This is a genomic window from Glutamicibacter sp. FBE19 (genome assembly GCF_015524875.1).
Lineage (GTDB): Bacteria > Actinomycetota > Actinomycetes > Actinomycetales > Micrococcaceae > Glutamicibacter > Glutamicibacter halophytocola.
Genome location: NZ_JACKQN010000014.1, coordinates 1 through 82,587 on the forward strand (window position 1 = coordinate 1; position 82,587 = coordinate 82,587).

The 82,587-nt window shown below is 62.3% G+C and carries 77 protein-coding genes and 1 tRNA gene; 39 read left to right on the forward strand and 39 right to left on the reverse strand.

The window, feature by feature from the left end:
• Positions 1–166 precede the first annotated feature (166 nt).
• The 7 genes from H6F58_RS16765 (at position 167) to H6F58_RS16795 (ending at position 8,772) form a co-directional block, all read left to right on the forward strand.
• A complete protein-coding gene (locus H6F58_RS16765; RefSeq protein WP_146277288.1) occupies positions 167–2,140 on the forward strand; it encodes a M13-type metalloendopeptidase in 1,974 nt (657 codons plus the stop codon).
• 136 nt (positions 2,141–2,276) lie between these two features.
• Positions 2,277–3,791 (forward strand): lysine--tRNA ligase, encoded by a 1,515-nt coding sequence (gene lysS / locus H6F58_RS16770; protein ID WP_146277290.1) that lies wholly within the window; start codon positions 2,277–2,279, stop codon positions 3,789–3,791.
• 2 nt (positions 3,792–3,793) lie between these two features.
• Complete coding sequence (locus H6F58_RS16775; protein WP_186467995.1) at positions 3,794–3,961, forward strand: hypothetical protein; 168 nt, start codon at positions 3,794–3,796, stop codon at positions 3,959–3,961.
• A gap of 138 nt (positions 3,962–4,099) precedes the next feature.
• On the forward strand, positions 4,100–4,420 hold the full coding sequence (locus tag H6F58_RS16780) for an Lsr2 family protein (protein WP_022876972.1): 321 nt from the start codon (positions 4,100–4,102) through the stop codon (positions 4,418–4,420).
• Between the two features lie 267 nt (positions 4,421–4,687).
• On the forward strand, positions 4,688–7,201 hold the full coding sequence (locus H6F58_RS16785) for an ATP-dependent Clp protease ATP-binding subunit (protein ID WP_060700225.1): 2,514 nt from the start codon (positions 4,688–4,690) through the stop codon (positions 7,199–7,201).
• Positions 7,202–7,293: 92 nt separating this feature from the next.
• The gene (locus H6F58_RS16790; protein ID WP_195182205.1) at positions 7,294–7,758 is read left to right on the forward strand and encodes a hypothetical protein; all 465 of its coding nucleotides are present in this window, start codon (positions 7,294–7,296) and stop codon (positions 7,756–7,758) included.
• Positions 7,759–7,890: 132 nt separating this feature from the next.
• On the forward strand, positions 7,891–8,772 hold the full coding sequence (locus H6F58_RS16795; protein ID WP_146277294.1) for a hypothetical protein: 882 nt from the start codon (positions 7,891–7,893) through the stop codon (positions 8,770–8,772).
• A gap of 221 nt (positions 8,773–8,993) precedes the next feature.
• On the opposite strand, the gene H6F58_RS16800 is transcribed toward H6F58_RS16795, so the two are convergent.
• The 4 genes from H6F58_RS16800 to H6F58_RS16815 are packed head-to-tail and all read right to left on the reverse strand — an operon-like array spanning position 8,994 to position 11,534.
• Complete coding sequence (locus tag H6F58_RS16800; protein WP_146277296.1) at positions 8,994–9,440, reverse strand: DUF1801 domain-containing protein; 447 nt, start codon at positions 9,438–9,440, stop codon at positions 8,994–8,996.
• 9 nt (positions 9,441–9,449) lie between these two features.
• A complete protein-coding gene (locus tag H6F58_RS16805; RefSeq protein ID WP_146277298.1) occupies positions 9,450–9,857 on the reverse strand; it encodes a VOC family protein in 408 nt (135 codons plus the stop codon).
• A 48-nt stretch (positions 9,858–9,905) separates the two neighbouring features.
• Positions 9,906–10,304, reverse strand: coding sequence for an AraC family transcriptional regulator (locus H6F58_RS16810; RefSeq protein WP_146277300.1), 399 nt, complete (start codon positions 10,302–10,304; stop codon positions 9,906–9,908).
• A 3-nt stretch (positions 10,305–10,307) separates the two neighbouring features.
• A complete protein-coding gene (locus H6F58_RS16815; RefSeq protein ID WP_195182206.1) occupies positions 10,308–11,534 on the reverse strand; it encodes an MFS transporter in 1,227 nt (408 codons plus the stop codon).
• Positions 11,535–11,663: 129 nt separating this feature from the next.
• Between H6F58_RS16815 and H6F58_RS16820 the strand changes: the two genes are divergently transcribed.
• The gene (locus H6F58_RS16820) at positions 11,664–12,173 is read left to right on the forward strand and encodes an amino-acid N-acetyltransferase (protein WP_060700231.1); all 510 of its coding nucleotides are present in this window, start codon (positions 11,664–11,666) and stop codon (positions 12,171–12,173) included.
• A gap of 6 nt (positions 12,174–12,179) precedes the next feature.
• Here H6F58_RS16820 and H6F58_RS16825 read toward each other — a convergent pair whose 3' ends face one another.
• Together H6F58_RS16825 and H6F58_RS16830 are read right to left on the reverse strand one after the other, a co-directional pair.
• The gene (locus H6F58_RS16825) at positions 12,180–12,980 is read right to left on the reverse strand and encodes a DUF1206 domain-containing protein (RefSeq protein ID WP_171918977.1); all 801 of its coding nucleotides are present in this window, start codon (positions 12,978–12,980) and stop codon (positions 12,180–12,182) included.
• Between the two features lie 13 nt (positions 12,981–12,993).
• Positions 12,994–13,902 (reverse strand): A/G-specific adenine glycosylase, encoded by a 909-nt coding sequence (locus tag H6F58_RS16830; RefSeq protein ID WP_146278241.1) that lies wholly within the window; start codon positions 13,900–13,902, stop codon positions 12,994–12,996.
• A gap of 86 nt (positions 13,903–13,988) precedes the next feature.
• On the opposite strand from H6F58_RS16830, the gene H6F58_RS16835 reads away from it, so the two are divergent.
• Positions 13,989–14,594 (forward strand): hypothetical protein, encoded by a 606-nt coding sequence (locus tag H6F58_RS16835; RefSeq protein WP_146277305.1) that lies wholly within the window; start codon positions 13,989–13,991, stop codon positions 14,592–14,594.
• Positions 14,595–14,598: 4 nt separating this feature from the next.
• Here H6F58_RS16835 and disA read toward each other — a convergent pair whose 3' ends face one another.
• Genes disA through H6F58_RS16850 form a run of 3 tightly spaced genes read right to left on the reverse strand, consistent with a single transcriptional unit; the run spans position 14,599 to position 18,279 of the window.
• Positions 14,599–15,672 carry a DNA integrity scanning diadenylate cyclase DisA gene (gene disA / locus H6F58_RS16840; RefSeq protein ID WP_060700234.1) on the reverse strand — a complete coding sequence of 358 codons (1,074 nt, stop codon included), beginning with the start codon at positions 15,670–15,672 and terminating at the stop codon, positions 14,599–14,601.
• Between the two features lie 34 nt (positions 15,673–15,706).
• Positions 15,707–17,101, reverse strand: a complete 1,395-nt coding sequence (radA, locus tag H6F58_RS16845; RefSeq protein ID WP_060700235.1) for a DNA repair protein RadA — start codon at positions 17,099–17,101, stop codon at positions 15,707–15,709.
• A gap of 35 nt (positions 17,102–17,136) precedes the next feature.
• Positions 17,137–18,279, reverse strand: coding sequence for an FUSC family protein (locus tag H6F58_RS16850; RefSeq protein ID WP_060703240.1), 1,143 nt, complete (start codon positions 18,277–18,279; stop codon positions 17,137–17,139).
• A gap of 216 nt (positions 18,280–18,495) precedes the next feature.
• Between H6F58_RS16850 and pstS the strand changes: the two genes are divergently transcribed.
• From pstS to H6F58_RS16880, 6 genes are all read left to right on the forward strand, one after another.
• On the forward strand, positions 18,496–19,608 hold the full coding sequence (gene pstS, locus H6F58_RS16855; RefSeq protein WP_060700236.1) for a phosphate ABC transporter substrate-binding protein PstS: 1,113 nt from the start codon (positions 18,496–18,498) through the stop codon (positions 19,606–19,608).
• A gap of 121 nt (positions 19,609–19,729) precedes the next feature.
• On the forward strand, positions 19,730–20,665 hold the full coding sequence (gene pstC, locus H6F58_RS16860; RefSeq protein WP_060700237.1) for a phosphate ABC transporter permease subunit PstC: 936 nt from the start codon (positions 19,730–19,732) through the stop codon (positions 20,663–20,665).
• Positions 20,665–21,807, forward strand: coding sequence for a phosphate ABC transporter permease PstA (gene pstA / locus H6F58_RS16865; RefSeq protein ID WP_060700238.1), 1,143 nt, complete (start codon positions 20,665–20,667; stop codon positions 21,805–21,807). The genes pstC and pstA overlap by 1 nt, the downstream gene beginning before the upstream one ends.
• Positions 21,808–21,854: 47 nt before the next feature.
• Positions 21,855–22,634, forward strand: coding sequence for a phosphate ABC transporter ATP-binding protein PstB (gene pstB / locus H6F58_RS16870; RefSeq protein WP_028268887.1), 780 nt, complete (start codon positions 21,855–21,857; stop codon positions 22,632–22,634).
• Between the two features lie 210 nt (positions 22,635–22,844).
• Entirely contained in the window at positions 22,845–23,303 is a 459-nt protein-coding gene (locus tag H6F58_RS16875) for a hypothetical protein (protein ID WP_060700239.1), read from the forward strand.
• Positions 23,303–23,500 (forward strand): helix-turn-helix transcriptional regulator, encoded by a 198-nt coding sequence (locus tag H6F58_RS16880; protein ID WP_171918981.1) that lies wholly within the window; start codon positions 23,303–23,305, stop codon positions 23,498–23,500. Before H6F58_RS16875 ends, H6F58_RS16880 begins: the two co-directional genes overlap by 1 nt.
• Here the strand turns inward: H6F58_RS16880 and H6F58_RS16885 are convergent.
• From H6F58_RS16885 to H6F58_RS16900, 4 genes are all read right to left on the reverse strand, one after another.
• Positions 23,497–24,525, reverse strand: a complete 1,029-nt coding sequence (locus H6F58_RS16885) for an inorganic phosphate transporter (RefSeq protein WP_195182207.1) — start codon at positions 24,523–24,525, stop codon at positions 23,497–23,499. The genes H6F58_RS16880 and H6F58_RS16885 overlap by 4 nt on opposite strands.
• Positions 24,526–24,530: 5 nt before the next feature.
• Positions 24,531–25,160, reverse strand: a complete 630-nt coding sequence (locus H6F58_RS16890; protein WP_060700242.1) for a hypothetical protein — start codon at positions 25,158–25,160, stop codon at positions 24,531–24,533.
• Between the two features lie 221 nt (positions 25,161–25,381).
• A complete protein-coding gene (locus H6F58_RS16895) occupies positions 25,382–26,593 on the reverse strand; it encodes an MFS transporter (RefSeq protein WP_257745740.1) in 1,212 nt (403 codons plus the stop codon).
• A 62-nt stretch (positions 26,594–26,655) separates the two neighbouring features.
• Positions 26,656–27,321, reverse strand: coding sequence for a hypothetical protein (locus H6F58_RS16900; RefSeq protein WP_060700243.1), 666 nt, complete (start codon positions 27,319–27,321; stop codon positions 26,656–26,658).
• Between the two features lie 160 nt (positions 27,322–27,481).
• Here H6F58_RS16900 and H6F58_RS16905 point away from each other — a divergent pair.
• Positions 27,482–27,554 (forward strand) — tRNA-Lys (locus H6F58_RS16905).
• Positions 27,555–27,776: 222 nt separating this feature from the next.
• On the opposite strand, the gene H6F58_RS16910 is transcribed toward H6F58_RS16905, so the two are convergent.
• From H6F58_RS16910 to H6F58_RS16940, 7 genes are all read right to left on the reverse strand, one after another.
• Entirely contained in the window at positions 27,777–28,367 is a 591-nt protein-coding gene (locus tag H6F58_RS16910) for a dienelactone hydrolase family protein (RefSeq protein WP_060700244.1), read from the reverse strand.
• Positions 28,368–28,387: 20 nt separating this feature from the next.
• Complete coding sequence (locus tag H6F58_RS16915; protein ID WP_060700245.1) at positions 28,388–28,639, reverse strand: hypothetical protein; 252 nt, start codon at positions 28,637–28,639, stop codon at positions 28,388–28,390.
• Between the two features lie 75 nt (positions 28,640–28,714).
• On the reverse strand, positions 28,715–30,319 hold the full coding sequence (locus H6F58_RS16920) for an ABC-F family ATP-binding cassette domain-containing protein (RefSeq protein ID WP_195182208.1): 1,605 nt from the start codon (positions 30,317–30,319) through the stop codon (positions 28,715–28,717).
• 210 nt (positions 30,320–30,529) lie between these two features.
• Positions 30,530–31,348 (reverse strand): CPBP family intramembrane glutamic endopeptidase, encoded by an 819-nt coding sequence (locus H6F58_RS16925; RefSeq protein ID WP_348536411.1) that lies wholly within the window; start codon positions 31,346–31,348, stop codon positions 30,530–30,532.
• A 104-nt stretch (positions 31,349–31,452) separates the two neighbouring features.
• Positions 31,453–32,154, reverse strand: a complete 702-nt coding sequence (locus tag H6F58_RS16930; RefSeq protein WP_171918988.1) for a class I SAM-dependent methyltransferase — start codon at positions 32,152–32,154, stop codon at positions 31,453–31,455.
• 59 nt (positions 32,155–32,213) lie between these two features.
• Complete coding sequence (locus tag H6F58_RS16935; RefSeq protein ID WP_171918989.1) at positions 32,214–33,185, reverse strand: SRPBCC family protein; 972 nt, start codon at positions 33,183–33,185, stop codon at positions 32,214–32,216.
• 11 nt (positions 33,186–33,196) lie between these two features.
• Complete coding sequence (locus tag H6F58_RS16940) at positions 33,197–33,535, reverse strand: helix-turn-helix domain-containing protein (RefSeq protein ID WP_060703242.1); 339 nt, start codon at positions 33,533–33,535, stop codon at positions 33,197–33,199.
• A gap of 204 nt (positions 33,536–33,739) precedes the next feature.
• Between H6F58_RS16940 and H6F58_RS16945 the strand changes: the two genes are divergently transcribed.
• The 7 genes from H6F58_RS16945 to H6F58_RS16975 all read left to right on the forward strand — a co-directional run bounded on the left by H6F58_RS16945 (position 33,740) and on the right by H6F58_RS16975 (position 41,223).
• Positions 33,740–34,339, forward strand: a complete 600-nt coding sequence (locus tag H6F58_RS16945) for a TetR/AcrR family transcriptional regulator (RefSeq protein WP_075972378.1) — start codon at positions 33,740–33,742, stop codon at positions 34,337–34,339.
• The gene (locus H6F58_RS16950; RefSeq protein ID WP_060700250.1) at positions 34,339–36,117 is read left to right on the forward strand and encodes an alpha/beta fold hydrolase; all 1,779 of its coding nucleotides are present in this window, start codon (positions 34,339–34,341) and stop codon (positions 36,115–36,117) included. Before H6F58_RS16945 ends, H6F58_RS16950 begins: the two co-directional genes overlap by 1 nt.
• A 93-nt stretch (positions 36,118–36,210) precedes the next feature.
• Entirely contained in the window at positions 36,211–37,431 is a 1,221-nt protein-coding gene (locus H6F58_RS16955; RefSeq protein ID WP_060700251.1) for a GAF domain-containing protein, read from the forward strand.
• A gap of 113 nt (positions 37,432–37,544) precedes the next feature.
• Positions 37,545–39,068 (forward strand): aldehyde dehydrogenase, encoded by a 1,524-nt coding sequence (gene adh, locus H6F58_RS16960; RefSeq protein WP_060700252.1) that lies wholly within the window; start codon positions 37,545–37,547, stop codon positions 39,066–39,068.
• Between the two features lie 150 nt (positions 39,069–39,218).
• Positions 39,219–40,250, forward strand: a complete 1,032-nt coding sequence (gene adhP, locus H6F58_RS16965) for an alcohol dehydrogenase AdhP (protein WP_060700253.1) — start codon at positions 39,219–39,221, stop codon at positions 40,248–40,250.
• Between the two features lie 136 nt (positions 40,251–40,386).
• Entirely contained in the window at positions 40,387–40,800 is a 414-nt protein-coding gene (locus H6F58_RS16970; RefSeq protein ID WP_146277307.1) for a DUF779 domain-containing protein, read from the forward strand.
• Between the two features lie 9 nt (positions 40,801–40,809).
• Positions 40,810–41,223: a VOC family protein gene (locus tag H6F58_RS16975; protein WP_060700254.1), complete on the forward strand. Its 414-nt coding sequence runs from the start codon at positions 40,810–40,812 to the stop codon at positions 41,221–41,223.
• A 14-nt stretch (positions 41,224–41,237) separates the two neighbouring features.
• On the opposite strand, the gene H6F58_RS16980 is transcribed toward H6F58_RS16975, so the two are convergent.
• From H6F58_RS16980 to H6F58_RS17000, 5 genes are all read right to left on the reverse strand, one after another.
• The gene (locus H6F58_RS16980) at positions 41,238–41,399 is read right to left on the reverse strand and encodes a hypothetical protein (RefSeq protein ID WP_171919950.1); all 162 of its coding nucleotides are present in this window, start codon (positions 41,397–41,399) and stop codon (positions 41,238–41,240) included.
• Between the two features lie 19 nt (positions 41,400–41,418).
• A complete protein-coding gene (locus tag H6F58_RS16985; protein ID WP_060700255.1) occupies positions 41,419–41,697 on the reverse strand; it encodes a metal-sensitive transcriptional regulator in 279 nt (92 codons plus the stop codon).
• 226 nt (positions 41,698–41,923) lie between these two features.
• Positions 41,924–42,775, reverse strand: coding sequence for a sulfite exporter TauE/SafE family protein (locus tag H6F58_RS16990; protein ID WP_257745743.1), 852 nt, complete (start codon positions 42,773–42,775; stop codon positions 41,924–41,926).
• Between the two features lie 3 nt (positions 42,776–42,778).
• The gene (locus H6F58_RS16995) at positions 42,779–43,318 is read right to left on the reverse strand and encodes a rhodanese-like domain-containing protein (RefSeq protein WP_060700256.1); all 540 of its coding nucleotides are present in this window, start codon (positions 43,316–43,318) and stop codon (positions 42,779–42,781) included.
• A 33-nt stretch (positions 43,319–43,351) separates the two neighbouring features.
• Positions 43,352–44,737, reverse strand: a complete 1,386-nt coding sequence (locus tag H6F58_RS17000; RefSeq protein WP_195182210.1) for a rhodanese-like domain-containing protein — start codon at positions 44,735–44,737, stop codon at positions 43,352–43,354.
• Between the two features lie 304 nt (positions 44,738–45,041).
• Between H6F58_RS17000 and H6F58_RS17005 the strand changes: the two genes are divergently transcribed.
• Complete coding sequence (locus H6F58_RS17005) at positions 45,042–46,445, forward strand: NAD(P)/FAD-dependent oxidoreductase (RefSeq protein WP_146277311.1); 1,404 nt, start codon at positions 45,042–45,044, stop codon at positions 46,443–46,445.
• On the opposite strand, the gene H6F58_RS17010 is transcribed toward H6F58_RS17005, so the two are convergent.
• On the reverse strand, positions 46,410–47,081 hold the full coding sequence (locus H6F58_RS17010) for a GntR family transcriptional regulator (protein ID WP_146277313.1): 672 nt from the start codon (positions 47,079–47,081) through the stop codon (positions 46,410–46,412). The two genes, H6F58_RS17005 and H6F58_RS17010, sit on opposite strands and share 36 nt — an antisense overlap.
• A gap of 130 nt (positions 47,082–47,211) precedes the next feature.
• Here H6F58_RS17010 and H6F58_RS17015 point away from each other — a divergent pair, with 130 nt between their 5' ends.
• Positions 47,212–50,046, forward strand: a complete 2,835-nt coding sequence (locus H6F58_RS17015) for an FAD-binding and (Fe-S)-binding domain-containing protein (RefSeq protein WP_146277315.1) — start codon at positions 47,212–47,214, stop codon at positions 50,044–50,046.
• Between the two features lie 156 nt (positions 50,047–50,202).
• Positions 50,203–51,000: a carbon-nitrogen hydrolase family protein gene (locus H6F58_RS17020; RefSeq protein ID WP_195182211.1), complete on the forward strand. Its 798-nt coding sequence runs from the start codon at positions 50,203–50,205 to the stop codon at positions 50,998–51,000.
• A gap of 67 nt (positions 51,001–51,067) precedes the next feature.
• On the opposite strand, the gene H6F58_RS17025 is transcribed toward H6F58_RS17020, so the two are convergent.
• Positions 51,068–52,528 carry an HNH endonuclease signature motif containing protein gene (locus H6F58_RS17025; protein WP_171919082.1) on the reverse strand — a complete coding sequence of 487 codons (1,461 nt, stop codon included), beginning with the start codon at positions 52,526–52,528 and terminating at the stop codon, positions 51,068–51,070.
• Between the two features lie 78 nt (positions 52,529–52,606).
• Positions 52,607–54,199 (reverse strand): PucR family transcriptional regulator, encoded by a 1,593-nt coding sequence (locus H6F58_RS17030; RefSeq protein WP_146277321.1) that lies wholly within the window; start codon positions 54,197–54,199, stop codon positions 52,607–52,609.
• 114 nt (positions 54,200–54,313) lie between these two features.
• Here H6F58_RS17030 and H6F58_RS17035 point away from each other — a divergent pair, with 114 nt between their 5' ends.
• The 4 genes from H6F58_RS17035 to H6F58_RS17050 all read left to right on the forward strand — a co-directional run bounded on the left by H6F58_RS17035 (position 54,314) and on the right by H6F58_RS17050 (position 59,646).
• A complete protein-coding gene (locus H6F58_RS17035) occupies positions 54,314–55,798 on the forward strand; it encodes an amino acid permease (RefSeq protein ID WP_244652659.1) in 1,485 nt (494 codons plus the stop codon).
• 17 nt (positions 55,799–55,815) lie between these two features.
• Positions 55,816–57,486, forward strand: a complete 1,671-nt coding sequence (locus tag H6F58_RS17040; protein ID WP_244652660.1) for an NAD(P)/FAD-dependent oxidoreductase — start codon at positions 55,816–55,818, stop codon at positions 57,484–57,486.
• A 1,003-nt stretch (positions 57,487–58,489) separates the two neighbouring features.
• Positions 58,490–59,233, forward strand: coding sequence for a hypothetical protein (locus tag H6F58_RS17045; protein ID WP_146277325.1), 744 nt, complete (start codon positions 58,490–58,492; stop codon positions 59,231–59,233).
• 2 nt (positions 59,234–59,235) lie between these two features.
• Positions 59,236–59,646, forward strand: a complete 411-nt coding sequence (locus tag H6F58_RS17050; protein WP_146277327.1) for a hypothetical protein — start codon at positions 59,236–59,238, stop codon at positions 59,644–59,646.
• 81 nt (positions 59,647–59,727) lie between these two features.
• Here H6F58_RS17050 and H6F58_RS17055 read toward each other — a convergent pair whose 3' ends face one another.
• From H6F58_RS17055 to H6F58_RS17075, 5 genes are all read right to left on the reverse strand, one after another.
• Positions 59,728–61,233, reverse strand: coding sequence for a tripartite tricarboxylate transporter permease (locus H6F58_RS17055; protein ID WP_146277329.1), 1,506 nt, complete (start codon positions 61,231–61,233; stop codon positions 59,728–59,730).
• Positions 61,233–61,754 (reverse strand): tripartite tricarboxylate transporter TctB family protein, encoded by a 522-nt coding sequence (locus H6F58_RS17060; protein ID WP_206693781.1) that lies wholly within the window; start codon positions 61,752–61,754, stop codon positions 61,233–61,235. Before H6F58_RS17060 ends, H6F58_RS17055 begins: the two co-directional genes overlap by 1 nt.
• Positions 61,744–62,121, reverse strand: a complete 378-nt coding sequence (locus H6F58_RS17065; protein WP_146277333.1) for a universal stress protein — start codon at positions 62,119–62,121, stop codon at positions 61,744–61,746. The genes H6F58_RS17060 and H6F58_RS17065 overlap by 11 nt, the downstream gene beginning before the upstream one ends.
• A gap of 22 nt (positions 62,122–62,143) precedes the next feature.
• The gene (locus H6F58_RS17070; RefSeq protein ID WP_146277335.1) at positions 62,144–63,166 is read right to left on the reverse strand and encodes a tripartite tricarboxylate transporter substrate binding protein; all 1,023 of its coding nucleotides are present in this window, start codon (positions 63,164–63,166) and stop codon (positions 62,144–62,146) included.
• Between the two features lie 164 nt (positions 63,167–63,330).
• Positions 63,331–63,990, reverse strand: a complete 660-nt coding sequence (locus tag H6F58_RS17075) for a GntR family transcriptional regulator (protein WP_257745745.1) — start codon at positions 63,988–63,990, stop codon at positions 63,331–63,333.
• 167 nt (positions 63,991–64,157) lie between these two features.
• Here H6F58_RS17075 and acnA point away from each other — a divergent pair, with 167 nt between their 5' ends.
• On the forward strand, positions 64,158–66,806 hold the full coding sequence (gene acnA, locus H6F58_RS17080; protein ID WP_195182212.1) for an aconitate hydratase AcnA: 2,649 nt from the start codon (positions 64,158–64,160) through the stop codon (positions 66,804–66,806).
• Complete coding sequence (locus tag H6F58_RS17085) at positions 66,803–68,005, forward strand: NADP-dependent isocitrate dehydrogenase (RefSeq protein ID WP_261382900.1); 1,203 nt, start codon at positions 66,803–66,805, stop codon at positions 68,003–68,005. Before acnA ends, H6F58_RS17085 begins: the two co-directional genes overlap by 4 nt.
• An 18-nt stretch (positions 68,006–68,023) precedes the next feature.
• On the opposite strand, the gene H6F58_RS17090 is transcribed toward H6F58_RS17085, so the two are convergent.
• The 6 genes from H6F58_RS17090 to H6F58_RS17115 form a co-directional block, all read right to left on the reverse strand.
• Positions 68,024–69,004, reverse strand: coding sequence for a cyclase family protein (locus H6F58_RS17090; protein WP_195182213.1), 981 nt, complete (start codon positions 69,002–69,004; stop codon positions 68,024–68,026).
• Positions 69,001–69,249, reverse strand: a complete 249-nt coding sequence (locus H6F58_RS17095) for a hypothetical protein (protein ID WP_195182214.1) — start codon at positions 69,247–69,249, stop codon at positions 69,001–69,003. The genes H6F58_RS17090 and H6F58_RS17095 overlap by 4 nt, the downstream gene beginning before the upstream one ends.
• A 16-nt stretch (positions 69,250–69,265) precedes the next feature.
• Complete coding sequence (locus H6F58_RS17100) at positions 69,266–70,603, reverse strand: TRAP transporter large permease subunit (protein ID WP_195182215.1); 1,338 nt, start codon at positions 70,601–70,603, stop codon at positions 69,266–69,268.
• Between the two features lie 33 nt (positions 70,604–70,636).
• Entirely contained in the window at positions 70,637–71,413 is a 777-nt protein-coding gene (locus tag H6F58_RS17105) for a DUF1932 domain-containing protein (RefSeq protein WP_195182216.1), read from the reverse strand.
• Positions 71,414–71,433: 20 nt separating this feature from the next.
• Positions 71,434–72,057: a methyltransferase gene (locus H6F58_RS17110; RefSeq protein WP_060700269.1), complete on the reverse strand. Its 624-nt coding sequence runs from the start codon at positions 72,055–72,057 to the stop codon at positions 71,434–71,436.
• 240 nt (positions 72,058–72,297) lie between these two features.
• Positions 72,298–73,077 (reverse strand): IclR family transcriptional regulator, encoded by a 780-nt coding sequence (locus H6F58_RS17115; protein ID WP_244652661.1) that lies wholly within the window; start codon positions 73,075–73,077, stop codon positions 72,298–72,300.
• Positions 73,078–73,215: 138 nt separating this feature from the next.
• Between H6F58_RS17115 and H6F58_RS17120 the strand changes: the two genes are divergently transcribed.
• The 7 genes from H6F58_RS17120 to H6F58_RS17150 all read left to right on the forward strand — a co-directional run bounded on the left by H6F58_RS17120 (position 73,216) and on the right by H6F58_RS17150 (position 82,095).
• Positions 73,216–73,716, forward strand: a complete 501-nt coding sequence (locus tag H6F58_RS17120) for a tripartite tricarboxylate transporter TctB family protein (protein WP_348536412.1) — start codon at positions 73,216–73,218, stop codon at positions 73,714–73,716.
• Position 73,717: 1 nt separating this feature from the next.
• Positions 73,718–75,223, forward strand: coding sequence for a tripartite tricarboxylate transporter permease (locus H6F58_RS17125; protein ID WP_060700271.1), 1,506 nt, complete (start codon positions 73,718–73,720; stop codon positions 75,221–75,223).
• 40 nt (positions 75,224–75,263) lie between these two features.
• On the forward strand, positions 75,264–76,259 hold the full coding sequence (locus H6F58_RS17130) for a tripartite tricarboxylate transporter substrate binding protein (RefSeq protein WP_195182218.1): 996 nt from the start codon (positions 75,264–75,266) through the stop codon (positions 76,257–76,259).
• A gap of 621 nt (positions 76,260–76,880) precedes the next feature.
• A complete protein-coding gene (locus H6F58_RS17135) occupies positions 76,881–78,080 on the forward strand; it encodes an RtcB family protein (protein ID WP_195182220.1) in 1,200 nt (399 codons plus the stop codon).
• A 223-nt stretch (positions 78,081–78,303) separates the two neighbouring features.
• Positions 78,304–79,956 (forward strand): thiamine pyrophosphate-binding protein, encoded by a 1,653-nt coding sequence (locus H6F58_RS17140; RefSeq protein WP_146277341.1) that lies wholly within the window; start codon positions 78,304–78,306, stop codon positions 79,954–79,956.
• A gap of 41 nt (positions 79,957–79,997) precedes the next feature.
• Complete coding sequence (locus tag H6F58_RS17145) at positions 79,998–81,074, forward strand: hypothetical protein (protein WP_146277343.1); 1,077 nt, start codon at positions 79,998–80,000, stop codon at positions 81,072–81,074.
• 256 nt (positions 81,075–81,330) lie between these two features.
• Positions 81,331–82,095 carry a hypothetical protein gene (locus tag H6F58_RS17150; RefSeq protein WP_146277345.1) on the forward strand — a complete coding sequence of 255 codons (765 nt, stop codon included), beginning with the start codon at positions 81,331–81,333 and terminating at the stop codon, positions 82,093–82,095.
• Positions 82,096–82,587: the final 492 nt, after the last annotated feature.

An 82,587-nucleotide genomic window follows, 5' to 3' on the forward strand; every position in this document is an offset into this window, starting at 1 on the left:
GACTTAACTTGAATAATATGTGGTTTGGGCCCTGACACAGTTTGTGTCAGGGCCCAAACCTGTTTAAGCCGTCCGCGCACCATTGGTACTCACGCTCTATTTCATCGGGGAACTGGTTACAGTGTGTAGTAGATAAAACGAGATCTGCTACCGAGGGAGCCCTGCTTTGACTACTGAGACAACGAGCCCGCTGCGCTATCGCGACGATTCGATTCGTCCCCAGGACGATCTCTACCGCCACAGCAACGGCAAGTGGTTCGAAACCGCCACTATCCCCGGAGACCAGGGGATCTACGGTTCCTTCATGGAACTGCGCGACCAGGCAGAAGACGCAGTTCACGCCATTATCAAGGAAGCGGTCCAGGCCTACGAGTCGGGCTCAGCCACCGATGGAGCAACACAACGCATCGCCCACCTGTATGGCTCATTCATGAATGAAGCAGTCATCGAAGAGCGCGGTGCGGGACCGATCGCCGGATACCTGCAGGCCATCTCCGAAATCCAAAGCGTCGAATCCCTGCTTGAACTCTCTGGCTCGTTCTACCGCAAGGGCATCAGCGGATTCCTCGAGATCGGGGCCATGAATGATGCGGGCAATCCGGAGCGCAACCTGCTGACCTTCCTCCAAGGCGGCCTGGGCCTTCCGGACGAGTCCTACTACCACGACGAGCAACTGGCAGAGACCGTCTCCGATTACCGTGAGCACCTGGTGCGCCTGCTCAGCCTTGGCGGCTTTGACGGCGCCGAGGAAGCCGCGGCTCAAGTTGTCGAGCTCGAAACCGCCATCGCCGAATACCACTGGGACAGGGTCAAGGTCCGCGATGCCCAGGCCCGCTACAACCTCTTGAGCGGCGAGCAGCTCTTTGACCTCTTCGCCGGGCTGAAAGAGTGGCTGTCTGGTGCCGGAATCGATGCCAACTACTATGGGGAAGTTGTCGTTTGGCAGCCAAGCTACCTCGAGGGGCTCTCAGGACTAGTCGCCGAGCAGCCGCTGGAAGCATGGAAGAACTGGCTGCGTGTGCAGGTGCTGCGTTCCTTCGCGCCCTACCTCTCCAGCGACTTCGTGAATGAGAACTTCTCCTTCTATTCCGCCAAGCTCGGCGGGGTGGAGCAGATCAAGGACCGCTGGAAGCGTGGTGTCGCCTTCACCGAAGGCGCGGTCGGCGAAGATATCGGCCAGCTTTACGTTGCCGAGAATTTCCCGCCAGAAGCCAAAGCCGCCATGGACCAGCTGGTGCAGCGTCTGATCGAGGCCTACCGGATCTCCATTGGCGAGCTGTCGTGGATGGGTGAGCAGACCATTGAAAAGGCGCTGGACAAGCTCTCGAAGTTCCGCCCGAAGATCGGCTACCCGAACGAGTGGATCGACTACTCGTCCATCACCACCGATGAGCTGGACGTCATCGCCAACCTGGCATCCGCCAACGAATTCGAATTCAAGCGCGAGCTGAAGAAGATCGACGACGGCGTTAATCGCGAGCTGTGGTTCATGTACCCGCAGACGGTGAACGCCTACTACCACCCGCTGCTGAACGAGATCGCCTTCCCCGCAGCCATCCTGCGCTTGCCGTTCTTTGATGTGGACCGGGATATCGCCTCGAACTTCGGCGCCATCGGCGCAGTGATCGGACACGAGATCGGCCACGGCTTTGATGACCAGGGATCGCAGTTTGACGGCAGCGGCCAGCTGACCAATTGGTGGACCGATGATGACCGGGCCGCTTTCGAGAAGCTCACCGGCAAGCTGGTAGAACAGTACAACGCGCTCTCGCCTACCGAAGCGCCGGAGCACAATGTCAATGGCGCCCTGACCTTGGGTGAAAACATTGGCGACTTGGGTGGATTGGGCATCGCCTATAAGGCGTACAAGCTCGAGCTCGCGGCCCGCGGAATCACCGAGGACGAGGTGATCGACGGTGTCACCGGCGACCAGCGCTTCTTCTACTCCTGGGCCGAATGCTGGCGCACCCTCATCCGTCCGGAAACCGCTGTGGTCCGGGTGCGCACCGACCCGCACGCGCCGGGCGAATTCCGCTGCAACCAGGTTCCCAAGAACCTCGAGGCATTCCACGAGGCCTTCGGCACGAAGCCGGGGGATGGCATGTGGCTGGATCCAGCGCAGCGCGTTGAAATCTGGTAATAATCAAAACACTCTGGCAGGGCATCGGAAAGTTCGCTTTTCCGGTGCCCTGCCGTCGTCGCTGGCTGAACTTCGGGGTGTAAGTCTGATCATGATGGGCTTTATCCGTGCACAATGACACGTAGAATGGACTATTGTGACTTCCGAAAATAATCCCGCACAGCCCATTGATCCCAACGACCAGCGACAGGTTCGTGCCGATAAGCGCAACCAGTTCTTGGCCAAGGGTGAGGAAGCCTACCCTGTGGGTGTGGCCCGCACCCACTCCCTGCTGGAAATCCGCGACAAATACGAGCACCTCGAAGCCGGCGAAGAAACCGAAGATGTGGTGGGCGTTGTCGGCCGCATCGTGTTCATGCGCAATACCGGCAAGCTGTGCTTCGCCACCTTGCAGGAGGGCGGCCCCAAGGGCGAAGGCGTGCGCCTGCAGGTCATGCTGTCGCTGGCCAATGTCGGCGAAGAGCGCCTGGCTGCGTGGAAGTCCCTGGTCGACCTGGGTGACCACGTCTTTGTCAGCGGCAAGGTGATTTCCTCCCGCCGCGGCGAGCTGTCGATCATGGCAGATGCATTCGAGATGGCTTCCAAGGCCCTGCGCCCATTGCCGGTGCTGCATGCCGACCTGAACGAGGAAACCCGTGTTCGCCAGCGCTACGCTGATCTGATCGTGCGCAATGAAGCCCGCGAGATGGTCTACAAGCGCGCAGCAATTGTTCGCGCCGTGCGCAACACCCTCGAGAACCACAACTACGTCGAGGTTGAGACCCCGATGCTGCAGCTGGTCCACGGTGGTGCTTCGGCCCGTCCATTCAAGACCCACCTGAACGCTTTTGACCAGGAAATGACCCTGCGCATCGCCACCGAGCTCTACCTCAAGCGCTGCGTTGTCGGCGGCGTGGACCGCGTGTTCGAGGTTGGACGCATCTTCCGCAACGAAGGCGTCGACTCGACCCACTCGCCGGAATTCACCACCCTTGAATCCTACGAAGCCTACGCAGACCAGTACGTCATGGCCGACCGCATCAAGGAGATCATCCTCAATGCAGCCGACGCCATCGGAGCTGGCCGCAGCATCGAGACCCCCAAGGGCACCGCCAACCTGGATGGCGAATGGCGCTGGCTCAGCGTGTACCCGGGCCTGTCCGAGGCCGTGGGCGTCGAGATCACCCCGGACACCGAGGCTTCGGTGCTGCGCGAAATTGCCGAAAAGCACGAAGTCAAGATCGATCCTGCCTGGGGTGCCCAGAAGCTGGTGATTGAGCTGTTCGGCGAGATCGTCGAACCGACCTTGATCGACCCGACCTTCGTCTGCGACTACCCGCCGCTGGCCCAGCCATTGGCTCGTCCGCACCGCTCGAAGCCAGGGGTTATCGAGGCCTGGGACCTGATCATCGGCGGCATGGAACGCGGAACCGCGTTCTCCGAGCTGATCGACCCGGTCATCCAGCGCGAGCGCCTCACCGAGCAGTCCCTGCTGGCAGCCGGCGGCGATCCCGAAGCGATGCAGCTCGATGAAGACTTCCTGCGTGCCTTGGAATATGGTGCCCCACCAATGGGCGGCATCGGTTTGGGCATTGACCGCCTGGTGATGCTCTTTACCAATGTAGGCATCCGCGAAACCATTCTCTTCCCACTGCTCAAGCCGGAGGCATAGAAATGCCATATATCGAGGCAATTGTTCCGACTATCTGCCTGGCGTTGCTTTTTTGGTACGTGATGAAAGTTATTACAAACGCGGACCGAAAAGAGCGCCAAGCCGAAGCGGAAGCCGATGCGCTTATTCAAAATCGTTCGGATTCCAATAATCAGTCTAACGAGAATTAGGGTATTCCTGAAAGAATCTTGTGAATTCTGATCAGAATTAGAATTCCCAGGCGTTATTTGTATAGGCTTGAACATTGAAAAGGACTGGTGGGTTCAAACCAGATAGTCCAGCACATTCAAGCTCGGAGGAATCCTCAGATGGCACGTCAGGTTCAAATTGCCCTGATTGATGATATTGATGGTAGCGAAGCAACCGAATCAATTGCTTTTAGTGTTGCTGGCCAGCACTTCGAAATTGATTTGAACGACGAGCATGCTGCACAATTCCACGCGGCTATTGAACCGTATGTAGAAGCTGCGCGTTCGTCGAAGCAGACTGCAACCAGCGAAGCTCCAGCTATTCGCGCCTGGGCAAAAGAGAATAATATTAAGGTCAATGCCCGCGGGCGCCTTAATGCAGAAGTTGTAGATGCCTACAATGCTGCAATGCGCAAAGGCGGTCGCAACCGCACGAAGTAATTCATTCGGTTGCAGATAGACTTCAAATGAGTCGGCACATTCTATGTGCCGACTCATTTTCTTATAACGGCGACCGTGATATATCCATTTAATTTGGTTGAAGATAATAGTGTTTGTGCAATAACTAAAATGCATTCGCTCCCGTTTCCCGGAGCCGGTAATCAGGGCTGACGCAACTGATCGGGTTATCCCCGTGGCGAACAAGGGCGAATTGAAGGCGCTAGATGCGTAGCATCGAATTATTGGTAAGCAAGGAGTGTGCCGAAGATGTTTGAGAGATTTACCGACCGTGCCCGTCGAGTTGTCGTGCTCGCCCAAGAAGAGGCGCGCATGCTCAACCACAATTACATCGGCACCGAGCACCTGCTGCTCGGCCTAATCCACGAAGGTGACGGTGTAGCCGCAAAAGCGCTCGAGTCGCTGAATATTTCGCTGGGTGCCGTACGTGAGCAGGTTCAGGAGATTATCGGCAAGGGCCAGCAGGCGCCTTCCGGTCACATCCCGTTCACTCCTCGCGCCAAGAAGGTCTTGGAATTGTCGCTGCGCGAAGCATTGCAGCTGGGACATAACTACATTGGGACCGAGCACATCCTGCTCGGCCTGATCCGCGAAGGCGAGGGCGTAGCCGCCCAGGTGCTGGTGAAGCTGGGTGCTGACCTCGGCCGCGTGCGCCAGCAGGTCATTCAGCTGCTCTCGGGCTACCAGGGCGGCAAGGAAACTGCCTCCGCTGGTGTCAGCTCGGGCGGGCAGCAGGAAGGCACCCCGGCTGGTTCAGCAGTACTGGACCAGTTCGGCCGCAACCTCACCGCCGCAGCCCGCGAAGGCAAGCTCGATCCGGTGATTGGCCGCGAGCACGAGATGGAACGCGTCATGCAGGTCCTCTCACGCCGCACCAAGAACAACCCGGTGCTGATCGGCGAGCCTGGTGTTGGCAAGACCGCTGTCGTCGAGGGCCTGGCCCAGTCGATCGTCCGCGGCGACGTGCCAGAAACCATCAAGGACAAGCAGCTGTACACCTTGGACCTCGGTTCCCTGGTGGCCGGCTCGCGCTACCGCGGTGACTTCGAAGAGCGCCTGAAGAAGGTTCTCAAGGAGATCCGCACCCGTGGCGACATCATCTTGTTCATCGACGAGATCCACACCCTCGTGGGTGCCGGTGCCGCCGAAGGCGCTATTGACGCTGCCTCGATCCTCAAGCCCATGCTGGCTCGTGGAGAGCTGCAGACCATTGGCGCCACCACCCTTGACGAGTACCGCAAGAACATCGAGAAGGATGCCGCGCTCGAGCGCCGCTTCCAGCCGATCCAGGTCAAGGAGCCTTCGGTTGAGCTGACCACGCAGATCCTGCGCGGCCTGCGCGATCGCTACGAGGCACACCACCGCGTGACCATCACCGATGGCGCGCTGCAGGCTGCCGCAACGCTGGCCCACCGCTACATCTCGGACCGCTTCCTGCCAGACAAGGCAGTGGACCTGATCGATGAAGCCGGTGCCCGCCTGCGCATCCAGCGCATGACCGCCCCTCCTGCCCTGAAGGAAATGGACGAGGAGATCGCGACCGTACGCCTGGAGAAAGAAGCGGCGATCGACGCTCAGGACTTCGAAGGCGCCGCTTCGCTGCGCGACAAGGAGTCCAAGCTCATCGAGGCGCGCAACGAAAAGGAAAAGTCGTGGCGCAACGGTGACATGGATGAAGTATCCGAGGTCACCGAAGAGCTGATTGCCGAAGTTCTGGCAAACTCCACCGGCATCCCGGTAGTGAAGCTGACCGAGGAAGAGTCCTCGCGCCTGCTGAACATGGAAGACGAACTGCACAAGCGCGTGATCGGCCAGGATTCGGCGATCAAGGCCATCTCCCAGGCGATCCGCCGCACCCGTGCAGGCCTGAAGGATCCAAACCGCCCAGGCGGCTCGTTCATCTTCGCCGGCCCAACCGGTGTCGGCAAGACCGAGCTGGCCAAGGCGCTGGCAGAGTTCCTCTTCGGCGAGGAAGACGCGCTGATCACCCTGGACATGTCCGAATACTCGGAGAAGCACACCGTTTCCCGCCTGTTCGGTGCCCCTCCAGGCTACGTCGGCTACGAAGAAGGCGGACAGCTGACCGAGAAGGTCCGCCGCCGTCCGTTCTCCGTGGTGCTCTTCGACGAGGTGGAGAAGGCCCACGCCGACCTGTTCAACTCGCTGCTGCAGATTCTGGAAGACGGCCGCTTGACCGACTCCCAGGGTCGCGTGGTGGACTTCAAGAACACCATCATCATCATGACTACCAACCTCGGTACCCGCGACATCTCCAAGGGTGTGATGACCGGCTTCCAGTCGGCCGCGGATACCAAGACCGGTTATGAGCGGATGCAGGCCAAGGTCCAGGAAGAGCTGCGCCAGCACTTCCGCCCTGAATTCCTGAACCGTGTTGATGACACCGTGGTCTTCCCGCAGCTGAACCAGGACGAGATCGAAGAGATCGTCGACCTGTTTGTTGGCCGCTTGGCCAAGCGCTTGAAGGAACGCGACATGACGATCGAGCTGACCCAGGCTGCCCGCAGCCTGCTGGCACAGCGCGGCTACGACCCAGCCATGGGTGCCCGTCCGTTGCGCCGCACCATCCAGCGCGATATCGAAGACCAGCTCTCCGAGCGGATCCTCTTCGGCCAGATCCTTGCCGGACAGAAGGTCACGGTGGACGTCGAAGGCGAGGGAGCGGAGCAGAAGTTCGTCTTCCACGCCGAGGGCGGCACCGGCCAGCTGGAAGGCGAGCCGGCACCGGCTGCGCTGGAAAGCTAAGCGCAGCACCTGACTAGCCACGAGCCGCGGAACCAGATGAAACTGGTTCCGCGGCTCGTTGACTTTAATTCCATTTATCGTAGGCTGACTCCATGAAGCGAAGCGGAATCGGCCGATTAATTGTCATTTCGGGCCTGGCAATCGTGGCCTATGCCGTGCTTTATGCAGTGCTGCGACCGCTATTGCCCGGCCAGCTGGCTCGGCATGCGGGCCCCGACGGCGCCGGATATGGCCCGCTGTGGCCTGCAGCCCTGGTCATTGGCTCAGTCGCACCCATCAGCTTGCTGATCGGCATTTTGGCCTATCGGGACTTCTATTCCCTGGGGCATTGGTATCCAGGTCCCAAGGCCATCGTCGTGTGCTTCCTCGCGGCAGGGTTCGGCATTCTTTCACTGGGCGCATCCATGCTCGTAACCGTGATGGGGCGACAAGCGCAGGAAGCTGGTTCCCTGCCCGTGGGCATGGGGCTGCTTGGGCTAGTCGTCGCATTTGGGCTCTCGGCTCCGGTCCTGGCGTGGTCGTTGCCACGCGCAAAGCAGGAAACACTCGGGGCGTAGAATCTCCTGCTCGGATAACTAAGTGTCTGCTGTTTCTTAGGGCAGGGAGCAGATCGTGGTCACGCCGCCATAGGGCATGGTACTGTCTAGCAGGCATTGCCGGCCAAGCTAGCCAGATGCGAATGGGAAATCATGTCCGCAAGGTTTGAATCTGATACAGGTCTCGTTTGGAACGTTCAACGGGAAAGAATCCGGCTTGGGAGCGATCGGGCCGAGAAGCTAACGTGTGTACGTATTCGCAAGCTGCCCGAAGACGGCCGCTTTTCTGATGAGATGAAAGCGGTTCACCCTGACGTTGGGGTCATCAACTTCATACTCGATGAGCCAGACGACTCAGAACCGTTCGTTGACCTCACCGGGATAAGCCAACTCCGCGACTTGAAAGTAATTAGCATCTACGCGAAGAATCAGGCGCTTCTCGACGTCGAGGGAAATGTATCCAAGCTTCCATTGGTACGAGTCATTGCCACGTATGTTAAGGGTGTGAGCGAGGCCCTGATCCAAAGTCCTGATTTGCAATTTTTGGAACTTGAAGGCGCTCCAATGGACATTCTTGGATTGGCCCCCAGTGCGCTGAATACGGTGACATTGCGTAAATTGACGCAGTCCAAAACTCGATCTGCTTGGGAAAAGCTATCAGCCTTGAAAGAACTTAACGTTGAGAACTCGGGTACAGTTCACGTTTCCCCTCCGTCAAATCAATGGCCTGAGATAGTCAGCTTCATCTCAGTAGCATCACTCAAGGACATTGTGAAGGCTTCACAATGTCTGCCCTTTAAGTTCCTGTACTTGGAGGGTATCCGCATATTTGATCCCGGAGCTTCTTTCTGGGATCTGAAGGCCAAGCGAGTCACAGTTGGTTATGAGACGAAACCACCTAAATGGCTTGTGGATGCTTGGCCTATGCGCCCGGCTGCCTGGGCCAATTGGCTAGTAGTTCCCTATCATCCGAGCCTGCCTGGCTCGGAAGATGCGTTTCATGAGGAATACGATGTTACGGATGAATCAAGCTAGAAATCCATAGTCTGAAGAACTTGAAGAAGTCGTTTTACTGCGTGCTAAGCATACTTGGCGTATTGACCACTAAAGCCAGTGATTATGGATCATTGAGTGCTCCGACGAGTGATGGCTTCCCATTTCCAAGGGAGCCATCACACATGAGAGCACATTCACTTTATGACGCGTTCAGGGGATACGTGGTATGCCGAAGCCGGTGTGACCTTAGTGGCGCGCAGCTAGCGTCCCACGGACTTGCTGACCAGCCGCGCAATCATCTGCTCCTGCTGCCCATCCAATGAGGTGATGGCGAAGGATGTGGCCCACATGGTCCCGTCATCCAGCTTCGCCGCATCGTTGAAGCCCAGGGTCAGGTAGCGGGCACCGAACTTGGCCGCATCCTGGATGAAGCACAGGATGTTGCCGTCCAGGGCGTAGGCCGGCATCCCGTACCAGGTTCTGGGTTCCAGCTCGGGCGCCGTTGAGGTGATGATCCGATGCAGCGCTTGGGCCAGCACCTTGTCGGTGCCCTCATAGGAGGCGATCTTTTCTTCCACCGCGGCCAGGGCCGCGGCGGCCTTCTCCGCCTTGGTCATGCGCTTCTTCGTCGCCTTGACCTCTGCTGCGCGATCCTTCATCGCGGCTTTCTCGGCGTCGCTGAAGCCGGTCTTTTCTTCGTTTGCCATCTTGTGCTCCTATGCTGCCTGGTTGATGCGGATCATGTTGCCCGAGGGGTCGCGGAATGCGCAGTCGCGCGGGCCCCACGGCTGGAGAGCCGGCTCCTGCAGCACCTCGGCGCCACTGGCCGACAGCGACTCGAAGAGCGAATCAAGGTCAGCCACGGAAAAGACCAATGGCCCGAAGGCGCCCTTGGCCACCTGCTCCGCAATGACCTGTGCATCCGCGTCCGAGCGGCCGGCGCCCGGAGCGGAGAGCACGATATTCAAGCCGGGCTGCCCTGGAACGCCAAGCGAGACCCAGCGGAAGTCGCCGTTGGCGACATCTGAAACGACCTCGAGGCCCAAGCCGTCGCGGTAGAAAGCCAGGGCTTCATCCACGTCGAGAACGATGAGCGGGAAATGCTGAACTGAAATATTTGCCATGGATTCAGCTTAGAAGCTGGACACTGTCCACGGCTTCTTCAAAACTGCTCAGAATCTCGAAGGCCGCAACAGGATCTTGGCAATGCACGCCGGAATATGTTCCGAATCCTCGTGATCGCGTTCCCGGTAGGCGGTGGGCGTCTCGCCGACAACCTCGGTGAAGCGCGTGCTGAAAGAACCCAGGGAGCTCCAGCCAACCTGCATGCAGGCATCGGTGACCGAGGCCCCGGAGCGCAGCAGGTGCATGGCCCGTTCAATGCGCCGGGTCAGCAGGTAGGAATAGGGTGTCTCGCCGTAGGCCCGCTTGAACTCGCGCGAAAAGTGCGCGGGGGACATCACTGCCTTGCTGGCCATCGCCGGGACATCCAGCGGCTGATCGTAGTGCCGGTCCATCAGGTCCTTGGCCCGGCGAAGATGAGCCAGAACCTTCAGTGCCTGGTTATCCATGGGCTATCGCCTCCGCGCCGAACGCAGGACCAGGAAGGCGCCCAGCAGCGTGCAGCACAGGTACACCCCGATAACGCAGATCCAGCCTGCGGTGAAACCGCCAGGAGAAGCAACCAGAAGCCCCATGGCCAAGGGCCCGACGGTGAAGCCGCCGAATTGCCCTGCTGAGACCAGGCCGCTGGAGCTGCCCAAGCGGCTGGCCGGAACCACGCGGAGCAGCGCCGCCATCAGCACCACGGAGACCCCGAGTGCCGAGGCACCGTGCAGTGCCACCGCAACCCAGAGCAGAATCGGCGAATGCAGCTGCTGGGCCAGCAGGAAACTCGTGCCGCCACAGGTGGCCAGCAGCGCCAATAGAAGCAGCAGCTTGGGCGCGGCCACTCCGCGGGACATCATCTGCCCCCAGCCAACCCGTGCGCTGACCCCCACGATCCCGGCCACGGCAGCGGTCAGCCCGCCGGCCACCAGCGAGAAGTCCAATTCGCGCACCGCAAACAGCGCCAAATAGACGTTGGTGGCCTGCACGCCCACACCGTTGATGAACCCGAAAAGGCTCAAAGCGTAGATGATGAACCGGGTGGAGGCTGCCGCGCCGGCTGCCGGCTCGCTGTTCTCCGTGCCGCTCCGGCTGCTCTTGCCGGGCGCCGGGGCCGCGAGCAACGGGGCGGACTTGAGAACGCGCAGTGCCAGCAGCGCCAGGCCAGCGGCCACCACCGCCCCGGCCAAGGAGGCGCCCTGCCAGCCGATGAACGCGGCCAATACGGGGAAGGCGAGGCTGCCCACCAGCTGGGAGACCTGCACGCCGGACTGCTTGATTCCGGTCCAGCCAATGCGCCAGGCGCTGGGCACGCGCTGGGCCAGGATCCGGTTGGTCACCCCATTGGGAAAAGATTGCGCGAAGCCAGCGATCCCCGACGCCGCGAACAGCAGCGCATACCCGGCATCCACCGCAGCCAAGCCCATGGCCAGGGCCGCGGTGCCAAAGATGATCAGCATCAACCGGGCATCGGGCTGTGCATCGGAGAATTTCCCGAACGCCAGATTGCCAATGGCAGCGCAGCCAAAGCAGACCGTAGCCAAGAGCCCGAACTGGGATTCGCTGATGCCCAGGTCGCGGATCACCAGGTCGCTGGTGGCGTTCAGCCCATAGCTCAGCAGCGGAGCAATGCCGACGGCTGCCAGGAGGATGGCCAGCAGCCCGAATCCGGGGCGTGCTTCTCTGGCTGTCATCCTCATCCTTTGCTAGGCGCTACCGCGATTCTAGCCAAGTTCTTGCACCGGCGAGCCTGCTTCCCGGGCACTATGACATATCCGGCACCGGCTTCGGATCTGCCGGCCATCGGGCATAGGATTTGAAAGGTGAATACTTTTACCGTCCGCTCCGCCAAAACCAGTGATGTCCCGGCCATTCGCGACCTTGTCCGGCCGCTGGCCGAAGAGCGCATCTTGCTGGATAAGGAAGCGGTCACCTATTACGAGTCCATCCAGGAATTCGTCATAGCCCAAGACGCGGACGGAAATGTTGTTGGTTGCGGCGGCCTGCACGTGATCTGGGAAGATATTGCCGAGATCCGCACCCTGGCCACCTCCGATCAGGTGCGCGGCATGGGCGTGGGCCATGTGCTGCTGCAGGAACTGCTGCGCCGGGCCAAGGCGGTAGGAGTGGCCCGCGTCTTCTGCCTGACCTTCGAAGTGTCCTTCTTCGAGCGCCAAGGCTTTTCCGTGATGGCCGATCAAAGCGCCGTGGACCCCTCGGTGTACCAGGAAATCCTGCTCTCACGCGATGAGGGCGTCGCCGAATTCCTGGACCTGGCCCGGGTCAAGCCCAACACCCTGGGCAATACCCGCATGATCATCACCCTGGACTAGCCCCGGCTAGTCCATCCGGTCATAGCGGGCCCGCAATATCAGGTACAAGGCATAGCTGATCAGCCCAGCGGCGATGGCGCCCAAGGCCACCGAACCATGATCCTGGTCGCGGATCGCCTTGAGCGCGCCATCGATGCCGCCAGCTTCTTCGGGATCGCCCTGGACGGTGGCCACAATGAACAGCAATCCCAGGGCGCCAAGAACCAGCCCCTTGGCCGGGTAGCCGATCATCCCGGAATACCTGACCGCCCAAGAGATTTCGCGCCGGCTGGAGCGGTGCAAGTCATCAAGGAACTTTCTGCTGGCGCCCTTGTAGATGTAGTAGCCGGCCATCACCAGCAGCACCGCACCGAGAGCCACCAGTGCCGCCCTGCCGGCCAAGGACTTCATCAGCTCGCCGCTGAGACTGGTGGCGGTGTGCTCCGAGTCGCTGGGATTGCCCATGCCAAAACGGCCAAAGGTGAACCCTGCGGCCAAAAAGACCAGCCCGGTGCCCGCAAGCTTGAGCCGTTCCCGCGTTTTCTTCCCGGGCAGCAGCAGCTGCGCCAGCGACCACAGCCCCAATAAGAGGGCTCCGATGGCACAGATCCACAGCAGCGCAACACCAAAGGGCTGGGCCGATAGCGCCCGCATGGCACCGCTTTGATCGGCCTGGGCCTTGCCGCCGGTGGCCACCACGGAAGCGAGCACCCCCAAGGTGGCGTGCAAAATGCCGTTGGCGACGTAGCCCAGCCGGGCCAAGCGCTCAAAGAGCGGGTGCCGTGCCGCCTGCTGTGCGGCAGCGGCCGGGTCAACCGAATCGTTCATGCGCCAAGCATAGCTAGGATGGCAGGCGCACGCCGCCATCCTCGAGCACTGCCAGCCCGTCCTTGAGCAATCCGGCTAGTGCCCGCTCGCGCTGCTGGGATTCGGCCTGCAATTTTTCCAGCGCCACATAGGCGGGATGCTCCTGCCCGCCAAGGTCCGCCAGGAAGGAAGCCTGCGGCACCGGATGCTCATGCTCGCGCAGGACCGCCATGATCGCTCCGCGCACCTGGCGGTCGGTGCCCTTCCAGGCCTGGCCCTTGGGAGTGTAGTGCGGGGCCGGCTGCCCGGCCGCAATCCATGCGCAGTGCTCGAAGACCGGGCAGGAATCGCATTTGGGGCTGCGCGCGGTACACACCAGCGCACCGAGCTCCATCACCGAGATGTTCCACGCATTGGCCTGCTCGGCATCCTCGGGCTGCACCTGCCGGGCGCGGGCAAATTCGCTGGCGCGCGGGCTGGGCTCGGGCAGGGCCATGCCGCCAAAGAGCCTGGCGTGAACCCGGCGGATATTGGTATCAACCACCACGGTTGGCTCGCCAAAGGCAAAACAGGCGATAGCCGCAGCCGTATAGTCCCCGACGCCCGGCAAGGCCCGCAACGCGTCTTCGGTGCGCGGCACCTGGCCGTTGTACTCGGTGGTGATTTCCACGGCGGCGGCATGCAAGCGCTGGGCCCGGCGTGGATATCCCAGCCGGCCCCAGGCCTTGAGCGCTTCGGACAGCGGTTCGCCAGCCAGGTCTTGCGGCCGCGGCCAGCGGCGCATCCATTCCTCCCAGACCGGCAAAACACGCACCACGGGGGTCTGCTGCAGCATGAATTCGCTGACCATCACCTCCCAGCCGCTCACGCCTTCTTTGCGCCACGGCAGGTCCCGGGAGTTCTTCTGGTACCACTGATTGATTTGGCGATGGATTTGTTGCACCACACCACTGTAGCCAACGACGCTTCATTGCCTCGATTCCCCTGCCATTACCGGGTTCCCGGACGCCAATGAACTAGCCTTAAGCCATGAGCAATGCATCAGGGGGAAAGCTTCCAGCCAGCGTCTATCGGCGCCGGCGCATCACCTTCGCGGTGATCGCCTTGGTACTGGTGGGCTTGATTATCTGGGGCATTGCCGCCATTGCCGGCTTGCTGTCACCGGATCCAGAAGATCCTGCAGCGACTGCCCCCACGGCGCAGTCCAGCGCGCCTGCCCAAAGCCCGGACTCCGATCAGGATGCGGGCAAGAAGTGCAAGGCGGGCGAAGTCAAGGTCACCGCCTCCACGGACGCGAAGAGCTATGCCGCGGGCAAAAAGCCGGTACTGATCCTGGGCGTCGAAAATACCTCCAAGCGCGAGTGCGAACTGAACGTGGGCACCAGCATGCAGGAATTCCTGATCTCCAGCGGCGCCGACAGGGTCTTCTCCACCGTGGACTGCCTGCAAAACGGCGAGGACGTCCAGCTGGTCTTCGCCCCCGGGCAGAAGGAGAATGCCCGCTTCACCTGGAATCGCGATCGCTCGGCCCCGGGCTGCAAAGCCGTGAGCGTGCAGCCGCGCCCGGGCACCTACAAGTTCACCGCGGCCATCGGGGAAATCGAATCCGAACCGGTGAGCTTCACCCTGGAGTAGCCCCCTAGATGTAGCGGTCCAGCAGCGAGGACTCGGCCATGCGGGCCAGTCCTTCGCGGATGGAACGGGCACGCTGTTCGCCGACGCCCTCGATTTCCATCAGCGCGGTGGTCGACGCCGCCATCAGCAGCTGCAAATTATCGAAGGACGCCACCAGCCGGTCGCCAATGGCCTTGGGCACCGTTCGAATCTGCGAAAGCAGCCGGTAGCCCTTGGGCGTGAGCTGGTCGTCCTGTCCGATGGTGCCCTGCGGGAACAGGATCTTGGCCAGGGGCTCAAGGTCGATCAGCTGCGCGTCGGAGACCTCGTGCAGGCGCTCGAGGGCGACGTCGATATCCAGTTCCTGGCCTTCGGCCTGCGCATAGTCGTGCATCAGCAGCTGGTTGTCGATCTGGATGCCGGAGAGCAATTCCGCGTGCTGGGCGGCCAGCAGGCGCCCGTCGATGCCCAGCTCCAGGACGTTGCGGGAGATTTCCTCGCTGGTGCGCCGCAGCATTTCGGTGCGCTGCAACACCGCCAATACTTCGCGGGCGGTGGCCACATCCTCGATTTCCGCAGCCGACAGGGCGCTGGTGACCTGGTCCAGCCGGTGCCGGTAGCGCTCCAGGGTGGCGATGGCCTGGTTGCCTCGCGCCAGCAGCCGCTCGGCAGGTTCCAGCACGTGGCGCTCGCCGGCGGCATAGAGCGTGATGGTCTGCATGGACTGGGACACCGAGATGGTCGGGAACCCGGTCTGCGCCGCCACGCGTTCTGCGGTCCGGTGGCGCGTGCCTGATTCCTGGGTGTCGATCCGCGCGTCGGGCATCAGCTGCACCCCGGCCTGCAGGATCTGGCGGGCGGTGCCATCAAGGATGATCGCCCCGTCCATTTTGGCCAGTTCGCGAAGGCGGGTGGGGGTGTATTCGGTGTTGATCCTGAACCCGCCGGAGCTGACGGATTCAACCACCTTGTCATGTCCCAGCACGATCAGGGCGCCGGTGCGGCCGCGCTGGATGCGCTCGAGCCCCTGGGCAAGTTCGGTGCCCGGGGCGATCTGGGCCAGAATGGCAAGAAAACCGGGGGATGAGTTCGCTTTCAACGTGCGTCCTTTCGGCGGGCGGCAACACTCTAGTTTATCGTGCTGGCTTCTGCCGCTGGGCGAAGGCGATATCCAGGGCCTGGGCAATGTTCTCCACCTGGAAAACACGGATCCCGTCGGGGATGTTCTTCAGCGGTTCGGGGGTGGCCGGGGCCATCGCAAAGGAGAAGCCCAGGCGCTGCGCCTCGGTGATGCGGCGGGAGATCTCGGGCACCTGGCGCACCTCGCCGGCCAGCCCCACCTCGCCGAAGGCCACAAAATCCTGCGGCAGCGGGAACTCGTTCATCGAGGAGGCCAGGGCCAGAGCGCAGGCCAAATCCGAGGCAGGCTCGGCGATTTTCACTCCGCCGACCGTGGCGATGTAGGAGTCCATGGCGGATAAATCCATATGCGCCCGCGCCTGCAATACCGCGACCACCATTTGCGCTCGAGCCGCGTCCAGTCCACTGGTGGCACGGCGGGCAGCCGGGGCGTTGCTGCGCGAGAGCAAGGTCTGCACTTCCGCCACCAGGGGGCGGCGGCCCTCCAGGGTCACCGTGATGCAGGTGCCGGGAACCGGAGTGCGGGTGCGGGTGACAAAGAGCTTTGACGGGTCGGTCAGGGACTCGATGCCGTCTTCGTTCAAGTCGAAGCAGCCCACCTCGTCGGTGGCGCCGTAGCGGTTCTTCAGCGCGCGCAGGATGCGCAGGCGCGAATGCTTCTCGCCGTCGAATTGGCAGACCACATCCACCAGGTGCTCGAGCAAGCGGGGTCCGGCAACCGAGCCTTCCTTGGTCACATGCCCCACCATGATGGTGGACATGGCGCGGGTCTTGGCGGCGTTGATGATCGAGGCGGCCACCTCGCGCACCTGGGAGACACCGCCGGCCGCCCCGTCGATTTCTGCGGAGGAGAAGGTCTGCACCGAGTCGAGGATCAGCAGCTGCGGATCGATTTCCTGGATCTGCCCCAGGGCCAATGCGAGGTCTGTTTCGGCGGCCAGGTACAGGGTGTCGGCAATGGCATTGATGCGCTCGGCACGGGATTTGACCTGGGCGGCTGATTCCTCGCCGGTCAGGTAGAGCACCCGAAGCCCGGTTTGCGCGGCCTTGGCCGCCACATCCAGCAGCAGCGTGGACTTGCCGACACCCGGCTCGCCGGCCAGCAGGATGGCGGCGGCCGGGACCAGCCCGCCACCCAGCACGCGGTCCAGCTCGGAGACGCCGCTGGGGCGGAAGGCCGCTTCGGAACCGTCGATCTGGGCGATGGGCTTGGCCGGATGCGCCACCTTGGCCGCGGCCACGGTGCGCGCCGAAACGACGCCTACTTCTTCAACGGTGCCCCACGCCTGGCATTCGCCGCAGCGTCCCACCCATTTGATGGTGGTCCAGCCGCATTCAGAGCATTTGAATGTGGGCGAGGACTTGCTGCGCGTGGAGGTTTTGGCCATAGGCCCATGCTATCGAGCCGGGAGGACAAAATTGCTCAAGACAGCTTGGGCAGGGCTTCGATGGCCTCATCATGGTTGCGCCCGGCCGCTTCCAGGAGATCCACGATCATCGGGCGCAGCAGCAGCACCAGCCCTTCACCCTGCAAGCCTTCAACTCCCAAGGCTTGCGGATCAAGCTGCGCCGCGGCATTTTCAAGCTGCAGCACGGCGGCCTTTTCATATTTCCGCTGCCCGGCAACGGTTTGCTCGCGCACCGAGTGGGACAACGAGTTCGCCGCCTCCGAGACTTCGCGCAGCAGCGGTGCCAGGGCTTGGGCGCCCTGCGGGGTCAAGGCCCCGTTGCTGAGCACCGAAGCCAGCCGGCGGGCAAAAACGCGCAAGTTGCGGGCGGTCCAGTCGTAATGGTTGAAGCGTTCGGAGAGCCGGTTCAGTTCGTGGCGGTGCCGGCGGCCGGCGGGGGAAATGGTCGCGATCTCCTTGGACACGCTGAAGGCGCCGGGCAGCTGATCGAGATGCTTCTGGGTTCCCCGGGCCTTGATCAGCGCATGGAACGCCGAACGGCGGTCATCGTCGCGGATCGCCCACGAGCATTCGAGGATCGCTTCGGAGAGTTCCTTGAACAGCTCGCTGAGCGCCGCGACCGGGGTGCGGCGCGGGTCGGTGGGCCAGAAGACGATGACCAGCAGGGCCAGCAGGGACCCGGTCAGTGCGTCGATGGATCTGGCAAAAGGGCCGTCGACGCTGATCGGCAGCAGCACCACCAGTGCCGATTGCATGCCCAGCTGGGTGGAGAAGATGGTGCCCGAATCCAGGTAGCGGGCGACAACCAGGCTCAGCGACATCACCAGGGCTGCCTGCCAGATTCCCTGGCCGAACCAGTGCATCAAGGTATCGCCCAGGGCCACGCCGAGGGTGCACCCAAGGGCTACTTCGGCGGTTTTGCGCACCGTGGTGGAGGCGCCGAAGCCCAGGGAGATCAAGGCGCTGGTGGCGGCAAAAATGGGCTGCGTGTGTCCCCAGATGCTCTCTGCAATCCAGAAAGCGCCAATGGCGCCCAGGGTCATGCGCAGGATTCTCGGCAGCGAATTGCGCGCGCGCAGCAGCCCCGAGCGGTTTCGCGCGGCGAGGAAGCCGGTAACCTTTGCCGGCATCCGCTTCGGCGTGCTCCCAATAGCCATAGGCACAGTCTCCCACGGACCAGCCGCGAAGCCGATGAACATGCGCCCATATTGCTTCCGTGAGCAGGATCACCAGCCGGCGTAGAAGCTGTTAACCTCTTGTTCACCTTCGCCGGGGGAGCTGGTTACCTTGGCTCTTTACCGTCATAGATGAAGCGGGGCAGAATCCGCTGAAAAGTTTCTTACATTTAGTATTCAACATGGGGAGTACAACTCGTGAAGCTCAATCGCCTTGGCAGTGCAGCTGCCGTCCTTTCTGTCGCGGCAATCGCACTGACCGCTTGCGGTTCAGACAATCCAACCGCTGCCAGCTCTGAGAGCGCAGCCGGCTCGTCCGCAGCTGGCGTCACTGGCACCTTGACCGGTATCGGTGCTTCCAGCCAGAACTCGGCCATGGAAGCATGGAGCACCGGCTTCAAGGCAGCCAACTCGGGCGCCACCGTGCAGTACTCGCCAGACGGCTCGGGTGCAGGCCGCGAAGCCTTCTTGGCTGGTGGAGCACAGTTCGCAGGCTCGGACGCCTACCTGAAGGAGGACGAAGCGCAGAAGGCCAAGGAAGTTTGCGGCCCGGATGGCGCCTTCAACATTCCGGCCTACGTTTCCCCGATCGCGATCGCCTTCAACCTTGAAGGCGTCGATGAGATCAACATGGATGCCGACACCATCGCCAAGGTGTTCAAGAAGGAAATCACCAAGTGGAACGATGAGGCCATCGCCAAGCAGAACCCGGATGTGGACCTGCCTGACACCGCCATCACCGTGGTCCACCGCAATGACGAGTCCGGCACCACCGAGAACTTCGTCGAGTACTTGAAGGCTGCCGCAGGCGATGTCTGGACCTACGACGTGTCCGGCGACTGGCCAAGCGACATCCAGTCGGAGAACGCCAAGGGCACCTCCGGCGTGGTTTCGACCACCACCTCCACCAACGGCGCCATCACCTACGCTGACCACTCTGCAGTGGGCAAGCTGTCCACCGTGAACGTCAAGGTGGGCGACGAGTACACCAAGATCTCTGCCGAGGCTGCTGCCAAGGCGCTGGATGCCGCAACCCCGGTTGAAGGTGCTTCCGAGAACGACCTCGCGCTGGATCTGAAGCGCGACACCACCGAAGCCGGAACCTACCCCATCGTGCTGGTTTCCTACCACATCTTCTGCAGCAGCTACAAGGACCAGGCCACTGTGGACTTGGTCAAGGCCTTCGGCAACTATGTAGTTTCCGATGAGGGCCAGAAGGCCGCACAGGACTCGGCCGGCAACGCCCCAATCTCGGCGGCCATCGCTGAGAAGGCTGCCAAGGCGATCGACTCGATCACCGTAGCCAAGTAGAACTCCAACCGGGCAACCGGTATTTGGTGCGGGTGGTGAACTCGACCACCCGCACCAGCAACACCCCTCCACCCCCCAGCAGGTAAAACTGCTTCACCCCCGTTTCGTAAAGGCTTTAGCCATGACTACCAATGCTTTGACAAGCAAGTCATCGACTTCAGGCCGCGCAGGTGACAAGATCTTCTCCGGTGCCGCGCTGGCTGCCGGTGTACTGATCCTGATCACGCTCTTCGCGGTTGCGGTCTTCTTGCTGATCCAGGCCCTGCCGACGTTCTTTGCTGATCCAGCAGAGATTTCCGGCGGCCAAGGATTCTTTGCCTACATCTGGCCGATTGTTATCGGCACCGTTATTGCAGCAGCCATTGCGCTGGCTGTAGCTACCCCGATCGGCCTCGGCGTGGCGCTGTTCATCTCGCACTTCGCTCCACGCAAGGTGGCTGGCCCGCTGGGCTACCTGATCGACCTGCTGGCCGCGATCCCATCGGTGATCTACGGTGCCTGGGGCTACATGGTCCTGGCACCGGCCCTGGTCCCGGGCTTTGAATGGCTCTCCAAGAACCTGGGTTTCATCCCGCTCTTTGAAGGTCCTGCCAGCCAGACCGGAAAGACCATGCTCACCGCCGGCATAGTGCTGGCCGTGATGGTGCTGCCGATCATCACCTCGCTGAGCCGCGAAATCTTCCTGCAGACTCCAAAGCTGCATGAGGAAGCGGCCCTGGCCCTGGGTGCCACCCGCTGGGAAATGATCACCACCGCGGTGATCCCCTTCGCCCGACCGGGCATCATCTCCGCCGTCATGCTGGGCCTGGGCCGCGCCCTGGGCGAGACCATGGCCGTGGCCCTGGTGCTCTCCACCGGCAACCTGATCCCGTCGCTGATCAAAACCGGCAACCAGACGATTGCCGCGGAAATCGCGTTGAACTTCCCCGAAGCCTTCGGGCTGCGTCTTTCGGAGCTGATTGCCGCTGGTCTGGTCTTGTTCCTGATCACCCTGATCGTGAACATGATCGCCCGCGGAATCATCGCCCGCCACAAGGAATTCTCGGGAGCTAACTGATGAGTGCCACCACAACCAGACTCAGCAACCAGGCCAGCGGCAATTCCACCCCGCCGGTGCGCAAGCGCAACTCCCTGGCCAAGGGCAAGCTGCCGAAATGGGCCATCTGGGCCATCGCCGCAGGATCGATCATCATCGGCGCCGCGATCTCCACCCTGACCGGCTTCAGCGTTGCCGCCTTCGCGATCTACTCGGCGATCATCTTCCTGATTGCGGCCTCAGTGATCACCACCGTGGTGGAGGGCAAGCGCCGCGGCAAGAATGCCATGTGGACCTACCTGATCTACGCCGCCTTCATCGTGGCACTGATCCCGCTGGCCTCGGTGCTCTACACCGTGCTGCAAAAGGGCCTGCCCGGCATCAACAGCCACTTCCTGTTCTCTTCCATGAACGGGGTCACCGGCGCCATCGACAACCAGACCGTGGCCAACGGCGAGCCAGTGATCGGCGGCGCCTACCACGCAGTGATCGGCACCTTGCTGATCACCCTCTGGGCCACCTTGATCTCGGTTCCGGTGGGCATGCTCACCGCCGTGTACCTGGTCGAATACGGGCAGGGAAAGGCCTTGTCCAAGGCAATCACCTTCTTCGTTGACGTGATGACCGGCATCCCCTCGATCGTGGCCGGCCTGTTCGCTGCCGCTTTCTTCGGCATGATCCTGGGGCCCAACGCCCGCATGGGCATTGTGGCCGCGGTGGCCTTGAGCGTGCTGATGATCCCGACCGTGGTCCGCTCCACCGAGGAAATGCTCAAGATCGTTCCGAACGAACTGCGCGAAGCCTCCTTCGCACTGGGCGTGCGCCGCTGGCGCACCATCTTGAAGGTTGTCATCCCGACGGCGATCTCGGGCATCGCCTCGGGTGTCACCCTGGCCATCGCCCGCGTGATCGGCGAAACGGCGCCAATCCTGGTCACCGCCGGCATCGCAAGCCAGATCAACATGAATGTGTTCGCCAACTGGATGTCCACGTTGCCGACCTTCATCTACTACCAGATCCTGACTCCGACCAGCCCGACGAACATCGACCCGTCGGTGCAGCGAGCCTGGGCTGCCGCCCTGCTGCTGATCCTGATGGTGATGGCATTGAACCTGATCGCCCGCCTGGTCGCCTCGATCTTCGCCCCAAAGAAGGGCCGTTGAGCCAAGGCTCCGGTCCGGACAAACCCAAACTTTCCAAGGAATACATCATGGCAAAACGCATTGACGTCAACGATCTGAACGTCTACTACTCCAAGTTCCTCGCCGTCGAAGGCGTCTCGATCAACATCGAGCCAAAGTCCGTCACCGCTTTCATCGGACCGTCGGGCTGCGGCAAGTCCACCTTCCTGCGCACCCTGAACCGCATGCACGAAGTGATCCCCGGCGGCCGCGTCGAGGGCCAGGTGCTGCTGGACGGGGATGACCTCTACGGCGCCGGTGTCGACCCGGTGACCGTGCGCAGCCAGATCGGCATGGTCTTCCAGCGCCCGAACCCGTTCCCGACCATGTCCATCAAGGACAACGTGCTCGCCGGCGTGAAGCTGAACGGAACCAAGATCTCGCGCTCCGACGCCGATGACCTGGTGGAGAAGTCGCTGCGCGGCGCCAACCTGTGGAACGAAGTCAAGGACCGCCTGGACAAGCCGGGCTCGGGCCTCTCCGGTGGCCAGCAGCAGCGTTTGTGCATTGCCCGCACCATCGCCGTGAAGCCAGATGTGATCCTGATGGACGAGCCCTGCTCGGCACTGGACCCGATCTCGACCTTGGCCATCGAGGACTTGATCAACGAGCTGAAGAACGACTTCACCGTGGTGATCGTGACCCACAATATGCAGCAGGCGGCGCGCGTGAGCGACAAGACCGCATTCTTCAACATTGCGGGCACCGGCAAGCCGGGCAAGCTCATCGAGTTCAACGACACCACCGCCATCTTCTCCAACCCGGAGCAGAAGGCCACCGAAGACTACGTCTCCGGACGCTTCGGATAAAGATTTCGGATATCGCCGCTTCTTGAGCTGGCGATAGACGAACCGGAAGGGGGGTCTTCCGGGGATCCTGGAGGGGATCACCGCCAACGGCGCACCAATACTGGTGCGCCGTTGGTTTTTAATTCCTCGTGTAAAGCACCCTTGACCGTAAAGCAAGCTTGACAGTAAAGTAAGGTTTACAACAAGTCGAATGGGAGCAATGGTGTGGAGATGAAAGCTGCAACTCAAAGCAAATGGGGCCGTTCGCGCTTTGGCGGCGGCCCGGGAGCCCTGGTCGCGGCCAGCCTCGTCACTGGCGTGGTGCTGTCCGCTGGCGCCGGCGTGCTGTTCGCCCGGCTCAATGCCCCGGATCATTTCATGCTGGCAGCATTGATCATGGCCGCAGGCTTGCTGCCGGTGATTTCAACAGCCTGCTGGGCATTGCTGCTGGACCGGAACACCTTGCGCGGCGCCACAAGAAATCCGGAGATATCGGTGGAGAGCCAATGGCATGACAAGGCGGCCGTCGGGGTATTCCAGGATCTGCTGATCGTGTGCGGCCTTGGTGCAGCGCTGTTTTCATTCATTCCGGTAGCCGTCTCGCTGGGACTGGCCCTAGCCGGCATGGTCCTCGTGGCCATGGTGGATTTCGCGGTCCGCTACCTGCTGATTAAGCGAGCCGAAGGCTAATGGAGAACAACCTCGGCGAGTACCGCAAGGAGCGCGGATTTTCGCAGCAGGCGCTAGCCGACCAGCTCGGTGTATCCCGGCAGACGATCATCTCCCTGGAAAAAGGGCGCTACGACCCATCCTTGCCCCTCGCCTTCAAGCTTGCCGCGGTGTTCAACTGCCGCATCGAGGACCTGTTCAGCCCCGGCGAGCACTAGCCTGCAGCAAACAGCGGGCGCACCGCCAGGGTGAGGATCGCCCCGCCGGCAACACAGGCAACGGGTGTCAAAAGCCAGTGCCGGAACACCCTGAGCACATTGCGCCACACGACCGATTCAAAGGCCTGGTTCCGTCCGGCACCGACGATGCCGCTGGTTACCGACTGGTTCGTGGACAGCGGCAGGTGAAGCACGAGCGAACCCACAAAAAGCATTACGGCGGCAACGCCCTGGGCGATCATGCCGCGCAGCGGATCAAAATTCACCAGGCGGCGGCCCAGCGTGTAGGTAATCCGCCATCCGCCCAGAAGCACACCAAAGCTCAAGGCGAACGCCGCGGAAAGCTGGATGGCCAGGGTCACCGGGCCCGGATCCATTGCCTGGCCGGTAATCAGCACCAGGCTCAACAGGGCGGCGGTGCGCTGGCCATCTTGGAGCCCAAGGCCCAGGGCCACGGCCCCGGCCGCGACAGCCTGCCCCGCGCGGGAACCTTCATTCACCGATCGCGAGGTGTTGTAGCGCAGCAGCCTGGTCGCCGGGAACACCAGCAGATACGAGAGCGTGTAGGCGATCACCGAGGCGAGCAGCATCGGAAGAATCACCGAGGAGAGCAGCAGCCCCCACGCGTTGGACACCGACTGGTCGCCCATCAACGCCGAAGCGCCGCTGCCACCGACCAAGGCTGAAAGCAGGGCATGGGTGGAACTGATCGGCAGGCCGCGCCACCAGCAGTAGATGCCCCACGCCCCTGCCACCAGCAGGCTGCAAATCAGCAGTTTCAACCCTAGAACGCCCTCGGGCACATTGAAGTTCAATTCCTGCACCAGGGCCACGCTCAGCCCCGAGGTGCCCATGGTGCCCAGGAAGGCAAAAAGGGCCGCCACGGACACCGCAATGCCCGGGCGCAGCGCCCGAGTCCTGACCGAGGCTGCGACCGCGGTGGAAGCATCACGCATGCCGTTGAGCACCGCGTAGGCCAGGGTCAGCACGAGCGCGACCGCGGTGAGCACCGAAATGAGGGTCATGGGCCTTAGGACTCCTTGACCAGCACGCGGCCGAGGTGATCGGCGAACTGGCGCAGGGTGTTGGCGGTCAGCATCAGCTGGTCAGCAACCAGCTGATGCCGATGAATGGTGCTTGCCTTGGAAAAATTGGCGATCTCATGGCCCCACACCAGATGGGTGCGCGAGGCGCGCTTGGAGAACTGCAGCATCTGCAGCCAATGATCTTCCAGGTCATCAAGGTTGTTCAGCCGCTGCACCGCATCGGAGGCCAGTTCCGCGAGCTGCGAGATCAATTCCAGCTGCTCCGAGGAACGCTCCGAGAGCGGGGTGGAGCCAACGGTCATGATCAGCTCGCCGGTGCCGCGCAGATGCTCCATGGTTTCGTGCAGGAAGCGCGAGAGCGCATACATGTCCTCGCGCGGCAGCGGGCTGACATAGCTGGTTCGCAGGTGGGTCATCACCGCGTGCACCAGGTCGGAAGCTTCGGCCTCGGCGCCGGCCAGATCACGCAGGCGCTCGGAACGGGTGCTCGGGCTGCCGATCATTTCGGCCACGCTCTCCACCGATCCACGGATAGTGGTGGTCAACGCGCGAAGCAGCTCGATGCCACGCGAGGAGGAGGGAAAGACCTGGAACTTCACTTTTGGGCGCACCATTCGGATCGACTGCTTCGGGTACCAACGCAGAACAGTTTACGACGTGGAAGTTAACGCCGGGGTTTGATGATGTCGGACCGGGAACGCCTCTCGGCGGAAGGCCGCTCGAAGCGGCAGAATTTTGGAGCCCGGGGTTACCAGCGGCCCGACACCGCTACCTAGTTTTCTCGCCCAACGCCCCTGCTGTCAACCACAGCGGCCGGTGCGTGCGTTTTCTCACGCTAATGGCGCAGATTCTTTTCTGCCCCGCTCAAGCACAATAGCGCGCAACAGAACCACACCGCGCCAGCCGGCCCCAAGCCGGCGGCCACGGTGCTCGAAATCACCGGCAAAGCCACTTGTCCGAGCCGGTTTCCCATCAATCGCACGGCCAACGCCGCACCTCGGTCCACCGGTGGCACCGAGGTGGAAATCATCGTCATTGTCATCGGCTGGCCCAGCCCCAGGAAGAAGCCGCCAATGAGCAAGGCGAGGCCGGAAGCCCACAGCACGTCGATGAAGACCGGGGCCAGCGCGATGGAAACCCCGGCGACATACAGGCTGGTCACCAGCAAATCCCGGCGCTCGAAATGCGCGGAGAGTTTCGGGATGAACAACCTGGACACCACCGAGGCGCAACCCCGGATGGCCAAAAGCACACCGACTGCAGCCGGTGTGACGTTATGTTTCTCGGCGACCAGCGGCAGGAAAGCGGTGAGGATGTCCAGCATGGACAGCAGCGTCATCGACGCGAAGATATGCGATGCCATGCCCTTGATCCGCAGCACCGAGCCAATTGACGCCGAGGAGCGCTCCGGTGAGGCAGCCGACACCGACTTGGAAACCCGCGGCTGCCAATTCGGGAGCAGGAACGGCACCGCCAGCAATGCGGCGCCCATGCCGATCCACAAGGACAGGCTGATATCCGCGATTCGTTCCGCCGACACGGCATCGGTGCCCGAACCCAGCACCATGCCGGCGATCAGCGGGCCGATGAACTGCCCGGCGGCATAGGCGGCGGTAAACCAGCCGAAGCCCTTGTCAAGGTCGCTGTCCGGGAAATACCGGGCAATGGAGGACTGGCCGCCGATGGTGAACATCAAATGCCCCAAGCCCAGCACGGCGCTGGCCAGTGCCACCGCCAGCGCGTTGGGGGCGAGATTAATGCCCAGGCCGCCAACGGCGATGAGACCCACGCCGGCGACCATCAGGAATCGAATCCGGCGGATGCGCGAACTGACCCGACCCAGCATCATGGCGGTGAACAGCGGAAGGATCGCGTAGGCTGCGGTCACCGCGCCCACGGTGAAGGAACCTGAACCGAAGGAGATGAGCTTATAGGTGGTGACCGGCCGAACGAGGTTCAATGCGGTCTGCGAAAGCAGCCCGGTGGCGATCAGGATCACCAGCCAGCGCATGATCCCCGAAGAGCTCGCTTTCGATCCGGCGACCACGCGCACCTGCCTAAAATTGCGGGACTAGTTCCTCATCCATCCTAGAACTCCGATCCGGGATTTCAGTCCAACGCGTCTTGCCGCCACAGCCGGGCACAAATTTCCAGGTCGTCGGCGGTCTTGCTCAAGGCCCGGGCTTGCTGGGTCAGCTTGGTCCCGCGTTCGCTATTGGACAGGTCAGCGGCGTCTGCGTGCTCGGTCATGCCCAGCACCAGCACCCGGCAATAAGCCGCGGTGCGTTCCAGCGCGTGGGCAAAGTCTCCATCAAAAGCGCCGGAAAGAATCGACCCGGTCATCTTCTTCAGCTCTTCAGCCGTCGGCGGCTCGGCAACGCCGGCAACGATGCGTTCCACCTGCGCGCGGTGGGCACCGGCTTGGAAGCGGGCCGAGTGCACTTCGGGCTTGCCCATGGTCGCCGCGCGTACTGCGTACAGCCTCCACAGGGCCCCGGGCAGCGAATGGGCCGGCGCCTCGCTCCACAGCTCAGCCAGGACTTCCAGGCCCTCGTCTTCTGCCACCGCGATCAGCCGGTGGGACACTTCCGGATCATTGTTCTCGATGCCCCGGCGCACAAAGGCCTGGGCTGAAAGGTGGGCGGCTTCCGAAACGCGCGCCGGATCGGCCCCGCCTTCGTAGGGCTCGAATTCCTCTGGCGCGAATGGGCGTGGTTTGTGATGGCGGTATCCGGCATCCTGGGCAACTTTAGATCCTGCGCGTGCACCTTTCATGGGCTCAAGAATACTCGCTGAACCTTGGTGCTTCGTTAACGGGTGTTGCGCCTCATATCGCCCGGGATTCAGCAGGTTTTAACGCCAGCGCACCGGCGGAAACCGCCGATTAATACTCATGCGGTTCCATCGGGTAGTATGGATTTTGGCCTTGTGCCGTGCGCCTTTAGCTCAGCTGGTAGAGCACTGGACTTTTAATCCATTGGTCGCGGGTTCGATCCCCGCAGGGCGCACAAAAAATGAAATAGGATCCAGCTTGCTCCTGCAAGCTGGATCCTATTTCGTCTTAACAGCGGGGCTGGGGAGGCCGCCCAGCCAGATGGGCCAACAACGGGTGCTTTGGTGCATTTTGAGCGTCCCGGATATAAGAGCCTGAATCAGCGGGCAACCTTGGAGCCGCCGATTCGCCATTGGCCGCCCAAGCTCATCTTCAGGAACTTCGGCGTCCCCAGCACTCAGGCGTAGGGCTCCAGGAACTTGATCATGCGCTCCATGACCAAGGCGCGAGCTTCGGGGTCGTGGGAACGCAACGAGCTATCGGTAAACAGGTGCTTGTTTCCGGGGTAGGTGAACAGCTGGGCCAGCTCCCGGCCTTCGCCTTGCGCAAAGTCCTGCGCCGCTTCCAGATCGCCTTCCTTGGCGAAGAATGGATCCTCGTCCATGCCATGGATCTGCACCGGAACATTTTCCGGCCATGGGCCGAAGCTCCATTCAGCGTCCAGGCCCACAAAGGATTCGAGCAGGATGGCGGCTACCGCCCCGGGACGCTGCTGCGCGCACTGCTGGGCCAGCGCTGCGCCCCACGAAGTGCCGATGTAGACCAGTTCTTCGGGCAATTTGCTGAACAGCTTGTCAACGCGTTCCTGGATCTTGTCTTCGCTGAGCTTGTTGGCCATGCGGATGCCGGCCTCAAGATCCTTGGGCAGCTTGCCCGCGAACAGGTCCAGGGTGTGAACCGCATGCCCCGCGGCACGCAATTGCGCTGCCATTGCCTGGACTCCGGGGGTAAGCCCTTGGACGTGGTGGAACAAGACAATGGTTGCCATGGCAGTACTCCTAGGGGTCTCTAGCGTTCGTCGACGAGATTGTTGATGCGCCGGGGCAGATGCTCAAGAGCTGCATCCCAGCCGGGCATTTGGCTGTTGATTTCCACGCTGTAGCCCTCAACCAGCATGAATTCAGCGCAGGTGAGGGCATCCTGGCCGGAGCCGGTTTCATAGATGAAGGCGCGTTTGATGTCCTGCCAGAGCAGGGTTGCGGACTGGTCGATCACGAGGCCGGTATTGACGACTTCGACGGTGCGCTGGGGATAGGACATGGTCAACTTGCTTTCGGGGTCCTCGGCGGTGTGCTTTGAACAAGTCTAGACCGGCAGCACACCGCCGTGGGGGAATCATGCCGGATTCGGGTAGGACTTCACCAAGCTCCCATGCGGGCCTACCTCCAGCAAATAGTCCAGATCCAGCTGCGACAAGAAATGCTGATCGTGGCTGACCACCAGCAACGCACCCTTGTAGGCGCCCAGCGCTTCGCCGAGCTGGCGCACGCTGTCCATATCCAGATTATTCGTGGGCTCGTCGAGGATGAGCAGCTGCGCGGCGGGTTCTGCCAGCAGCAGCGTCGCCAGATATACCCGGAAGCGCTCGCCGCCGGAAAGCACCGCCAGCGGCCGGTCGGCGCTGGAGCCGCGCAACAGCAACCGGGCCAGCATGTTGCGCACGTGATTCGCGGTGGCCTTGGGCGCCACGGCGGCCACATTGTCCATGGCGCTCAACTCCTCGTCCAAGCCGTCCAAGCGCTGGGGCAGATATCCAATCCGGTCCAGGAAGAGCTTTCCGCCCAGCGAGGGCCCGGCATCAACTCCTGCGAGCATCGCCTTGAGCAGCGTGGTTTTCCCCGAGCCGTTGGGTCCGACAAGGCCCACTCGTTCTGCTCCCTGGATGATGAACTGGCGATCGGCCGAACCGAGCATCGCCACTTGCTTGCCCGAGGGCAGCAGCGGATCGGCCAACTCGATGTTGATGTGCTCGACCTGCCGCACCCGCTGATCGGCATCATCGAGCCTGGCTTGGGCGGAATCGACCTTGCCATCCAGGTTGGAGCGCATCTTTCCCGCGTTGGCCTCGGATTTCTGGCGAAGGTGGTTGGCCAGGATCTTGGGCATTCCGCCGGAAAGCTGGACGGCCCGTCCCTGGCGCTTGGCACGCGCCAGCTTCGTTTCGGCTTCGACCCGCTGGCGCTTTTCCACCTTCAAGGATGCCTGGGCGGTTCTGGCTGCCTGCTGCGCCGCCTGCTGCTCGGTTTCGAGCTGCTCGCGGTAGGCGCTGAAAGGGCCGCCGAAAACACTGAGTTCCCCGTCGTGCAGCTCCACCGTATGCTCCATGAGCTCGAGCAGCTCGATATCGTGGCTCACCACGACCAAGGTGCCCTTCCACGTGCGCACCATATCGTAGAGCAGCTCACGGGTTGGCCGATCGAGGTTATTCGTGGGTTCGTCGAGCAGCGTGATGGGCGAGTCCGCCAGGCGCAGGCCGAGCACAGCCAGCAGCATTGTTTCCCCGCCCGATAACGTGGCTATCTCGCGGCCCAGGTCCAGGCCGCCAAAGCCCAGCGGAGCCAGCTCAGCCCGGACCCGGGCTTCCACATCCCAGTTCGCGCCGACCGCATCGAAATCCGCCGGATCGACACTGCCCGATTCGATGGCTTCGATCGCGGCCAGGACTCGATGAATCCCGAGCAGCTGCGCGACGGTGGTGTCCTGCTCCAAAGCCAGGGTTTGCGGAAGATAGCCCAGTGGCGCGTTGGCTTCCGCGGTCCCGCTGGTGGGCCGCAACTGCCCGGCGATCAATTTCAGCAACGTCGATTTGCCGCTGCCATTGGCGCCGATCAATCCGGTCCGGCCGGAGGGAAATGTGCCGTCCACATGGGCCAGGGCGCGTTCCCCCGAGGGCCAGGCGAAACTGAGGTTCTTCAGGGTGATAGGTGGTGTCAAAGACATGCAGGGTCCTCCCACGATGGTGCAGGGGCCGCCGGCTTGGGGAATCACGGAACTGGCTCAACCTTCAAGGGGAGCCGGAAAGAAATGGATACCGAAGCCGGTAGCCGAAATGAACAAGGTGCACCGGTCAGAATCGGCGCGTGGTCATTGGCTGGCTTAGTAGGTATCCATGCCATCGAGTGTAGCAGGGAGGAACTCGGGCGGTAACCCCTAGTAAAGGAAGACCGGAAGCCATTCCCGGTTGTGAGCGTGAACCAGCGCGAGGAACAGGACTAGGTCGAAGATCAGGTGCACCGAAACGACATAGGACAGGGATTTGGTCAGTTTGAAGGTGTAGCCCTGCAACAGCGCGAAGGGGAAAGTCAGCAGCGGGCCCCAGGATTGGTAGCCGATCTCCCAGAGGAAGGAGCAGAAGATTACCGCCTGCAGGATATTTGCCTGCCAGTCGGGGAAGTGCTGACGTAGCAGGGTGAATGCGGTGCAGATGAAGAACAACTCATCCCAGATGCCTACGGCATTCACGCCGAGCAAAAGCCGCCAGAAAACCGCTGGTTCTGAGGCATCCGGCCAGTTCCGGTAAACGCCGGTGCTGATCAGGTACACCGGGAGGATGAGGTAGCCCATGGCCACGACGCCCAGCAGGTACAGCCGGGCGGCCGCCGGCCACCGGCGTCCGGTGTTCACCGGGAACCTGATGATCTCTTCGCGCCATAGGCGACGCGAGGCAACCGTTGGAACCAGCACCGCCAGCGTCAGCACGCCGCCCATCAACGCCATATGCCCCAGGCTCAGGTCCGCATTGAGCGGCACCAGGCTGATGACCACCAACCCGGCCGCGATCAGCGCCAGATGCCGGGCAAACCTGTGCCCAATGAGCACCGCCAGAAGCAGGGCCAGAACCAGCAGGCCGTAGCCGGACACCTCGCTGCCGATGCCGAAGAGCAGCACCCCGGAGGCCGAGAGCAGCGCCGCCGGCAGCAGCTTCCAGCTCAGCGCAGGGCGGGGTGGATCGGTCGGAATCTGGCTCACGCACCCAAGCATGCCAGCATCGGCGGACCAAAGACAGTGGCTTAAAGCCTTCCGGCCCGCATCCATGGGTGGATGCGGGCCGAAAAGCCAAAGCTGCGGAAGTGCTACTTGAAGGCGCGGTGCACCGCGACGATGCCGCCGGTCAGATTGCGGTATTCCACATTCTCCCAGCCGACGTTGAGGAATTTGGTGCCCAGGTCTTCCTGGTTCGGCCACGCCGCGATGGATTCGGCCAGGTAGGCGTACGCGGTCGGGTTTGGCGATACCAGGTAGCCCAGCGCCGGGATGACGCGCGGCAGGAATTGCTGGTAGGCCACCTTGATCGGGGCCACCGTCGGGGTGGAGAACTCGGCGACGACGATGCGCCCGCCAGGCTTGGTCACGCGGCGCATTTCGGACAGCGCCTTTTCGGTGTCGTCGATATTGCGCAGCCCATAGGAAATGGTGACCGCATCAAAGGTGCCATCCTCGAAGGGCAGCTCGTGGGCGTCGCCGTAGACGAAGTCCAGCTGCGGGTAGCGCTTGCGCCCCTCGGCGAGCATGCCGTTGGACATGTCGCAGGCGGTCACCTTCGCGCCGGCCTCGGCCAGCGGGACCGAGGAGGTTCCGGTGCCGGCGGCCAGGTCGAGGATGCGCTCGCCGGGCTTCGGCGCGATGGCCTCGGTGGTGATCTTGCGCCAGTAGTTCACAATGCCGCCGGTCATCAAGGTATTGAGCAAGTCGTAGCGTGGAGCCAGCTTGTCGAACATGTCCTGAACCTGATCGGCCTTCTTGTCCAGGCCTGCGCGCGCGTTATGAGAACTCATGCTTCCAAGTGTTTCATATTTGCGCGCGCCTCGGCGCCGGATGTGGGGCGAATCGCCAACTAGAGGATCGATTCGAGCCGGGCGTAGCTTGCCTCCATTCCGTCGGTCATTCCGGTGGCGAGCACCATGTCGCGGGTTTGCGCGTCCGGGTAGGTGATGAGGACGGTCAGCAGGGTGCCGCCCTCGTTGGGTGTCAGCGTCAACTCGTTCACCGTGGCCGGGTACTGGGTGTCGATCATTTGCTCCGTGGTCCGCTCGTAGGACCGGGGCAGCGTTTCAAGCACGGTTCCGGTGAATCCAAAGCCCGAGCCGGCCTCGGCCGAGAGCGGTTCCCACCAGTATCGGTAGGTTTCCCCGGCCTCTTGCGCCGTCACGCATTCGGTCATCTGCCATCCGTCAGGGCCGAGCATCCAGCGCTTCATGAGCTGCTCGTCATGGTGGGCCCGCCAGACTTGCTCGACCGTCCCGCGAACCAGGCGGGTGATGCGCACCTGCGTGTCCGACAGGATCTGCGTATCGGTGCCGAAATTCTGGGCGTAGTTGCGCAGGTCCATCAGGACCTGTTCGATCTGGCTCATGGCCGAACGGGTGCCATCGATCATGCCCATTTCCACGACCTGTTCCAGTTCCTCGGCGGAATCGAAGGCGGCGGTAATGGTCAGTTTTGATCCTTCGGCGGTCGGGTCGAAGGAAAAGACCATGCGGTTGACCGGCAAATCGGAGTTCGGGGTGCCGTCGGCATGCGCAAAGCCGTCGCTGACTTCGAAGAATTTGTGCTCGACGACTTCGTGCCAGAGCCAATAGCCGTGGAATTCTTCGCCTTCGGGCGAGGTCATGTGGTAGTTGGAACGGCCGCCGGGCGTTGCATCGTGGCGGGTGAACGTTGCCGGGTATTCGACCGGTCCCCAGAACTTCTCGATCTGCCGGGCGTCCAGGTAGGCGTCCCAGAGCCGGGAAACCTTGACCGGGAATTCGGCGTGGACGGTGAGCGAGAGTGCTTCGGGATCTTTGACTACGGATGTGACAGGCATGGGAATGCTCCTTATGTGTCCTCGTCGGCGAGGAAATCATCGAGCCGGCTGATGCGCTGGCGCCAGATGTCTTCGAGGGAAGAGAGTAGTTCTTGTGCGTGCCGGATGGTGTCCGGCTGCCCGCGAACTATGCGTTCGCGGCCACGTGCGATTTTTATGACCAGGCCAGCGGCCTCCAGCGCTGCGACGTGTTTCTGGACGGCTGCAAAAGACATGTCGTAGCTTGCGGCAAGTTCCGAAACGCTCACCTCGGCGTGAAGGGTCCGCCGCACGATATCTCGTCGTGTGGCGTCGGCCAAGGCGCGGAAGACCTTGTTTGTCTGTTCTTCGCTCAACTCATATACAACCATTTGGTTGTATATTACCCCCATGATGCGACGTGAGTAAAGGGGTGGAGCAAAATTGATTGCCAGTAGTCTACTTGTCGCCTATATTTCTTAGCGGGAAATAGATGACTTGTCTCCCGTCGGGCAGTGATCCAGGGCTATTGCGCCGCACGAGCCGCTCGCGAGGCCGGGTTGCCAAAATATATAGACTGGTCTATTTTTAACTCCATGACTTCCAAAGGGGACCTCACCAAGGCACGGCTCGCGCAGTCCATGCTTGAACTCATCCAGGCCAGCGGCTACAGCGGCACCGGCCTCAACGCCGTGATCGAGCACGCCTCAGCACCAAAGGGATCGGTCTATTTCCACTTTCCCGATGGGAAGGAGGAGCTGGGGGTCGCCGCGGTAGCACTGGCCGCCAAGCAATTCGAGGCCATGATCATCCAGGCTGCCCAGAGCGCAGGCGGTGCTGGCGAAGCGGCCAAGCTCGCTATCCAAGCGCTGGCCGCGATCATCAGCGACAGCGGCTTCCGCTTAGGCTGCCCGGTCTCGGTGGTGACCTTGGAAATGGGGGATTCAAGCGAACGCCTGCGGCAGGCCTGCGCCACAGCTTTCGAATCATGGATCGCCCCGACCGCCGCCCTGCTCGAAGCCGACGGGGTGGATCGCGCTCAAGCAAAGTCCCTTGCAACGGTGATCGTCTCGACCATCGAAGGGGCGGCCATCCTTTCCCGGGCGATGAAAAACACGCAGCCGCTGCTGGCTGCGGCGGACGCCGTAGGGGAGCTCATCGGCCTGCGCCGCCAGGGCGAAGGGACACAAAGCTGATGCACGGCACGGATTTTCGCCGGGTACTGGTCTTCGGGGCATCGGGGCTGATCGGACGGCACCTCATCCTTGCCCTGCTGGAAGCCGGAGCGCAGGTGACAGCAGCCGTCCGGAGTCCTGAATCTGCAGCAAGGCTCAAAAAATGGCTGGACCTGCACGGCGCGGCACCAGGGATCAAGACGGCGATCGTAGACTTCGGCGCCCCCGAAATCCTGGCCGGCGGACCGGCAGCGTTCGCCGATATCACCGAAATCCACAATTGCGCCGGAACCTACCGATTCGGCATGAGCGCGCAAGAAGCCCGCAGCGCCAACGTCGGCATCGTCGAGAAGCTGATGGATTTTGCCGCAGCGCTGCCTGAGCTGCAGCGCATCGTGCATATCTCCGGATATCGCGTTGGCGGGCAGGATCCCTCGCTCGCTGGGTGGTCGCAAGAGCGCCGCGATCGGCTCTACCGGACACTTGGCGCGTACGAAGCCTCCAAGGTGGAGTCCGACGCGGTATTCCAGGCTCTGGGCAACGAACGCGGAATTCCTTGGAGCATCCTCAATCCGGCGAGCGTCATCGGCCACAGCATTACCGGGGAAACAGATCAGCACATTGGGCTGGCCAGCACCATTGAACAACTCTGGGAAGGGAAAACCGCTGCCCTGCCCGCAGGCGACTCGACTTTCCTGCCGGTGCTCACCGTCGACTACATGGCCGCGTTCATGCAGGCCGTGGCTATCGCGCCGGAGGCAATCGGCACATCCTATTGGCTGTTGGATGACGCCACCGCGCCGCTGGGGCAACTGCTGGCCAGCACCGGCCGCCATCTTGGCGCGAAAGTTCCCAAGCTGCGCTTGCCCGTGGGGCTTATCAAGGCGCTTCCTTCATGGATTACCAAAGCCGATCCGGAAACGCTGCATTTCATGTCCGCGGATCGCTATCCGACCGGGCCCGCGATCGAATTCGCCAACCGGCATGGACTCCAGATGCCTGATGCCGGCCTCTCGCTGGAGCGCTGGGCCGACTATCTGGCCGCACACCGATTCGGAGCCGCACCAGCTGATGCACGCCGCTTTGTCGATGTCGGGGGAGTGAAAACCTTTGAACTGGGCGACCGCGAGGCGCGCAAGCTGATCTTCCCTGGACTTCCGGTGAATGCCGATACGTGGGCCGGCGTGGCCCAGGGAATTGGAGGAAGGGCCGTTGACCTGCCAGGCCTTGGGCTCAGTGGCGGGAAGGGCATCGCGGATTGGGACCGCTGGCTCGCCGCCCTTCTGGAAGGTGGCCCGGTGGACCTGATCGGGCACTCCATCGGAGCAGCCGCCGCGGTGCTCGCCGCCGATCAGCACCCAGGCAAGGTCCGCTCCTTGACCTTGGTCGCGCCGTTCTTCTTGCAAGGGCCCGCAGACAGGACGGCGAAGATCCAGCCGCTGGTTCGAAGCTATTTGCGCCATGCCAGCGCGGCACGGCTCTCCCGCCAATTGACCGGAAGCGCGGCGAGCTGCGCGGCCTTGGCCACCAGCGCCAGCGATCTGTTGCGAAGTTCCGCCGCAGCGGCAGCTGCGCACCTGGCCCTGGCAAGTTCCGGGCAATGGCGCGGGGAATTGCGGGAGGCGCTCGATCGCTATGACGGGCCGCTGAGCGTGATCTGGGGAACCGATGACCCGTTGCTGCCCTCGGCAATCGAGCATCTGGAGTCCAGGCCCGAGGTGGAACTGCAGGCCCTTCCCTCCGCGGGGCACCACCTGCAGCTCACCCACGAGGATGCCCTGGTCGACCTGTTGAAGTAGCGGCTGGAACTGGGCTCTTCTCAAGTTCCCGCCCTTCGCCTAGTCTGGTGGGAACCGCACAGAACCATCTTTCCAGCGAAGTGAAGGGGGAGCATGGGCGCGTCAGCCATCGACTGGTCCAACGCAAATCTGCGTGCGCAAAAAGCCCGCGAGCTGCTCTCCTCGAAGGAAGCTGGAATCAGCGACCTCCCGTTGCGCAATGACGTGCGGGAATCCTGGAGGCGGTCGCTGGCCCAAGCGAGCTCAGTCCAGGGCCCGCCGGTATTGAGCAATGACAGGCTGCGCCTTGCGCGTGAACGCAGCGAGCTGCAGCGGATCTGGCCCGTGTTCGAGAAACTGCTGGTCCCGGCCGCGACCGATGCCAACCTTCTGGTCGCCCTCGCTGACGCCGGGGGAACCTTGCTGTGGGTGGCGGGAAGCAATGGCTCGATGAGCCAAGCCGAGCATGTGGGCTTCACGGCCGGTGCCGACTGGGCGGAACAGTCCGTGGGCACCTCCGCGCCCGGCATGGCATTGGCCACTGGTTCCGGATCGCAGGTTTCAGGGGCGGAGCATCTGTATGAGCAGGCCCAGCAGTACAGCTGTTCGGCTGTGCCCATTCGGGATCCGCGCACCGGACAGGTGATTGGCGCCATCGACCTGACCGGTGGGCCGGAGGCCATCGCAACGCACTCGCTGCCGCTTTTGCAAGCGGCCGTCATGGCGGCAGAAACCCAGCTGCTGCTTCCCGGGGCCGGGGTGGTGGCCGATCCCGATTACCTGGACCTGGGCCGCCCGGACGGCGCGCACCTCGGATCCTGCCCCGTCTCCCTGCGCCACGCCGAGATCCTGGCGCTTTTGGCGCAGCATCGCGATGGCTTATCCAGCGCCCAGCTGGTTGACGAGCTTTTCGAGCGGCCAGATGCCGCCGCTGAAGGCACGGTCCGTGCCGAAATGGTCCGGCTGCGCAAGGTCCTGGCTTCATCCCCGGGCCGATCGCTGACCTCGCGCCCGTACCGGTTGCAATGGGAACTCCAAACGACCATCGGGCGCCTGTGGAGCGCGCTGGAAAGCGGCGATATCGAAACTGCCCTGCAGCTGTATTCCCCGGGAATGCTCGAGCGATCGCAAGCACCGGGCATCCTCGCCTTGCGCTACCGCGCAGAGGCCGCGCTGCGCGAACTGGTGATGGACCGGGGCAGCGCCCAGCAACTGCTGAATCTCGGCCGCCAACTCGCCGATTCCAATTTGCTGCGCGCCGCCTTGCGCGAGCTTCCCGCCAGCTCTCCAGCACGCTCGCTGATCGTGGCCGAGATCCAGGGGCTCGAAGCCTAGAGGCCCGGACTGGGTTGCAACCTGACTGCAACGTAGCTGTGGCTAAAGTCTCACTCAAGAGGCTGCGGGGCCGAATCCGCGGCATCAGGTACTGACAAAGGAGTCACGCAGCCATGAGCGTTTACGCAAACCCGAATACCGACGGCGCGCTGGTCGATTTCAAGCCGCGCTACGAGAACTACATTGGCGGGCAATGGGTCGCCCCGTCCAAGGGCATGTACTTCGAGAACGTCACCCCGGTGACCGGCAAGGTCTTCTGCGAGGTGGCCCGCTCCACCGCCGAGGACATCGAGATCGCCCTGGATGCGGCCCATGCGGCGGCTGGCGCCTGGGGCAAAACCAGCCCGGCGCAGCGCGCGGTGATCCTGAACAAGATCGCCGACCGCATCGAGGAGAACCTCGAAATGCTGTCCGTGGCCGAAACCTGGGACAACGGCAAGGCCATCCGCGAATGCCTGAACGCCGACCTCCCGCTGGCGGTGGACCACTTCCGCTACTTCGCCGGAGCCATCCGCGCCCAGGAGGGCAGCCTCTCCCAGCTGGACGATGACACCACCGCCTACCACTACCATGAGCCGCTGGGCGTGGTCGGGCAGATCATCCCGTGGAACTTCCCGCTGCTCATGGCCGTGTGGAAGCTCGCCCCGGCGCTGGCCGCCGGCAACGCGATCGTGCTCAAGCCCGCCGAGCAGACTCCGGTCTCCATCCTGGTGCTCATGGAACTGATCGGCGACCTGCTGCCCGCCGGCGTGCTGAACGTGGTCAACGGCTTCGGCGTGGAAGCGGGCAAGCCGCTGGCATCCAACAAGCGCATCCGCAAGATCGCCTTCACCGGCGAGACCACCACCGGCCGGCTGATCATGCAGTATGCCTCGGAGAACCTGATCCCGGTGACCCTGGAGCTGGGCGGAAAGTCCCCGAACATCTTCTTCGAGGACATCGCCGCCAAGGACGACGCCTTCTACGACAAGGCCCAGGAAGGGTTCACCCTGTTCGCGCTGAACCAGGGCGAGGTCTGCACCTGCCCATCGCGCGCGCTGATCCAGGAGAGCATCTACGAGCGCTTCATGGGAGATGTGGTGGCCCGCACCAAGGCCATCAAGCAGGGCCACCCGCTGGATACCGACACCATGATGGGTGCCCAGGCCTCCAACGACCAGCTGGAGAAGATCCTCTCCTACATGGAGATCGGCAAGGCCGAAGGCGCCAAGGTGCTGCTCGGCGGCGGGCGCGCGGACCTGGGCGGGGAACTGTCCGGAGGCTACTATGTACAGCCGACCATTTTCGAGGGCACCAATGACATGCGCATCTTCCAGGAGGAGATCTTCGGACCGGTGGTCGCGGTGACCAGGTTCAAGGACTACAACGACGCGATCTCCATCGCCAACGACACCCTCTACGGGCTGGGCTCGGGCGTGTGGAGCCGCAACGGCAACGTGGCCTACCGCGCCGGCCGGGCCATCCAGGCCGGACGCGTCTGGGTCAACCAGTATCACGCCTACCCGGCGCACTCGGCCTTCGGCGGGTACAAGTCCTCGGGCATCGGGCGCGAAAACCACCTGATGATGCTCGATCACTACCAGCAGACCAAGAACCTGCTTGTCTCCTACTCGGAGGACAAGCTCGGCTTCTTCTAAGCCGGAATAACTGCCACAGGCACTATCAAAAGTACGTAGACCTCAAAGGTGCGGGGTCAACACCGATAACAACCGGGACTCGATTAGCCTCATTTCCCGGAAGCTATCCGTTGCCCCGCACCTTTGAAAGCCATGCAAAGGACAAAGTACATGAGCACGATGAAAGCTGCAATAGTTGAAGGTTTCGGCGAAGAGTTTCAGGTAAAGGACGCTGCGATTCCGCAACCGGGCCCCGGTCAAGTGCTGGTCAAGCTGATTGCCTCCGGCGTTTGCCATACGGATCTTCACGCTGCCGAAGGTGACTGGCCAGTCAAGCCCAAGCTGCCATTGATCCCGGGGCATGAAGGCGTGGGAACTGTTGAGAAGCTTGGCGAAGGAGTCACCGAAGTCGCGGTGGGCGACTTGATTGGCAATGCCTGGCTCGCCAGTGCTTGCGGTCATTGCCAATACTGCCGAACCGGTTGGGAGACACTGTGCGAGGCCCAAACCAACGGCGGGTATTCGGTGGACGGATCGTTCGGCCAGTACATGCTGGTCGATGCGCGTTATGCGGCGCGCATCCCTGAAGGCTCAGACCCCCACGAAATTGCTCCGGTGCTGTGCGCGGGGGTGACGGTGTACAAGGGGCTGAAGATGACCGAAGTCAGGCCCGGCCAGTGGGTCGCCATCTCGGGCATTGGAGGGCTGGGGCATATTGCGGTGCAGTACGCAGTAGCCATGGGAATGCGCGTCATCGCCATTGACGTGGCTGACGACAAGTTGGCATTGGCTGCTAAACACGGTGCAGAAATTACAGTAAATGCCTTCGCCCAAGATCCTGCTGAAGTGATCCAGGAAAAGATTGGCGGAACACACGGCGTGCTCGTGACCGCTGTCCACCCCAAGGCGTTTGGGCAGGCGATCGGCATGACTCGCCGTGGCGGAACTATTGTGTTCAACGGGCTGCCAGCCGGTGACTTCCCGGCCCCGATCTTCGACATCGTGCTCAAGGGTCTGACTATCCGCGGTTCGATCGTCGGAACCCGACAGGACATGATCGAGGCGCTGGACTTCTACGCCGCGGGAAAGATCAAACCGACATTCCACACACGGCCCCTGGACGACATTAATGCAGTCTTCGATGAGATGCGCCATGCCAAGATCGATGGCCGCGTGGTGATCGACTACACCGGAGAAAAATAGTCGCGACCGCTTGCCCGTGCCTGGCAGCCGTCCCCTTTCGGCGGCCAGGCTCGGGCATTGGCGTGTGCCCAGCACCGTGGACTGCATTGATCAAATGGAGGACACTGGCAACAACAACTTCACGCAGGAGCGAATCATGAGTACCGCGAGAGAAACCAAGGCGACCATCGATGGGGAAAGCTTCTCCCGGGTGGCTTTCACCCCCGAGGCCTTGGAACTGCTGCGCAAGCTCTGGGGGATCCATGGCCCGCTGATGTTCCACCAATCCGGTGGCTGCTGCGACGGCTCCTCGCCCATGTGCTATCCGGCCGGAGAATTCCGCACCGGCGGCTCGGATATCCTGCTCGGCCTGCTTCCCTTGGATGATGGGCAGGGCCAATCACTGGGCGAGATCGAATTCTGGATGTCCAAGGAGCAGTTCGAGTATTGGAAGCACACCAAGCTGACCGTTGATGTGGTGGCCGGGCGCGGCTCCGGGTTCTCGGTAGAGGCCCCGGAAGGCAAGCGCTTCCTGATCCGCAGTCAGATCATAGAATTCCCCTCCAGCTAGGAGCGACTGATGCAAGGTCCCAAGGTCTATATCCATTTCCCGGGCACCGCCCGCGAAGCGCTGGGCTTCTACGCCGGCATTTTTGGCGGCGAGCTCGCGCTGTACACCCTTGAGGAGTTCAACCGCACCGATGGCGACCCGCAGGCCATCGCCCATGGCGAGCTCAATGGCGTGGTTTGCTTGGCCGGCTCCGATGCCTCCGGGGAGGACCGGCCATTTCGCTCCGAGGGAATGATGCTTTCGCTGCTGGGCACCGCGGAACCGGCGGTGCTGCACCGGTGGTTCGACCAGCTTGGCGCCTCGGGCGAAGTGATCGACCCGCTCTCGGTGAAGCCCTGGGGCGCGAGCGACGGGCAGGTGCGCGACCGCTATGGGCTGCACTGGCTGATCGGCTACGAAGGCGCCGAGGCAGCGCAGAAATAGCGCTTGCCTCCTTTTTACCTGCCGAACAGGCGGGCGAGGAAGCCCTTCTTCGCCTCGTTCCCGTGGCCGGCGCAACGATCCTTGACTGGAACGCCGCGCATGACGGAATCAACGTGCTGGCCACAGCCAGCCCAGGTGGTCTTCTGGCAGATCTTGCACTGAACCTGGCGGCACATGATTTCTCCTTGGTGTTGGCTATGAAAGGGAAAGGAAGAGCTTTTCGAGCTCTTCGACGCTCAGGCCGTCCTCTTCTTCGGAGGCCTTCTGCGGGTCGGCGATGCAGTACTGCATCGCGGTGGATACTATGGCGAATCCGGCGCGGTCCAGCGCGGTGGACACTGCAGCAAGCTGCGTGACCACTTCCCTGCAGGATCCGTCGGTTTCCACGGCGTTGATCACCGCATCGAGCTGGCCGCGGGCGCGCTTGAGCCGGTTGAGGATTCGCTTGCGGGTTGCTTCATCAGCGGTGCGCATCAATTGCTCCTTGTGTTGGTGCCGTGGTCCTCCAGCGCGGTGAGCAGCTGTTCGAACGCAACAGGGTTCAGTGCTCCGGGTCCTGAATGTACAAGTATTCCATTTCTTGAACGCCATCAGCGTCGGGACCGCGGCAATTTGCCTGGCCTTGGCCAGCCCCGGCTGGATTTTCGTGCTGGCCTTTCCGAAGGCGATGTCCAGGTGGAATCGGCGATGTCTGCGGGTTTCATGATCTAGCTGCTCTCAGGGCTAGCCGGCAGTTGGGCATCACGAGGCAGGCTGTACCGAGCAGGCTGGCCGCGCCTGCGACAGCGAGGACGGCGATGCCAGCAGGCGCTGGCAGTTCCTGGGTCAGCACGAAGACGCCCATCGCCAGCACGAACCATCCGAAGCTTCGGCGCAGCGCTTTCTCGTTGATGCGGTGGGCCAGGCGTGCGCCGGCCAGCGAACCGAGGATCGCGGCAGCCACCAGCCCAGCGGACAATGGCACGTTCACTGCTGCCGAGGCTGCCTGCCCGGCCACGCCGGCAACCGAATTCAAGGCGATGACCAGCAGTGAGGTCCCGACTGCCTGCCCCATGGGCAATCCCGCCAGCAGCACCAGTGCTGGAACGATCAGGAACCCGCCACCGGCGCCGAGCAGACCGGTAAGCAGCCCAATGCCCAGGCCGATCGGGAGGACCAGCAAGCCAGGCAGCGTGCGCGCTGGCTGCTTGCGGCCGCGGATCATGCCCAGGGCGCTGGCTATCATGATCCCCGCGAACCCGGCCATCAGCACGGCGGCAGGGATGCCCTTGGCCAGCATCCCGCCGGCATATGCTCCGATCATGCTCACTGCAGCCAGGGCCACGCCGGGGCCAAAGCGCACATTCTTCTTGAATGCATGGGGAACCAGGGTGGCCGCCGAGGTCGCGCCCACTACCAGCAAGGAAGTGGCGATCGATTCGTGGGCCGGCATTTTGGCCATGTAGCTGAGCAGCGGAACCATCAGAATCGACCCTCCGCCTCCAAACAGCCCCAGGCTCAGCCCCACCAGGACGGTAGCGGCCAAGGTCATGATCAGCACGGAGGTTGCCACTGCCTACTTTCCCGTCTTGTTCCAGGGCATCTTGCCCAACACGCTGATCATCGGGCAGGAGTCGCGCACCGCCGAGAACACCAGCCCGCCCCCGATGGCCGCCGAAAGCCAAGCGGCCTTCGGGGAAATGACTTTTGCGCCGATCAGCCCGGCCACCACGAGCGATCCTGCGGTCAGGCGCATCTGGCGGTCCATTGCCCAGCGCTGGATGCCTCGCGCCACGGTGCCGCCGGCAGCCTGGTAGGCGGTAACTCCGCCGCTAAGCACGGTGCCGTGCTCCAAGCCGGCATCCTGCAGCGCGCGCTGAGCCTTGGCTGCGCGGCTGCCGCTATGGCAGATCAGCAGCGGCTTGCCCGGTAGCTTGGCCAGCACCTCGGCGGGATTAGCGGTGAAGTCATCCAGCGGCACGTTGCAGGAGCCGGGGATGTGGACGGTTTCGAATTCGCCTGGGGTGCGCACGTCGATCAGCGCGAGATCGGCGTTGGGGGAGTCCACTAGGCACTTGAGTGCTTCGGCGTCCATGGTCATCACTGGGGTACTCATTGAATGCGGTCCACCTTTTCGTTGGGAGGTCGGTTAGTTGGAGCTGTTTTTCCAGCCAAGGTAGCTGCCTTCGAGCTCGACCACGTCGAATCCGGCATCGCGCAGTGCGCTGGCAGCTACTGCGTTGCGCATGCCGCTCTGGCAGTACGTCACGATTTTGCCGCCGGCAGGCAGCTCCTGCTGATGCCACAGCACCTTGCCGCCCGAGAGGTGGCGCGCTCCCGGGATGTGGCCGGCTGCGTACTCGTTCTTGTTGCGCACATCCAGCAGCAATTCATAGGCGAATTCCTCCAGCTGGGCCGGGGAGATGGACTTCGGAACGGCCAGTGGCAGCCCTTCCAGGCTGGTGGCATAGCCGGTGACCGCGTCGATGCCCACGCGCATCAGATGTGCGCGGATCCGCTCGGCATGCTCCGCGGATTGGGCTAGCACGATCATCGAGCGCTGGTCGTTCTCCGGGTCGTAGGCCCAGGCGCCGAAGCTGGCGGTCTTGCCCAGGCCGGGAATGGATAATGCTCCTGGAACCGTGCCTGCGGCGATCTCGATGTGCGACCGGGTGTCGACGAATACTGCTGCGCCGTTCTGGACTTGCGCCAGGATTTCTTGGGCGCAGACCTTTTCGAGGTGCGGCAGCGGGCCAAGCACTGCTGGGCCTTCGCGGTTCTCGCGTTTCATTCGAGCGAAGTAGGCATGCGCGTCAGGCTGGCCATTGAGCAGCTCGTCGATGAAGCCCTGTTCGTCGTTATTGGCCAGGTAGCCAGCCCACCAGGAGAACTCGCGTTCGTAGCCCAGGGTAGTGGAAGGCACTGCGCCTAGGGCTTTGCCGCAGGCGCTGCCAGAACCGTGGCCCGGGTGGACTTGGATATAGTCCGGCAGTTCGGCCAGGGTCTTCTTCAGCGAAGCGTAGAGATCGCGGGCTCCTGCGAAGCGGGTGTCCACGCCGCCGGCGGCCTCATCGAGCAGATCGGGGCGGCCCAGGTCGCCAGCGAAGATGAAGTCGCCGGAGAGCAGGTAGCCAGGAGAGCTGCTGAAGGCGCCGTCGGTGAGCAGGTAGGACAGGTGCTCGGGGGTGTGGCCCGGGGTGTGCCGGGCAATGATCTTCAGGTTGCCCAGGTTGATGGCGTCACCGTCCATGAGCCGCTCTGCCTCGAAGCCGTACTGCCAATCCTTGCCGCCTTCGCCCGAGACGTAGGCCGTTGCGCCGGTGGCAGCTGCCAGTTCGCGGGTGCCGGAGAGGTAATCGGCGTGGATGTGGGTTTCGGCCGCAGCGGTGATGCGCATGCCGTGCTTGGCAGCCAATGCCAAGTAGTCGGAGATGTCGCGGCGTGCATCGACGACCAGGGCTTCGCCCTTTGCCTGGCAGCCGATGAAGTAGCTGGCCTGCGCCAAGTCCTCGTCGTAAAGGCGTTCGAGAAGCATTCGCTTGTCCTTTCGTCTGGTGTTGAGTCCAGCATAGGATATACCCCAGGGGGTATGTCAATAATACCGTGGGGGGTATGCCTGGGGCGATGTTGAATCTGGCCGGCGTCCGGGCTGCCCCACCGGCTGCTCCAGCAAGCTGCGCAATCCCTATTGCATCGATTCCGCTCCCATTCGCGCTCGCCGTCTGGGGAACCGGGGGCCAATCCATGATGACCGGGGCAGCTGGCTATGCCATGCTCGAGGCAGGCTTCTTTCCCATATCGGCCAGCAGCCTGGGCCTCACGCTTCGAAAGGCTAGAGCATGAACGAGCAAGAGAACTACGACCTGATTGTCATCGGCGCCGGACCGGTCGGTGAAAATGTGGCCGACTATGCGACCCGCAAAGGCGTGCGCGTGGCCATCGTCGAGTCCGAACTGGTGGGCGGGGAATGCTCCTACTGGGCGTGCATGCCTTCCAAGGCGCTGCTGCGCAGCGGACATGCGCTGCGCGCGGCCCAGCGGGTGCCCGGCGCCAGCCAAGCGGCCACCGGGAAACTTGATGCCAGCGCGGTGCTGGCAAGGCGCACGCAATTCACCAGCGGATGGAAAGACGACGGGCAGGCCCAATGGCTGGAGTCTGCCGGGATCGAGCTGATCCGTGGCCGAGGCCGGCTGCTGGGGGTCGGCAAGGTGCAGGCCGGCGACCGGATTCTCAGCGCGCGCGCCGTGGCGCTGGCCACCGGATCGATCCCCAAGCTCCCGGAGATCCCGGGGCTGGCCGAAGCCCGGCCCTGGGGAACGCGCGAAATCACCGCGGCGGACCATGTGCCCGAATCCCTGGCCATCCTCGGCGGCGGGGTGGCCGGCACCGAGATGGCCTTCGCCTTCGCTTCGTTGGGATCTGCCGTCACGCTGATTTCGCGCGGTCCGCTGCTGGGCCGCGAAGAACCCTTTGCCGGCGAATATGCCGCCGCCGGGCTCAAGGATGCGGGAGTCCAGGTGCGCTTCGGGGCCGCCCCCACCCGTGTGGACCGCGACCAGCATGGCATGGTCGCTATCGCCCTGGATGATGGATCATCGCTGCGCGCCAGCGAACTGGTGGTGGCCGCCGGGCGCACCCCTGCCACCCTTGAGCTGGGGCTGGAGGCCGCCGGGGTGGATGCCAAGCTCGCCGTTGATGACACCATGCTCGTTGCCGGCACCGATTGGCTTTACGCCGTGGGAGATGTGAACGGCCGGGCGCTGCTGACCCATCAGGGCAAGTATCAGGCGCGCATTGCCGGAGAGGCGATCGCGGCCCGGCTGAATGGCACCCCGCTGTCAGCCGGGCCGTGGGGCGCGCATGCCGCCACAGCCGATCACCACGCCGTTCCGCGGGTCATCTTCACCGATCCGGAGGTGGCCGCCGTGGGGCTGACCGAATCCCAGGCCAGGGATGCTGGGATCCCCGTGCAGATCGTGGCCTATGACCTGGGCCAGGTCGCCGGTGCGAGCCTGCATGCCGATGGCTATTCCGGGCGCGCCCAGCTGGTGATCGACCGGGAGCGCCAGGTGGTGGTCGGGGCGACGTTTGTTGGCCAGGATGTGGCCGAGCTGCTGCATGCGGCTACCATCGCGATCGTCGGTGAAATCCCGCTGGATCGGCTGTGGCATGCGGTCCCGGCATACCCGACCATCAGCGAAATTTGGCTACGCCTGCTGGAAACCTGCCGCCAGGCTATCTAGATGCGCGGCGAGCCGGTCGCTGGCATTTTCCAGATGCCGGGCCAAGAGCTCCGCGGCGCCTTGCTGGTCGCCGGTGGCGATCTTCTCCAGCAGGCGGGCGTGCTCGTCAGCGATGTCGCAGGTGTTCAGCAGCGTCGCGTCCTGGACCTGGGTCATGCACAGGCGGATCTCGTCGCTGAGCTGGCCGTAGATGGCACTGGTGCGAGAAGACCCCAGGGCTTGGACCAGCGCGCTGTGGAATCGCACGTCGGGATCGACGATCTGGATCGGCGAAGCCTCCGAGAGCGCGGTGATTTCCGCGTTGGCCTCGCGTGCGGCTTCCGGAACCCGGGAGGTGCTGGCCAGCAGGCGCACCGCTTCGGCCTCGATGATCGCGCGGGTGCGGTAGATATCGCGGGCGTCGGCCGAGGAAAGGCGCGTAACCCGGGCGCTCTGGTGCGCGTTGCGGGTCAGCAGGCCGCTGGCCACCAGATTTTCCAGTGCGGCCTTGGCTGTGGGCCGGGCGACCTCATAGTGCGCGGCCACATCCACTTCGCCCAAGGGCGTGCCGGGAGCCAGCTCGCCGCTGAAGATCCGGGTGCGCAGCGAGGCGATGACCGCCTGGACCACCGAAACCACTCCTAAACGGGCCGCCACTGGGATCCTTTCGCGCCGGCAGAAAATAACTATGCAAGTATCCCATGAATCGTACTACGATGGCATGTGTACTTGTTAGACAATTTCCTTCTTGGGCAGATTTTTCTTGCCTTCCACACAGGAGCGCACCATGGCATTGAGCACGCCGGCACTCGGTGAACCTACGGTTTCATCCAGCATTCTCGACCTCGTCAGCGAACCTGGGCGCGTTAAAACCCGATCCATCGACCGCGTCGCCTACGCTTCGGATGCCTCGCACTACCTGTACACCCCGCAAGCCGTGATCCTGGCCAAGGACGCCGCCGAAGTATCGGCCCTGCTGCGTGCGGCTTCCAGCAACAACCAGCCGGTCACCCTGCGCTCGGGCGGCACCTCGCTGGCCGGCCAAGCCAGCGGCGACGGGCTGATGATCGACGTGCGCCGCAACTTCCGCGAGATCCAGGTGCTCGATAATGGGGCACGCGTGCGCGTCCAGCCCGGCGCCACCGTGCGCCAAGTCAACGCGCGCCTGGCCGTCTGCGGCACCAAGCTCGGCCCGGATCCCGCCAGCGAGGCCGCCTGCACCATCGGCGGAGTGATCGCCAACAACTCCTCGGGCATGGCCTGCGGCACCGAATTCAACACCTACCGCACCCTGGAATCGATGACCTTCGTGCTGCCCTCGGGCACCATGATCAACACCGCCGATCCCGACGCCGACCGCCAGCTGGCCGCCGCCGAGCCGCAGCTGGTCGCCACCCTGGACAAGCTGCTGGACCGCGTGCGCACCAACCCGGCCTCGGTAGCCAAGATCCAGAAGCACTTCGCCCTGAAAAACACCATGGGCTATGGGCTGAACGCCTTCCTGGACTATGGCACCCCGGCCGAGCTGATGGCCCACCTGATCATCGGTTCCGAAGGCACCTTGGCTTTTGTCGCCGAGGCAGTGTTCCGCACCGTGCCCATCCGGAAATTGGCCGTCGCCACCCTGGCAGTCTTCGATAACCTCGATCTGGCCACACGTGCACTGCCCGAACTGCTGGACTCAGGTGCCGCCACCCTGGAACTCATGGACTCCACCTCGCTGCGCGTGGGCCAAGGGCTGCCCGGTGTCCCCGATGCCATTATGGGTTTTGACGTGGATCAACAGGCCGCGCTGCTGGTTGAATACCATGCCGACGCTGCCGAGGAATTAGCTGGGCTGCAAAGCGCCGGCCAGCGCCTGCTGGATTCGGCTGCGCTGCGCGCCCCGGCGCTGCTATCCCAGGACGCCAAGAACCGCAATGCAGCCTGGAAATTCCGCAAGGGGCTCTACGCCTCGGTGGCCGGTGCCCGTGTTTCCGGGACCACCGCCCTGCTCGAAGATGTGGTCGTCCCCGTTCAATCGCTGGCCGAAACCTGTGGCAGCCTGCAGGAACTGTTCACCGAGCACGGCTACGAGGACTCGGTGATCTTCGGGCACGCCAAGGACGGCAATATCCACTTCATGCTCACCGACCGTTTCGAGGGCGATGCGGCACTGAACCGCTACAACGCCTTCAACGAAAAAATGGTCGAACTGGTCCTCGCCAGGGGCGGCAACCTCAAGGCCGAGCACGGAACCGGCCGCGCCATGGCGCCATTTGTCCGTGCGCAGTACGGCGACGAACTCTACGACGTTCACCTGGAACTCAAAGCCGCTTGCGACCCGCGCCTGATGATGAACCCGGGCGTGATCATCGACGAGGACCACGCAGCGCACATTCGCAACATCAAGCTCAATGAAACCATTGAAGTTGAGGCCGACCACTGCGTGGAATGCGGTTATTGCGAACCTGTCTGCCCTTCCAAGGACCTGACTCTCACCCCGCGCCAGCGCATCGTGGTGCGTCGCGCCATCGCCAAGGCCGAGGCTGAGGGCAACGCCGAATTGGCCGCCGAGCTGGAGCGCGATTACGAATACAACGGCGTGCAGACCTGTGCCGTGGACGGAATGTGCGTTACCGCTTGCCCGGTCGGCATTAACACCGGCCTGCTGGTCAAGCGCCTGCGCCGCGAAGACGCGCACCCGGTGCTCGCCGCCGGATTCAAAGCCGCTGCCAAGGGCTGGGGCCCGGCCACCCGGGCCGGCTCGATAGCGCTCAGCATTGCCGATAAGTTCCCGGCTACGCTGGTTGGAGGCATCACCGATGCGGCCCGCAAGGTCGTGGGCACCGACCTCATGCCACGCTACGACGCGGATCTTCCTGGCGGCGGCAAGGCCCGCAAGCCACTGGCTGGCAATCTGGGTGCTGCTGGCTCCGAACCGCTGGCCGTCTACCTCCCGGCCTGTGTGAACTCGATGTTCGGACCGGCCGGCGAGGGCGAAGGTGTGGCTTCGGCCTTCACTAAGTTGTTGCATGCCGCGGGCGTCTCGGTATTTGTTCCGCCGGGCATTGAATCCATGTGCTGTGGCACCCCATGGACTTCCAAGGGCTATGCCGATGGGCATGAAGCAATGGCCGCTCGGATGCTCGAAGAAGTTCGCGCGGCTATGCCTGGCAAGAACCTGCCGGTGATTTCGGACGCGTCCAGCTGCACCGAAGGCTTTGCCCACACCCTTGAGGCGCATGGATACGAGGTGGTTGACTTGTTGGCGTTCACCTCGAAGCACCTGCTGGAGAAGTTGCCTCGGATCGAGAAGATTTCCTCGCTGACCCTGCACCCGACCTGTTCGTCGACCCAGATGGGCCTCAACTCGGACTTGCAGAAAATTGCTGAGGCCGTGGCGCAGACGGTGAATACCCCGGTGAATTGGGGCTGCTGTGCTTTCGCCGGGGATCGCGGCATGCTGCATCCTGAGCTGACCGATTCGGCAACCGCGCGCGAAGCAGCCGAGGTTCGCGATCTTGATGCCGCGGCCCATGCTTCGTGCAACCGCACCTGTGAATTGGGAATGACGAGGGCAACCGGAAAGGAATACCGCCACGTGGTCGAGCTTCTCGCTGAAGCTGCCACTAAGCAGTAGGGACGGGCGCCGTTCAGGGCGGGGTTTCCGGGAGGCGGGCTCATTGGTGCGAAAAGTACTCATCAGCTCTGGTTCGGTGCCAAATACCCTAGTCGAGTGATGATGTGTTCGAAATAGGGTTAATCTTAGTCATCAATGATGCTCGGAGGGAGCCACATGCGCATCGCGGTTATGCAGGGCGAAGCAGAGGTCTTGGGGATTGAGCGCAATCTCGATGCCATCGATCAAGCTGCGCAGCGTGCCGCTGGAGATGGCGCAAAAATCTTGCTCACCTCCGAACTTTTTGCCGTGGGCTATGCGCCCTACGTCCTGCGTGATTCGCTGGATGTTTCCCTGTTGCCCTCCGCGCATGAGCGGCTGTCGCGCATTGCGGCGATGCATTCGATAGCACTGGTTTACTCCCTTCCCGAAATCACTGATGATGGCTGGCTGATCACTTCAACTTTCCTTGATGATCGCGGAGTGAAGCGTGCTCATTATCAGAAGGTCCAGCTCTTTGGAGCTGAAGAACATGAAGTGTTCATCGCGGGCAGCAACCCTCCTGCATCATTCGATTACAAGGGAATGACGTTGGGCATGGTGATCTGCTTCGATGTGGAATTTCCTGAGGTTGTCCGCGCGGCCGCTCGTCGTTCGGTGCAACTTTTGCTCGTCCCGACGGCTATGGGACGCGGATATGAGCAGGTTTGCACTCGTTTGGTTCCGACGCGTGCCATGGAAAGCCAGCTTTTCATCGCCTACGCGAACCACTGCGGTTCTGAAGCTGGATTCGACTTGGCGGGAACTAGCGTCATCGCCGGTGCAGACGGTGCCGTCTTGGCCCAAGCTGGATCTGGTGCAGAACTTCTTGCAGCCGAGATTGATGTGAGTTCTTTGGCGCAGATCAGGGCTGAAGTTCCGTACCTTTCGGAGGCTCGACGGGACCTTTACGCTCAATGGCAATCCGCGGAATGATCAACTTCTAGGGCATTTCCACGCGGCGAAGCGCCGTGTTGAAACACCTAGAGTTTTGGGATTGTGGTTATGCCGCAGAGGCTTCCGGGGCATCGCGCCGGCTCAGTTTTTCCTTGAAGTCGTTGAACCATTTTGAATCGGTCGTCAACTGCGGGAAAGGCTTGTGAATGTATCCAGTCGCCGGTGGAGCTGTGGACCGATACGACATCCCGGATACCGGATTGATGAGCATGGTGTGCTGGTCCTTCAAGAGGGTAAATTCAAACCAGCCGCGGGCCTCTTTGGTTTTGTTGCAGACCTTGCAGCGGCCGCAGCAATTATGCACGCTGGTCTTTCCACCCTTTGCGTACTGCTTCACGTGGTCTGCCTCTTCGACGATTCCGTCGCAAAAAGGTGTGCGGCAATGCCGGTCTCGAATGCTGATGAATTTTTTGAGCTTCTCCGGGAAGATCCGGGCTTTGGAATCCATGCTTATCAAATCCTGATCTCCGGGTGCCGTGTAGATCCTGGAAAGTTCAGTCAGCACTTCGATCTGCTCAATGTGTTCCGGAGTGAGTCTTGCTTCCATCTCTTCAAAGGTCAGTTCGTTCTCGATTTGATGTCCGCCGATCCATTCACGAACATCCTGTGCGGGGATGTATCCGTAGCCTTCAAGGTATGCGGGTTCCCGTTCGCCCTGGAACAGGGCTCGATCAGTCATGATGACGCCAACCTGCAAATTGATCGGCATCTTTGAAGGCTCGCCGATCATCATGTAGCTAAAGAGGATATCGGCCCTGATCTGTTCGAGAGTGCGCTTGTCGCCCTTCTTCTTGAGCTTGCGGGACTCCTTGTAGAGATAGTTTCTAAGTCCCATGCCGGGAAGCTGCGGGAACTGCGCAGTTAGCTTCACGCTGCCGGACGCTTCATCGATCTCCATGCGAGCGAATCGGCGCTCTTCGATGGTTTTATGCTCCTTGGAGACCGGATCGGAATTGTAGGAGAGCGTGAATTTCCGAACGGTGTCCTTGATCTGGTTCCGACCCATGCACTCGAACATGTCTGGATTCTGGCCGTAGATCTCATCAAATTCTGTACGGCGTTGCGCTTTGACGGTCTGCAGCTCGTTGAGGATTGCCAAGACTTGGGGTTCGGTAAATTCACCCCTGGAAAATGCGGCGGCAATATTAGGTGTGTCTTCCAGCAAGATGCGGCAGTTGACTAGGTAGTTGCGGAATCCGGTTGGGGATTGTTTGCGGGCGATGGCCACGCTGCCGGCCGCGCCACGGGTCTGATCATCCAGGTTGACTCCGCGTTCTTCATGATCGCGAACAAACTCTTTCTCCAGATGATAGGAAAGGCAGGCTTGCTGGAATCGGGCAGAAGCGATGAGGGCTTCGAGCACCTCTATGCCACGGACGCAGTCGGCTTTACCGCCGTGGTCTTGCATCCACGCCAGTTCTTTCTGCAGTGCGAGCCAGTGGTTTTCGAACTCCTCTGGCTCTACCGCTGGGGGCAGGCTATCTCCGTGCGCCTTTGCTTCGGACATGTTCTAATTATACTTCGTAATCTCGAATATGTCTTCTAATAATGTGGAAAACTTTAATCAGGGCCAGGCCGGTTCTGCCTAGCTCCTGGCGAGGAAGTTCAGCGCGAGGTAGAGCTCCTGGCGCACGTCTGCCCGGTTCAGGTCCTTGTCGAGAACCTCGCCGATGGTAGCGATGTGGCGGCGCACGGAATTGCGATGCAGGTCGATGTTCTTTGATGTTTGGTCCCACGATCCGTTGGCCTCCAGCCAGCCTTGAAGCACCTCTAGATAGAGGTCGCGACGGGCATCGGGCAGTTCAAGGATTGGCGCGAGGGCCTCTTCGGCGAGTTGCTTGCCTGCCTGCGGCGGCAGGAGGGACAGGAATGAGCGCGGAATGGATCGGGCATCGAGGCTCTGGCGCTTTTCGCGGATGCGGGGGAGCAGTCCGGTGGCCTGGGCTTGCAGGTCGCCCAATTTTTCGCCGAGCTGGATGTCGGCTGGCTCTGGGGTGCTGAAGGCGGCGACGTACCCGGCAGTTTTGAGCCGATCGAATATGGCCTGGGTCGGCTTGGTCCGCGTGAGCGCAATGAAGTGGTCGTCCTGCTGCATTGCCAGGTGGGTGTCCAGGAGTGCTTGGAGGTGGGTGAGGTGCAGTGCGAGCGGCTGTTCGGCGGGGGCGTCCAGCGGCGAAATGACCGCAACGCGGATGGGCTGCGTGCTGCCGCCGCCAAGGCTTGCGGCCAGCAGGGCGAGGTCCGGGGCATCGAGAGTGGCGCGCGAACGCAGGAGCAGTGCGGTGGCCAGCTGGGTTGAGGCGGGGGAGCTGGCGGCGCGTTCGCGCGCGAGGACGTCGAGCAGGCCCAGCGCGGTGGTGATCAGGTTGTGGTCAAAGGCCGACGGGGTGCGCGCGAAGCTGATGCATAGTACGCCCAGAAGTGGCGCGCGGCCGGACGAGGCGAGCGTGGCGCGGATCGGAAAAGCCAGGTCAACCTGCGAATCTGAGCGGTGCATGGCAAATTGCTGGTTGTTGGCGCCGCTGGCGGCCTGTTCGAAGAGCTCGGATTTGAGCTGGTCGCCGAGGTCGGCGGTTTCGGCGGCGGAGGTCTCGTGGCGGACCTTACCCTCGGATCCGAGCAGGCGGACGCTGGCCTTGAGCCGCTGGGAGAGCACGGCGGCCAGCTGGGCTTCGGGGTCCGGGTGGGCCAGGCAGCGCAGGAGGGCGCGGTTGGCTTCGGCGCTGCCGCGCAGCTGGGCGGCATTGTCGGCCTCGATCAGTTGCGCGAAGGCGATGCCGATGGCGGCGAAGGGGACGCTGGGCGGAATTTCCAGCAGTGGCAGGTCGTGCTCGCGGCAGGCGTCGAGCACGGTGGGCGGGATGGCGGTGAAGTAGGGCTCGAGGCCGAAGCCCAGGGCGCTGACCTTGGCCTGGGCGAGCCGGGCGATGAATTGCCGGACCTGCTCGGGGTTCTGATCATGGCCGAGCAGCGGGAAGCCGCTGGTGAGGATCATTTCCTCGTCGAGCAGGTAGTCGGTGGGATCGTCCATGTCGCTGGCCTCGACCCAGCGCAGCGGCCGATCGCCGGCGTCGTGGGCCAGGGAGATTTCCGGGGGCAGCTGGCGCAGGAAGCGGCGCAGCGTGATGCCGGGAGCTGTCGCGTCGAACACTGATTGCTGTGGTGCGGAATGTCCCATGAGAAACTATTTTAGTTCAAAACTTACATCTTGAGAGCCGGATCACAGATCTAGGCTTGAAGGCGGAAGAAAAACCACAGTGCAGCACAATCCACAATGCAGCGAGGACCCGAGATGAACAGCACCACCGGCGCCAGGCCGAAACAAGCCACTGGCCTTGGCCCGCAGCTGCGGCGCCGCAAGCCGATCCAGCAGATGATCGGCGACGCGGAATCCAGCTCATCGGGCGGTGCGCTGCGCCGCACCCTGGGCATGTGGCAGCTGACCATGATCAGCGTCGGCGCCACCATGGGCACCGGAATTCTGGTGATCCTGGGCGCGACCGTGCCGATCGCCGGCCCGGCCATCTGGATCTCCTTCGTGATCGCTGGCGTGACCGCGCTGCTTTCGGCCGTGTCCTACGCGGAAATGGCAGGCATGGTGCCGGTGGCCGGCTCCAGCTACTCCTATTCCTACGCGACCATGGGCGAAGGGATCGCCTGGATCTGCGGCTGGTGCCTGGTGCTCGAATACGCGGTCTCGGTGGCCGCGGTGGCGGTGGGCGCCGGCGAATATGTCAACGAAACCCTGCGGGCCTTTAATATGCAGCTGCCCGCCTCCTTGGCCGGCGGGCCGGCCGAAGGCGGGATGGTGAACCTGCCGGCGCTGATCGTCGTGGTGCTGGCCACCTTGCTGCTGGTGCGCGGAGCGCGCGAATCGGCGATCGTGAACACCATCGTGGTGGTCATCAAGGCCGGCATCCTCGTCTTCTTCTCGATCGTCGCCTTCAGCGCCTTCAACGCCGGCAACTTCGAGCCGCTGCTGCCGATGGGCGCTGCCGGCGTGACCGCGGCGGCCTCCAGCGTGTTCTTCTCCTATATCGGTTTCGACGCCGCCTCCACGGCCGGCGAAGAGGCCAAGAACCCCAAGCGCGATCTGCCGCGCGCGATCATGCTCTCGATGCTGATCGTGACCATCACCTACGTTTTGGTGGCGGTCTCCGCGATCGGCGCCCGCGAGTGGACCTGGTTCGAGGGCACCGAAGCCGCGCTGGTGCAGATCGTCGGCGAGCTGACCGGACAGCCCTGGCTGGTGCTGGTCTTTGCGCTGGCCTCGGTGCTGGCCATCGCCTCGGTGGTGCTGACCGTGCTCTACGGGCAGACCCGCATCCTGCTGTCCATGTCCCGCGACGGTCTGGTGCCGGCGGCCTTCGGCAAGATCTCCCCGCGCACCGGAACCCCGGTGATCGGCACCCTGATCACCGGCATCCTGGTGGCGATCACCGCCGGGTTCATCCCGCTGGGCGCGCTGGCCGACGCGACGAGCATCGGCACCCTGTTCGCCTTCGCGCTGGTGGGCGTCTCGGTGATGTACCTGCGCCACAAGCAGCCGCTGGCACCGCGCACCTTCAAGGTGCCCTTCTACCCGATCACCCCGATCCTCGGCGTGGCCGCCTGCCTGTTCCTGATGAGCCAGCTGGGCTGGCACACCTGGCTGGTCTTCGGGATCTGGATGGCCGTGGGCATCGTGATCTACCTGGCCTATGGCCGCCGCCGCTCGGTGCTCGGGAAGCTGAGCAAGCAGGAATATATCGACAGCCACCTTTTGAACAGCAAGTAGGAACACAGGATTTTTTCATGAACAGCACCAATCCCATCACCATGCTCAACCCGGACTTCCCGTTCAGCTACGACCTCTACCTGGCCAACGACGCCGGCCTGGGCTCGGTGCCCGAGTCGCTGTACGGCACCGAGGTGGCAGTGATCGGCGCCGGGCTTTCCGGCCTGGTCACCGCGTACGAGCTGATGAAGCTGGGCCTGAAGCCGGTGGTGTACGAGGCCGACCAGATCGGCGGGCGGCTGCGCACCGCAAGCTTCGCCGCGGCCCCGCAGATCACCTGCGACCTGGGCGGCATGCGCTTCCCGGTCTCCAGCAAGGCGCTGTACCACTACATCGAGCTGCTGGGCCTGGACACCTACGATTTCCCGAACCCGCTGGCCGAGCCCACCGACTCCACGGTGATCGAGCTCAAGGGGCAGAAGATCTATGTGGAGGACCCGGCCGACCTGCCGGTCTTCTACCAGGAAGTGGCCGACGCCTGGAAGCAGGCGCTGCGCGAAGACGCCCACTTCGAGCAGATGCAGCAGGCCATCCGCGACCGCGATGCCAAAATGATCAAGGAACTCTGGGACTCGATGCTCCAGGAGTTCGACGAGGAAAGCTTCTACGGGTTCATCGCGAACTCCAAGGCCTTCAAGCAGGCCGGCTTCGAGCACCGCGAGGCCTTTGGCCAGGTGGGCTTCGGCTCCGGCGGCTGGGACACCGACTTCCCCAACTCGATCCTGGAAATCCTGCGCGTGGTCTACACCGACGCCGACGACTACCACCGCGGCATCACCGGGGGAGCGGCCAAGCTGCCCGAGGCCCTGTGGAACCACGCCCCGGAAAAGATGGCGCACTGGCCGGCGGGCACTTCCCTGTCCTCGCTGCACTCCGGCGCCCCGCGCGGCGCGGTGGCCAAGGTCTACCGCACCGGAAACCCGGGCTTCAACGGCGCGAACACCATCGAGGTCACCGAGCGCTTTGGCCGCACCCAAGAATTCGGCGCCGTGGTCTCCACGGTGCAGTCCTGGCTGTTGTCCACCGGTATCGACACCGATGAGGAGCTGTTCGGCGCAGAACTGTGGACCGCGATCGAGCGCAGCCACTACATGCAGTCCTCGAAGACCTTCGTGATGGTGGATCGCCCGTTCTGGAAGGACCGCGACCCGGTGACCGGGCAGCACCTGATGTCCATGACGCTCACCGACCGGCTGAACCGCGCCACCTACCTGCTGGATCATGGCGAGGACCAGCCGGCGGTCATCCTGCTCTCCTACACCTGGAACGACGATGCGCTGAAGTGGCTGTCCCTGTCGGCCGAACGCCGGATGGAGCTGATGCTGCACTCGCTGGAGAAGATCTACCCGGGAGTGGATATCCGCAGCCACATCGTGGGCCAGCCGATCACCGTGTCCTGGGAGTCCGATCCGAACTTCATGGGCGCGTTCAAGGCCAACCTGCCCGGCCACTACCGCTACCAGCAGCGCCTGTACACCCACTTCGACCAGCAAGGCATGGATGCTGCGCACCGCGGCATCTTCCTGGCCGGCGACGACGTGTCCTGGACTGCTGGCTGGGCCGAAGGCGCGGTGACCACGGGCCTGAACGCGCTGTGGGGCGTGGTCAAGCACCTGGGCGGCGAAGACGCCGCCGCCAATCCCGGCCCGGGCCAGTTCCTGGCCGAGATTGGCCCCAAGGCGCTGTAGCTACACGTTGCCGAACAAAGCAAAATCCCGCACAGACGGGTTCTGGCGTTCGTCGCAACACCGGCGGTCTAGGCCTCGATAATAGGTCATGCATACGCTCGACTGGAATCTTCCAGCCGAGCGTTTTGCATTGGAGCCCATTGAGCAACGGAGTCACTTCCTTCAAATCCTCTGGACCGTCAGAGTAGACTCGTTTGTTTCGGCGGTTTCGATTGCGGTTTCCCTGCGCCGGACGGATTCTCAATGGATGCCAACTTGTCTGACGGCTTGTTAACGACGCATACTTTGGGCACACGGGCACACGGGCACACGGGCACACGGGCACACGGGCACAGGAACTCTTAACGTTTTCTAGCTCGAGGTTGCGGGAAATTCGCACGGGCTCTGATCGCCCGCTGGCAGATTGTGTGGTTTGGGAAGCTTAGTTCGCGGACCGCTTGGCTAGTGTTTTGATGCTTGTCGAGGGCCATGAAGAACGTGTCTTTCTGGCCTTGACGCATTGAGTTCTGCAGAGAATTTCGACGCCGCGTGATTCCGATACTCAGCGAGTAGTGCGCCTTGGGTTCGCTTGTGATCGATCGGTTTTGGAATAAATTAAGGTGCTGTCATTGTAACTTCTGATTGTCCAAGGTGCAGCAATAACAGTTAGGGTTCGCCTTAACCGTGGAGTGCAGAATTTTCCTGTGCAAAACCCCTGACTGATTAAATTTTTCCATTGCGTTATGAAACTAATGGCAAATTTGCATTTTTTGGACAGTTAGGGCATTCTTCTGCACCAAGATAATAAAACGTCTACTCGCATCGACATTTTATGATCGACAGTTGGGCTTTATGGGGTTAAAGCTTTTCTCTCAGCTTGTCGCGAGGGACTGTGCTGCTATTGTCCGTAGCACTTCATTACATCGTTTTTCGTTTCCTCTTCATTTGAGGATGCCATGAAGGAAGTTCAATCATCTTGAAAAGTGGATCTTTCTGTAGACGTAGTGGGAAGATTTTCTCCGTTTTGTCTGCTGTAATCCTGACCGCTTCTTCGCTTGTTGCTACCCCTGCATCAGCTGCAACCGAGAAGAATCCCCAACCTTCATACTCTGCTGCATTAGAGCCTTGTGTGCAGAAAGCTATCAAGTCCAAGGCCAAGAAGTGGGTGTGTGAACCTGAAGGCCTGAGCATTAATGTGGATGGCAAGGGTGTACAGGTAAATGAGTTTATTGAGATTCCTACCAAGCAGAGCTATCTAGGGGCGATTGCACAGCCGGCTAAGGGTGGAAGTCACGAGGACACATGGTGTGAGAACGGCGCCTCTTGTAAGCGCAAAATCAATGACTATATTTATGAAGTCAAGAGAAATGCTGTTTATGGTAGCGGATCAAAGACTATCGGCCAATATGACTTGGTTGTTCGAACCTACCTCAATGGGCGCCAAGCACAGTGGACTGTGACGCGCGTATGGGATTCTGGTCCTTCACTAAACTTCACTGACTCGAAACTTACATGCTTGGAGAAACGCGGGGCTCTCTCCCCAAATATCTGTGGTACCCACAAGCTTTCTTCCGTGACGATCAATTCTGGAGTTCCTCGCACACAGAAGAAGATCTACGGGAACTACTTGAGAAACAGCAATAACTATTACGGAATATTCCGTACAAAGTTCACTCCTAGGGGCTATTCGCAGTACACGGCGGCAGGATTCGATACCGGCACATTCAACTGCTATGGAAATGCGGATGATAGGTGCTACGTTCCTTAACCATGAAGACTCTGCATATTGACGAAGTTCAAGAAGTTGATGTTGCTCCTGACGGTTGGGAGCTTACTAGTGAGAATGGTTGGGGATACTTGGCACTTGTGAGTCTGCAAGAGTCAGGGCGATTGTCCAAGATTGTTCGTGTACCGCGAGCTGCTGAGGGTGTCGATGCCCGCGACATCGTTGATGATGCGATTTCTTCTTATGTGGAAGACACTGCGGACATCAGGTACGCGGAGAATTTTCTGGAGTGGGAATGGTATTTTCAGAAGCCACATGGTTCCGAGAATTTCTGGGCTGAGTTGAATTCCGAAGTGTATAAACGCGTCAGGAGTAAAGCGCCGCTTCCTGAAGAGAATTACCAGGCGATGCTTCAAGCTGTCAGTTCTTTGTACGCGGAAGGCGTGGAGAACTAGATAGTAGTGGGAGAGGAGCAACGCCGTCCTTAATGTGAGAGGTGCGGAACTTTTGGGATCCTCTTTGAGCTGATCCGGTACTTACACGTCCTGTCGGCGCCGGGAAGCGATCCGGCGCCACAGGGTGTAGCCGAGCATCAGCGCCAATAGCGCGTACAGGGTGATGGTGATGCCCGAGCCGAGCAGGATCGACAGCTCGCCGCCGCTGGACATCAGCGCATTGCGCAGGCTGGTTTCGGCCAGCGGACCAAGCACCACGCCGATCATCACCGGCGCCAGCGGGTAGCCGTAGCGGCGCATCAGGAAGGCGATGAATCCGATGGCCAGCACCAGCAGCAGGTCGACCACCGAAGCGCCGGTGGCGTAGACGCCCAGCCCGCAGAAGACCGTAATGCCGGCGAACAGGTGCGGCTTGGGGATCAGCAGCAGCTTGGCCCACAGCGGGGCGAAGGGCAGGTTCAGCACCAGCAGCATCACCAGGCCGACAAAGAGGCTGGCCAGCAGCGCCCAGACCAGGTCCGCATTGCGTTCGAAAAGCATCGGGCCCGGCTGCAGGCCATACTGCTGGAAGGCGGCCAGCATGATCGCGGCCGTGGCCGAGGTGGGCAGGCCCAGGGCCAGCAGCGCGCCCATGGCGGTGCCGCTGGTGGCATTGCCGGCAGCTTCCGGGGCCGCCACGCCGCGGATCGCGCCGGTGCCGAACTTGGGAAAGCGGCGTTTGCGGTCCAGTTGGCGCTCGGTGCCGTAGGCCAGGAAGGTGGGCACCTCGGCGCCGCCGACCGGAATCACTCCGAAGGGCACGCCAAAAGCGGTGCCGCGCAGCCAGGCCGGGATCGCTTCGCGCACTTCCGAGCGCGAAAGGTAGGGGCGGCCGGCAACGGAAATGGCGGTCAGCTTCTGGTCGCGGTGGATGCGCGAGGCCACATGCAGCACCTCCCCCAGGGCCAGCACGCCGACGGTGATCACGATGATGCTCACCCCGTCAAAGAGCTGCGGCACATTGGCGGTGAAGCGCGAGGCCCCGGAAATGCCGTCGATGCCCACCACGGCCAGGGCCAGGCCCAGCAGCAGCGAGGCCAGCCCCTTCAGCGCCGAGTCCGAAACCACCGAGGCGGTGGCGATGAAGGCGAAGATCGCCAGGGCAAAGTATTCCGCCGGCCCGAAAAGCACCGCGATTTCCGCCAGCTTGGGGGCAAAGAACACCACCAGGGTGGTGGCGATCAGCCCGCCGATGAAGGCGCCAATGGCGCTGGTGGCCAGCGCCTGGGGCGCCCGCCCGTCCTTGGCCATGCGATGGCCCTCGAAGGTGGTGGCAATGGCGGTGGAGCCGCCGGGGGTATTCATCAGGATCCCCATGGTGGAATCGCCAAAAAGGCCGCCGAAGTAGACGCCGGCAAACATGATGAAGGCGCCGACCGGGTCCAGCGAAAAGGTCATCGGCAACAACAGGGCCACGGCCATGGAGGAACCCAGGCCCGGCAGCACCCCCACGGCGGTGCCCAGGAAGGCGCCAATGAAAACCCAGAGCAGGTTCATCGGGGTGAGGGCCTGGGAGAAGCCCTCAAGAAGCAGGTTCAAGGATTCCATCAGCCGATCAGCCCTTCCAGGATGCCGCTAGGCAGGTTCAGTCCGAGCGCGGCGCCGAAGGCCAGCTGGATGACGGAGGCGAAAACCACGGCGATGCCCAGATCCCTCGCCCGGTTCTTGCTGCCCAGGGCAAAGGCGACGGTCCAGAACAATAGCGTGGCGCTGATCAGCCATCCGGCGGGGACCAGGAGCAGGGCAAAGGCCAGGAAGCCGGCGGCGACCAGGGCCACGGTTTTCCAATCCGAGTAGCTGCGGTATCCCTGCGGGTCGGCCGGGACCGGTTCCGGGGTCCGCACCAGTTGCAGGGCCAGCAGCGCGGCGAGTACAAAAATCGCGACGGTGATCAGGATCGGGAAGAATGCCGGTCCGGGGTGCTTGGCCCCCTCGGGCACCTCCATGGTGATGATGCCGACGCCCAGGTAGATCCCCAGCAGCACCAGGATTCCGGGCAGGACCAGGCCGCTGCGCCCGGCGCCGGGCGCGGTTTTGGGCTGGACGCCCAGTGGTGTTTCAGTGCTCATTCTCATCGGCCTTTACGCTCAGCACCGGGACGCTGGCCCCGAGGATCACTGCCTGGGCATCGGAGCCCATCAGCATTTTCCCCACCCGCGATCGGGAGCGGACTCCGATGACGATCACCTGGGCATCCAGCTCGTTGCCCACATCGACCAGTTCGTCGGCGGCGCGCGGCGAATTGGCGCGAGGCTGCAGGAAGCTGGCCTTGGCCGGAAGCTGCGCGGCGAGTTCGGTGCCCGGCCAGGCTTCGCCATTGAGGGCAAAGAGCGGGAAGAGGGCGATATCGGTGTTGGCCAGTTCGGCGATGGCCAAGGCATGCCGCAGGGCCGCGGCGCCCTCGGCGGTGTGGGTGTATCCGACCAGGACGGTCATGGTGTCTCCAGTTTCTTCGTGGCTAGTAGCCGAGGCCATTCCAGATGGCATCGACGCTTTGGCGTTCGGAGTCGAGGAATGCTTCGAACTCCGGGCCGGTGAGGAAGGTGTCGGCCCATTGGTTGCGTTCCAGGGCGTCGGCCCATTGCGGGGTTTTGACGGTTTCGGCCACAATCTGCTGGAGCTCGTCGACGTCCTCGTCGCTGAGCCCGGGAGGGGCGACGAGGCCACGCCAGTTGGTCAGCTCGATGTCGTAGCCAAGCTCCTTGAGCGTGGGAACCCCGGTGGCCGGGACCGGCTCGGGGGCTGAAACCGCCAGTGCCTTGAGTTTTCCGGCTTCGATCTGGTCGGCGAAGTCCACCCAGCCGGACACCGAAGCCTTGATGGTGCCGCTGAGCAGGCTGGTGGCCAGTTCGCCGCCGCCCGAGTAGGCGATGTAGTTCACCGCGGTGGGCTTGATGCCGGCTTGCTGGGCCAGCTCGGTGATGATCATCTGGTCAACGCTGCCCAGCGAACCGCCGCCGAAGGCGAAGGCGTTGGGATCCTTGGCCCAGTCGGCGACCAGCTCGTCCACCGAATCGTAGGGCGAGCCGGCGGGGACCACAAGCACGTCGTAGTCATCGGTGAGCCGGGCGATCGGGGTGACATCTTCGATGGTGGTGTGGGAGCCATTGATGTTGATGGCACCGAGCATCGTAATGCCCATCACCATGAGGCTGGACTTTTCGCCCTCCATGCCGGCGAAATTATTCAGGCCGATGGTGCCTCCGGCGCCGGGGATGTTCACGACCTGCGCGTTGTTGACGATGGATTGCGCGCGCATGGCCTGCTGGGCTTCGCGTGCGGCCCCGTCCCAGCCGCCGCCGGCGCCTGCCGGGGCAATGAGGGTCAGCTGGGCTCGTGCGTCATCCCCGGTGCCGCTGCTGGCCGCGTTGAATGCCGCGGTGGCCACCACCGCGGCACAGGCCAGGATTGCCGTGCCGCGAAGGGCGGTGCGCAGGCCGGGAGGCAGGGGTTTTCGCCGGCGGGTGCTATCGAGGGTCATGATGATCCTTTCGCGCCCGAGTGACGAGGCGCCGTTGGATGTTACAAATTATAAATTATAGTTAAAGACCCTAGGTTGTGAGCCAAGTCATGTCAAGACGCTGTTGTGGGCGCAAAAATACCCCCAGCGCCTGAGGTGCTGGGGGTATTCGGGGCGATCTGGGGCTAGGGGGCTAGCGCGTCAATGGCCCGGCGGCCGAGGCTGCCTTGGACGTGCTTGGCCATTTCCTCTTCGGCCTTGGCTGCGTTGCCGGCGATGACCGACTTGAGGATGCGCTCATGCTCGGCGGCCACGCGCTTCTTGTCCGCGGCTGAATCCTGCCTGGCGGCCAAGCCCACCTGGCGGTACCTGTCGGCCTTGTCCCACAGGGATTCGAGCATGCTGATCAGCAGGTCGTTATGCGAGGCGGTGTAGATCGAGCGGTGGAACTCGCGGTGCGCGGCCAGCGCGGCGAGGTCCGGATTGGGTGCCAGCGGCCGCATTTTCTCGGCCGCGGCCTTCATCCTGGCGATGTCATCGTCTGTGCGATGGGTGGCGGCCAGCGCCGCTGCCATCGGGTCCAGCCGTTCGCGCACCTGGAAGAGGTTGGTGGCTTCCTGGGCGGTCAGCGGGGCCACCTTGGCGTTGCGGTGGGCGTCGATGGTGATCAGCCCTTCGGCCTCCAGCTTGCGCAAGGCCTCGCGCATGGGGGTCAGGCTGACGCCCAGGTCGGCAGCGAGCTGGGATTGCGCCAAGGCTTCACCCGGAACTAGTTCCCCGCTCATGATCAGCTCCCTGACGCTCTGGTAGGCGTAGGCGTTCTTGGTCAGCGCAGCTTGGGTCACGAGTGGTCTCTTTCGAAGTGCAGATTTCCGCGGTGCAAATTTCATAGAGTGCAACGTCCTTTTTATAAATGTTAGCTGGTGGGGCCGTGCGGGCAAGTGGTGGAGTCTTGGGTCTGGTGAATGCGTGGTGTACGATTTTATAAATTATAAAAGTGAGGGAGAGGCGCATGCCTGCACAGGGCCAACGGCACATCACAACATTCCAATCGGGCGGCCAGCGCTATTCAGCCACGGACCTGAGGGCAGCCCTTGGCGCGGAATTCTGCCGTCTGCCCATGGTGCTCAGGCTGCTGGCCGAAAATACGCTGCGCCGCTCCAGCGCAGCCGAAAGCGCGCGAACCGTAGCCAACCTCAAAGGCTGGCTCAATGGGCATGGATCCGAGGCCGAGCTGGAATACTGGCCGCACCGGATCCTGATGCACGACACCACGAGCACCCCTGCCCTGGTCGACATCGCCGCCATGCGCGACTCCCTGGCCGAGGTCGGCATAGACCCGGGCGTGCTGAACCCCCAGCTGCACGTCGAGGTGTCCATCGACCACTCGCTGGCCGTGGAGGACTATGGGCGAAATGACGCCGCCCCGCGCAATTTGGCCCATGAATACCGCAGAAACCAGGAACGCTACAGGTTCTTGAAGTGGGCCCAGCGCTCGATGGAGACGGTGAACGTCAATCCGCCCGGAACAGGAATCATGCACACCATGAACCTGGAGCAGCTGGCGACGGTGGCGCATCTTGACCTCGAGCGTTCAAAGGATCTTCGCTACCCGCTGGTCGTCCCCGACATGATGATCGGCACCGACTCGCACACGCCGATGGTCAACGCCCTGGGCGTGCTGGGCTGGGGCGTCGGCGGGCTCGAAGCCCAGACGGTGATGTTCGGCCTGCCCACCACCTTGCGGATCCCCGATGTCATTGGTGTCCGGCTGACCGGGAAATTGCCGGCCGGGGCCACCGCCACCGACCTGGCGCTCACCATCACCCATTTGATCCGCGAACGAGGAGGCAGCGGCGAATTTGTCGAGTTCTTCGGGCCCGGGGTCAGCCAGCTCTCAGCCGGGGAACGCGCCGTGGTTGCGAATATGGCGCCGGAATACGGGGCCAGCACCGGGTACTTCCCGGTGGATCAACAGGTCCTTGGCTACCTGGCCCAGACCGGCCGGCCGGCCGAGCAGATCCAACTGGTGCAGGATTACTACCAGGCGACGGGCATGTGGTTCGACCCGCAGGGGGAGCCTGAATACACCGATATTCTGGAGCTGGACCTCGCCGCGGTGCGGTTGAGCGCCGCTGGTCCTCGGCGTCCGCAAGACTTGATGGACATCTCCGGGATACCGAAGGCCCTGGAAGATGAGGCCCAGGGCATCGCGGAGGATGCTGGCCCGTTGCCGCGCTTCGCCATCGCCTTGGCGGCGATCACCAGCTGCACCAACACCACCGACCCCAAGCTGCTGATTGCCGCGGGGCTTGTGGCCCGCAAGGCGCGGGAGCACGGGCTGAAGGTGCCGGAATGGGTTAAGACTTCGCTGGCTCCCGGCTCTCCGGCAGCGATGAGCTACTTGCGCCGGGCCGGGCTCCTGGAGGATCTGGGCTACGCCGGATTTGATGTGGTGGGCTTCGGGTGCACCACGTGCATCGGAAATTCCGGCCCGTTGAGCGAGCCGGTCAGCCGCGAATTGTCGGCATCCACGCTCAGGCCCGTCGCGGTCCTCTCCGGGAATCGGAATTTTGCCGGCCGCATCCACCCGGATTTGGATCTGGGATTCCTGGTTTCACCGCCGCTGGTGGTGGCCTTTGCGCTGGTTGGCCGCGCCGACGTTGACCTGCTGGCCTACGAATTCGCTCCGGAGCGCGCTGGAGGCACAGCGGTCAAGCTCTCGGACCTTCTGCCAACCCGCGAAGAAGTCCAGGAGCTATGGGAACTGGGCCATGATGCCCGGGACTTTGCGCGCGATTTCAAGGTCGCCACCACTAGTGCCTTGTGGTCGCAGCTTGATGCTCCGAAGGGCGCCCGGTTCCAGTGGAGCGAAGACTCCAATATCCTGCGCCGTCCGCCCTTTGCCTCCTTGGGCGAAGGCAGCCAGCTAGGCTCGTTCGCCGCGCATCCCTTGCTGGTGCTCGGCGATGACGTCACCACGGACCATATCTCCCCGGCCAGCGCGATCCCCGCCGATTCATTGGTTGCCGACTATCTGGTTTCCCGCGGGGAAAGCCGCGATGACCTCAACGTCTTCGCCTCGCGCAGAGGCAATTTCGAAGTCATGGTGCGCGGTGGATTCCACGCCAAGAACCTGGTGAACAAGCTCGGAGAGAACTTGCCGGTGGCGCATACAGTGCACGCCGGAACCGGGGAAGCTGTTCCGCTGACCGAAGCGGCCAGCAGGTACCGCAGCCAGGGGCAGAGCGCCGTCATCATTGCAGGGGAACGCTATGGAACGGGCAGCTCGCGCGACTGGGCCGCCAAAGTGCAGCGGCTGCTGGGAGTGCGCGCCGTCCTGGCCGGGAGCTTCGAGCGGATTCACCGCTCCAACCTGATTGGCATGGGAGTGGTGCCGCTGCTGGTGCCAGAGCACGCCAAAGAGCAGTTGCAACGAGTCAGCGCCGCGGATCTGATCGGGATTTCGGCAGAGCCAGCGGCCATCGAGGTGCGCGGGATGGTGCCGGTTAAAGTCGAGTTTTCCGACGGGGGCATCCTCGAATTCGAGGCCCGCCTGGCCGCTGAAACAGAATTGGACCTGGTATTGCTGCGGGCCGGCGGGGTCATACCGCACCTGCTGGAAAAGACCCAGGCGCAATTCCGGGAGGTTGCACGGTGAAAAACCCCGGGGAACCAGGCGTGATCGTGGAAATTCGCGGGGACGAGGCCGCCAATGAGATGTTCGCCTTGGTGCGCGAACGGATTATCAAGCCCCTCGTTGACCTGTCGATTCAAAGTTTTGACCTGTCGCTGGCCAACAGGGAGGCAACCGCCGATGCAATTACCTTGCAGGCGGCCGCGGCGGTGAAGGAACATCGCGTCGCGGTGAAGTGCTCGACGATCACGCCCACCGCGGCGCAGGTTGAGCGCCACGGGCTGAGCCGGCGCTGGAAGTCGCCCAATGCGACGTTGCGCAAAGCGTTGAACGGGGTGATTTTCCGCGAGCCGATAGTGCTCGAATCCGTCCCGCGTTTTGTGCCCGGCTGGGAAGCTCCCATTGTGGTTGCGAGGCATGCCAATGCCGATCAATACCAGGCAACCGATTTCCAGGTTTCCGGCACGGGAAGCCTCACCCTGAGTTTCACCCCGGCAGACGGCTCCGCCCCACAGGTCCATGAGGTCACGGCCTTTGGGCCCGATGGCGGCATCGCCCTGGGCATGTACAACAACACCGATTCCATCAGGGCTTTTGCCCGAGCTTGCTTCCGGCAGGCGTTGCGTTTGGGGCTTCCGTTATATTTCTCCACCAAGTACACGGTGCTCAAGGAATACGATGGCGCCTTTGTCTCGGCATTCGAGGACGTTTACCGGGCGGAGTTCGCGCAGCAATTTGCCCAGGCCGGGCTCGGCTACGAACACCGGCTGATCGACGACATGGTGGCCTTCGCGATCAAGAGCCCGGGCGGCTTCCTGTGGGCGCTGAAGAACTACGACGGGGATGTGCAGGCCGATATCGTCGCGCAGGGATTCGGCTCGCCTGGCTTGATGGCCTCGGTGCTGGCCGGGGAAGACGGCGAGACCTGCCTTTTCGAGGCGGCCCACGGAACAGTAGCCAGGCACTACCGGCGGTGGAAAGACGGCGGGCAGCTCGCCGCCAACCCGGTGGCCACCATTGCCGCCTGGAGCCGCGCCCTCGAGCACCGCGGGGCCCTGGACGAAAATGCCGAGCTGGCCGATGCCGCGCGGGCCATAGATGCCGCGGTCCGTGCCACCGTGGCCCAGGGAATCATGACCCCGGACCTTGCCGGCCTTGTTGGCATCGGCAACCCGGTGGGGACCGAGGAGTTTATTGATGCGGTGGCCGGCAGGTTGCGGTAGCCCGCGATCCCTTCGGGCTCAAAGCACCGCGGTGGCATTGGCCGGCGATCCGGTGCCTCCCACAACGTTTAATGGCTTGATCGTCAGCAGGCACTCCCAGCGTTGCAGCTGGCTCATTCGCCGTGCCAGCGGGCCCAGGCGCCACAGCTCCCCGAGCGGAAGGCCGAGCTTCGCCAGGAATTCCTGGTGCATCATTCCGCGGTCATTCGGAGCCGAGGCGAGGAACGGGGAATTGGCGGCCGGCGGCAGGCATTCGACGGCAAAGTTATCTGCCGCCAGGATGCTCAGCCCCGAATCCCAGGCCCAGTCCAGCAGCTGTTCGGACTGCACCAGCCCGGTAGCCTTGCCGCAGTCGCGCTGCCTGGATTTCTCTTCGGGGGACAGCGCCAGGAACCACTCGCTCCAGCCGGTGTGGACCATCAGCGCATCGCCTTCTTCTGCAGTAATTCCCTGGTGGTCCAGGGCTTCGAGCAGCAGCGAAAGCGGGATCTGCTCCCCGTGTGCGTGATCCAGCTGCCGGCCCCGGGCCCTGGAAAACCCGTCGAGGTCCACCAGGAGGCCACGGGTCACGATGGGCTGATCCGACCAGTACTGGATTCCCAGCTCGGTGGTTCCAGGGACGATCTTTTCGTCGGCCACGCCGTTGTAGAAGCCGACCTCGTCAGAACGGCGGTGGCGCAGCCCATCGATCTGCGACGAGCCCTGCAGGTAGAAGCCGTCCAGATAGTCGTCGCGATGGGCCGGATGATTGCCAAAAATATGGTGCTCTGGCGCGCCACGGGTTTTGGACATGCCCGGCGAAAAGGCATCGATCGGATAATCCAGCCCGAAGCATTCGCCCAGGCGCACCGATGCGGCCGCGGCAATGCGCTTGGCTGCATCAATTTTGCCCGGAGCCCCGGCCAAGGGGGAGGCGAACAGGTCCCATGAGGTACCGGCAAGCCGGCCCGGGCGCTGTTTCAGCTCGGCACGAGTGGGGTACTTTTTCTTCCCGCTCATTTGGGAGCGTTCTCCTGGGCGTATTTGCGCGGGGTGGAGCCTGCATGAAGCAGCAGGTACGCGGCGATCGAGGCGATGGAGGCGCAGATGCAAAGGACCGTCTTGAACACCGAGTTCGGTGCGGTCAGCAGCGGCGCGTTGCCGAGGATAATCCCGGCTAATTGCAGCAGAACAAACACGATTCCACCGCCCAGGGCCAGAGCCAGCGAGGCGACGAAGGTTTTTCGAAGTACAAGTTGGTACATTTTGGCTCCTTGGGGGTTAGACCGGCAAGATCCCGGACGCGATCAGCACGCCGATAGCCAGCAATGGCAGTGCGTAGAACAGCATCATCCGGCGGAAGGTGCTGTATGGGTTGACCCCGGCGATGCCGCAGGCAACGTAGAGGGGAGCGCCTCCGGGCGGAACAGCTGCTTCGCAGGAGGAGAATACCAGCACGGCCACCGCGGCGGTCGGGGCAGGGACCCCTGCGGCAACAAGGGAAGCCACTCCCACGGTGCCCACGGCCGCCATTGTCGCAGTCGAAGACAGCGGGGCCGCGACGGCAATGACAATCAGGCCGATCACCAGGGCAAGCAGCCACACCGGCAGCGAAAGCTGGTTCAGCACCGTGGTGAGCTGCTCGGGCAATCCGGTGCTGGCCAGGGCGTTGGCTCCGGCGAAGGCGAAAAGCACGGTGACGCCGACAATGCCAAAACGGGGGATGGAGTCCTCGATCATGCGCGACCAGGCCTTGAGGCTGCGGGGCAATTTGCCCAGCCCGAGCAGCAGGCCCATGACGATCAACGCGATGGGGATCCAGAAGATCGGGCTGATCGCCTTGGCAACGTTGGTTTGGGTGTAGCTGCTCAAGGCCTCGGCGACAGCGCCGCTGGTGATGATCATCGGAATGGCAACGCCGACAAAAAGCAGGAGGGTGCTCCAGCCTTGCCTGAATGCCACCGATAGCAGCTGGCGCTGTTCGGCAGGGGTGGCTTGCGCGCCACTGCGGCGAACCAGGATATAGGTGACCACCAGCCTGTGCGCCACGCACCAAAGCCCGCCAAAAATCAAGGGGACCAAGAGCTCATTGGCCGAGAGCAGCGGCCCGACGGTGGAGGAGCCAACCAGAACGAACATCGAAGCGCTGAAGGGGAAGGTGATTCCCATGCCCGCGTTGCCGGCCACGATGGTGGCAGCGGTGGGGCGGTCGATCTTCGAGCGCTCCATCCACGGGATGGTAATTGATCCCACCGTCGCGGCGATGGCCGCCTGATTGTGCACGATGCTGCCCAAGCTGGCCGAGGACACCGTGGACACGTAGGCCGCCCCGCCCTTGTGGCCGCCGATCAGCGAATCCAGCAGGTTGATCATGCGTTCCATGACCCCGGCGCGTTCGAGCAGGTAGCCCATGAACACAAAAATCACCGTCGCATAGACGATTTCATCGGTGAGCGCTTCATAGAGCGCCGCCCAGCCAACCGGGAGCATCTGGCTGCCGCTGAATGCCGCCGCCACGATGAAGCCGAGAATCATCGCCTCGCCAACGTTGCGGCGCATCAGCACCGTCCAAATGATGATGACCGCGAGGTAGGCGCCCAGCGCCCAGATGCCAATCATGCTGTTTCCTTCCAGAGCTTGCCAGCGTCGCTGCTAGCCAGCTGTCATCCTAGTATCCATGGCCATGCGCTCCATGGCGCTGGCCGAGGCATCGGTCATTTCGCGGGGGACGCCGAGGTCGTCCAGATACCCGCCGGTGGAGCGCATCTCTGCTGCGCGGCGTACTGCGTGCTTGGCGGTGCCGGACAGGAAGCGATCGATGGTTGCCTGGCCGTCGCCGGCCAGCATTTTGGAGATTTCTGCCCGGATCCAGGGTTCAAGCCCCGCAGCGGCACCGGCTCGAACTGCTTCAATCACCACCGAGGCCAGGCCCTTGGTGAAGATGCTGCGCAGCAGCTTGTGGGCCATGGCGCTGCCCGGCCCGCCTTCCACGACCTCGACCGGCGCTCCCACGGATTCGAGCAGATCGGCAAAGGCCGCGGCTCCTTGGCCGCTGGCCATCAATGGAGTTTTTGCCCCCTGGGCAATGACGGGTCCGAGGATCGCGACATCGATGAAGCTGGCCTGGCTCGAAGTGGAGCCCAGCTCCTCCATGACCTTGGGGGATGAACTGGTCAGGTCCGCATAGCCAGATCCCGGCTTCATCACCGGCAAGCACTCCCGGGCGACCTTCGGTGCGGCACCGGCGCCGGTCAGCACCAGGACCATGTCTGCATCCTTGGCTGCTTCCGCCGCCGACTGGGCCAGGTGCGCGCCGTGCGGGGCGTGGTTGATGAATGGATCGTAGCCGATGATGTCGTGGCCGGCTTCGAGGAGCGCGGCAGCATAAATCTGTCCGACCTCGCCTAGTCCGATGAGTGCACATTTCATAGTGTCAGGGCCTTAAATAATCAGGAATGGGTGTTGGCGCGGTCGGCAAGAATGGCTGCGCGGCGCTGGGACTCGTCAAGATTCACTGCTTCTGCGGCGGTGGCGATATCTTCGGCGCGCTCTGCCGGGATAACCACCAATCCGTCCGAGTCTCCGACGACGATGTCTCCTGGCGAGACCGCGACGCCGCCAAAGGCGATAGTCCCGTTGACCTCGAAGGGGCCATTCTTGTAGGGGCCGGCGGGGCTGGTGGCCCGGGCGAAGACCGGCAGGTTGATTTCGCCGAGATCCACGGCATCGCGAACTGCCCCGTCAACGGCGAATCCGGCGACACCCTTGGATATCGCGCGTTCGCCGATGAGCTCTCCGAGAAGCGCGCGGTCGGTGTAGCCCCCGCCGTTGACGACGATAACCTGTCCGGGTTGAACATGTTTGAGGGCTTCGTGGATTCCGGCGTTGTCCCCCGGGGCCACCCAGACGGTATACGCCGGCCCGGAAATTTTGGCGCCATCCCACACTGCCTGGATTTCTGCTGAGGCAATGCCCAGCCGCTGCATGGCGTCGCCGATGTTGGCGGCCGGAAGCGCAGCGAGCCGATCGATGACGGATTGCTCGACGAGAAGAGATTGCGTCGATTGGTTCATGGTGCACCTGTCCCAAGTCCTGGGGCGAGCGTGAAACAGCCAAGGGTAAATTTCATTAGACGGTCTATAGTTTCACACTACGCAATTTATTGATGATGTACGGAATCATTGCATGGGGTGCATCACAGTGTCAAGGTGCGGGGGCGGGTGTTTCGCGCAGGAGCGCCCAAGGCGCCGGGGAATCCGGGCGCGCCAATCAGGCGCGTGATCCACGCGCCTGAAGCGGGGCGGTTGCGGCCGTTAGTAGACGCTGCTCGCCAGCAGGTCGGATAGGCGGCGGGCGGCCTGGAGGAGTTCGGGAGCCCGGGTTTCCAGGGCTTCGCGGGTCACGGTGTGGATGGGGCCGGTCAGCGAGAGCGCTTCCGTGGGCGGGCCCTGGCGCGACGGGATGGCGGTGGCCACCGAGATGATGCCCAGGGCGCGCTCATCTTCGGAGATGGCGTAGTTTGCACCAGCCTTGGGCGTGCGGGACTTGATGGCGTCGAGATCGAAGTCCTCGGATTCGTAATGCAGGCGCCGGGATGCTTCGGCGATCTGCGTTAGCTCGTCGTCATCGGCGCCGAGCAGGAAGATGCGTCCGGCTGCGCCGGATGTCAGGGGCAGGCGCCGGCCTTGCGGGAGGTTGTAGCCCAGGGAGCTTTCGCCCACGACGCGTTCAACCAGTACCCGCTCGCTGCCCAATCGCGTGTACAGCGAAGCTGTCAGATTGGTGGCCTGGGAAAGTTGCTGGAGGATCGGCTGCGCAACACGGGGCAGCGGGTCATTTTCCAGGAAGACGCGGGCTGCGGGCAGTACTGCTGGGCCCAATCGATAGCTCTTGTCGGTCTGGCTGACGAGTCCCGCCTCCTGGAGCACCCGCAGGATGCGCAGTGTTGTCGGCGAGCTCATGCCCATATCGGCAGCGATGGCGCTCAGGCGCCTGGGGTGCTCATAGCGCTGGATCTGCTCAAATACGGCAATGGCCCTGGTTAAAGACCTCATGCCGTTGGGTGTCTCGGACTTCTCTTTTTCTGCCGCCATGATTTCATTCTATGCAATTAATTTGTAATTTGATGCACTTCCTTGACGGCCGCCTGTGCCCCATGTCACCATTTCATGGAACGCTAGATAATTTTACAGTATGAAATTTATGAACAAACTATGCAATTGGAGGAAGCTGTGTCGAACGATGCAACGGGGAGACGGGTTCCACCGGGACGATGGCCAATCCTCATTGGCCAGGCAATTATCGCCCTCGTCGGCCTGTATGCGTTCCTGGGCTCATTGAGCCTTGGACTCTGGAGCAGCCTCGGCCCGGGGGCCGGCTTCTTTCCAGCAGTACTTGGCATTTTCCTGATGGTTCTCGTCGCCCTGTGGTTTGTGCAGGAACGTGCCAAGCCAACGGTGGAAACCGGGGGAGAGACGTTTGACCGGGCGCAGGTCTGGGCTGTCATTGCCAGCTTGGTGATTCTGGCCGCTGCCTTGCCATTCCTCGGATTCCAGCTGAGCGTATTTGCCTTTCTCATGTACCACCTCAGCTTCCGGGCCCGGATTGGAAAGGTGAAAGCCATCGTTATTTCCCTTTGCGGCAGCGTCGGCGTTTTTTACCTGTTCACCACCGTCCTGCACGTCACCCTGCCGGTGGCAACGCTGCCGCCACTGAGCATGATTGGACTTTGACATGGATGTTCTCAATGAACTCATGATGGGTTTTGCCGCGGCAATGACTTGGCAAAACCTCCTCTTCGCCTTTGTCGGCTGCTTGCTGGGCACGGTCATTGGCGTCCTGCCCGGCATTGGACCTGTCGCAGGCATCGCCTTGCTGATTCCGCTGACCCTCAACCTTGATCCTGCCGGATCCATCATCATGTTGTGCGCGATTTTTTATGGCACAACCTACGGTGGCACCATTACCAGCGTCCTGCTTAATACGCCCGGCGAGGCGGCATCGGCCATTACCGCCATCGACGGCTATCAAATGACCAAAGTCGGGCGGGCGGGCGTAGCGCTGACCATTGCCGCGGTAGGCTCATTCATCGGCGGCACCATCGCCACCGTTGGCCTGGTCATGGCGGCCAAGCCCCTGGGCAGCCTGGGGCTGCTGATCGGGCCGCCGGAATTCTTCGCGCTCGTGGTTGTCGGCATTTCGCTGCTTGTTGCCTTGGCGGGGCGCTCAATGGTCCGGGCCCTGATTTCCGGCGCCCTGGGCCTGCTGATTTCAATGATTGGCATCGATCCTGTCATGGGAGCCCCGCGTTTTACCTTCGGCATGGAGCGTTTGCTTGACGGCGTTTCATTCGTGGCGGTCATCGTCGGCATTTTCGGGCTATCCGAAATCTTGTCCTACCGCCCGGGGAAGAACCAGGCGGTGACGCAGGCACCCGGAATGCGTGCCCTGCTCCCCACGCGAACTGACTGGAAGCGCAGTACCCCGGCCTTCGCGCGCGGCACCGGCATTGGATTCGCCATGGGGCTGATTCCCGGAATGACCGGGTCGGTTTCCTCGCTGCTGTCCTACGGCGCCGAGAAGAAGTTCTCAAAGCATCGCGACGAACTGGGCCAGGGCGCCATCGAAGGCGTTGCCGGACCCGAGACCGCGAATAATGCGCACGCAAACGGCGCGCTGATCCCGCTCTTTACCCTCGGAATTCCAGCATCGCCGACTATCGCCGTGCTCATGGGAGCCTTCTTGCAGCAGGGCCTCACCCCAGGCCCGACCTTGTTCGCCGAGCACAGCACGCTGGCATGGACGATTATCGCCAGCCTGTTCATTGGCAATATTCTGCTGCTCGTTCTCAATGTCCCCTTGGTCGGCCTCTGGACTTCGATCCTGAAAGTGCCCTACCCGATTCTGGCCGGCTTGATCTTGATGTTCATGGTTGTGGGCGCGTACACGATCAACTTCTCGGTCTTCGACGTCTTTGTCATGATCATCTTCGGACTGGTGGGCCTGGGTCTGCGGCGCCTGGATATTCCTCTGGCGCCGATGGTCCTGACCCTGGTGCTGGGACCGCTGATGGAACGCTCGCTGCGTGAATCCCTGGATATTTCCCATGGCAGCTTCGCCATCTTCCTCGATCGTCCCATCACCATGGTGCTTCTGCTCATCGCCTTGGCCATTGTCTGCAGCCCGCTGCTGAAACTGCGCAAGCCAGCCGCGCTGGTGGCTGAAGATCCCGAAAGCTGAACACCCGCAAATTAGCTGTACCGAACCCGAAGGAACTCAAATGAAACGCATCATCACCGTTATTGCTGCAGGTGCTCTGACCCTGGCCGCCGCTGGCTGCGGGTCGAGCAGCGGATCCCCGTCCAATGCGGGAGCCGATTTCCCGAAAAACGGCAAGCCTGTGGAACTGCTGGTGGCATTCTCGCCCGGCGGACCGGTGGACACGGCCGCCCGCTTGATTCAGCCTGTGCTGGAGAAAGAGCTGGGAACCAACGTTGAAGTGATTAATAAGCCAGGTGCTGGCGGGCAGATCGGCTACACCTCGCTGGCCAACGCCAAGCCCGATGGCTACACCATTGGCGCTGTGGGCTCACCGTCGATTGTGGTCATCCCGTTGGACGAGGCGCGCGGAGCGGCGTTTACTCGAGAAGATCTTCAGCCACTGGCACGCCAGGTGGTTGATCCGATGGTGATTGCGGTCCAGGCGGACAGCAAATACAAGAATCTCAAGGACCTGCTCGAGGACAGCAAGGCCAATCCTGGGTCTGTCAACGCCACGACGACAGGGCAGATGGGCGGCGAGCACTTTGCCATCGCGCAGATCAACGAGGCCACAGGCGCTGAGCTGAGCCCCGTGCACTTCTCGGAAGGCGCCTCGCAGGCTTCCACCGCATTCCTGGGCAAGCACGTTGACGTGCTGGTTGGAAATGTCAGCGAAGTGATTGATCTTCAGAAGCAGGGCAAGGCGAAGGTGCTCGGCGTGATGGACTCGGAACGCACCGATGTTCTGCCGGATGTGCCAACCTTCGCCGAAGAAGGATACGACGTGGTGGCCGCAACCGCTCGCGGTTATGCCGCGCCGGCCGGCCTGCCTGAAGAAGTGGCCAAGAAATTGGAGTCTGCACTGCAGGCTGCTATCGAAGACGAGTCTGTGGTTTCGAAGATGGACAATCTGGGGCTAACCACCAGCTACCAGGATTCCGCGGAATACGGCGAGTTCTGGACCAAGCAGGAAGCCGACTACAAGGCGGTTCTGCCTCTGGTCCAGGCGAAGTAGAGCGCGCGAGCGCAACGGGGGATGCTCCGCCATCGCTTCAAGGACCTTGAACAGGAGTGCCAACTGCTGTTCAAGGTCCTGCGGCATTGCGTGCTTGGGTCTGGTCTTGCACCGATAATAGATGCGCGGGAAACAGCATTAATTAGAGAATGTTTTGGTTTCGAGTGGATATTCTGCGAAAAGTGCATTATCGTAAATAGAGTAATTGTCGACCGCTGAAAAACTTGAAGGAGGATGGCGATGTTGAATAATAATGCTCAACGAGAGCAGTATCAGTTGCAAGCCGTCAGCTTCCAGGGCTTGTTTAGCGGCACAGGTGAACCCCGCCAACCTCATCAGTTCGGGTTTCTGAAGCCACGTGCGCATCGACTCTTACTCGCCGGAAATGGTGAATGAATCACGCTTTGACCTGCCAGATCTAATATTTTAGTGCCAGTTGCCGCCCGGTTGGGTGAAAGCTGGAGGCGCGGTCGGCAATTCTCCTGGGAGTCGATGAACTTAGTTCATTGGCTCCTTTTCTATTTTCCATTCAATTGTTTTGCATGGGTTTAATTGTCGTGCCCGAAAATTGAAATAGGCGAAAAATTTATCCACTTTAAGTTCCTAGAAGAAGGAAGAATGATGAATCGTCCAGCAGCGTTCCCCGTAGCGCTGACCGGCAGCAATGACCGCGTAAAAATGTGGGCCGCAGAAGCCGAAGTGGAACACGAAGCACTTGAGCAGCTGCGCCGCGTGGCTCAGCTGCCATGGGTCCACGGCGTACGCGTGATGCCCGACGTCCACGTCGGCAAGGGGGCGACGATCGGCAGCGTCATCGCCATGAACCAGGCCGTCTCGCCTTCAGCGGTGGGCGTTGACATCGGCTGCGGCGTCGCCGCCGTGCGCACCAGCATCCGTGCCGACCAGTTGGCTGGCTTGGAGCTGCTGCGAGCCAGTATCGAAGCTGCGATCCCCGTGGGATTCAACGCTCACGAGGAGCTGCCCCAGTTGTGCCGTTTCGGTCTGGAACCCGGGGTGGATCAGCTCTTCGGCAGGTTCGAAACCCTGGATGAGAAGGTGCAGAAGCTCAAGAGCAAGGCCATCGGCCAGCTGGGGACCCTGGGAGGTGGCAACCACTTCCTGGAGCTGTGCCTCGATCAGGATGATCGGGTGTGGATTACCCTGCATTCCGGTTCGCGCAATATCGGCAAGACCTTGGCTGACAGGCACATCGGCATCGCGAAGTCGCTGGGGCACAACCAGGGCTTGGTCGACAAGGAACTGGCTGTTTTCATCGAGGGCACACCGCAGATGGATGCCTATAAGCACGATCTGTGGTGGGCGCAGGAGTACGCGGCCGCGTCGCGGGCCCTGATGCTCGCGCTGTTCAAGGAGGCCGTAGTCCGGCACTTCGAAACCCTTGATGTCCGGTTTGATGCGCCGATCAACGTCCACCACAACTACGTGAACGAGGAGATGGTCGATGGTCAGGCGCTGCTGGTGACGCGCAAGGGCGCTATCCGTGCTGGTGCCGGAGATCTCGCCCTGATACCTGGGTCCATGGGCACTGGATCCTATGTTGTGCGTGGGCGCGGAAACCCAGGGTCGTACTTCTCGGCCTCCCACGGTGCCGGGCGTCGGATGAGTAGGACGGCGGCGAAGAAGATGTACTCGGCCGATGACCTCGCCGCGCAGACTGCAGGCATCGAGTGCCGCAAGGATGCGGGGGTCGTGGATGAGATCCCCGCGGCCTACAAGGACATCCACCAGGTGATTGAAGCACAGAAGGATCTGGTGGAAGTCGTCGGCCACCTGCGCACCATCCTGTGCGTCAAGGGGTAGGCGGGTAGCGGCGTTGGCTGGAACCGCAACATGCGGGGAAAGCCAACGCCGCGCACCATCTAGCGCAAAGCGGTCCCGGTGCCCTATCATCATTGAGTCAGGAGCCACAGCCTTGTGGTTTCCGGCGCTCTCAAAAGGGGCGATACCCGTTGCCGTCAAGCAACTGGTAACGGCAGACATATATGGAATTTTCTTCAGCATCATTTCTTGAAAAGAGTCCATAATGTCTAGCGTTTCCGCAGCCATTGCCCATGCCCTGAAACCAGTTGCCCCGCAGATCTTCGGATTGATGGGAAATGGCAACGCCCACTTCCTTGATGCCGCCATTCGCGCGGGATTCGACTACACCGCAGTGCGCCATGAGTCCGCAGCTGTTTCGGCCGCCGACGCCTATTTCCGGATTTCGAACCAGCTGGCCATTGCCACCACCACCTACGGTGCCGGGTACACCAACGCCGTGACCGCACTGGCTGAAGCCGCAGCGGCCCGAACCCCATTGCTATTTGTCACCGGTGATGCTCCCAGCACCGGATTGCGCGGCTGGGACGTTGACCAGGGGGCCATCGACGCTGGCGTGCGAGCACCTCGCTATGTCGTGGACCGCCATACCCCGGGGAGCACCGCGCTGCAGGCCGCCGCCCATGCGCTGCGCGAACAGGCCCCGGTGGTCCTCGCCATTCCCTATGACCTGGCAGCCGCCGAATGCGCAGGGGAAGAACTTCCGGATGTCGCCTCGCTGGCTTGCCTGCCGCCGACGCCGCGTCTTGAGCCTGCTGCGCTGGCGCAGATCGCAACGAAGCTGAACGCCTCGAAGCGCACCCATATTCTCTATGGCCGGGGTGCCATTGATGCCGCCGAGCAGGTCAAGGAACTGGCGCAGAAGCTGGATGCCACCACCTCGGGCACGCTGCTGGCACGCGACCTGCTGGACTACGAGTTCGATCTGGGCATCACCGGCGGTTTCTCCACCGAGGCCAATACGGGCATCATCGCCCGGGCAGATACCGTGCTGGTCCTGGGCGCTTCCCTGAACCAATTCACCACGCGCTTCGGCGAACTGATTAATGAGTCGGCGACGCTGATCCAGATCGATCTTGGGCCAGCTGCCACCAACGCCCGCGTCGACTGCTTTGCCACCGCCGATGCCCAGAGCGCTGCCCTGGATCTGCTGGGTGCCGTCGAGGCTGCCGAAAGCAGCTGGTGCTCGGGCCTTGACCTGCACGATGTGCGCAGCCGCCCGGCCGGCGATGAAAAGGCCGAAGACGGGCTGCTGGATCCGCGCCGTGTAGCCAGCGAGCTGGAGAAGATCTTGCCGGCCAATCGAGTCCTGGTCCAGGATGGCGGGCATTTCATCGGCTGGGGCCCGATGTACTGGTCAACCACCGGCGCGCGTTCGCTGGCCTGCGTCGGCACCGCCTACCAGTCCATTGGCCTGGGAATCGCTTCAATGGTGGGTGCCGGGGCCGCGGCCGAAGGGCGCACGGTTGTCCTGGCTGCCGGTGACGGCGGGTTCCTGATGGGCTTGGCCGATCTCGAATCCATTATCCGCACCATCGACAGCGGGGTGATCGTGATCTACAACGACTCTGCCTACGGCGCCGAGGTCCACCAGTACGGCTCGATCGGCCTGCATGAAGACCCGATGCTGATCCCGACCGTCGATTTTGCCGGCATTGCCCGGTCCATGGGCGCGACCGGGGTGCGGGTAGAGGAGCTCGCGGATCTGGCCGGGCTCAGGCAATGGGTGGCCGATGGCGCGCGGGGAGTGTGCCTGGTTGATGCCCGCATTTCCGCGCGGATTCGCGCCCCCTACATGGAAGAGGTGCTCGCGGCCAACAAGAAAGCCGCCGCGGCACTGGCATTACAATCCGATTAAGACGCTGGAAAAACAGCTTGGGTACGGCGTAGGGTTGACTCGTGCGCAAGATCTTAGTAGGAACAGCCAGCCTGAGCCTGGGAGCGCTTTGCCTCCTCCCGGCGACTGCCGCCTTTGCTGTACCAACTAGTTTTGGCAACCAGGCCGACGAGCCGACCCAGCTGTTTTCCGGATCCTCCCTGCGCGTGGCCACCATCCAGGCCAACCTCACGGGCGATACCGCCGATGGGCTGGAAGAGAAGCTGATGGGCGGAACCAATTCGCAGGCGGCCCAGGTGGCCGACAGCCTTTCCGCCGCCGATGCCGACGTGGTTGTGCTGACCAATATGGATGCCGAGCAAGGCGCCGTCGACACCTTCAAGAATCTCTACCTGAACAACATCGCGGACGATCGCACGGACGTCGACTACCCGTATTCCTATCTGGCGGTTGGCTCCAAGGGATTGCAGAGCGGTGCCGACTTGAACGCAGACGGCGTGATCGGCAGTGCCGAAGACGCCTGGGGGCAGGGGGCCTTCGAAGAGCAGGGCTCGATAGTAGTGCTCTCCAAGTACCCGGTGGACGAAGGCAAGATCACCGCCGTCTCGAAGCTCAAGTGGCAGCAGGTCGAGAACGACCAGTTGCACCACACCGGCTTGTCCGGCGTGCTGGCAGCCTCCATCCCGGTGATGAGCACCGGCCTCTGGGATATCCCGATTAACTATCGCGGCCAGCAGGTCCATGTTGTCGCGACCCAGACCGAGCCCGAAGGCCGGAACCGAGAATTCTCCCAAGCTCGGCACGCTGATGAACTGAAGGTCATTTCGGACTACGTGGCCGGCAAGGACTACGTCCACACCGACAGCGACGGCCACGCCGAAGGCCTGGGCGGTGAGAAGTTCGTCGTAGCGGGCGCCTTGGATCTCCAGGATTCTTCCGCGGACCGGCTGGAACCGTTCCTCCAGGGATTAGCTCGTGAAGATGCCCTGAACGATGGCGGCAGCTACCTGGTCCCGGATTCCTCATGGGAGGTTACGGGCCAGGGGCGCATCGAGCAGCGTGAACCCCTGCTGGAAGAAGCAGTGCCAAATGACGTCGAGGAACCCGGATCCCTGATCTGGACAGACATCGAGTTCTAGGCTTGGCCTGGCTGCCCAGGGCCAGGACTGCAGCCAGATATGTCCGTTCGCGCAGGGCGATCGACCTTGCCTGCTGTACTCTGCAAGGCATCGAAGCCGGACTCGCTCTGCAGGCAACAGCCCGCTGGTCTGAGGGTTTATGCAGGGCAGCCGAGGCACGCAGATGCCACACGTTCCGATCATTCTCAGAAGAACCGCGCAAGACCCGGCAGTCCCAAGGCAACTCTCAGGGTCATGCAGATAAGCTGGGGGCATCATGAAAAACGATCCAATCTCGATGACTTTCATTGGCAAAGATGGCAAGCCGCGCTCCAGCGTGCAGCAGGCCATCTTGAAGGGCATCGGAGTGCAACGGCCTCTGGTGCTCGCGTATATTAATCGTCTTCGCAAGAAGAATCCCCAAGCCGATACCCCCGAGCTGGCCGCTATCGTTGAACGGGATTACCTTCGTATTGTCACCGGGTCCGGAGCGGCTGTTGGCGGCACCGCGGCGGTGCCGGCTGTTGGCACCGGTGTCGCTTTGGGCCTTTCGGTCGCCGCTACCCTGGGCTTCCTGGAAGCTTCGGCCCTCTACGCCCAGAGCCTGGCGGAACTGCATGGCATCGCCATCGAGAATCCTGATCATTCGCGCGTTTTGGTCATGGGCATCTTGATGGGCGAGGAAGGCAGTTCCATGATTGCTGGACTTACGTCGCAGGCGGCCGGCCGCGGCGGTGGACCTGTTAAGGGCTGGGCCCAGGCTTTCGGCGCGAACAAGAGCACCAGCTTCTACTCGAGCGTGCAGCGCACCTTGCAGAAGAAGTTCTTGCACAAGATCATCGGCACGCAGGCGGCTAGCGTTGTGGGACGCCTGGTTCCCTTCGGTGTTGGCGCGGTGATCGGTGGAGCAGGCAACCGATACATGGCCAAGCGCGTGATCGAGAATGCCAAGGAGGCCTTTGCCGGCATCCCGACGGTGGTGCCCAGCGCACTGCCGCTGGATGATCCGCGGATTTTGGAATCCGAAATCGTAGAGGACTAGATGGCGAACCGCGTTTGGCGCCTCTGAGGATGTCGACGGAACGCCCCGTAATACAGCGTTAGCTGTTTTACGGGGTGTTTTTTCGGTTTAAACCGTGTAAATCCGGGGATATGGACACGTGCAACCGATTAAGTGTCCACGGTCACCGCCGCAAACCACCCACCCGATTTGCACCACCCCCAAAACCTGTGTATAGTTTTTCCTTGTCGCCGAGAGCAAAACGGAAGAAATAACCGGATGCAAAACGGAGGTAAAACCCCAGAAAATCAACGGTTTTCGCACAGGTCACTGTCGGAATTCATTGATAAAAGGGAATCGTGAATACTGTTTCAAATCACAAACAATTGATTTGACTTTCAGAAATTCACGGTGATAAGATTTGAATATAACGCTGGACGAAATCATGGCTCGAATTGACGGGTTGTGGAGAACCGGTAAGTGTTTGTTGTTTGAGAACTCAATAGTGTGCCAAGTTTGTTGATACCGAATATT

What these genes read in the sequence shown, in the direction of transcription:
- H6F58_RS16775 (WP_186467995.1), top strand. Translation starts at nt 3,794, where the DNA reads ATGCCATATATCGAGGCAATTGTTCCGACTATCTGCCTGGCGTTGCTT.
- H6F58_RS16780 (WP_022876972.1), top strand. Translation starts at nt 4,100, where the DNA reads ATGGCACGTCAGGTTCAAATTGCCCTGATTGATGATATTGATGGTAGC.
- H6F58_RS16785 (WP_060700225.1), top strand. Translation starts at nt 4,688, where the DNA reads ATGTTTGAGAGATTTACCGACCGTGCCCGTCGAGTTGTCGTGCTCGCC.
- H6F58_RS16790 (WP_195182205.1), top strand. Translation starts at nt 7,294, where the DNA reads ATGAAGCGAAGCGGAATCGGCCGATTAATTGTCATTTCGGGCCTGGCA.
- H6F58_RS16795 (WP_146277294.1), top strand. Translation starts at nt 7,891, where the DNA reads ATGTCCGCAAGGTTTGAATCTGATACAGGTCTCGTTTGGAACGTTCAA.
- H6F58_RS16800 (WP_146277296.1), bottom strand. Translation starts at nt 9,440, where the DNA reads ATGGCAAACGAAGAAAAGACCGGCTTCAGCGACGCCGAGAAAGCCGCG.
- H6F58_RS16805 (WP_146277298.1), bottom strand. Translation starts at nt 9,857, where the DNA reads ATGGCAAATATTTCAGTTCAGCATTTCCCGCTCATCGTTCTCGACGTG.
- H6F58_RS16810 (WP_146277300.1), bottom strand. Translation starts at nt 10,304, where the DNA reads ATGGATAACCAGGCACTGAAGGTTCTGGCTCATCTTCGCCGGGCCAAG.
- H6F58_RS16815 (WP_195182206.1), bottom strand. Translation starts at nt 11,534, where the DNA reads ATGACAGCCAGAGAAGCACGCCCCGGATTCGGGCTGCTGGCCATCCTC.
- H6F58_RS16825 (WP_171918977.1), bottom strand. Translation starts at nt 12,980, where the DNA reads ATGAACGATTCGGTTGACCCGGCCGCTGCCGCACAGCAGGCGGCACGG.
- H6F58_RS16835 (WP_146277305.1), top strand. Translation starts at nt 13,989, where the DNA reads ATGAGCAATGCATCAGGGGGAAAGCTTCCAGCCAGCGTCTATCGGCGC.
- radA (WP_060700235.1), bottom strand. Translation starts at nt 17,101, where the DNA reads ATGGCCAAAACCTCCACGCGCAGCAAGTCCTCGCCCACATTCAAATGC.
- H6F58_RS16850 (WP_060703240.1), bottom strand. Translation starts at nt 18,279, where the DNA reads ATGGCTATTGGGAGCACGCCGAAGCGGATGCCGGCAAAGGTTACCGGC.
- pstC (WP_060700237.1), top strand. Translation starts at nt 19,730, where the DNA reads ATGACTACCAATGCTTTGACAAGCAAGTCATCGACTTCAGGCCGCGCA.
- pstA (WP_060700238.1), top strand. Translation starts at nt 20,665, where the DNA reads ATGAGTGCCACCACAACCAGACTCAGCAACCAGGCCAGCGGCAATTCC.
- pstB (WP_028268887.1), top strand. Translation starts at nt 21,855, where the DNA reads ATGGCAAAACGCATTGACGTCAACGATCTGAACGTCTACTACTCCAAG.
- H6F58_RS16875 (WP_060700239.1), top strand. Translation starts at nt 22,845, where the DNA reads ATGAAAGCTGCAACTCAAAGCAAATGGGGCCGTTCGCGCTTTGGCGGC.
- H6F58_RS16880 (WP_171918981.1), top strand. Translation starts at nt 23,303, where the DNA reads ATGGAGAACAACCTCGGCGAGTACCGCAAGGAGCGCGGATTTTCGCAG.
- H6F58_RS16885 (WP_195182207.1), bottom strand. Translation starts at nt 24,525, where the DNA reads ATGACCCTCATTTCGGTGCTCACCGCGGTCGCGCTCGTGCTGACCCTG.
- H6F58_RS16890 (WP_060700242.1), bottom strand. Translation starts at nt 25,160, where the DNA reads ATGGTGCGCCCAAAAGTGAAGTTCCAGGTCTTTCCCTCCTCCTCGCGT.
- H6F58_RS16900 (WP_060700243.1), bottom strand. Translation starts at nt 27,321, where the DNA reads ATGAAAGGTGCACGCGCAGGATCTAAAGTTGCCCAGGATGCCGGATAC.
- H6F58_RS16910 (WP_060700244.1), bottom strand. Translation starts at nt 28,367, where the DNA reads ATGGCAACCATTGTCTTGTTCCACCACGTCCAAGGGCTTACCCCCGGA.
- H6F58_RS16915 (WP_060700245.1), bottom strand. Translation starts at nt 28,639, where the DNA reads ATGTCCTATCCCCAGCGCACCGTCGAAGTCGTCAATACCGGCCTCGTG.
- H6F58_RS16920 (WP_195182208.1), bottom strand. Translation starts at nt 30,319, where the DNA reads ATGTCTTTGACACCACCTATCACCCTGAAGAACCTCAGTTTCGCCTGG.
- H6F58_RS16930 (WP_171918988.1), bottom strand. Translation starts at nt 32,154, where the DNA reads ATGAGTTCTCATAACGCGCGCGCAGGCCTGGACAAGAAGGCCGATCAG.
- H6F58_RS16935 (WP_171918989.1), bottom strand. Translation starts at nt 33,185, where the DNA reads ATGCCTGTCACATCCGTAGTCAAAGATCCCGAAGCACTCTCGCTCACC.
- H6F58_RS16940 (WP_060703242.1), bottom strand. Translation starts at nt 33,535, where the DNA reads ATGGTTGTATATGAGTTGAGCGAAGAACAGACAAACAAGGTCTTCCGC.
- H6F58_RS16945 (WP_075972378.1), top strand. Translation starts at nt 33,740, where the DNA reads ATGACTTCCAAAGGGGACCTCACCAAGGCACGGCTCGCGCAGTCCATG.
- H6F58_RS16950 (WP_060700250.1), top strand. Translation starts at nt 34,339, where the DNA reads ATGCACGGCACGGATTTTCGCCGGGTACTGGTCTTCGGGGCATCGGGG.
- H6F58_RS16955 (WP_060700251.1), top strand. Translation starts at nt 36,211, where the DNA reads ATGGGCGCGTCAGCCATCGACTGGTCCAACGCAAATCTGCGTGCGCAA.
- adh (WP_060700252.1), top strand. Translation starts at nt 37,545, where the DNA reads ATGAGCGTTTACGCAAACCCGAATACCGACGGCGCGCTGGTCGATTTC.
- adhP (WP_060700253.1), top strand. Translation starts at nt 39,219, where the DNA reads ATGAGCACGATGAAAGCTGCAATAGTTGAAGGTTTCGGCGAAGAGTTT.
- H6F58_RS16970 (WP_146277307.1), top strand. Translation starts at nt 40,387, where the DNA reads ATGAGTACCGCGAGAGAAACCAAGGCGACCATCGATGGGGAAAGCTTC.
- H6F58_RS16975 (WP_060700254.1), top strand. Translation starts at nt 40,810, where the DNA reads ATGCAAGGTCCCAAGGTCTATATCCATTTCCCGGGCACCGCCCGCGAA.
- H6F58_RS16980 (WP_171919950.1), bottom strand. Translation starts at nt 41,399, where the DNA reads ATGTGCCGCCAGGTTCAGTGCAAGATCTGCCAGAAGACCACCTGGGCT.
- H6F58_RS16985 (WP_060700255.1), bottom strand. Translation starts at nt 41,697, where the DNA reads ATGCGCACCGCTGATGAAGCAACCCGCAAGCGAATCCTCAACCGGCTC.
- H6F58_RS16995 (WP_060700256.1), bottom strand. Translation starts at nt 43,318, where the DNA reads ATGAGTACCCCAGTGATGACCATGGACGCCGAAGCACTCAAGTGCCTA.
- H6F58_RS17000 (WP_195182210.1), bottom strand. Translation starts at nt 44,737, where the DNA reads ATGCTTCTCGAACGCCTTTACGACGAGGACTTGGCGCAGGCCAGCTAC.
- H6F58_RS17005 (WP_146277311.1), top strand. Translation starts at nt 45,042, where the DNA reads ATGAACGAGCAAGAGAACTACGACCTGATTGTCATCGGCGCCGGACCG.
- H6F58_RS17015 (WP_146277315.1), top strand. Translation starts at nt 47,212, where the DNA reads ATGGCATTGAGCACGCCGGCACTCGGTGAACCTACGGTTTCATCCAGC.
- H6F58_RS17020 (WP_195182211.1), top strand. Translation starts at nt 50,203, where the DNA reads ATGCGCATCGCGGTTATGCAGGGCGAAGCAGAGGTCTTGGGGATTGAG.
- H6F58_RS17025 (WP_171919082.1), bottom strand. Translation starts at nt 52,528, where the DNA reads ATGTCCGAAGCAAAGGCGCACGGAGATAGCCTGCCCCCAGCGGTAGAG.
- H6F58_RS17030 (WP_146277321.1), bottom strand. Translation starts at nt 54,199, where the DNA reads ATGGGACATTCCGCACCACAGCAATCAGTGTTCGACGCGACAGCTCCC.
- H6F58_RS17035 (WP_244652659.1), top strand. Translation starts at nt 54,314, where the DNA reads ATGAACAGCACCACCGGCGCCAGGCCGAAACAAGCCACTGGCCTTGGC.
- H6F58_RS17040 (WP_244652660.1), top strand. Translation starts at nt 55,816, where the DNA reads ATGAACAGCACCAATCCCATCACCATGCTCAACCCGGACTTCCCGTTC.
- H6F58_RS17050 (WP_146277327.1), top strand. Translation starts at nt 59,236, where the DNA reads ATGAAGACTCTGCATATTGACGAAGTTCAAGAAGTTGATGTTGCTCCT.
- H6F58_RS17055 (WP_146277329.1), bottom strand. Translation starts at nt 61,233, where the DNA reads ATGGAATCCTTGAACCTGCTTCTTGAGGGCTTCTCCCAGGCCCTCACC.
- H6F58_RS17060 (WP_206693781.1), bottom strand. Translation starts at nt 61,754, where the DNA reads ATGAGCACTGAAACACCACTGGGCGTCCAGCCCAAAACCGCGCCCGGC.
- H6F58_RS17065 (WP_146277333.1), bottom strand. Translation starts at nt 62,121, where the DNA reads ATGACCGTCCTGGTCGGATACACCCACACCGCCGAGGGCGCCGCGGCC.
- H6F58_RS17070 (WP_146277335.1), bottom strand. Translation starts at nt 63,166, where the DNA reads ATGACCCTCGATAGCACCCGCCGGCGAAAACCCCTGCCTCCCGGCCTG.
- acnA (WP_195182212.1), top strand. Translation starts at nt 64,158, where the DNA reads ATGCCTGCACAGGGCCAACGGCACATCACAACATTCCAATCGGGCGGC.
- H6F58_RS17090 (WP_195182213.1), bottom strand. Translation starts at nt 69,004, where the DNA reads ATGAGCGGGAAGAAAAAGTACCCCACTCGTGCCGAGCTGAAACAGCGC.
- H6F58_RS17095 (WP_195182214.1), bottom strand. Translation starts at nt 69,249, where the DNA reads ATGTACCAACTTGTACTTCGAAAAACCTTCGTCGCCTCGCTGGCTCTG.
- H6F58_RS17100 (WP_195182215.1), bottom strand. Translation starts at nt 70,603, where the DNA reads ATGATTGGCATCTGGGCGCTGGGCGCCTACCTCGCGGTCATCATCATT.
- H6F58_RS17105 (WP_195182216.1), bottom strand. Translation starts at nt 71,413, where the DNA reads ATGAAATGTGCACTCATCGGACTAGGCGAGGTCGGACAGATTTATGCT.
- H6F58_RS17110 (WP_060700269.1), bottom strand. Translation starts at nt 72,057, where the DNA reads ATGAACCAATCGACGCAATCTCTTCTCGTCGAGCAATCCGTCATCGAT.
- H6F58_RS17115 (WP_244652661.1), bottom strand. Translation starts at nt 73,077, where the DNA reads ATGGCGGCAGAAAAAGAGAAGTCCGAGACACCCAACGGCATGAGGTCT.
- H6F58_RS17125 (WP_060700271.1), top strand. Translation starts at nt 73,718, where the DNA reads ATGGATGTTCTCAATGAACTCATGATGGGTTTTGCCGCGGCAATGACT.
- H6F58_RS17130 (WP_195182218.1), top strand. Translation starts at nt 75,264, where the DNA reads ATGAAACGCATCATCACCGTTATTGCTGCAGGTGCTCTGACCCTGGCC.
- H6F58_RS17135 (WP_195182220.1), top strand. Translation starts at nt 76,881, where the DNA reads ATGAATCGTCCAGCAGCGTTCCCCGTAGCGCTGACCGGCAGCAATGAC.
- H6F58_RS17140 (WP_146277341.1), top strand. Translation starts at nt 78,304, where the DNA reads ATGTCTAGCGTTTCCGCAGCCATTGCCCATGCCCTGAAACCAGTTGCC.
- H6F58_RS17150 (WP_146277345.1), top strand. Translation starts at nt 81,331, where the DNA reads ATGAAAAACGATCCAATCTCGATGACTTTCATTGGCAAAGATGGCAAG.